Source organism: Streptomyces sp. NPDC002790, from assembly GCF_040295505.1.
Taxonomy (GTDB): Bacteria; Actinomycetota; Actinomycetes; order Streptomycetales; family Streptomycetaceae; genus Streptomyces.
The window spans coordinates 1-115,343 of the sequence record NZ_JBEOVM010000004.1 but is presented as its reverse complement, the minus strand read 5'-3'; the positions used below and the strand labels follow the sequence as shown (position 1 = coordinate 115,343).

The 115,343-nt window shown below is 69.0% G+C and carries 100 protein-coding genes, 8 pseudogenes and 2 riboswitches (1 of these 110 running past the window's edge); of the genes and pseudogenes, 55 read left to right on the top strand and 53 right to left on the bottom strand.

All coding sequences use genetic code 11. The annotated features are described in order from the left end of the window. The 6 genes from ABT004_RS04125 to ABT004_RS04100 form a co-directional block, all read right to left on the bottom strand. Positions 1-263, bottom strand: the 5' end (the start) of a protein-coding gene (locus ABT004_RS04125; protein ID WP_351331270.1) for a glycosyl hydrolase family 95 catalytic domain-containing protein. The gene continues 2,128 nt to the left of window position 1, outside the view; the window shows 263 of its 2,391 coding nt (coding positions 1-263); its start codon is at positions 261-263; the stop codon falls past the left edge of the window. A gap of 75 nt (positions 264-338) precedes the next feature. Beyond that, entirely contained in the window at positions 339-1,670 is a 1,332-nt protein-coding gene (locus ABT004_RS04120; RefSeq protein WP_351331269.1) for a glycoside hydrolase family 27 protein, read from the bottom strand. A 27-nt stretch (positions 1,671-1,697) separates the two neighbouring features. Beyond that, positions 1,698-2,537, bottom strand: coding sequence for a carbohydrate ABC transporter permease (locus ABT004_RS04115; protein ID WP_351331268.1), 840 nt, complete (start codon positions 2,535-2,537; stop codon positions 1,698-1,700). A gap of 3 nt (positions 2,538-2,540) precedes the next feature. Beyond that, positions 2,541-3,530 carry a carbohydrate ABC transporter permease gene (locus ABT004_RS04110; RefSeq protein ID WP_351331267.1) on the bottom strand — a complete coding sequence of 330 codons (990 nt, stop codon included), beginning with the start codon at positions 3,528-3,530 and terminating at the stop codon, positions 2,541-2,543. Between the two features lie 5 nt (positions 3,531-3,535). After that, on the bottom strand, positions 3,536-4,804 hold the full coding sequence (locus ABT004_RS04105; RefSeq protein ID WP_351331266.1) for an ABC transporter substrate-binding protein: 1,269 nt from the start codon (positions 4,802-4,804) through the stop codon (positions 3,536-3,538). Positions 4,805-4,877: 73 nt separating this feature from the next. Then, positions 4,878-6,035 (bottom strand): ROK family protein, encoded by a 1,158-nt coding sequence (locus ABT004_RS04100; protein WP_351331265.1) that lies wholly within the window; start codon positions 6,033-6,035, stop codon positions 4,878-4,880. A 73-nt stretch (positions 6,036-6,108) separates the two neighbouring features. On the opposite strand from ABT004_RS04100, the gene ABT004_RS04095 reads away from it, so the two are divergent. The 5 genes and pseudogenes from ABT004_RS04095 to ABT004_RS04075 all read left to right on the top strand — a co-directional run bounded on the left by ABT004_RS04095 (position 6,109) and on the right by ABT004_RS04075 (position 11,366). Next, positions 6,109-8,205, top strand: coding sequence for an alpha-galactosidase (locus tag ABT004_RS04095; RefSeq protein ID WP_351331264.1), 2,097 nt, complete (start codon positions 6,109-6,111; stop codon positions 8,203-8,205). A 210-nt stretch (positions 8,206-8,415) separates the two neighbouring features. Beyond that, the gene (locus ABT004_RS04090) at positions 8,416-8,874 is read left to right on the top strand and encodes a MarR family winged helix-turn-helix transcriptional regulator (RefSeq protein WP_351331263.1); all 459 of its coding nucleotides are present in this window, start codon (positions 8,416-8,418) and stop codon (positions 8,872-8,874) included. A 196-nt stretch (positions 8,875-9,070) separates the two neighbouring features. Next, the gene (locus tag ABT004_RS04085) at positions 9,071-10,033 is read left to right on the top strand and encodes a quinone oxidoreductase family protein (RefSeq protein ID WP_351331262.1); all 963 of its coding nucleotides are present in this window, start codon (positions 9,071-9,073) and stop codon (positions 10,031-10,033) included. 90 nt (positions 10,034-10,123) lie between these two features. Continuing rightward, positions 10,124-10,708 (top strand): annotated as a pseudogene (locus ABT004_RS04080) (helix-turn-helix domain-containing protein); the annotation flags it as partial. Position 10,709: 1 nt separating this feature from the next. After that, the gene (locus ABT004_RS04075; protein ID WP_451187098.1) at positions 10,710-11,366 is read left to right on the top strand and encodes an MFS transporter; all 657 of its coding nucleotides are present in this window, start codon (positions 10,710-10,712) and stop codon (positions 11,364-11,366) included. An 80-nt stretch (positions 11,367-11,446) separates the two neighbouring features. Here the strand turns inward: ABT004_RS04075 and ABT004_RS04070 are convergent, their stop codons facing one another. The 7 genes from ABT004_RS04070 to ABT004_RS04040 form a co-directional block, all read right to left on the bottom strand. Next, positions 11,447-12,202 carry an enoyl-CoA hydratase/isomerase family protein gene (locus tag ABT004_RS04070; RefSeq protein ID WP_351331261.1) on the bottom strand — a complete coding sequence of 252 codons (756 nt, stop codon included), beginning with the start codon at positions 12,200-12,202 and terminating at the stop codon, positions 11,447-11,449. Further along, on the bottom strand, positions 12,199-13,446 hold the full coding sequence (locus ABT004_RS04065) for a cytochrome P450 (RefSeq protein ID WP_351331260.1): 1,248 nt from the start codon (positions 13,444-13,446) through the stop codon (positions 12,199-12,201). The genes ABT004_RS04070 and ABT004_RS04065 overlap by 4 nt, the downstream gene beginning before the upstream one ends. 89 nt (positions 13,447-13,535) lie before the next feature. Continuing rightward, positions 13,536-14,963: a cytochrome P450 family protein gene (locus ABT004_RS04060; protein WP_351331259.1), complete on the bottom strand. Its 1,428-nt coding sequence runs from the start codon at positions 14,961-14,963 to the stop codon at positions 13,536-13,538. A gap of 10 nt (positions 14,964-14,973) precedes the next feature. Continuing rightward, on the bottom strand, positions 14,974-15,537 hold the full coding sequence (locus tag ABT004_RS04055; RefSeq protein WP_351331352.1) for a GTP-binding protein: 564 nt from the start codon (positions 15,535-15,537) through the stop codon (positions 14,974-14,976). Positions 15,538-15,539: 2 nt separating this feature from the next. Beyond that, positions 15,540-15,923: a DUF742 domain-containing protein gene (locus tag ABT004_RS04050; protein WP_351331258.1), complete on the bottom strand. Its 384-nt coding sequence runs from the start codon at positions 15,921-15,923 to the stop codon at positions 15,540-15,542. Then, a complete protein-coding gene (locus ABT004_RS04045; RefSeq protein ID WP_351331351.1) occupies positions 15,916-16,734 on the bottom strand; it encodes a roadblock/LC7 domain-containing protein in 819 nt (272 codons plus the stop codon). The genes ABT004_RS04050 and ABT004_RS04045 overlap by 8 nt, the downstream gene beginning before the upstream one ends. Positions 16,735-16,751: 17 nt before the next feature. After that, a complete protein-coding gene (locus ABT004_RS04040; protein WP_351331257.1) occupies positions 16,752-17,972 on the bottom strand; it encodes an ATP-binding protein in 1,221 nt (406 codons plus the stop codon). A gap of 342 nt (positions 17,973-18,314) precedes the next feature. Beyond that, positions 18,315-18,436, top strand: a riboswitch (cobalamin riboswitch). Between the two features lie 108 nt (positions 18,437-18,544). On the opposite strand from ABT004_RS04040, the gene ABT004_RS04035 reads away from it, so the two are divergent. From ABT004_RS04035 to ABT004_RS04025, 3 genes are all read left to right on the top strand, one after another. Continuing rightward, on the top strand, positions 18,545-19,624 hold the full coding sequence (locus ABT004_RS04035; RefSeq protein ID WP_502966954.1) for a FecCD family ABC transporter permease: 1,080 nt from the start codon (positions 18,545-18,547) through the stop codon (positions 19,622-19,624). A 79-nt stretch (positions 19,625-19,703) separates the two neighbouring features. Beyond that, positions 19,704-20,468, top strand: a complete 765-nt coding sequence (locus tag ABT004_RS04030; RefSeq protein WP_351331256.1) for an ABC transporter ATP-binding protein — start codon at positions 19,704-19,706, stop codon at positions 20,466-20,468. A gap of 30 nt (positions 20,469-20,498) precedes the next feature. After that, positions 20,499-21,506, top strand: coding sequence for an ABC transporter substrate-binding protein (locus ABT004_RS04025; protein WP_351331255.1), 1,008 nt, complete (start codon positions 20,499-20,501; stop codon positions 21,504-21,506). A gap of 47 nt (positions 21,507-21,553) precedes the next feature. On the opposite strand, the gene ABT004_RS04020 is transcribed toward ABT004_RS04025, so the two are convergent. The 4 genes from ABT004_RS04020 to ABT004_RS04005 are packed head-to-tail and all read right to left on the bottom strand — an operon-like array spanning position 21,554 to position 26,433. After that, the gene (locus tag ABT004_RS04020) at positions 21,554-23,188 is read right to left on the bottom strand and encodes an ABC transporter ATP-binding protein (protein ID WP_351331254.1); all 1,635 of its coding nucleotides are present in this window, start codon (positions 23,186-23,188) and stop codon (positions 21,554-21,556) included. Beyond that, a complete protein-coding gene (locus tag ABT004_RS04015) occupies positions 23,185-24,003 on the bottom strand; it encodes an ABC transporter permease (RefSeq protein WP_351331253.1) in 819 nt (272 codons plus the stop codon). The genes ABT004_RS04020 and ABT004_RS04015 overlap by 4 nt, the downstream gene beginning before the upstream one ends. Next, positions 24,000-24,965 carry an ABC transporter permease gene (locus ABT004_RS04010; protein ID WP_351331252.1) on the bottom strand — a complete coding sequence of 322 codons (966 nt, stop codon included), beginning with the start codon at positions 24,963-24,965 and terminating at the stop codon, positions 24,000-24,002. The genes ABT004_RS04015 and ABT004_RS04010 overlap by 4 nt, the downstream gene beginning before the upstream one ends. Continuing rightward, complete coding sequence (locus tag ABT004_RS04005; RefSeq protein ID WP_351331251.1) at positions 24,949-26,433, bottom strand: ABC transporter substrate-binding protein; 1,485 nt, start codon at positions 26,431-26,433, stop codon at positions 24,949-24,951. Before ABT004_RS04005 ends, ABT004_RS04010 begins: the two co-directional genes overlap by 17 nt. Positions 26,434-26,533: 100 nt before the next feature. Then, a riboswitch (cobalamin riboswitch) is annotated at positions 26,534-26,710 on the bottom strand. 225 nt (positions 26,711-26,935) lie between these two features. Between ABT004_RS04005 and ABT004_RS04000 the strand changes: the two genes are divergently transcribed. Both ABT004_RS04000 and ABT004_RS03995 read left to right on the top strand, forming a co-directional pair. Further along, the gene (locus ABT004_RS04000) at positions 26,936-27,109 is read left to right on the top strand and encodes a hypothetical protein (RefSeq protein ID WP_351331250.1); all 174 of its coding nucleotides are present in this window, start codon (positions 26,936-26,938) and stop codon (positions 27,107-27,109) included. Beyond that, positions 27,106-27,690 carry a histidine phosphatase family protein gene (locus ABT004_RS03995; protein ID WP_351331249.1) on the top strand — a complete coding sequence of 195 codons (585 nt, stop codon included), beginning with the start codon at positions 27,106-27,108 and terminating at the stop codon, positions 27,688-27,690. Before ABT004_RS04000 ends, ABT004_RS03995 begins: the two co-directional genes overlap by 4 nt. A gap of 9 nt (positions 27,691-27,699) precedes the next feature. Here the strand turns inward: ABT004_RS03995 and ABT004_RS03990 are convergent, their stop codons facing one another. From ABT004_RS03990 to ABT004_RS03980, 3 genes are all read right to left on the bottom strand, one after another. Continuing rightward, on the bottom strand, positions 27,700-28,044 hold the full coding sequence (locus ABT004_RS03990) for a hypothetical protein (RefSeq protein WP_351331248.1): 345 nt from the start codon (positions 28,042-28,044) through the stop codon (positions 27,700-27,702). A 124-nt stretch (positions 28,045-28,168) separates the two neighbouring features. Further along, entirely contained in the window at positions 28,169-28,930 is a 762-nt protein-coding gene (locus tag ABT004_RS03985) for a CbtA family protein (RefSeq protein WP_351331247.1), read from the bottom strand. 22 nt (positions 28,931-28,952) lie between these two features. Beyond that, positions 28,953-29,174, bottom strand: coding sequence for a CbtB domain-containing protein (locus ABT004_RS03980; protein WP_351331246.1), 222 nt, complete (start codon positions 29,172-29,174; stop codon positions 28,953-28,955). A 345-nt stretch (positions 29,175-29,519) separates the two neighbouring features. Between ABT004_RS03980 and ABT004_RS03975 the strand changes: the two genes are divergently transcribed. The 8 genes and pseudogenes from ABT004_RS03975 (at position 29,520) to ABT004_RS03940 (ending at position 40,403) form a co-directional block, all read left to right on the top strand. Continuing rightward, the gene (locus ABT004_RS03975; protein WP_351331245.1) at positions 29,520-31,331 is read left to right on the top strand and encodes a methylmalonyl-CoA mutase family protein; all 1,812 of its coding nucleotides are present in this window, start codon (positions 29,520-29,522) and stop codon (positions 31,329-31,331) included. Positions 31,332-31,345: 14 nt separating this feature from the next. Then, on the top strand, positions 31,346-33,523 hold the full coding sequence (gene scpA / locus ABT004_RS03970) for a methylmalonyl-CoA mutase (RefSeq protein WP_351331349.1): 2,178 nt from the start codon (positions 31,346-31,348) through the stop codon (positions 33,521-33,523). Between the two features lie 16 nt (positions 33,524-33,539). Beyond that, entirely contained in the window at positions 33,540-34,520 is a 981-nt protein-coding gene (meaB, locus tag ABT004_RS03965) for a methylmalonyl Co-A mutase-associated GTPase MeaB (protein ID WP_351331244.1), read from the top strand. A 132-nt stretch (positions 34,521-34,652) separates the two neighbouring features. Beyond that, a complete protein-coding gene (locus ABT004_RS03960) occupies positions 34,653-36,200 on the top strand; it encodes an ABC transporter substrate-binding protein (protein WP_351331243.1) in 1,548 nt (515 codons plus the stop codon). Position 36,201: 1 nt separating this feature from the next. Further along, on the top strand, positions 36,202-37,146 hold the full coding sequence (locus ABT004_RS03955) for an ABC transporter permease (protein WP_351331242.1): 945 nt from the start codon (positions 36,202-36,204) through the stop codon (positions 37,144-37,146). Further along, positions 37,143-37,991: an ABC transporter permease subunit gene (locus ABT004_RS03950; protein WP_351331241.1), complete on the top strand. Its 849-nt coding sequence runs from the start codon at positions 37,143-37,145 to the stop codon at positions 37,989-37,991. Before ABT004_RS03955 ends, ABT004_RS03950 begins: the two co-directional genes overlap by 4 nt. After that, positions 37,979-39,220 (top strand): annotated as a pseudogene (locus tag ABT004_RS03945) (ABC transporter ATP-binding protein); the annotation flags it as partial. The gene ABT004_RS03950 and the pseudogene ABT004_RS03945, both read left to right, overlap by 13 nt. A 391-nt stretch (positions 39,221-39,611) precedes the next feature. After that, positions 39,612-40,403: a class I SAM-dependent methyltransferase gene (locus ABT004_RS03940; protein ID WP_351331240.1), complete on the top strand. Its 792-nt coding sequence runs from the start codon at positions 39,612-39,614 to the stop codon at positions 40,401-40,403. Positions 40,404-40,483: 80 nt separating this feature from the next. Here the strand turns inward: ABT004_RS03940 and ABT004_RS03935 are convergent, their stop codons facing one another. The 3 genes from ABT004_RS03935 to ABT004_RS03925 form a co-directional block, all read right to left on the bottom strand. Further along, complete coding sequence (locus ABT004_RS03935) at positions 40,484-41,140, bottom strand: alpha/beta fold hydrolase (protein WP_351331239.1); 657 nt, start codon at positions 41,138-41,140, stop codon at positions 40,484-40,486. Positions 41,141-41,244: 104 nt separating this feature from the next. Beyond that, entirely contained in the window at positions 41,245-41,895 is a 651-nt protein-coding gene (locus ABT004_RS03930) for a fasciclin domain-containing protein (protein WP_351331238.1), read from the bottom strand. Between the two features lie 176 nt (positions 41,896-42,071). Beyond that, on the bottom strand, positions 42,072-43,964 hold the full coding sequence (locus tag ABT004_RS03925) for an alkyl/aryl-sulfatase (RefSeq protein ID WP_351331237.1): 1,893 nt from the start codon (positions 43,962-43,964) through the stop codon (positions 42,072-42,074). 236 nt (positions 43,965-44,200) lie between these two features. Between ABT004_RS03925 and ABT004_RS03920 the strand changes: the two genes are divergently transcribed. The 6 genes and pseudogenes from ABT004_RS03920 to ABT004_RS03895 form a co-directional block, all read left to right on the top strand. Next, positions 44,201-45,550: a hypothetical protein gene (locus ABT004_RS03920; protein ID WP_351331236.1), complete on the top strand. Its 1,350-nt coding sequence runs from the start codon at positions 44,201-44,203 to the stop codon at positions 45,548-45,550. Further along, positions 45,550-46,515 carry a S8 family peptidase gene (locus ABT004_RS03915; protein WP_351331235.1) on the top strand — a complete coding sequence of 322 codons (966 nt, stop codon included), beginning with the start codon at positions 45,550-45,552 and terminating at the stop codon, positions 46,513-46,515. Before ABT004_RS03920 ends, ABT004_RS03915 begins: the two co-directional genes overlap by 1 nt. Before the next feature lie 48 nt (positions 46,516-46,563). Further along, positions 46,564-47,550: a DUF389 domain-containing protein gene (locus ABT004_RS03910; RefSeq protein WP_351331234.1), complete on the top strand. Its 987-nt coding sequence runs from the start codon at positions 46,564-46,566 to the stop codon at positions 47,548-47,550. Positions 47,551-47,669: 119 nt separating this feature from the next. Beyond that, positions 47,670-47,855, top strand: a pseudogene (locus ABT004_RS03905) (tyrosine-type recombinase/integrase); the annotation flags it as partial. 136 nt (positions 47,856-47,991) lie between these two features. Next, on the top strand, positions 47,992-48,159 hold the full coding sequence (locus ABT004_RS03900) for a hypothetical protein (RefSeq protein WP_351331233.1): 168 nt from the start codon (positions 47,992-47,994) through the stop codon (positions 48,157-48,159). A gap of 148 nt (positions 48,160-48,307) precedes the next feature. After that, positions 48,308-48,586 (top strand): annotated as a pseudogene (locus ABT004_RS03895) (transposase family protein); the annotation flags it as partial. 56 nt (positions 48,587-48,642) lie between these two features. Here the strand turns inward: ABT004_RS03895 and ABT004_RS03890 are convergent. The 3 genes and pseudogenes from ABT004_RS03890 to ABT004_RS03880 all read right to left on the bottom strand — a co-directional run. Beyond that, a complete protein-coding gene (locus tag ABT004_RS03890) occupies positions 48,643-49,011 on the bottom strand; it encodes a YrdB family protein (protein ID WP_351331232.1) in 369 nt (122 codons plus the stop codon). 150 nt (positions 49,012-49,161) lie between these two features. Further along, on the bottom strand, positions 49,162-49,434 hold the full coding sequence (locus tag ABT004_RS03885; protein ID WP_351331348.1) for a transposase: 273 nt from the start codon (positions 49,432-49,434) through the stop codon (positions 49,162-49,164). A 20-nt stretch (positions 49,435-49,454) separates the two neighbouring features. After that, positions 49,455-49,592, bottom strand: a pseudogene (locus ABT004_RS03880) (dienelactone hydrolase family protein); the annotation flags it as partial. Between the two features lie 757 nt (positions 49,593-50,349). On the opposite strand from ABT004_RS03880, the gene ABT004_RS03875 reads away from it, so the two are divergent. From ABT004_RS03875 to ABT004_RS03860, 4 genes are all read left to right on the top strand, one after another. Continuing rightward, positions 50,350-50,688: a hypothetical protein gene (locus tag ABT004_RS03875; RefSeq protein ID WP_351331360.1), complete on the top strand. Its 339-nt coding sequence runs from the start codon at positions 50,350-50,352 to the stop codon at positions 50,686-50,688. A 93-nt stretch (positions 50,689-50,781) separates the two neighbouring features. Further along, entirely contained in the window at positions 50,782-51,948 is a 1,167-nt protein-coding gene (locus ABT004_RS03870) for an acyl-CoA dehydrogenase family protein (RefSeq protein ID WP_351331231.1), read from the top strand. 3 nt (positions 51,949-51,951) lie between these two features. Next, a complete protein-coding gene (locus ABT004_RS03865) occupies positions 51,952-52,743 on the top strand; it encodes a FadR/GntR family transcriptional regulator (protein ID WP_351331230.1) in 792 nt (263 codons plus the stop codon). Between the two features lie 154 nt (positions 52,744-52,897). Continuing rightward, a complete protein-coding gene (locus ABT004_RS03860) occupies positions 52,898-53,383 on the top strand; it encodes a hypothetical protein (protein ID WP_351331229.1) in 486 nt (161 codons plus the stop codon). On the opposite strand, the pseudogene ABT004_RS03855 reads toward ABT004_RS03860, so the two are convergent. After that, a pseudogene (locus tag ABT004_RS03855) lies at positions 53,376-53,540 on the bottom strand (IS110 family transposase); the annotation flags it as partial. The gene ABT004_RS03860 and the pseudogene ABT004_RS03855 overlap by 8 nt on opposite strands. Before the next feature lie 258 nt (positions 53,541-53,798). Between ABT004_RS03855 and ABT004_RS03850 the strand changes: the two are divergent. From ABT004_RS03850 to ABT004_RS03825, 6 genes are all read left to right on the top strand, one after another. Then, a complete protein-coding gene (locus ABT004_RS03850) occupies positions 53,799-54,776 on the top strand; it encodes an aldo/keto reductase (protein ID WP_351331347.1) in 978 nt (325 codons plus the stop codon). Positions 54,777-54,821: 45 nt separating this feature from the next. After that, complete coding sequence (locus tag ABT004_RS03845) at positions 54,822-55,673, top strand: aldo/keto reductase (RefSeq protein WP_351331228.1); 852 nt, start codon at positions 54,822-54,824, stop codon at positions 55,671-55,673. A gap of 17 nt (positions 55,674-55,690) precedes the next feature. Beyond that, positions 55,691-56,389 (top strand): flavodoxin, encoded by a 699-nt coding sequence (locus ABT004_RS03840; RefSeq protein ID WP_351331227.1) that lies wholly within the window; start codon positions 55,691-55,693, stop codon positions 56,387-56,389. Positions 56,390-56,662: 273 nt separating this feature from the next. After that, entirely contained in the window at positions 56,663-57,856 is a 1,194-nt protein-coding gene (locus ABT004_RS03835; RefSeq protein WP_351331226.1) for an FAS1-like dehydratase domain-containing protein, read from the top strand. Positions 57,857-58,081: 225 nt separating this feature from the next. Further along, positions 58,082-59,320: a CaiB/BaiF CoA transferase family protein gene (locus ABT004_RS03830; RefSeq protein ID WP_351331225.1), complete on the top strand. Its 1,239-nt coding sequence runs from the start codon at positions 58,082-58,084 to the stop codon at positions 59,318-59,320. Between the two features lie 49 nt (positions 59,321-59,369). Continuing rightward, a complete protein-coding gene (locus ABT004_RS03825) occupies positions 59,370-60,557 on the top strand; it encodes a CaiB/BaiF CoA transferase family protein (RefSeq protein ID WP_351331224.1) in 1,188 nt (395 codons plus the stop codon). A gap of 119 nt (positions 60,558-60,676) precedes the next feature. Here ABT004_RS03825 and ABT004_RS03820 read toward each other — a convergent pair whose 3' ends face one another. The 3 genes from ABT004_RS03820 to ABT004_RS03810 all read right to left on the bottom strand — a co-directional run bounded on the left by ABT004_RS03820 (position 60,677) and on the right by ABT004_RS03810 (position 64,230). Then, complete coding sequence (locus ABT004_RS03820; protein ID WP_351331223.1) at positions 60,677-61,813, bottom strand: zinc-binding dehydrogenase; 1,137 nt, start codon at positions 61,811-61,813, stop codon at positions 60,677-60,679. Positions 61,814-61,886: 73 nt separating this feature from the next. After that, positions 61,887-62,684, bottom strand: a complete 798-nt coding sequence (locus tag ABT004_RS03815) for an N-acyl homoserine lactonase family protein (protein ID WP_351331222.1) — start codon at positions 62,682-62,684, stop codon at positions 61,887-61,889. Positions 62,685-62,766: 82 nt separating this feature from the next. Next, positions 62,767-64,230, bottom strand: coding sequence for an aldehyde dehydrogenase family protein (locus ABT004_RS03810; protein ID WP_351331221.1), 1,464 nt, complete (start codon positions 64,228-64,230; stop codon positions 62,767-62,769). Positions 64,231-64,522: 292 nt separating this feature from the next. On the opposite strand from ABT004_RS03810, the gene ABT004_RS03805 reads away from it, so the two are divergent. The 4 genes and pseudogenes from ABT004_RS03805 (at position 64,523) to ABT004_RS03790 (ending at position 67,238) form a co-directional block, all read left to right on the top strand. After that, positions 64,523-65,305, top strand: a complete 783-nt coding sequence (locus tag ABT004_RS03805; protein WP_351331220.1) for an enoyl-CoA hydratase/isomerase family protein — start codon at positions 64,523-64,525, stop codon at positions 65,303-65,305. An 87-nt stretch (positions 65,306-65,392) separates the two neighbouring features. Next, positions 65,393-65,989 (top strand): AbrB family transcriptional regulator, encoded by a 597-nt coding sequence (locus ABT004_RS03800; RefSeq protein ID WP_351331346.1) that lies wholly within the window; start codon positions 65,393-65,395, stop codon positions 65,987-65,989. Then, positions 65,971-66,477: pseudogene (locus ABT004_RS03795) on the top strand (AbrB family transcriptional regulator); the annotation flags it as partial. The gene ABT004_RS03800 and the pseudogene ABT004_RS03795, both read left to right, overlap by 19 nt. A 68-nt stretch (positions 66,478-66,545) precedes the next feature. Then, positions 66,546-67,238: a GntR family transcriptional regulator gene (locus tag ABT004_RS03790; RefSeq protein ID WP_351331219.1), complete on the top strand. Its 693-nt coding sequence runs from the start codon at positions 66,546-66,548 to the stop codon at positions 67,236-67,238. 50 nt (positions 67,239-67,288) lie between these two features. Here the strand turns inward: ABT004_RS03790 and ABT004_RS03785 are convergent, their stop codons facing one another. The 7 genes from ABT004_RS03785 to ABT004_RS03755 all read right to left on the bottom strand — a co-directional run bounded on the left by ABT004_RS03785 (position 67,289) and on the right by ABT004_RS03755 (position 75,624). Beyond that, the gene (locus ABT004_RS03785; RefSeq protein WP_351331218.1) at positions 67,289-68,239 is read right to left on the bottom strand and encodes an MBL fold metallo-hydrolase; all 951 of its coding nucleotides are present in this window, start codon (positions 68,237-68,239) and stop codon (positions 67,289-67,291) included. 73 nt (positions 68,240-68,312) lie between these two features. Then, positions 68,313-69,437, bottom strand: coding sequence for a Rossmann-fold NAD(P)-binding domain-containing protein (locus tag ABT004_RS03780; protein ID WP_351331217.1), 1,125 nt, complete (start codon positions 69,435-69,437; stop codon positions 68,313-68,315). Between the two features lie 167 nt (positions 69,438-69,604). After that, complete coding sequence (locus ABT004_RS03775; RefSeq protein ID WP_351331216.1) at positions 69,605-70,459, bottom strand: N-acyl homoserine lactonase family protein; 855 nt, start codon at positions 70,457-70,459, stop codon at positions 69,605-69,607. 114 nt (positions 70,460-70,573) lie between these two features. After that, the gene (locus ABT004_RS03770) at positions 70,574-71,854 is read right to left on the bottom strand and encodes an MFS transporter (protein WP_351331215.1); all 1,281 of its coding nucleotides are present in this window, start codon (positions 71,852-71,854) and stop codon (positions 70,574-70,576) included. 207 nt (positions 71,855-72,061) lie between these two features. Next, entirely contained in the window at positions 72,062-73,192 is a 1,131-nt protein-coding gene (locus tag ABT004_RS03765; protein ID WP_351331214.1) for a zinc-binding dehydrogenase, read from the bottom strand. Positions 73,193-73,258: 66 nt separating this feature from the next. Beyond that, positions 73,259-74,077: an N-acyl homoserine lactonase family protein gene (locus ABT004_RS03760; RefSeq protein WP_351331213.1), complete on the bottom strand. Its 819-nt coding sequence runs from the start codon at positions 74,075-74,077 to the stop codon at positions 73,259-73,261. A gap of 71 nt (positions 74,078-74,148) precedes the next feature. After that, a complete protein-coding gene (locus ABT004_RS03755; protein WP_351331212.1) occupies positions 74,149-75,624 on the bottom strand; it encodes an aldehyde dehydrogenase family protein in 1,476 nt (491 codons plus the stop codon). Between the two features lie 539 nt (positions 75,625-76,163). Here ABT004_RS03755 and ABT004_RS03750 point away from each other — a divergent pair. The 7 genes from ABT004_RS03750 to ABT004_RS03720 all read left to right on the top strand — a co-directional run bounded on the left by ABT004_RS03750 (position 76,164) and on the right by ABT004_RS03720 (position 82,066). Continuing rightward, positions 76,164-77,000 (top strand): FadR/GntR family transcriptional regulator, encoded by an 837-nt coding sequence (locus ABT004_RS03750; RefSeq protein WP_351331211.1) that lies wholly within the window; start codon positions 76,164-76,166, stop codon positions 76,998-77,000. Between the two features lie 213 nt (positions 77,001-77,213). Further along, positions 77,214-77,714 carry an FAS1-like dehydratase domain-containing protein gene (locus ABT004_RS03745; RefSeq protein ID WP_351331210.1) on the top strand — a complete coding sequence of 167 codons (501 nt, stop codon included), beginning with the start codon at positions 77,214-77,216 and terminating at the stop codon, positions 77,712-77,714. Position 77,715: 1 nt separating this feature from the next. Further along, positions 77,716-78,192 (top strand): hotdog family protein, encoded by a 477-nt coding sequence (locus ABT004_RS03740; protein ID WP_351331209.1) that lies wholly within the window; start codon positions 77,716-77,718, stop codon positions 78,190-78,192. Next, complete coding sequence (locus ABT004_RS03735; protein WP_351331208.1) at positions 78,189-79,994, top strand: acyclic terpene utilization AtuA family protein; 1,806 nt, start codon at positions 78,189-78,191, stop codon at positions 79,992-79,994. Before ABT004_RS03740 ends, ABT004_RS03735 begins: the two co-directional genes overlap by 4 nt. Beyond that, positions 79,991-80,329, top strand: coding sequence for a DUF7508 domain-containing protein (locus tag ABT004_RS03730; protein WP_351331207.1), 339 nt, complete (start codon positions 79,991-79,993; stop codon positions 80,327-80,329). Before ABT004_RS03735 ends, ABT004_RS03730 begins: the two co-directional genes overlap by 4 nt. Before the next feature lie 53 nt (positions 80,330-80,382). Then, entirely contained in the window at positions 80,383-81,567 is a 1,185-nt protein-coding gene (locus ABT004_RS03725) for an acyl-CoA dehydrogenase family protein (RefSeq protein ID WP_351331206.1), read from the top strand. Position 81,568: 1 nt separating this feature from the next. Next, on the top strand, positions 81,569-82,066 hold the full coding sequence (locus ABT004_RS03720) for a hotdog family protein (RefSeq protein ID WP_351331205.1): 498 nt from the start codon (positions 81,569-81,571) through the stop codon (positions 82,064-82,066). A 265-nt stretch (positions 82,067-82,331) separates the two neighbouring features. On the opposite strand, the gene ABT004_RS03715 is transcribed toward ABT004_RS03720, so the two are convergent. From ABT004_RS03715 to ABT004_RS03685, 7 genes are all read right to left on the bottom strand, one after another. Further along, positions 82,332-83,708: an MFS transporter gene (locus tag ABT004_RS03715; RefSeq protein WP_351331204.1), complete on the bottom strand. Its 1,377-nt coding sequence runs from the start codon at positions 83,706-83,708 to the stop codon at positions 82,332-82,334. A 28-nt stretch (positions 83,709-83,736) separates the two neighbouring features. Beyond that, positions 83,737-84,504 carry an N-acyl homoserine lactonase family protein gene (locus ABT004_RS03710; RefSeq protein WP_351331203.1) on the bottom strand — a complete coding sequence of 256 codons (768 nt, stop codon included), beginning with the start codon at positions 84,502-84,504 and terminating at the stop codon, positions 83,737-83,739. A 64-nt stretch (positions 84,505-84,568) separates the two neighbouring features. Then, positions 84,569-85,618, bottom strand: a complete 1,050-nt coding sequence (locus ABT004_RS03705) for an NAD(P)-dependent alcohol dehydrogenase (protein WP_351331202.1) — start codon at positions 85,616-85,618, stop codon at positions 84,569-84,571. 19 nt (positions 85,619-85,637) lie between these two features. Next, positions 85,638-87,050 carry an aldehyde dehydrogenase family protein gene (locus tag ABT004_RS03700; protein WP_351331201.1) on the bottom strand — a complete coding sequence of 471 codons (1,413 nt, stop codon included), beginning with the start codon at positions 87,048-87,050 and terminating at the stop codon, positions 85,638-85,640. A gap of 264 nt (positions 87,051-87,314) precedes the next feature. Further along, entirely contained in the window at positions 87,315-88,496 is a 1,182-nt protein-coding gene (locus ABT004_RS03695) for an FAS1-like dehydratase domain-containing protein (RefSeq protein ID WP_351331200.1), read from the bottom strand. Between the two features lie 57 nt (positions 88,497-88,553). Further along, complete coding sequence (locus ABT004_RS03690) at positions 88,554-89,723, bottom strand: iron-containing alcohol dehydrogenase family protein (RefSeq protein WP_351331199.1); 1,170 nt, start codon at positions 89,721-89,723, stop codon at positions 88,554-88,556. A gap of 44 nt (positions 89,724-89,767) precedes the next feature. Beyond that, complete coding sequence (locus tag ABT004_RS03685; RefSeq protein ID WP_351331198.1) at positions 89,768-90,955, bottom strand: CaiB/BaiF CoA transferase family protein; 1,188 nt, start codon at positions 90,953-90,955, stop codon at positions 89,768-89,770. 211 nt (positions 90,956-91,166) lie between these two features. Here ABT004_RS03685 and ABT004_RS03680 point away from each other — a divergent pair, with 211 nt between their 5' ends. Both ABT004_RS03680 and ABT004_RS03675 read left to right on the top strand, forming a co-directional pair. Then, positions 91,167-92,153 (top strand): NAD(P)-dependent oxidoreductase, encoded by a 987-nt coding sequence (locus ABT004_RS03680; RefSeq protein ID WP_351331197.1) that lies wholly within the window; start codon positions 91,167-91,169, stop codon positions 92,151-92,153. 49 nt (positions 92,154-92,202) lie between these two features. Beyond that, the gene (locus ABT004_RS03675; protein ID WP_351331196.1) at positions 92,203-92,598 is read left to right on the top strand and encodes a carboxymuconolactone decarboxylase family protein; all 396 of its coding nucleotides are present in this window, start codon (positions 92,203-92,205) and stop codon (positions 92,596-92,598) included. A gap of 72 nt (positions 92,599-92,670) precedes the next feature. Here the strand turns inward: ABT004_RS03675 and ABT004_RS03670 are convergent, their stop codons facing one another. Further along, a complete protein-coding gene (locus ABT004_RS03670; protein ID WP_351331195.1) occupies positions 92,671-94,155 on the bottom strand; it encodes an aldehyde dehydrogenase family protein in 1,485 nt (494 codons plus the stop codon). Between the two features lie 321 nt (positions 94,156-94,476). Here ABT004_RS03670 and ABT004_RS03665 point away from each other — a divergent pair, with 321 nt between their 5' ends. From ABT004_RS03665 to ABT004_RS03650, 4 genes are all read left to right on the top strand, one after another. Further along, entirely contained in the window at positions 94,477-95,820 is a 1,344-nt protein-coding gene (locus ABT004_RS03665; RefSeq protein ID WP_351331194.1) for an MFS transporter, read from the top strand. Continuing rightward, positions 95,817-96,569 (top strand): N-acyl homoserine lactonase family protein, encoded by a 753-nt coding sequence (locus tag ABT004_RS03660; protein ID WP_351331193.1) that lies wholly within the window; start codon positions 95,817-95,819, stop codon positions 96,567-96,569. The genes ABT004_RS03665 and ABT004_RS03660 overlap by 4 nt, the downstream gene beginning before the upstream one ends. Positions 96,570-96,605: 36 nt before the next feature. Beyond that, positions 96,606-98,216: a class I adenylate-forming enzyme family protein gene (locus ABT004_RS03655; protein WP_351331192.1), complete on the top strand. Its 1,611-nt coding sequence runs from the start codon at positions 96,606-96,608 to the stop codon at positions 98,214-98,216. A gap of 78 nt (positions 98,217-98,294) precedes the next feature. Continuing rightward, positions 98,295-100,181, top strand: coding sequence for an alpha/beta hydrolase domain-containing protein (locus ABT004_RS03650; protein ID WP_351331191.1), 1,887 nt, complete (start codon positions 98,295-98,297; stop codon positions 100,179-100,181). Positions 100,182-100,255: 74 nt separating this feature from the next. On the opposite strand, the gene ABT004_RS03645 is transcribed toward ABT004_RS03650, so the two are convergent. Beyond that, on the bottom strand, positions 100,256-101,296 hold the full coding sequence (locus tag ABT004_RS03645) for an NAD(P)-dependent alcohol dehydrogenase (protein WP_351331190.1): 1,041 nt from the start codon (positions 101,294-101,296) through the stop codon (positions 100,256-100,258). Between the two features lie 42 nt (positions 101,297-101,338). Further along, positions 101,339-102,754 (bottom strand): aldehyde dehydrogenase family protein, encoded by a 1,416-nt coding sequence (locus tag ABT004_RS03640; RefSeq protein WP_351331189.1) that lies wholly within the window; start codon positions 102,752-102,754, stop codon positions 101,339-101,341. 269 nt (positions 102,755-103,023) lie between these two features. Here ABT004_RS03640 and ABT004_RS03635 point away from each other — a divergent pair, with 269 nt between their 5' ends. Both ABT004_RS03635 and ABT004_RS03630 read left to right on the top strand, forming a co-directional pair. Next, positions 103,024-104,181, top strand: a complete 1,158-nt coding sequence (locus ABT004_RS03635) for a CaiB/BaiF CoA transferase family protein (RefSeq protein WP_351331188.1) — start codon at positions 103,024-103,026, stop codon at positions 104,179-104,181. 81 nt (positions 104,182-104,262) lie between these two features. Then, a pseudogene (locus ABT004_RS03630) lies at positions 104,263-105,446 on the top strand (CaiB/BaiF CoA transferase family protein). Positions 105,447-105,475: 29 nt separating this feature from the next. Here the strand turns inward: ABT004_RS03630 and ABT004_RS03625 are convergent. Next, positions 105,476-106,543 (bottom strand): MBL fold metallo-hydrolase, encoded by a 1,068-nt coding sequence (locus tag ABT004_RS03625; RefSeq protein WP_351331187.1) that lies wholly within the window; start codon positions 106,541-106,543, stop codon positions 105,476-105,478. Between the two features lie 228 nt (positions 106,544-106,771). Here ABT004_RS03625 and ABT004_RS03620 point away from each other — a divergent pair, with 228 nt between their 5' ends. Both ABT004_RS03620 and ABT004_RS03615 read left to right on the top strand, forming a co-directional pair. Further along, a complete protein-coding gene (locus tag ABT004_RS03620; protein ID WP_351331186.1) occupies positions 106,772-108,277 on the top strand; it encodes an MFS transporter in 1,506 nt (501 codons plus the stop codon). 271 nt (positions 108,278-108,548) lie between these two features. Next, entirely contained in the window at positions 108,549-109,277 is a 729-nt protein-coding gene (locus tag ABT004_RS03615) for a zinc-binding dehydrogenase (protein ID WP_351331185.1), read from the top strand. Between the two features lie 74 nt (positions 109,278-109,351). Here ABT004_RS03615 and ABT004_RS03610 read toward each other — a convergent pair whose 3' ends face one another. From ABT004_RS03610 to ABT004_RS03590, 5 genes are read right to left on the bottom strand one after another with little or no spacing between them, the layout of a single operon-like run. Beyond that, a complete protein-coding gene (locus ABT004_RS03610; RefSeq protein WP_351331184.1) occupies positions 109,352-110,131 on the bottom strand; it encodes an IclR family transcriptional regulator in 780 nt (259 codons plus the stop codon). 38 nt (positions 110,132-110,169) lie between these two features. After that, the gene (locus tag ABT004_RS03605) at positions 110,170-110,916 is read right to left on the bottom strand and encodes an enoyl-CoA hydratase/isomerase family protein (protein WP_351331183.1); all 747 of its coding nucleotides are present in this window, start codon (positions 110,914-110,916) and stop codon (positions 110,170-110,172) included. Next, positions 110,913-112,508: a class I adenylate-forming enzyme family protein gene (locus ABT004_RS03600; RefSeq protein WP_351331182.1), complete on the bottom strand. Its 1,596-nt coding sequence runs from the start codon at positions 112,506-112,508 to the stop codon at positions 110,913-110,915. Before ABT004_RS03600 ends, ABT004_RS03605 begins: the two co-directional genes overlap by 4 nt. Before the next feature lie 34 nt (positions 112,509-112,542). After that, positions 112,543-113,721 (bottom strand): iron-containing alcohol dehydrogenase family protein, encoded by a 1,179-nt coding sequence (locus ABT004_RS03595; RefSeq protein WP_351331181.1) that lies wholly within the window; start codon positions 113,719-113,721, stop codon positions 112,543-112,545. 4 nt (positions 113,722-113,725) lie between these two features. Continuing rightward, complete coding sequence (locus ABT004_RS03590) at positions 113,726-114,808, bottom strand: zinc-binding dehydrogenase (protein WP_351331180.1); 1,083 nt, start codon at positions 114,806-114,808, stop codon at positions 113,726-113,728. Between the last annotated feature and the right edge of the window lie 535 nt (positions 114,809-115,343).

Sequence of the window (115,343 nt, the reverse complement as noted above, 5' to 3'; positions counted from 1 at the left end):
TCGCCGCCGACGAGGGCGCCGAGGCGGCCGTTGCCCAGCGGCAGGCCCTGCTCGATGAGGAGGTCGCCGTCGGCGGGCTCGGGGTACCAGAGGGTGGTCGCCTCGTCGGCGGGGAGGAGCGGGGAGATGGTGGGGCGGTTCGGCGCGGCGTGGGCGGTGAAGGCGGGCAGGGTGCTCACCGCGAAGGCGGCGCCGAGTCCGGCCCCGAGCCCGAGAAGCGCGCGGCGGGACGGTCCGTTGCTCATGTGCGGGTCCTTGCTCATGTGCGGGTCCTTCCGTGGGCCGGCGAAGCCCGCTCACAGGAGGGGCTGCGCCGGGAGCGTCCGAGGGGTCGGGGTCTACGACAGCTTGATCAGCCGCGAGCCGTGGGCCGGCACGGAGGATGCGGTCCAAATCCCCTTGAAGGAACCGAGGTTCTCGCGCGCGACGACGTCACGCAGCCGCTGCGGGCCGCGGCGGCCGAGATCCTTGAAGTCGACGTTGATGTCGGTGGCCGAGGACCCGAGGTTGTAGACCGCGAGGTACGTGTCGTGACCCACGCGCTTCGTCCACACCTGCGTGTCACCGGAGCGGAGCTGCTTCGGCAGGACGGCGGCCTGGTCGACGGCGATGACCTCGGGGTTGGTCAGGATGGCCTTGGCCTTGTCGTCGAGGAAGTAGATGTCACCACCGACGTACAGCGGGGACGACGCCATCGACCAGAACGTCATGACGCTCTGCCGCTCGGTGTCGTTGATGCCGTCCTGGAGTCCGCTGCCGGAGTTGTTGTTGATCGGCATGGAGTCGAGGTCACCGAAGTAGGTGGGGGCGGACAGCTTGGGCAGCCACTTGGGCAGGTCGGTCCAGCGGTCGTCCACGGAGCTGGTCCAGGTGCTGGTGGTGTCGCAGTAGCACTCGATGTCGGTGTCGACGCGGACGCCGTTCGCGTGCGGCCGCAGACCGTCGCCGGCCTCCAGGTCGACCGGCCAGGCGCTGGCGCTCAGCCACATCTTGCGGCCGCTGTGGTCGATGGCGGTGGACCAGGCCTTGATGTCCTCGACGTTGTCCTTCGTCACGCCGTCGATCTTGATGAAGTCGACGTTCCAGGAGGCGTAGCGGGCGACGATGGAGTCGATGTAGTCCTGGGCGCAGGGGTTGCTGTAGTTGATCTTCCAGGCGCCCTCCCACTTGTTGGTCGGGGTCAGCGGCTGCACGGCGATGTCCTGGGCATGACAGTCCGTACCGAGGATCGGCGCGTTCTTGTCGTACACCTCCTTCTCCAGACCGGCGGCGCCGTACAGCCCCAGCTTGAGGCCCTTGCTGTGCACGTAGTCGGAGAGCGACGGCATACCGCTGGGGAAGCGGTCCTTGTCGGCGTTCGGGATGCCGTGGGCGTCGGTGTGGAAGTTCCAGTCGTAGTCGAAGTTCCAGCCGGCGTCGATGTTCAGGTTCTTGTAGCCCGCCGGGGCCAGCTTGCTGCTGAGCGCGTCGGCGGCGTTCTTGATGTTGCCCTCGTTCAGCCAGCGCGTGCCGTAGTCGCTGTGCGAGGAGGACTCGACGCTCCAGCTGCTCCAGCCCATGAACGGCTTGACGTACGGGGTCTTGGCCTGGGCGGTGCCGGTGGACAGGGTGAGGGCCAGGGGCAGGGTGCAGGCAGCGATGAGAGCCGCGCGTCGGATCGATCTGGTCACGGGAAGTACCTCCGGGTGGAAGGGAGTTCAGGACTTGAGACCGGACATCGCGATGCCCTGGACGATGTGGCGCTGGGCGACCAGGAACATGATCACGAGAGGGAGGATCGCCACGGCCGTACCCGCGAACAGCTCGGGCAGGTTGACGGTCTGGGAGGTGAGGAAGCTGGACAGGGCGATCTGTACGGTCCAGCTGTCCGGGTGCTGGCCGATCATCAGCGGCCAGAGGAAGGAGTTCCACGCCTCGATGAAGGACAGCGCCCCGAGTGAGGCGATCATCGTGACCGAGTTGGGCAGGATGATGCGCCCGTACACGCCGAGGTAGCTGAGGCCGTCGATGCGGCCCGCCTCCTCGATCTCCGCGGGGAACGACAGGTAGAAGCTGCGGAAGAGCACGACCGCGAACGCGTTGAACAGGCCCGGCGCGATCAGGCCCCACATCGTGTTGACGCCACCCATGGAGCCGACGACGACGAACGTGGGCAGGAAGGTCACCGCCTGCGGGATCATCAACGTACCGACGATCAGTGCCAGGACGATCCCGCGGCCCGGCACGCTGATCCGGGCCAGCGCGTACCCCGCCATCGAGGCGAGCAGCGTCGACACCGGCGCCGAAATCACCGCGATCACGAGGGAGTTGACGAGGGAACGGCCGAAGGGTCGCTCCGGGTTGTCGAAAAGGGACGTGAAGTTGTCCCAGTTCAGCGCGGACGGCAGCCAGTGCCAGTCGGTGGCGGTGACCTCCGGCGTCGTCATGAAGGCGTTGCGCAGCAGGACGTAGAACGGAATCAGGAAGACCACGGCCAGCAGGCACAGGGCGAGATAGGTGACGGCGGAGCCGAGGACGCCGCCTCGCATACGGTTCATCGATCAGTCCTTGTCGCGGGCGAACCCGAGGATCCGGCCCTGGAGGAGCGTGACCAGCACGATCAGCAGGGTGAGCAGGAAGGCCCCGGCGGAGCCGACGCCGTAGTCCTGGTCCTGGAGGGCGACTCCGTACAGGTGCATCAGCGGCGTGCGTACCGGCTCGCTGCCGAGCGAGGCACCGGTGGAGAAGATCGCGTAGAACTCGTCGAAGGCCTGGAGCGCGGCGATGAGCATCAGCAGCAGGATCGCGACCGATGTGTTGCGCAGCATGGGGAAGGTGACGCTCCGGAACGTGCGCCACGCGCCGGCGCCGTCGAGAGACGCGGCTTCGTACAGGTGCGGCGGGATGGACTGGAGCCCGGCGATGAAGAGGATCATGTAGAGGCCGACCTGGAGCCACAGGCGCAGCGTGACAAGGACGATCCAGTACAGGGGCGGGCTCTGCGTCTGGATCCAGGCGGTCGGGTCGTCACCGAAGAGCGCGCCGAGTGTGTTCGCGAGGCCGGACGGCACCCCGCTGAACAGGGCCATCTTCCAGATCATCGCGGCGGCTACGTAGCTGACCGCGGCCGGGAGCAGGAAGGCGGTACGGAAGAAGGCCCGGCCGCGCCGTACCCGGTTGACGAGGACGGCGAGGCCCAGGGATCCCGCGAAGGTGATCGGCACGATCATCGCCGTGAACAGCACGATCATGGTGAGTGAGTCGCGGAACCGTTCGTCGCTCAGTAGCTGTTGGTAGTTCTCCAGGCCGACCCAGTTCCCGAGGGAGATGGTGCGGCGGGCCTCGCTGAAGCTGAGCAGGAAGCTCCAGCCGATGGCGACGTAGCGGAACAGCGCGAGGCCGAGCAGCATCGGCGCGGTGAGGACGACGAAGGCGAGGGCCTTCGAGCGTCGCTCGGTCAGCAGCCGCCGACGGCGCGGCGCCGTGACGGGCGCCTGCCGGGCGGCACTCTTGCGACTCCCTCGCAAGGGTGTGGTGTCGGTGGCCGTCATGCCGGTCAGCCCATCTGCTTGTCGAGGTCGGACTGCGCCTTGGACTGGGCCTTCTTGAGGGTCTTCTCCGGCGGCGAGCCCTTGGCGATGTCCGCGGCGGCGGCGATGAACTCGGCCTGCATTGCCTGCGTCCACTCGGCCGGGAAGGAAATGCCGCATTTGGCGCCGATGGTGACCGCATCTTTGGCCGGTCCCTTGCTCAACTCCGGTGTCTTGGCCGCCACTTCACTCTGCGGCGGTACGTGGAAGCCGTACTTGACGGCCCAGTCGATCTGAATCTCGGCCTGCTTGATCCACAGCCACCTGAGGTACTTCTTGGCCTCCGCAACGTGCTCGCTCTTGGCGTTGACGGCCTGTGTCCAGCCACCGAGCCGGGCGACGGGCTTGCCCGAGGAGTCGTACGCGGGCCAGGGTGCGACCCCGAAGTCGTCACCGAGCGCCTTCTCGACAGTGGGCAGCGCCCACAGGCCGCACCACTGCATGGCGGCGGCGCCCTGGTTGAACGCCCCCGCGTCGTACCAGTCGGTGGTGAAGCCGAGCAGCACCGACTTGTCGGAGTGCAGGTCGCGCAGGCCGCCGATGGACGTGGCGGCGTCGGCGTAGACGACCTTCTTCCCATCGATGAGGTCCTTGCCCTGGGACCAGGCCAACAGGTACGGGCTGTCGCCGATGCCGTCGTTGCCTATGAAGAGGCCCTTGACGTCGCCGACGGTCAACTTCTTCGCGGCGTCGACGAGTTCGGCGAAGGTGGTGGGCACGTCGACGCCCGCCTTCTTCAACATCGACTTGCGGAAGAAGAGCACCATGATGTCGTCGATGGTCTTCATGCCGTAGATCTTGCCGTCGACGGTGAGGTAGTCGAGGTCCGCCTTGACGAAGCCGCTCTTGGCGGCGCCATAGACATCGTCGAGGGGTTCGAGCTGTCCCTTGCGGGCCATCTCGGCACGGAAGTCGCCGAGTTCGAAGACGTCCGGCGCGTCGGCGCCGAGCAGCGCGGCGTTCAGCTTGGTCTCGTACTGGGAGGTGTCGGCGCCCCAGACGACATTGATCGCGATGTCCGGGTTGGCCTTGGTGAACTCCTCGGCGTACCGCTTCACCGCCGCCTGGGTGCCCTCCTCCCCGTACTGGTGGTACCACTGCGTGAGCGTGACCTTGGCGCCCTTGGCGGACGCGGTCTCCTGCGGGTTACTGGAGCACGCGACGGCGGCGCCGGCGACGAACAGCAGGGACGTGCCGAGGAATCCCCGGCGGGACAGGGCGGAACTGGCAGTCATGACAAGGTCCTTCCGGGGACGCACAGGTGCGAGAAGTCGGGCAGTTGCGCGGGTTCAGGCGGGGCGGTCGGGATCAGGCGGTGAAGAGTGACTGGATGCTGACGGCGGCCGCCCCGCGCGCCCATTCCTCCCAGGGCAGCGGGCGCACCACGAGCGGGCAGCGGGCGGCGGCGCCGAAGGCCTGCGTGGTGAAGGCGGCGCGGATCTGCTCCTCGAAGAGGTCGTACGCGGCCACGCCCTCGCCGGACACGACGACCCGCTCGGGCCCGACCAGGTTGACCACGGCGGCCAGGCCGAGCCCGATGGCCTTGCCCGCCTCGTCGAACACGGCGCGCACGGCGGCGTCCCCACCGTGCGCGCGGTCGATCGCCCCGGCCATGTCGAGGTCCGGATCGTCCGCCGCGCGCCGGGCGCGGGCGACGATGGCCGCCTCGGAGGCGATGGCCTCGACGCAGCCGCGGGCGCCGCAGTGGCACTCCGGGCCGTCCCCGGCGGCGACCGGAATGTGGCCGATCTCGCCGGCCACGCCGTAACCCCCGGCCACCAGACGGCCGTTGACGACGAGCGCACAACCGATGCCGACGCCGACCGTGGCGAGCGCGAACGAGTCGGCGCCGACGCCTTCACCGAACCACTGCTCGGCGACGGTGAGCGCCTTGACGTCGTTCTCGACGGTGACCGCCAACCCCGTTGCGGAGCCGACCAGTTCGACCAGCGGGACGTCGTGCCAGCCGAGGAACGGCGAGTAGCGCACGACGCCGCCCGCCCTGTCCACGTCGCCCGAGACGGAGACTCCAATGTGGTGGGTCCGCTCGGCATGCGCGGGGGTCAGCTCCGCGACGAGCGCGGCGATGTCCCGGACGACCCCCTCGACGGACCGGTCGGTCACCGCGATCCGGTGGGCGGCACCGACGACCTGTGCCCTCAAGTCGGTGACCACACCGATGAGTTCGTCGGCCGTGACCTTGACCCCCACGAAGAACTCCCGGTCGGCACGGACGGCGAGGGGGTGTGCGGGGCGTCCCGCCCCCTCGGCGGTCCGGTGCCCAAGCGTGAGTTCCTCCAGGTAACCGGCTTCGATCATCGGCTTGACCGCTTTGGTGACGGCGGCGGAGGAAAGTCCGGTGAGGCGGGCGATCTCGGGGCGGACGACCGGGCCACGCGTGAGCACTGTCGTGAACACCGTGTTGGCCGCCGGAGACGCGAGCAGCTTCGCTCGGTTCAGCAACATGGGGGAAACGTAGGGGTATTAATTTCCTTCGTCAATATTTAAATCCAGGGAGTTTCGACCTAGGCTCCAGCTCATGTCTCAGGTGTCCTTCGACGAGCCCAGTCGCACGTTCCTGCTCACGACCCCCGCCTCCGCTTATGCGCTGCGCCTCGACGCGGACGACAGCCCACGGCATGTCCACTGGGGCGCGCCCCTCACCCTCGACCAGGCCGCCGCACTGCCTACGCATGACGGATTGACCAGCAGTTTCGCGTCAACAGGTGGGGAGGAAATGGGCGTTGAGGGCGGCGCCCGGTTCGGGGTGCCGTCACTGCTCGTTCGGCACGCGGATGGAGCACGCGGCGTCGAGTGGACGCACGAGGGCCACGAGATCGACGGCGGCCGACTCCGGGTACGGCTGCGCGACCGCCACTACCCACTCGGCTGCACGCTGCAGTACTCGGTTCGGCCGGACGGTGACGTCATCGAACGCTCACTGGTGTTGCGCCACTTGGGATCCGTCGAGCAGGGCGACGAGCCCATCGAGATCCTGCGCTGCGACGCCGCGAGCTGGTCCGTGCCGGCCACATCAGGCGTCCGGCTGAGCCACACGGTCGGCGAGTGGACGGGCGAGACGCAGCTGCGGCGCACCGAAGCCCCGTACGCCGAGACGGTGTTCACGAGTCGGCGCGGTGTGTCCGGGCACTTCGGCAATCCGTGGCTGATGGTCGACGCGGGCGACGCGGACGAGCGCCACGGTGAAGTGTGGAGCATGGCCCTTGCCTGGTCGGGAAGTTGGCGGATCACGGCGCAGCGCGACCACACCGGCGGCCCGTTCACGGTGACCGGCGGAGCGGGGCACGAGGGTCTCACCTGGCGTCTCCAGCCCGGCGAGAGCCACGAAACCCCGGTTTTCGCGGGCCAGTTCAGCCGTGGCGGGTTCGGCGGGACAAGCCGCGGCTGGCACCGGTACATCGCCGCACACGTACTGTCGCGCCCCGACGAACCGCGCCCCGTGGTCTACAACAGCTGGGAGGCGACCGGCTGGGACGTCACCTTGGAGGGCCAGAGCGCACTCGCGGCGCGCGCCGCCGACCTCGGCGTCGAACTGTTCGTGGTGGACGACGGCTGGTTCGGGCAGCGCACCAGCGACCGGGCCGGACTCGGCGACTGGCACCCGAACCCCCAGCAATTCCCGGACGGACTGGGCCCGTTGGCCGACGAGGTGCGCCGGCTCGGGATGCGCTTCGGCCTGTGGGTCGAGCCGGAGATGACCAATCCGGACAGCGACCTGTACCGCGCACACCCCGACTGGGTGCTGCACATGCCGCACCGCCGCCGCACCGAACTCCGCAACCAACTCGTTCTGAACTTCGCCCGCACCGATGTGACGGAGTGGGCCTTCAAGTGGCTGGACCGCCTGGTCGCCACGTACGAGATCGACTTCCTCAAGTGGGACATGAACCGGGCGTTCACCGAGGCCGGTTGGCCCGGCAACCCCGATGCCGAGCGACTGTGGACCGACCACACGCGGGGCGTCTACTCGGTGCTCGACCGGCTGCGCCGTGCACGCCCCGAGCTGCGGATCGAGGGCTGCGCGGGCGGCGGCGGCCGCGCGGACCTCGGCATGCTGGCCCGCACCGATCAGATCTGGATCTCCGACAACACGGACGCCGACGACCGCATTGGCATCCAGCAGGGCTACAGCCAGATCTACCCGGCCCGCACCATGTCCGCCTGGGTCACCGACAGCCCCAACCCGCACACCGGCCGCAGCACCCCGCTCCCCTACCGCTTCCACGTGGCGATGACCGGAGCGCTGGGCATCGGCGGCGACCTCTCCCGCTGGACCGACACGGAACTCGCCGAGGCCCGCGAGCTGGTGGCGCTCTACAAGGAGATCCGCCCGGTGGTGCAGTTCGGCGAGCAGTACCGCCTCGACGACGCCGTTCAATACCAGACGGACGACCGCATCGTAGTCATCGCCTGGGGCCGAGGCCGCAATCTGCGCCTGTCCGGGATCTCCCCCTCGACGATCTACGTCGACGACGCGACCGGCGCCGAACACGATACGGCGACCCTGCTCACGCACGGCCTGCCACTGCGACCCGCGCCGGAGGAACGTCCGAGCGCCGTCGTGCGGCTGAGCCGACGGGGCAGCTCACCGAAGGCGGTCGGATCCGTAGGCTGACCGACGACAGGGCGAGGGTCCCGGCTAAGTGTTCCACCCATAGAGGTTGGTGACTGTGCCTGGCTGACGGGCACCCCGACGAAACGGCGATGTCGCTCGGACCGCAGTACGAGCAGGGCGGATGCATTAGCCCACCGGCTTCGCGGCGAGAGCGATGCCGGTCTCGCCGCGAGGTAGTTTGCGTCACGCACTAATCGATACAATGGCTGCATGACCAGCAAGCAAGCGGCGGCACACTCGATCGACGTCCTTCCCGCGAACGCCATAGTTGACGCCCTCGTTCAGCTGTCCTTCCGCGTGCACCAGGCCCTCGGAAAGATCGGCGCGGAGCAGGATCTGTCCGTGGTGCAGATCCGGATGTTGGGTGTGCTGCGCGACCGCGAGCCGAGCATGCTCGCCCTGGCTGGCCACCTCGGGCTGGACAAGTCGTCCACCACCGGGCTCGTCTCCCGCGCGGAGAGGCGCGACCTTGTCCAACGAACCCGGGACCCTCGCGATGGGCGGTCCGTCACCGTCAGCCTCACCGACCACGGCCGCACCCTCGTCAATACCTGCGCGCGCGACGTTGAGCGGGAGATCAACGGGCTCGTCGCCCCGCTGCCCGACCGTGCCCGCCAGCAGCTCGTGAGTCACATCTCCGAGATCCTCGCGCCCCGCGGCGACAGCTGACCCAGCCGCAAGCGATGGCGTCAGATAACCGCACGTAGGCGCGTTCGACTACCACGCAGCCCGCCAGGATCAGACAAAACACCCATTTGACTTAGTGCGTGCCGCGAACTATTTTCGATATTAGTTTGTGGCACGTACTAAATGGCGTGCCGAATCAGCTGCCGGACCACACGCCGGCCCCAGACGGGAGACGCACATGCACGCCGCCGTTGTCCGATCCTTCGATGCTCCGCCTCGTTTCGAGGAGTTCCCGACCCCCTGCCCGCAGGGCGAGCACGAGATCCTCGTCGATGTCGTGGCCGCCGGGCTGCACCCGCGTGTGCGATCCGCAGCCGACGGCTCCCACTACACCTCCGACGGCTCGCTGCCCATGGTCCCCGGCATCGATGCTGTGGGCCGCACCAACGACGGGGAGTTGCTGTACTTCGTCGCCTCGGATGACGCCGTGGGCACCATGGCCGAGCAGGCCGTCGTCGACCGGCGGCGCGCCATCGCCCTGCCTGCGGATACCGACCCCCTCGCGGTCGCGGCGGCGATGAACCCTGGAATGTCGTCCTGGGTGGCCCTGCGTAGCCGACTGAACTTCCAGCCCGGCGCCAGCGTGCTCGTCCTGGGCGCCACCGGAAACGCCGGACGCCTCGCCGTGCAGATCGCCAAACTCCTGGGCGCCGAACGCGTCGTGGGGGCGGGCCGCTCGCCTCAGCGCCTGCACCTTCTCAAGGACCTCGGCGCCGACGCGGTGGTCCCCCTCAACGGCAGTGACGAGGAGATCGCGACCACGCTCGGTCGTGAAGCCGGAGACGTCGACGTCGTCATCGACTACCTGTGGGGCCGACCCACCGAACAGGCCATCCCGGCGATCCTCAAAGCCCGCACCGACCGATCAAAGGCACTGCGCTGGGTCCAGATCGGCTCCATGGCCGGACAGGAGATCAGCCTCCCCTCTGCCTTCCTCCGTGCAGGCAACCTCAATCTTCTCGGCAGCGGCCAGGGGGCTGTCGGGACCCACGCCATCCTGGCCGAACTGCCCTCGCTCGCACAGAAGATCAGCACCGGCGCACTGACCGGCGAATCGGTGGCCATGCCACTGCGGCAGGTACATGAAGCCTGGGACATGCACATCTCACCCAGCCAGCGCATCGTCCTGACCAACAGCTGAGGCGCAGACGGCGCCCACCTCGCGGCCGGGTGCACGAGACATCGCTCGTGCACCCGGCCGTCGTCATCTTCCGAGCCTGAAAGACCCCACATGGTCCACCGCAACGCCCCCCTGACCGAAACCGGCCGCCTAGGCCTGGCGCAGTGCGTGGTCGACGATCAGTGGCCGCTCCGTCGCGCAGCCGAACGATTCCAAGTCTCACCCACCACCGCGAAGCGGTGGGCCAACCGCTACCGCGAGCAGGGGTCCGCCGGGATGACGGATCGCTCCAGCCGCCCGTATCTGAGCCCGCGTCGCACGCCGACCCGGGCCGAGAGACGCATCATCAAGATCCGAGTACTGCGCCGCTGGGGCCCAGCCCGCATTGCCTACCTGCTCGGGCTCAATCCTTCCACTGTGCACCGCGTACTCGGCCGCTACGGCGTCGCCAGACTGTCACATCTGGACCGAGCCACCGGCCACGTAATACGACGCTACGAGCACGCCGCACCGGGCGACTTGGTGCATGTCGACATCAAGAAGCTCGGCAACATACCCAACGGTGGCGGCCATCAGGTGCTGGTCCGTCAGGCTGGCCGCAAGAACCGGCTCGGCGGGGGCTACAGCTACTTCCACAACGCTGTAGACGATCACTCCCGCCTGGCCTACAGCGAGATCACGCAACGTCGTAGGCGCGATGGGTATCCAAGCCCTCATGGTGGCAGGGGTGGCAGGGATGTTCAGCTTCCAATTCCTGGCCGTGCTCTACCTGCAGAAGGTGCTCGGCTACGACGAGGTGCACACCGGCCTCGGCATCTTCCCGGTCTCGGTCGCGATCGGCTCCCTGTCGCTCGGCCTCTCGCCCAGGCTCATTTCCCGCTTCGGCCCCCGTGCCGTAATCCTGGCAGGACTCTCGCTGATCACGGCAGGCCTCGCTGTCCTCGGTCGCGTACCGGCACACGGGAGCTACGTCGTGGACGTACTGCCCGCACTGCTGCCGCTCGGCATCGGCTTCGGCCTCGCGATGCCCTCGCTGGCCACGCTCGCGATGTCGGCGGCGACGCCCGAGGAGTCGGGGATCGCCTCGGGCATGTTCAACACCATGCAGCAGATCGGCAGCGCCTTCGGCCTCGCGGCCCTCAGCACCCTCGCCGCCACGCACACCCATGCCCTGCTGGGCGACGGAGCCAACACCGTCTCAGCCCTCGCGGACGGCTACCAGTTCGCCTTCCGCACCGGCTCGTGCATCGTCGCCACCGCTCTCCTCCTCGCCGCCACCCTGCTGCGCTCCACCACCCCGACACAACATCCGGCAGCCGAAGAGAAGCCGGTCACCGAGAACGCGACTCCCTGACCAGACGGCGACGCCACCCCAGACCGCGACGGCGACGAGATCCTGCGGGCGCCGTACGCGGCTGCGGGTTCCTTCCTGAGCTACAGGTGCGCGGTGAGGAGGTTGGCATCGAGCAGTCCCAGGTCGGCGGTGCGGTCGGCGCGGGCGTAGCCGGTCAGCATGCGTTTGGCGGCGATCATTGATTCGTGGGAGCGGCGGCCGAGGAGGCGCGTCCAGGCGGTGACCGTACGGTCGAGGTCCTCTTCGGGGGCGGTTTCGTGCAGGAGGTCGATCCGATGTGCCGTGGCGGCGTCGAACTCCCGGCTGGTGAGCATGAGTTCGCGGATGCGTGCCACGCCGACCTCGGTGATGAGCCGGCCGGTGGCGCCGCCCCATGCGGGTGGCAGGCCGAGGCCGACCTCGGGCATGCGGTAGCGGCTGGTGTCGGCGCCGACGCGGAGGTCGCAGTAGGAGATGAGGGCGAGGCCCGCGCCGGTGACCCGGCCGTGGAGGCGGGCGATGGTGATGGCGTCGGTCGTCTCCAGGGCCTGGCACAGCCGGTAGGCCTTGTCGACGATGCGGCGCAGGGCGCCGCCGGTCGGGTCGGCGACGCGCGCTGCGGTGAACTCGCCGCGGTCGGCTCCCAGACAGAAGTCGGCTGCCAGGGAGGACAGGACCAGGACCTTCACGTCGGTGCGCTCGGTGAGGCTGTCGAGCAGTTTCAGGAGGTCGTCGATGGCGGCGACGTCGAGGACTGCGTCAGGGCGGCCGGCGTGGAGGCGGGCGTACAGCACCGGCCCGTCCTGGTCGACGTGGAGGGTCTTGTAGCCGTCGGAGGGGTGCAGTTGGTCGGTCATGCGAGGGCGAGGTCCAGTTTCAGGAGGCGGCGGAAGGCCACGCGGGGCGCCCAGGCGGGCGGGCGTACCAGGGCCAGGCGGGGTATGCGGCGGGTCAGGTGGGTGAGGAGGATCTGTGCCTCCATGCGTGCCAGCGGGGCCCCGAGGCAGTAGTGGCTGCCGCCGCTGAAGGCCAGGTGGCCGGGCGTGCGCCGGGGATTGAAAGTGTCGGGGTCCACGTGGCGAGCCGGATCGTGATGTGCGGCGCCGATCATGAGATGGGCCATCTCGCCTTCGCGGATGTCGCGGCCCGCCAGGGTGATGTCGTGGGCGGCGATGCGGCTGATCACATGAGTGGGCGGGTCGTAGCGCATGCTCTCCTCGACGACTCCGGGGACGAGTTCGGGGTCGGCGGCAGCGGCGGCCCAGTGGTGGGGGTGCTCCACGAGGCGCAGCACCGCTTGTGACAGGAGCGTCGCGGTGGTCTCCAGGGCGGCCAGCAGGACGAAGCGGGCCAGGTGGTAGACCTGGTGGTCCGCCTGGTCGCGGTCGGCTTCGAGGGCGTCCCAAGTGTGGATCCACTGGGAGACGGGGTCGTCCCCCGGGCGGGCGCGTCGGGCTCGTACGAGGTCGGTGAAGTACTCCCGGAGCTCGACGGTGGCGGCGTCGGAGAGGGCCAGCTGGCTCGCGCTCGGCAGAAGCTCCTGGGTGAACACCTGGTCGTGGGTGAGCTCGCGCAGGCGGGGCCAGTCGGCACTCGGCAGGCCGAGCCAGTGCCCGACGGTGGCGATCGGCAGTTCCTCGCCGACGAGGGCGGTGAAGTCGGCTTCGCCGTGGCTGAGTTGCTCGTGCAGGACGTCGAGGAGGCGGTCGGTGGCGGCGGTGACGGCCGGGCGGAGCCCTTCGACGGAGTTGCGGTCGAAGCCGTGGGCCGCCCGGCGTATTCGGGTGTGCTCGGCGCCGTTGAGGGTGGGCAGGGTGTGGCTCATCTCCCGTGAGGACGCTGCCGTCCAGCGGGTGCCCGCTCCTTGCCGCTCGCGCCATTGGCGGTCGGGTTCGTGCCAGCCCTTGTCGCGCAACACCTGGTCGCATTCGGCGAATCCGGTGACCAGATGGCCGCCCCAGGGAGCGGGGCTGACCGGTCCTGGCGCGGCGAGTTCGGCGTAGAAGGGAAGAGGGTCTGCCTGCCCTTGCGTGGTACGCAGGCGCGAGAAGACCTTGACGGTGGAGCGGCGAAGTTCCTGCGGCAGTAAGGCGATTCCCACTGTGCTCCTTCCCGAGCATCAGTCGCCATGGATACCCACAAGATCATTTGACTATCCAATAACACCGCAGGAAACTCCAGTTGCCTGCGTCACTCGCCCTTGGTCCATGCCAGGAAGCGGCTGAACAGCCCTCCCTTGCGGGATTTGCTCTCCATGCCGGGCCCTTCGACGGTTCCGGATCGGACGGAGCCGATCGGTCCGGCGGCGTGCGGCTGGAGGTCGGGCGTCGGCTGGGAAACCACCGGGGCGGCGGACTCGTACGGTGCCGAGGCCATCGGAACGGTGCGCCGCGTGAAGCGGACCGGCAGCTCACTCAGTGCACGGCTCCACGGCGAGGGCACCCAGGCAAGCGAAGTGAAGGCCTCGTCCAGCTCCATGTCGGGCAGCCGGTTGAGCAGGCACTCGACCGCTGTCACCGCGATCATGAAGGCCGGGTCCTTGGCCGGGCACGCGTGGGGCCCCGCCCCGAACGCCAGGTGCGCCTTCGAGTTGAGCTGCGCACGGTGTTCGGTCAGCCGCGGGTCCGTGTTGGCCGCGGCGAAGGAAATGAGGACCGGATCACCGGCCCGCAGGGCCCGCTCCCCGAGTTCGATGTCCATAGCGGGGTAATGGCCGGCGTAGTTGGCGATCGGCGCGTAGTTCCACAGGGCCTGGGAGACGGCGTCCTCGACCGGGAGCCCGGTGGGCCACTCCTCTCCGAGGTAGAGGGCGCTGCTGGTGCCAATGGCTGCGGCGAGCGGTGCGGTGCCGCCGGAGAGCAGCGTGACGAGTTGGTGGAGCACCGCCTCGTCGGCTGCGGCCTGATCGTGCGTGAGGAGCGCGTGCTGCCGGATCAGCTCAGTGGTGAGATCGTCGCCCGGCCGGCGGTGCTTGAGCTCGATCAGCTCGGCAAGCGCCTGCCCGAGGATCGCGTCGGCGCCGACGGTGCCTTCAAAGATGCCGCTGATCCCGGTGATGACCCGGTCGCCGATGTCGGGCGGGCAGCCGAAGAGATGGGAGAAGACGAGCAGGGGCAGCGGGTTGGCGTATTCGGCCATGAGTTCCGCGTGGCCGAATCGGTCCGAGCTGAAGCCACTGATCAGGTAGTCGGCAGACTTCTGGGTCTGGCGGATCAGGGCCCGCTCGTCGACGGCATCGAGAGCGGCGGTCACAGCCTGGCGGAGCTTGGCGTGGTCGGCACCGTCGGAGAACAGTGCGTTGGGCCGGTAGGCCATCATCGGCAGCGCCGGACTGTCGGCCGGCACCCGCCCTTCGGCCAGCGCGTTCCAGCGGCGCGAGTCGCGCGGGAAGGCAGCCGGGTTCTGCAGAATGTGCAGCGCGGCGTCGTAGCTCGTGACGAGTTCGACCTGGACGCCGGGCGCGATGTCGACGGGTGCGCTGGGGCCTTGTGCGCGCAGGTGCGCGTAGTAGGCCTCGGGGTCGGCCGCGAAGTCGGGCCCGTAGAGCTGGATGTTGCCGCTCTGGGCGTGCGCGGGGCAGCCCGGCGGTATCGAACGGGGGTCGGTCGGCTGGGACATGCGGGGGCTCCTAGGCGGCGAGCTGGGTCATGAGGTGCTGCACGAGGGTGATCAGTGCCTCGGCCGACGAGCGTTCATCGCGCACGTCGCACCGCACGATCGGTGTCTGATCGTGGAGGTTCAGTGCCTCGTGCACTTCCGCGAGGGCGTACTCTGCCTGGCCCTCGAAGGAGTTCACGCCGATCGTGTACGTGAGGCCGAAGGACTCCACCAGGTCCAGGACGGCGAAGCTCTCGTCGAGGCGCTCGGGGTCGACGAGGACGAGCGCGCCCAGTGCACCACGCGACAAGTCCTCCCACATCTCCGTGAACCGCTCCTGGCCGGGTGTGCCGAACAGGTAGAGGACCAGCTCGTCCGAGAGGGTGAGGCGGCCGAAGTCCATGGCCACGGTGGTGGTCGTCTTGTTGGGGGTGTTCGTGAGGTCGTCGAGTCCCACGCTGGCCACGGTGATCTGTTCTTCGGTACGCAGCGGTTTGATCTCCGAGAGACTTCCGATGCACGTGGTTTTCCCCACGCCGAAGTGACCTACGACGAGGATCTTCACCGCCTGGGTGACGGATGGCTCGAGGTACACGCTCACGCTCCGAACTTCTTTTGCAGGCCGGTGAGGACGGCACTGACGACGTCCACGTCCACCTGTTGGGCGGCCGGGACCGGCGGGCGCACTTCGAGCAGACCGGCCTCGGCGAGTTGCGCCAGGAGGATGCGGACGACGCCGACCGGGAGTTGGGTGTGTCCGGCGACCTCGGCCACCGACAGGAAGCCGTCGGTGACCAGGTCCATGACCGTGCGGGCTTCGGGGGCCAGGGCGCGCAGGGCTGCCTCGGATCCCCGCGCCGAGGTCACCATCGCGGTGTGCTCGTACTCGTGCTCCGGGGGCAGGGTCCGCCCGCCCGTGATGACGAAGAGCGGCACGAGGTCGGACGTGACCACGAGGCCCTGCTCGCTGGGCTCAGGCATTGCCTGGCACCCTGCCGGCCACGGCAGACGCCGCGATCTTGGGCTCCACCTCGTGCAGCCGGGCCGTCAACGCCTCGATGTTGCAGTCATGGTCGGCCGAGGCCGCCAGGAGTGCGCCGTCCCCCGCCGCGATGAGAAGGATCCACCCGTGCTGGAACTCGATGGCCGTCTGCTGCCACACCACGTTCGCGACGGGCCCCGCGAACTGCGCGGCCGCCCGACTGTTGGCATGGATGCCGGTCATCGCCGCACAGATCCTGTCGGCAAGGTCGCGGGGCAGCCCCGCGGTCGCGCCGCGTGGCAGGCCGTTGCCACCGAGCAGCACCGCGTGGCGGGCACCGTTCACGCCGGCGACCGCCTGGTCGAGCTCACGCAGCACCTCGGCCGTGTCCTCCCCGGGCGCCGGCTCGGGACTGCCGTGCCGGCCGCCTTGCCCGGCCCCTTCGACGCGGGGCGCGGACGTCATGTTGTGTCCCAGTCGGGCCACCAGCCGGTGCATGCGGTAACTGATCTGCTGCATGTCCACGTCGGGCTCGGCCGCCGCCGCGAGATAGGCGCCCTGTCCGGCGCCGATCAGGAAGATCCAGCCGTGCCCGAACTCGATGACGGTCTGCGTCCAGGCCGCATTCGCCGCGGTCCCGACGAACGGGGCTGTGGCACGGCTCAGGGCCTGGATGCCGGACATGGCCGTGGAGATGGTGCGCAGGTCCCCCTCGGCCAGGCCCTCGGTGGAGGCGCGGGGAAGGCCGTCGGCGGACAGCAGGACGGCATGGCGCGCACCGACCACGTTCTTCACGATGTCGTCGAGCATCCACGACAGGTCGGCGCTCACCGGTCATCAGACCCTTCGCCCAGTGGGGCCTCGTCGGCGCGCGCTTCAAGGGTGCCGCGCTGGAACGCGCCCAGCCCCCGGCTGGATGCCCGAGGCAGGGACTGTGTGACGCCGTCCGGGTGGGGCATGTCCGCCGGAGCTGCGGGGGTGTTCGGCGACTGGCGGTTGGCGCGTTTGGGCAGACCGTTCGGGGTGCGCTGGGGTGCCACCTCGGAACGGCTCGGTCCCTGGCGAACGGGCGAGGGCGCGACGTGTGCGGCCGGTGCGGGAGCGGAGGTGGGGGTGGGGGTGGGCGCAGCCTTGGGGGTCGCCTCTTCCATGGTCCACAACTCCTCGGGCAGCAGGACGACGGCCCGCACACCGCCGTAGCGGGACACACCGGAGACGTCCACCTTGAAGCCGTACTGACGGGCGATCAGGCCGATCACCGGGAAGCCGAACTTCGGCTGGGTGCCCAGCTGTTGCAGCTGCGGCGGTTCGTCGCCGGACAGCAGGGTGGTGGCACGCTGGCGGTCCTCGTCGCTCATGCTGACGCCGGCGTCGTCGATGACGATGCACAGGTTGCCCTGCACGCGCTGGAACGTGACCTCGATCGGGGCGTCGTGCTGCGAGAAGCTCGCCGCGTTGTCCAGCAGTTCGGCGACGGCCAGTGCGACCGGCGCGACCGCGGTGGCCTTGAGGGCCAAACCGGGCTGCTGCATGATCGACACGCGCTGGAAGTTGCGGATCTGGCCCTGGGCGCTGCGCGCCACGTCGTACACGCTGGCCGGCCGGTTGCGGCGGCCCAGCGGCGCCCCGCACATCACCGCGATGCCCTGGGCCTTGCGCGCCATCTGAGCGTTGGCGTGGTGCACGTCCAGGAGGTCATTGAGGACTTCGTGGCCGCCGTACTTGCGCTGCACGCTGTCCAGCAGCGCGGTCTGCTCGGCCGCCAGGCTCTGCAGGAAGCTGGCCGCCCCCTTGAGGACCGACTTCGTGCTGTCCTCCGCGGCCGCCCGCGCCTCGGCGATGACGCCGTCCCGCTCCGCGCGGGACCTCTTCAGTTCGGACTGGTGGGCCGCGATCTGCGCGGTGGCCTGGTCCAGTCGTTGTTGCTGTTCCTCTGCGTCCTGACGTCTCTTGTCGGTCAGCGCTCGGGTACGGGCTATGAGTGCAACGCTTGCGACGATGGATATCAGCGCAATCGCACCCAGGCACCACACAAGTGCGTGTGTCATGGACGCCTCTCTTGGCACGGGCAGATAGATCGGCGACCCGTACCCCCGCTCTCCCCCCGCGGCAGTGTCAAGTCGGCGCGCGGGGTGAGTTGATCAAGATCGCCGCGGGGATGCTACCAGGGCCGCTGCGGCTCAACCGCCTTGCCTCATAGCCCCGTTGAAGCGAAACGGACTATTCGCGTCCGCGGCGGCATGGTTTCCGCCACAGCGATGATCGATAATCGGCCATCCCCTGGTCGGACTCCGTTGGTCGGGTACGGATGTGGCCGGGTTCCCGGCTCACACACGTGATGCGCGTCATGCGGGGAACACCCCGGCCGGAGCCTGGCCGCCCTTCCCGGCTTGCTAGGCTGCGCCTGCCTCCCGCGGGGGAAGCCGGTGCGAATCCGGCGCTGACCCGCAACGGTGTGCGTGGCCTGCCTGGCCATGCGAGTCCGATCACCCGCGGCAGGTGCGTGACCCGTCGACCGCTCGCCGTGGACTGCGAGCAGGGACAGCCAGAAACCCTGCGGGTCCTGCTGGCGCCCTGCACCTTCCTCCGGTGGCGCCAACCCGGAGGATGTTCGCCCGTGTTGCTCCGCACCGCCGCTCCCGCTGCCCCCACCGATGTCTCGCGTGGGCGCATACCGGCTGTCCCGCTGGCGGTCGCTCTCGTGCTCGTCCTGGCCGTCTCGTTGGCGTGCGGGGTCGGGCTCGGCGCGGCCGGCATGAGCTGGGCACAGGTGCTGCGCCTCATGTGGGCGGGGCTCAGTGGCGGGAGTCTCGGCGCCGACGACGCGGGGGCCTACACCATCGTGTGGGAGATCCGGTTCCCGCGCGTCGTGCTCGCCGCCGTCGTCGGCGCGGGGCTCGCCGCGGTCGGCGTCGCGGTGCAGGCGCTGGTGCGCAACGCCCTCGCTGACCCCTTCGTACTCGGCATCTCTTCGGGCGCCGCCGTCGGCGCCAACGCCGTCATCCTCTTCGGAGCACTGGCCGGACTCGGCGTCTGGGCGCTCTCCTTCTCGGCCTTCGTGTCGGCACTCGCCGCAACCGTCGTGGTCTACCTGGTGGCCCGCTCCCCGCTCGGACTCAGCCCGCTGCGCCTCGTGTTGACCGGTACGGCGCTCGCCTACGGGTTCCAGGCCGTCACCACCGTCATGGTCTTCGGCGCCGAGCGGGGCGAGGCCGCGCGCGCGGCGATGATGTGGCTGCTCGGCAGTCTGGGCGGTGCGACGTGGCCGAAGGTCCCGCTGGCCGCCGCGACGGTCGTGGTCGGCTGGCTGTGGCTGCGACTCCGGGCGGGCTCGCTGGACGCGCTCTCGATGGGCGACGAGACGGCGGCCGCCCTGGGCGTGCCACCGGACCGGTTGCGGCGCGAACTGTTCGTCGTGACCGCCGCCGTGACGGGCACGGTCGTCGCCGTGAGCGGGGCGATCGGCTTCGTCGGGCTGATGGTTCCGCACCTCGTGCGGATGCTCGTGGGCGCCTCGCACGCGCGCGTGCTCGCGATCGCGCCGCTCGCCGGGGCGGTCCTGCTCGTGTGGGCCGACGTGCTGTCACGGGTGCTGCTCGCACCGACCGAACTCCCGGTGGGTGTGGTCACGGCTGCCCTTGGTGTCCCCGCGTTCCTCCTGCTCATGCGGCGCGGTGGCCATGCGCTGACGGGCCGTTGAGTCCGCCCGTCCCTCGGCCCCGCCCCGTATCCGTACACGTACACGTACACGTACCGAAGCTTGTTCTTGAGGAGGAGTCATGCGGCTCGACGTCGAAGGTGTGTCGGTCGAGGCGGCGGGGGCGCGGATCGTCGACGAGGTCACCCTCGGCGCGGCGGCCGGCACCTTCGTGGGTCTCGTCGGCCCCAATGGCAGCGGCAAGTCGACGCTGCTGCGGTGCGTCTATCGGGCGCGGCGGCCGGACGCGGGAGTCGTCACGGTCGAGAGCGAGGACGTGCACGGCATGACACCCCGGGCCGCGGCGCGTCTGATCGCCGCGCTGCCGCAGGAGTCGGTGGCGGACTTCGACTTCACCGTTACCGAGATCGTCGCCATGGGCCGCCTGCCGCACCGCGAACGCGATGCCGCCCGTGACCGGCAGGTCTGCCGACAGGCCCTGGAACAGGCGGGCGTGGACCACCTCGCCGACCGCGGCTTCCTGTCGCTGTCCGGCGGCGAGAAGCAGCGTGTGCTCATCGCCCGCGCGCTCACCCAACAGCCGCACGTCCTCGTCCTCGACGAGCCCACCAACCACCTCGACATCGCCCACCAGCTCGACGTGTTGCGCCGGGTGCGCGCCAGCGGCCCGACGGTCCTCGCGGCCCTGCACGACCTGAACCTCGCCGCCGCCCACTGCGACCGGCTGCACGTCCTGCACGCCGGCCGTGTCGTCGCCTCCGGCACCCCGGACGAGGTGCTCTCCCGCTCGCTGCTCGCCGAGGTCTTCGGCGTACGGGCACATCGCGTGTGCCACCCCGAGACCGGCGCCACCCAGTTCCTCTTCGATCCGCTGACGACTCACTGACCCCGCTCCGACCCACTCTGGAAGGCTCCCGTGCGCAAGCTCATGCCCGCCTCGCTCGGCCTCGCCGCCGCGCTCACCCTCACCGGCTGCGGCGCGAACGTCGCGTCCGACAGCAAGTCGACGACGTCCGCGTCGGTGTCCGTCACCAACTGCGGGAAGAAGGTCACGTACGACAAGCGCCCCCAGCGCGTGGTGACCAACGATGTCGGCATCACCGAGCTGATGTTCGCGCTCGGTCTCGAGGACCGCATGGCCGGCTACGCCATGCCGGCCGACAAGGGCTCCACCGACGGGTTGCCGTACAAGGGCGCCTACGACAAGGTGAAGTGGCTCTCCAAGGACCGTGTCACCAAGGAGGTGGCCCTCGACGCGCGCGCCGACCTCGTCTTCGCCGGCTGGAACTACGGCTTCAACGAGAACGCGCTGACACCGGCGGACCTGCACAAGGCCGGCATCGACACGTACCTGCTCACCGAGTCCTGCCGCAACGCCCGCACCGGCACCTCACGCGGCATCATGCCGCCGCTCGACGCGCTGTACACGGACCTGACGAACCTCGGGAAGATCTTCGGCGTCGAGGACCGCGCGCGGAAGCTGATCGGGCAGTACAAGACGAGCGTCGCCGACGTACGCGCGAAGGCGGCCAAGGGCACGGACCGGCCCTCGGTCTTCCTCTACGACAGCGGCGAGGACCAGCCCTTCACCTCGGGCCGCTACGCCGCGCCCGAGCAGATCATCAGCGAGGCCGGAGGTGTCAACCTCCTGCACGACCTCAAGGACTCGTGGACGACTGTGGGTTGGGAGACGGTCGTGAAGCGGGACCCGGACGTCATCGTCATCAACGACTACGGCTCGACCAGCGCGGAGCAGAAGAGGAAATTCCTGCTGTCCTACCCTCCGCTGCGGAACGTCTCCGCGATCAAGCACAAGCGGATCTACGCGCTGGACTACGCCGATCTGGTCGAGAGCCCGCGCAACGCCTCGGCGATCGAGCGGCTCGGCGCGTATCTGCGTCGGGGCGGCTCGGACGCCTCCTGAGGCGTCCGGTCATCACAGCGCGCGGGAGGCCAGGGCGCGGTCCTCGGTCACGGCGTGGAGCGGTCGGGCGCCGACGTCGCCGCCGCGGCCACCTCTGCCGCGCCGGCCCGCAGAACCTCGTCCACCGGCCCGTACCGCACGCACCGTCCGGCGCGGAACGCCACCGCGTCCTGGGCCAACGCGCGCATCGCCGTTACATCGTGGCTGATGAACAGCAGGGCCGTAGCGGCGGGGGCGAGCAGCGTCGGCAGGGCGTCGAGGACGCGTTCGCGGGATGCGGTGTCCAGTGCCGAGGTCACCTCGTCGCACACCAGTAGCGCGGGGTGTGCCGTCAGGGCGCGTACCAGTGCGCAGCGTTGCAGTTGCCCGCCGGACAGTCGGCCGGGCGTGCGGTGCAGTTCCTGCTCCGCCAACCCGAGAGCGGTCGCGATGTCCGTCGCCTCCGTGGCGGCGTCCTTGTGGTTCAGACCCCGCAAGAGGCGTGCGGTGTCGGCGAGTTGGGGCAGTACGGGTCGGTGCCGCTCGAAGGAGTCCGCGCTGTTTTGGTGCACGTACTGGACGGCGCGGCGCTGTGCGGTCGTACGGCGGTCGATGCGGGCGGGGAGGCGCTCGCCTTCCGAGCGGACCTCGCCCGTGGTCGGTGCGATCAGGCCTGCCAGGGCCCTGGCGAAGGTCGTCTTGCCCGAGCCGGAGGGGCCGAGCAGCGCAGTTCTGCTGCCGGGGGCGAACGTCAGTGACACCGGGCCGGCGAGCGGGTCGGCGGATCGGCGGCGTACGGCGATGTCCCGGGCCTCGACTCCGCCGGTCAGTCGTGGGCCGTTCGCCGCCGTCTGCACCTGGCTTGCGGCCGCCGTGCGATGTTCCGCGGCGAGCAGCGTACGGGTGGCGGCGTGGCGCAAGGGCCGGCCGGTTCCCAGGACCTCCTCCACCGGGCCGTCCTCCACCGCTCGCCCGTCCTCCAGCACGAGGACACGGTCCGCCGTGTCGCGCACGGTCGGCAGGTCGTGGCTGAGCAGCAGGACGCCGGTGCCGCCTTCGGCGAGGGCGCGGACGGTGCGGCCGAGGGCTCGTGCGAGGGCCGGGTCCAGGCCGCTCGTGGGTTCGTCCAGGACGAGCAGTCGTGCCCCGGTGACCAGTGCGGAGGCGAGTGCCAGGCGCTGTTGTTGGCCGCCGGAGAGTTGGTGGGGGAAGCGCCGGTGCACGAGGGCGCGGTCGAGTCCGGCCGCGGCAAGTGCCTGCGATGCGGCCGCTTTGCGGGCGGTGCGCCCCGCGTGGCCGAGCGCGGCCAGTTCCGTCAGCACACCTTCGACGCGGCGGACCGGGTCGAGCACCGATTCGGGGTGCTGGGGCAGGTGGGCGGCGCGGCCCGCTCGCGCCGAGCGGCGTGCCGCCGGGGTGAGGGACAGCAGGTCCGCGCCCTCCAACAGGACGTGTCCGGACAGCTTCACGGAGTCGCGCGCGGCGCCCAGGGCGGCCAGGCCCAGCGTGGTCTTGCCGCTGCCCGACGGTCCGACGACGGCGAGGACGGTGCCCGGCCGCACGGTCAGCCCGACCTGGTCGAGCAGCGGTCGCGTCGCACCTTCGGCGTGCGCCGAGAGCTTCTCGATCACCAAGAGCGGTGCGGTCTCCGACTGCGGTGCCGGCTCCGGCTGCGGCGCCGTCTCCCACTGCGGTGCGGTCACGAACTCCTCCTCTTCCGCGCGAGGGACCGGTCGACGAGCAGGTTGCCGCCGACGCACAGTGCGGTCAGCAGCCCCGCGGGCGCCAGTACGGCGGCGGGCTGGGTGAACAGGGCGTCGCTGTTGCGCTCGATGAGCACCGCCCAGTCGGGTGCGGACGCGGACAGGCCGAGGCCGAGGAAGTTGGCGGACGCCAGCAGGTAGAGCACCACGGAGAACCGGCCGCCCGCGTCGGTGGCCAGCGGCGCGGCCAACTCCCTTGCCAGGTGCCGCAGATGGATGTACGCCCAGCCGTGGCCCTGCATGCGCAGCGCCTCGACGACGGTCCGGGCACCGGGGGCGAGGGCCGCGCCCCGCACCAGGCGGGCAACGGCCGGCACTTGCAGCGCCCCGGCGACCGACACGAGCCACAGCCAGTGGCGGTGGCCGGTCGCGGCCAGGGTCATCAGGACCAGCAGGCCGGGGAAGGCCAGCAGCAGGTCCATGGTGCGCATGACGGTCTCGTCGAGGCGGCGCCGCGGCCCCGCGGCAAGCAGGCCCAACGGAACGCCGAGTGCCATGCCGATCGCGAGCGCCGCGAGCGCGCTGCCCACCACCGAGGCGCCTCCGTGCAGGACGAGCGCGAGCACATCTCGGCCCAGGACGTCGGTGCCGAGCAGGTGACCGTGGCCGGGTGGCTGGGACGGCAGAGCGTCCGGTTGGGGCGAGTCGTCGCCTGCGAGGAGCGGCCCCGACAGGGCGAGGAGCACCGGGACACCCAGCAGGGTCAGGGAGATCCACGGTGGGCGAGTTCGTGTCGCGGTGGCCGGTAGCGTCACGCCGTGACCTCCCGGCGGGGCGCCAAGCGGTGGGCGACCAGGTCGGCGGCCAGGTTCACCGCGACGGCGGTGCCGGCGAACAGCAGGGCGTACGTCTGCACTTGGGGCAGGTCGCGGTTCTGCACCGCCTCGACGAAGCCGTTGCCCAGGCCGCGGAAGCCGAACACCGCCTCCACCAGCACCGCGCCGCCGAGCAGTCCCTCCACGCAGCGCGCGTACTGCTGCGCCGCCGGCCCCAGGGCACCCGGCAGCACATGGCGCACCACGATGACGCGCTCGCGCATGCCGAGCAGCCGCAGATGCTCGGCGACGGCACTGTGCCGCTGGTCCGCGACCCCGGCCCGTATCTGCCGTGCCAGGTCGCACAGGTGACGGGCCGTCAGTACGACGACGGGGAGGACCAGCACGGCGGGCTGCGCCCACAGCGCGTGCGCGTCCATGCCGACGGCGGTGGCGGGCAGCAGCCCGGCCGCCAGCGACACCGAGGCGACCAGTAGCAGCCCGAGCACGAACTCCGGCACGGCGTGCAGCACGACGGCGGCCGTGTTCAGCGCGCGATCGACGCGGCTGCCCTCCCGCAGCCCCGACACCGCGCCCACGAGCGGCGCGAGCACGGTGACGAGCAGCAGTGCCGGGACACCCAGCAGGAGTGTCACGCCGACGCGCCGGCCGATGTCGTCGCCGACGGGCAGGCCGGTCGTCAGAGAATTCCCCGGGTCCCCGGTGAAGAGGTGGGCGAGCCAGTGCCCGAAGCGGGACCAAGCCGGTTCGTCGAGACCCAACTGGTCGCGCAGTGCGGTGACTTGCTCCGGCGTGCCGAGTTCACCGCGCAGCACGTCGGCCGTGTCGCCGGGCAGCAGCGAGCCGACGGCGAACACGGCGAGAAGCACCACCAGGCACTGCAACAGCGCCAGCAGGCAGCGTCGGAGCACATACGCCCGCATGTCAGCTGACGCGGACACGGTCGAAGCGCGCCCAGTCGTGCGAGTTCGGGGGCGCCGCGCGCAAACCGGTGACCGAGCGCGCGACGGCGTCGTTGGCGTCGGAGAACGCCCACACCAGGAGTCCGGACTCGGCGCGGGCCAGCTTCTGGGCGCGGGCGAGCAGCCCGAGCCTGTCCTGCTCGTCCCGGCTGGTGCGGGCCCGGTCAAGGAGCGCGTCGAACTTCTTCGAGGCGTACTGCGTCTGGTTGCGGGCGGCGCCGCCACGGACCCGCTGCTGGAGGAAGTCGGAGACGGGCAGCGTGGAGGTGGTGTTGAAGGCGGCGATGCCCTTGGTCTTGATCTCGCTGAAGTACGTGCTGGAGGCGCGGGTGTTGGCGGTCAACTTGAGCCCCACCTCGCGTAGCTGACGAGCCATCAGGTCGGCGGCCGGTTCCCACGCGGCGTCGACGGCGCTGGTCTCCACGGTGATGTGCAGCCCCTGGGCTCCGGCCTCCTTCACGAGCCCGCGCGCCTCGTCGACGTCCCGCTTCCGGGGTTCCATGTCGTCGGGGTAGCCGCGCAGCCCCATCCCGAACAGGTCGTTGCCCACCTCGCCGTGCCCGGCGAGCGCGATCCTGACCAGTGCCTCCCGGTCGATGCCGAGCTGCACGGCGCGTATGAGCCGCGGATCGTCGAACGGGCTTCGTCCGGTGCGCAGAAGCAGTTGCTGCGCGGTGGCCCGCTTGGCCGTCAGAAGGTGTGTCGAGTTGTTCTTCTTCAGCCGTTCCACGGACGCTCCGCCCATGTCGGCGCCGTAGTGCACCTGCCCGGACAGCAGCGCGCCCAGCCGCGCCGACTCCTCGTTCGCGGGGACGATCTCCAGCTCGGCGATGTGCGGGGCGCCGTCCCAGTGGTCCGCCCAGCGCCGGTAGCGGGCGGTGCCGCCGGGCGTGAAGGACACGTAGGTGAAGGGGCCGGAGCCGACCGGCTTGCTGAAGTCCGTGGTGCCGTCCGGGATGATCTCGGTGCCGGGTCCCGCGAAGACGGTGGGGAACTCGAAGTTCGGCGCCTTCAGCACGAGGACGACGGTCCGGTTCCCGTCTGCCCTGCTCGCGCCGAAGTCGATCGCGGACAGCAGGACCTGCGACGGAGATCCGGTCTTGGGGTCGGCGGCGCGGCGGTAGCTGTAGAGCACGTCCTTGGCGGTGACCGGCTTGCCGTCGTGGAAGCGGGCCGCGCGCAGGCGGATGCGCCAGCGGGTGCCCGAGGAGTCGCTCTCCCAGGACTCCGCGAGCCGCTCGCGGACCGACAGGTCGTCCGCGTACGTGCCGAGGGTGTCGTAGAGGGCCTTGGCGCGGGCCTGGTCGACGAAGTTGGGTGCCACGTGCGGGTCGAGCGTCTCCTGGGAGCCACCGGAGGTGAACGCCGCGCGGAACCGGTCGCCGCCTCCCCCGTCCTTGGTGTCCCCGCCGCAGCCGCTGAGCAACCCGGCTCCGGCGAACGTCAACGCACCTGAGGCGGCCAGTACTTGGCGCCTGCCGGGCCCCGGGTGCCCCGTTCGGGCATGCGTCGTCACATCGATCCTCTCCGGGGTGTCCTCGCCCCTGCTGCTGGACCGGCGACGGGTCAGTCTCCTGGCTCCCGGATCATCACTCACCCCCGCCTTCCCGTCCGCTGTCGCGGACGGTGGCGTGCAGGAGGATCGCTCCCCGGTCACAGTGGCGGGACCGCGCCGGAATCACACCGGCTTCCTGGTCCCCGTCGCCTCTCGTGGGCTCATTGTGGCGCACGAGGGATCGGGGAAGGCACCCGGTGTCCTTGGAGCACGGGAGCGGCCGGGCCGTCTCAGGCCCGATGCCCGTCCCCCGGCCCGTCGTCCGACACCGGATAGGGCACGAACGTGCGGCCAGTTCGGCCGCGGGCACCGGATCGCCGATCAGGTCCGCGGAGAAGACGGTCAGACGCATGGGAACGCCCTCCAGCGCCGCCGTCTCCTCCACCACAGTGAGGTGTTCGAGGGCACCCGGAACGACACCCAGTTCTTCCTGCAACTCCCGCCCCTCGACTTCGTCGCCGTACTCGTCACCACCTTCCGCGACCACCGCACGGACCTGCTGAAGGAACATCGGCGGCGGGGAGTACGCTCCCCTCGCACGGCCATCGAGTCCCAGGGAGTTCCGTGACCACGCGCCTGCTGCTCGTCTCACCGGCCGTGACCGCCTCAGCACGGAGCGGCGTGTTCGACGACGGGGCGTCCCTCGACTCGGCCGGCGCCGCTCAGGCTCGTCGCGCGGCCGGAACCCTGCCCTTGGCCGACCGCGTCGTCGTCTCCCCCGGCACCCGGTGCGCACAGACCGCCGACGCTCTCGGCCTCAATGCCGGGCAAGCCGCACCCGCCCTGGCAGGCCTCGACGCGGGCAGTTGGCGCGGCCGGTCGCTGGACGACGTGAGCGCCACGGAACCGCAGGCGGTGGCTCGTTGGCTGACGGACCCGGAGGCCTCACCGCCGGGTGGTGAGTCCGTGGCCGACGTGTGCGCACGGGTCGGCCGCTGGCTGGACGAGGTCAGGGAGGGCGGTACGGCGTCCGGCCGGGTCGTCGCCGTCGTGGAACCCGAGGTGGTGCGGGCGGCCGCGGTCCATGCGACAGGGGCTCCGCTGTCCGCCTTCTGGCGCCTTGACGTCGCGCCGCTGTCGGCCACGGAGTTCAGTGGGCGCTCCGGTCGCTGGAACATCCGGCTCGGCCGCATGCTCGGCGCCGAGTGAGCGCTCCGATCAACGGCCCTGCCCCCGGTGGCGGGCCAACAGCTCCGCCAATTCGCACCGTACGCAGGCGGACCGTGCCGCCTCGGGACTGTCCTCGCGTACGGCGGGTCCGGTACCGCTCGGCGTGTGCCCGACGGCAGCGCACTCGTCGGCCGGGCACGCCGCCACGAGCTCCGTCAGGTCGCGCACCAGCTGCTCGGTCCGCTTCGCCTGCTGGGCGAGCACCCGCATCCGCGCGCTCTGCCCGCCGATCTGCCGTCGGCCGGCGATGAGCTGTTCGTACTCGTCGAGGGTCAGGGCGACCGCCGCGCGACCGCCGAGAGTGATACGGCGCGGCTCCGGGTGTCTGGCCACTCAGCTCCTCGATTCCTCACGCGAACCATGCGCGGATGAACCCTGATGTGGTGCGAAAACACGCGAGGGCCCCGGATGACTCCGTGGGCCCTCTTCTACGTTTCCCGCGACCCGCCCGGGGCCATCATTGGCCCGCCGCGACCGTTTCCCCAGGTGTGGCGGCCACGGGCTTCGGCCGCAGCAGTCGCTGCGCCAGCTCTCCGAACAGCAGGCCGAATCCGGCCCACAGCGTGATCTGTGTGGCGAGGGCGGAGAGCCGGAAGCGCCACAGCAGCGCGGCCGGGAAGTGCTCGGGCGCGTCGTTGATCGCCGGCAGGAACTCGTAGGCCAGGCCGACGATCACGGCGAATCCCAGCACGGCGACGACTGTCGCGTACCAGGTGCCGAGCCGGGGCACGAGCCGCTTGCCGACGATGGTCGCGGCGATCGTCAGGAGCACGCTGAGCACCATCATCAGGAAGTACAGGGTCGTCCGCTTGCCGATGGTGTCGGGGTTTCCGACGGCGGGCGGGTTGGCCGGGTACTTCAGGAACGGTACGACGTATACGGCGAGCAGCGCACAGCCCGACAGCAGCAGGGCGGTGGCGCGTGGGCCGAAGCGGCCGACGCGCCCGAGCGCGAAGCAGTAGGCGAGAGCGGCGATCCCGCCGAAGGCGATGCCGTAGACGAGGATGCCGGTGGCGAGACCGGCGGTGGACTGGAGGCCGCGGGAGACGAGTTCGACCTCGTCGCCGTGCGAGTGGCCGGCGTGGGCCTCCTCGAAGCCGATCGCGGCGTCGACGCCTGGTTCGCCGAGCCAGTAGGCGATGACCAGGGCGAGCACGCCGGCGGCGAGGCCGGCGAGCATGCCGCGAACGAGCAGATTACGTACGGTGCTGGAGTTCATGAGCGCGTCGGGTTCCCTCGGGTCAGTGGCAGGGGAAGCCGAGCAGGTGACGGGCGTCATGCACCCATTCATGAACTTCCGCTCCGCTGAACACGGAGGTGGCGCCCTGTTCGGCGCCGACGAAGTAGAGAAGAACCAGCATCAGGATGCCGATGAAGACGGCCCAGGGGGCGATGTCCTTCAACGGCAACTTCGCCGGAATCACAGGGGTGTTGGGGGTCGGCTGGGCGACATTCTGCGCCATGGCAGAGCCTCCTTCGGGAGTTCGCGTCCCGTCTCGGTGGTGCACGAGACGACAGCCGGGTCTGACTCACGAGCGGTCCGTCCTCGGACCTCTCGCACACAGTGGCGCGACCGTGCCGGTTTCACACCGGCTTCCGTGCTGTCGTCGATACGCCCTGACGGTACCGCGTGGCGCGTACATGGCCAAGGCCGGTTCCCTCGCGCCGTCGCCTGGCGTGCCGCGCCGACGCGGGTCACCATTCCGCGCCATCCCGCTCGTAGGCGAATCGAGCCCCCACGACAAGGAGAACAAGGTCACACGGGTGTGCCCTGCTCTCGCTCGCCGGCTCTGACCTAGCATCCGGACATGACGGTCCTGCCAGACGACGGGCTTTCCTTGGCGGCCGAGTTCCCTGACGCGACGCACGAGCAGTGGCAACACCTGGTGTCGGGTGTCCTGCGCAAGTCGGGCAAGGAAGTCTCGGCAGCCGAAGCGGAAGGCGCCCTGTCCACCGCGCTCGAGGACGGGTTGCGCACCCGCCCGCTGTACACCGGCCGCGACGCGGCACCCACGAACGGGCTGCCGGGCTTCGCGCCCTTCGTCCGTGGTGGCCGCGCCGAGGGCAACGTCGCCGGCGGCTGGGACGTACGGCAAAGGCACGCGGTGGCGGACCCGGCGGCGGTACTCGCCGACCTGGAGAACGGTGTCGCGTCGCTGTGGCTGACCGTGGGCGAAGCCTCCGATTTCCCCGTCTCCGCGCTGCCCACGGCGCTCGACGGCGTCTATCTGGACCTCGCCCCCGTCGTCCTCGACGCGGGCGCCGAGACCGAGGCGGCCGCGGCCCAACTGTTCCGCTGCTACGAGCAGTCGGGCGTCGCCGCTGACGCCCCGCGCGGCAACCTGGGCGCCGACCCCCTGGGGCACGAGGCCCGTACGGGATCGTCGTACGACATCGGTCCTGTGGTGGAGCTGGCTCGGCGGTGCACCACCCGCTACCCCGGTGTGCGGGCGCTGACCGTGGACGCGCTGCCGTACCACGAGGCCGGTGGCTCGGCGGCGCAGGAACTGGGCGCGTCGATGGCGACCGGTGTCGCGTATCTGCGCGAGCTGACGGCGGCGGGCCTGACGACTCAACAGGCTCTGGCGCAACTGGAGTTCCGCTATGCGGCGAGCGCCGATCAGTTCCTGACGGTGGCCAAGTTCCGCGCGGCGCGACGGCTGTGGGCGCGGGTCGCCGAGGTCTGCGGGGCGCCCGAACAGGGTGCGCAGCGGCAGCACGCGGTGACCTCGACGGTGATGACGACGCGACGCGATCCGTGGGTGAACATGCTGCGGACCACGATCGCCACGCTCGCCGCCGGGGTCGGCGGGGCCGACGCGGTGACGGTGCTCCCGTTCGACGAGGCGCTCGGCCTGCCGGACGCGTTCGCCCGGCGCATCGCCCGCAACACCTCCACGATCCTCGTCGAGGAGTCGCATCTGGCGCGGGTCATCGACCCGGCCGGCGGCTCCTGGTACGTGGAGCGGCTGACCGACGAACTGGCCCATGCGGGCTGGGAGTTCTTCCGGACGATCGAGCGGGCGGGCGGGCAGGCGGCCGCCCTGCGCTCCGGCCTCGTGCCCGAGCGCCTCGCCGAGACCTGGGCGGCCCGCAGCGCACGCCTGGCGAAGCGGCGCGAGGCGATCACCGGGGTGAGCGAGTTTCCGGATCTCGCGGAGAAGCCCGTCGAGCGCACACCGTCGCCCGCGCCGCCTTCCGGGGGCCTGCCGCGGGTCCGCCGCGACGACGCGTTCGAAGAACTGCGCGCCCGCTCCGACGCACACCTCGCAGCGACGGGCACGCGCCCCCGGATCTTCCTCGCCGCGCTCGGCCCGGCCGCCGCTCACACCGCCCGCCTCACCTTCGCCGCCAATCTGTTCCAGGCGGGCGGCATCGAGCCCGTCACGGAGGGCACGTTCGAGGACAGCGGGGCGCGCGAGGCGTGCCTGTGCTCCAGTGACCAGGTGTACGAGGAGCGGGCCGACGCCACCGCCCGTGAGCTGCGCGAGTCGGGCGCCCGCCAGGTGTTCCTCGCGGGCCGGCCCGGTACGCCCGGGGACGTGGACGCCCACGTCTTCGCCGGCTGCGACGCCGTGACCCTGCTCTCCGCCACGCTCGACCGCATGGGAGTGTCCTGATGTCCGTCCCCGGCATGTCCGTCCCCGACTTCTCCGCGATCGACCTCGGCACCCCCGGTGAAGGCCCTGGTGGAGACGAGTGGCGCGCCGCGCTCAAGCGGGCCGCGGACGGCGGCGACCTGCTGTGGGAGACGCCCGAGGGCATCACCGTCAAGCCGCTGTACACCGGCCAGGACCTGGAGGGCCTGGACTTCCTCGACACGTACCCGGGCGCCGCCCCGTATCTGCGCGGCCCCTACCCGACGATGTACGTGAACCAGCCATGGACGATCCGCCAGTACGCGGGCTTCTCCACCGCCGAGGAGTCCAACGCCTTCTACCGGCGCAACCTCGCCGCCGGGCAGAAGGGCCTGTCGATCGCCTTCGACCTGCCCACGCACCGCGGTTACGACAGCGACCACCCGCGCGTGACCGGCGACGTCGGCATGGCGGGCGTGGCCATCGACTCCATCTACGACATGCGGCAGCTCTTCGACGGCATCCCGCTGGACAAGATGACCGTGTCGATGACGATGAACGGTGCCGTGCTGCCCGTGCTCGCGCTGTACATCGTCGCCGCCGAGGAACAGGGCGTGCCGCCCGAGAAGCTGGCCGGGACCATCCAGAACGACATCCTCAAGGAGTTCATGGTCCGCAACACGTACATCTATCCGCCGAATCCGTCGATGCGGATCATCTCCGACATCTTCGCGTACACCTCGCAGCGGATGCCGCGCTACAACTCGATCTCCATCTCCGGCTACCACATCCAAGAGGCTGGCGCGACGGCCGACTTGGAGCTGGCGTACACGCTCGCCGACGGCGTCGAGTACATCAGGGCCGGGCGGGAGGCGGGCCTGGACGTGGACGCGTTCGCGCCGCGCCTGAGCTTCTTCTGGGCGATCGGCATGAACTTCTTCATGGAGGTCGCGAAGCTCCGTGCGGCCCGCCTGCTGTGGGCGAAGCTGGTCAAGCAGTTCGATCCGCAGAACGCCAAGTCCCTTTCCCTGCGCACCCATTCACAGACGTCGGGCTGGTCACTGACCGCGCAGGACGTGTTCAACAACGTGACACGGACATGCGTGGAGGCGATGGCGGCGACGCAGGGCCACACCCAGTCGCTGCACACCAACGCCCTGGACGAGGCTCTCGCGCTGCCCACCGACTTCTCGGCCCGCATCGCCCGCAATACGCAGTTGCTCCTTCAGCAGGAGTCGGGCACGACCCGGGTCATCGACCCCTGGGGCGGCAGCGCGTACGTGGAGAAGCTGACGTACGACCTCGCCCGCAAGGCCTGGCAGCACATCCAGGAGGTGGAGCAGGCGGGCGGGATGGCCAAGGCCATCGACGCGGGCATCCCGAAGCTGCGTGTGGAGGAGGCGGCCGCCCGCACCCAGGCGCGGATCGACTCCGGGCGCCAGCCGGTGATCGGCGTGAACAAGTACCGGGTCGACAGCGACGAGCAGATCGACGTCCTCAAGGTCGACAACACCTCGGTGCGCGCCCAGCAGCTCGCCAAGCTGAAGCGGCTGCGCGCGGAGCGCGACGAGCAGGCCTGCCAGGACGCGCTCGGCGCGCTGACCAGGGCCGCGGGCGGCGAGGGCAATCTGCTGGAGCTCGCGGTGGACGCGGCGCGGGCGAAGGCGACCGTCGGGGAGATCTCCGACGCCCTGGAGAAGGTGTACGGACGCCATGCCGGCCAGATCCGTACGATCTCCGGTGTGTACCGCAACGAAGCAGGCCAGTCCCCGTCGGTGGACCGCACCCGGCAGCGGGTGGAGGAGTTCGCCGAGGCCGAGGGCCGACGCCCGCGGATCGTGGTCGCCAAGATGGGCCAGGACGGCCACGACCGCGGCCAGAAGGTGATCGCGACGGCCTTCGCCGACCTCGGCTTCGACGTCGACGTCGGCCCGCTGTTCCAGACGCCGGGCGAGGTGGCGCGGCAGGCCGTCGAGGCGGACGTGCACATCGTCGGGGTCTCGTCGCTGGCCGCCGGACACCTCACCCTCGTACCGGCGCTGCGCGAGGCACTCGCCGAGGAAGGGCGCGAGGACATCATGATCGTGGTCGGCGGAGTGATCCCGCCCGCCGACGTCCCGACGCTCCTCGACATGGGTGCGGCGGCCGTGTTCCCGCCCGGCACGGTGATCCCGGACGCGGCGCACGATCTCGTGTCGCAGCTGGCCACCGACCTCGGGCACGACGACCTGTGAGTCGGTGAAACACCTCATGGCCATCGATCTGGAGACGTACGTCAAGGGTGTCCTCGACGGGAAGCGGGCGATCGTCGCCCGCGCGATCACTCTCGTCGAATCCACCCGCCCTCAACACCGTTCACAGGCACAGGAGTTGCTCACCCGGCTGCTGCCGCACAGCGGCCGGTCCCGGCGCATCGGGATCAGCGGTGTGCCGGGGGTCGGTAAATCGACGTTCATCGACACGTTCGGCACGATGCTCACCGGGCTCGGCCACCGGGTCGCCGTCCTCGCGGTCGACCCGTCGTCCACCCGGACCGGCGGTTCGATCCTCGGCGACAAGACCCGCATGGAGCGGCTCGCCGTCGATCCGGCCGCGTTCATCCGTCCCTCCCCCACCTCCGGCACCCTCGGCGGGGTCGCGAAGGCGACGCGCGAGTCGATCGTGGTGCTGGAGGCGGCCGGATACGACGTGGTGCTGGTCGAGACGGTCGGCGTAGGCCAGTCGGAGACGGCGGTCGCCAACATGGTCGACTCGTTCCTGCTGCTCACCCTGGCGCGCACCGGCGACCAGCTGCAGGGCATCAAGAAGGGCGTCCTGGAACTGGCCGACGTGATCGCGGTCAACAAGGCTGACGGCCCGCACGAGCGGGACGCGCGGACGGCCGCACGCGAACTGGCCGGCGCACTGCGTCTGATGCACGGCAAGGACGCGTTCTGGACGCCGCCCGTGCTCAGTTGCAGCGCCCGCGAGTCGACGGGCCTCGACGTGGTCTGGGAGCGCCTCGAACAACACCGCACTCTGCTCGACTCCACCTCCCGGCTGGCCGCGCGCCGCCGTGACCAGCAGGTCGACTGGACCTGGACGATGGTGCGCGAGGAACTCCTCGGCCGCCTGCACGCCGACGCGGCGGTGCGCACGCTGTCCCCCCGCCTCGAACAGCAGGTGCGCGACGGCGAGGTCACCGCCGCGCGCGCCGCGGAACGCATCCTGGACGCTTTCCGCACCGACTGACCGCGTGGCGCATGCGGCGTCCTTTCCTGGTGGGCCATCGCACACCCGCCCTTCTTGCGAACGATATGCAATAACCTATTAGATGCATATCGCAGCGATGCCCCGATCAAGCAGTCAGGAAGGTGCGCCCCCATGCCGCCGGTCATCCCCACCCGCAGAAGCGTGCTCGTCGGGGCAGCCGCGGTCGGTGCCGCCGCACTGGTGACGGGATGCCAGTCGTCGGCGGGGTCCGGGTCCGGTGCCGGCTCTCCCAAGAAGGGCGGGACGCTGCGGGCGGCGTTCCCGGGCGCGGGCGTCAAGGAGACGATGGATCCGCACGCCCAGCGTGCGTTCGTCGACATCGCGCGGCACAAGGCCGTCTTCGACAAGCTGGTCGAGCTCGATGCGACGCTGCGGCCCGTCCCCAGGCTCGCCACGTCCTGGTCCAGCGACGACTCGGCCCGCGTCTGGCGGTTCGAGCTGCGCAAGGCCCGCTTCCACGACGGACATGCCTTCGAAGCCGAAGACGTGCTCTACAGCCTGTCGCGGATCCTCAAGGCCGACGCCGCCGACCACCTGGCGAAGACATCCTTGTCCCAGGTCGACCTCGCCAAGTGCCGCGCCCTGGGCAGGCATCGCGTAGAGATATCCCTGAAGCGCCCCAACGCCGAGTTCCCCTCGCTGCTGGCGATGACCGGGACGCCCATCGTGCGGGACGGCTGGGACGATCCCAAGCACCCGGTCGGGACCGGGCCGTTCAAGTTCGTGTCGTTCACCGCCGGGCGCGGTTTCGTGGGCCGGCGCTTCGACGACCACTGGAACGGCGCCTCGTACATCGATGAGCTGCACATCCTCTCCGCCGAGTCCGAGGCGCGGGCCTCGGCCGTGCAGAGCGGTGACATCCACTTCGCGCACGAGATGACACCCACCTTCGCCCGGCGGGTCGAGCACGACAGCCGGGTGCGCGTGGTGGCGACGCCGCACAGTGGGGTGCAGGGCTTCGCGCTCAAGACGGACCGGGCACCGTTCGACGACCCGGACGCGGCGATGGCCGTCAAACTCCTGGTGGACCGCAAACGGCTGGTGGATGTGGCCTGTTCGGGGCGCGCCGAGATCGGCAACGACGTGTACGGCAAGGGATACGCGTACTACCCGACCGGCCTGGAACAGCGCGAACGTGATGTCTCCGAGGCGCGACGGCTCCTTCGCCGCACTGGCCTGTACAACAAGAAGGTCTCCTTCTACACGTCCACGGCGGCCGACGGCTTCACACAGGCCGCGCAACTGTTCAAGGAGCAGGCCGGGGAGGCCGGACTGGGTGTGGAGATCGTCAACGGGTCCCCGGAGTCGTACTTCACGGACGTGCTGTCCAAGGGCACGGTCACCAACCACCGCTGCGGCGCCATGACCATCCCCACCTACATCGGCGAGCGGCTGCTCACCGATTCCCCGCAGAACGCCTCGGCCTGGCACGACCGCGACTTCGACGACGCCTTCGTCGCCGCGCAGTCCGTCACCGACGACACGGCTCGCACCCGCAAGTACCGCTCCGTGCAGACCACGCTCCGCGACCGCGGGGGCCTGGTCCTGTGGGGGCACCAGGAGTGGCTCAACGCCGTCTCGCGCCGCCTCGGTGGTGTGAAGGAGGCTCCGCCGAACACCGTGGACTGGGCCCGCTTCGACCGGGTCTGGCTGGACTGACGTGCTGCGTTACGCCATGCGGCGGGGCGCCTGGACGGTCGTCCAGCTCGCGGTGCTCAGCGTGGTGGTCTTCCTCCTGACGAACCTCCTGCCCGGGGACGCCGCCACCGTCGACTTCAACGAGCAGGCGGGGCTCGACCAAGTCGCCGACCTGCGCGCCCAGATGGGCCTCGACCGGCCGCTGCTCGAACGCTTCCTGGACTGGGCCGGCGGCCTGCTCCACGGCGACCTGGGCACCTCGCTGGTCGGCGGCGGTCCCGTGACACATGTGCTGTCCCGATCCATGGGCGTGACGGTCACGTTGGCCGCCGTCACCGCGGTGCTGCTGGTGCCGCTGGCGGTCTGCATCGGTGTGCTGACCGGCCTGCGCGCGGGCAGCCGCACGGACCGCGTGCTCACGTCGGTGACACTGACGCTGACGGCGATACCCGACTTCGTACTGGCCCTGGCGCTCGTGGCGTTGTTCGCGCTGCGCCTGGGCTGGCTGCCGCCGACCTGGGTCGGCTCGGACGGCGACTGGTGGCGGCACCCGGAACTGTTCGTGCTCCCCGTCACCGTGCTGCTGGCCCGGACCGTGTGCCTGCTGTCACGGCAGATCCGGGCCGGCACCATCGCCGCCCTGAACTCCGGCTACACACAACAGGCCCGCCGCCTCGGGGTGCCACCCGCCCAGCTGGTGCTGCGCCACGTGCTCCCCAACGCCGCCGTGCCCGGCATCCAGGAACTGGCCCGCACCGGCGACCACTTGCTGGGCGGCGTCCTCATCGTGGAGGCCGTGTTCGCGGTCCCCGGCACGGCGACCGCTCTGGTGGAGGCCGTGCAGAACCGCGACGTGCCGACGGTGCAGGCGCTGACACTCGCCCTCGCCGCGGTCGCCTGCCTGCTCAACCTGGCGGCGGATCTGGCAGGCCAACGGCTCGCCCCGCGTGCGGAGGTGCTGCGATGAGCCGCGTACGCACTCGGCGGGCACTGGGCGGGGCGCTGCTCCTGGCGGTCCCCGTCGCGGCCGCTGTCGTCGGCCCATTGGTGACTCCCTCCTCAGTCCCTTCCGACGGGATGCCGTACACGCTCGGCGACGGGCATGTGCTCGGCACGGACGCGATGGGACGCGACGTCCTGACGCTGGTGCTGCGCGGCGGGGCCAGCGCACTGGGCGTGGCGGTCGGCGCGGTCGCCCTCGCCGTGCTGATCGGCGCCGCCCTCGGGCTCGCGGCGGCGAGCGCGCGCAGCCGGTGGCTCGACGACGTCCTCATGCGGCCCGTGGAGCTGCTGCTGCCGTTGCCCTCGCTGCTGGTCATCAGCGTCGTCGGGGTCGGGTGGCGCGGCCAACCGCTGGCGGTGGCCCTGGCGGTGGCAGCCCTCAACATCCCAGCGGTGGCAAGGCTGTTGAGGGCGGCGGCGCTGGACGCCGCCAGCAGCCCGGTCGCGGAGGCACTACGTCTTCAGGGCGAGTCACCTGCGCGCATCCTCTTCGGTCACGTGGGTCGCGCCGTGCTGCCGGTGGCCGCCGCCGACGCCGGTACGCGCGTGGGGGCGGCGGTGTTCACCGTGGCGGCGGCGAACTTCCTCGGCCTTGGTCTCGACCCCTCCTCCCCCGACTGGGGTGTGGTGATCGCCGCGAGCCGGGAGGCGCTGTTCGTCCAGCCCTGGGCGGTGTGCGCGCCGACGCTGCTGCTGGTGATGTTCACCGTCGGCGCGAACCTGCTCGCCGACGGACTTGTACAGGGCGGAGCCGCCGGCCAAAGGAGAACGGCTCGGGCGACGACGAAGGCGGCCGTATGGAACCGATGATCGAGGTCAGCGGACTGACCGCACGCGCCGACGGGGCAACCCTGCTCCACGCCTTCGATCTCACCGTGCGACCCGGCGAGGTGACCGCGCTCGTCGGCCCCTCCGGCAGCGGCAAGACCACGGCCGCACTCGCGCTTCTCGGCGACGCGGCGCCCGGCGTACGCCTCACGGGTTCGGTGACCGTCGCGGGCACCCAGGTGGTCGACGAGGACGGACCGACGAGCCAGGCCGCGACCGTACGAGGCCGTGTCATCGCCTACATGCCACAGCATCCGGCGCACGCCCTCAACCCGGCCCGCCGTATCGGCTCAGTGCTGACCGAACTCGCCCGGCTGCACCGGCCCGACGGCCCCGAGCGGTCCACCGCGGCACGGCACGCCACTCAGGCCCTGCACTCCGCGGGACTGCCCGACGCCGAAGCCGTCCGCAGACGCTTTCCGCACCAGTTCTCCGGCGGGCAACGCCAACGGGTGGCCCTGGCCCAGGCGTTGGCGGGCGCACCACGCGCCCTCGTCCTCGACGAACCCAGCACCGGCCTGGACACCGTGGCCCGAATGCGGCTCGCCGAGGAACTGGTACGGCTCGCGGCCCAGGGCTTCGCGCTCCTGCTGCTGAGCCACGACCACGACCTCGTACGCGCGGTCGCCGCACACACGGTGATCCTCGACCAGGGGCACGTCGTCACGGCGGGTGACACGGACGACGTGTTGCCTGCGCCGGAGGTACCGGCCGAGACGGTCCCGGATGCCACCGACACACGTGTGGACGAGACGCGCAGCGGGCTGGAGGCCCAAGGTCTGACCGCCTGGCTCGGGGCCGGACATCGCGGCGAGGCGCTGCACGACGTGTCCCTGCGCGTTCCCGAGGGTGGCCGCACCGCGATCGTCGGGCCCTCGGGAAGCGGGAAGACGGTGCTCGCCCGCTGCCTGGCAGGGCTGCACGAACGCCACCGCGGCCGGATCACATACGCCGGTGAACCACTGCCGGTACTGCGACGTCGCAGCGTGCGCCAGGTCAGGGCCGTGCAGTACGTCTGGCAGGAGGTGCGCGGCTCCTTCGACGAACGGCGCCCCGTTCTGGACCAGGTGGCACGGACGGCCGTCCGCCTGCACGGGGTGAGCGCCGCGGAAGCCGAGCGGCGGGCGCGGCAGGTGTGGGAGCGGCTCGGCCTCACAGCGGAGCACGCCACCCGGCCGGCCGCCGCACTCTCCGGCGGTGAACTCCAACGCGCCGCGCTCGCACGGGCGTTGCTGGCCGAACCGGATGTACTGATCTGCGACGAGATCACCACGGCCCTCGACCCGGTCAGTACCGACCTGGTGCGCCAGGAGATCGCCCGGATCCGGCAGGACAGCGCCACGGCCGTGCTCTGGATCAGCCACGACCTGCACCTGGTACGGCAGTTGGCCGACGACCTGGTCGTGATGGACGCCGGCCAGGTCGTGGAGCACGGCCGGTGCGACGCCGTTCTCGCCACCCCGCAGTCCGACACCACACGCCTGCTGCTGCGCTCCCAGCACCTCGGCACACACAGAAGATCACCGACGAACGCCCCGCCACGACCGTCCCGTTCCAGTCCCAGTCCCAGTCCCAGTCCCACCGAAAGGAAACCCCCCACACATGACCACGACACCCGTATCCGACGTAGCCGACTGGCAGCGCTGGCAGACCAGTTGGGACCGCCAGCAGGAGTGGTACATGCCGGACCGCGAAGAGCGTTTCCGCGTCATGCTGGACACGGTCGAGGCCGTGGCAGGTCGCAGCCCGCGCGTCCTCGACCTCGCCTGCGGCACCGCCAGCATCACCCAGCGCCTGCTGCAGCGCCTGCCCGAGGCGCACAGCACCTGCGTGGACATCGACCCGGCCCTGCTGACCATCGCCCGCGGCCACTTCGCCGACGACGACCGCGTCACGTTCGTCGAGGCGGACCTCACGGCCCCGGACTGGGCCGCCCAACTCCCCCACACCTCCTACGACGCCGTGGTGACGGCCACGGCGCTGCACTGGCTCGACACCCAACCGCTGCGCCGCCTCTACGGAACGCTGGCCGAACTCATCCGCGAGGGCGGCGTGTTCCTCAACGCCGACCACATGTACGACGAGTCCGCGCCCCGCCTCAACGCGGCCCTACAGGCCCACAACTCCGCGCGCCAGGAGCGCGATCGGGACGCGGGGGCCCTCGACTGGGCCGCCTGGTGGGGCGAGGTCGCCACGGACCCGCACCTCGCCGACGCGGCCCAGCGGCGCTTCGCCCTCCTGGGCGACCCGCGCGTACCGCGGCCCGCAGGCGCGAAGGCCGACCGCCCCGTCGCGACCCAGTGGCACCTCGACGCGCTGCGGGAACAGGGCTTCGGCGAGGCACGGCAGGTGTGGTGCTCCCCCAGCGATGCGCTGGTGGCGGCGCTGCGGTAGATCCCCGCCGCTCCGATCCCCTAGGAGACCTAGGAGACCGTGATCGCGCACCGCGACTCCTCGTATCGAGGCACCGACGGCTACCCGTGTGGAACGAGGTCCGCGACCCGCGAAGCGACCATGCGGTGCCAGCGGCCGCTGTTGCGCAGCATCGCGTGATCGCCACCGGGGACGAGGGACAGCTCCGCCCGCGCACCGGCTGCTCGGGCCCGGCGGACGAACTCCGCCGAGGCGCGTGGGTCGGTGACGCGGTCGTGGTCGCCGTGGAGGACGAGGATGTCCTTGTCCTTCAGATGCTCGACGGGTTCGTTCTCCGGGCACCACGGGGCCAGGGCCACGACGCCCCTCACCTGGGGGGCGCGGGCGGCGCGCAGAGCGGCGCGGCCGCCCATCGAGTGGCCGACAAGCACGACCGGCACGTCGCCGACGAGCCGTGTCAGTTCGTGGAGCGCCCGTTCCGCATCGTGGAGGGCATCGGCGTCGGCCCCGTTCCAGCCGCGCACGCGGTACCGGACCCGCGCCGTCAGGACGGGTTCATCCGCCAGGGCCGCCGCGACGGCACGCACGAAGGGCCGCATGCGCAGCGTCGCGAGATGCCAGGGGCGTGACGCGGAGCGGCTGTCGGCCCGCCCGCCGTGCAGGAACAGCACCGCAGCCCGCGGCGCCGGCGGGGTCCTGCCCAGCACCAGCGCGCCCCTCCCACCGGCCACCGTGGCCTCCCCTCCGCAATCGGTCATCCGCTGCCCTCCCCCCTCAGTCGGAGATCGCTGCCTCACGGTAGTCCGGAGCCTTTCCAGGACTGGATCGGGGTCACGTGGCACGTGGTGATGCGATGCCGCCGTCAGCTCTTGGGCATCAGGACACTGTCGATGATGTAGACGGTGGCGTTGGCGGTCTTCACGTTGCCGCAGACCACGTTGGCCGAGTCGTTGACCTTGTAGGACTCACCGGAGCCCGAGGTGGTCAGCTTCGACTTCTCCAGCGTCTCGAAGGAGCCCTTCTCCAGGTCCTTCGGCGTGAGCTGCTTGCCGACCACGTGGTACGTGAGGATCTTGGTGAGCTGCTCCTTGTCGTTGAGCACCTTGTTCAGGTCGGCCTTCGGGATCTTGGCGAAGGCGTCGTTGGTCGGCGCGAAGACCGTCACGTTCTTGGCGTTGTTGAGCGTGTCGACCAGGCCGGCCTTCTTGACGGCGGTCACCAGGGTCGACAGAGCCGGGTTGTTCGACGCGGCGGTCGCGACCGGGTCCTTCGCCATACCGTCGAAGGACCCCGCACCATCCTTGGGCACGGACGAACAGGCCGTACCAAACGGCTTGCTCATCGAGGCGGTGTCGTCCGAGGGGCTGGTCTTGTCGGTCCCCTTGGACGCGGAAGAGGAAGCGCTGTCGGAGCCACTGTCCTTGGAACTGCTGTCGGAACAGGCGCTCAGCGCCAGCGGCAGCATGGCTGCCGCAGCGACGACGACGGCGGTACGACGGGTTCGATTGCGCATGGCAATCCCTCCACGGTCGGATCAGGGGGAGCCTCTTCGCTCCCGACACCCGTAATCCGGCGTGGACGGGCATGCGGATTGGTCAATTCCTGGAACGGGTGAAGATCGGCCTCCGACAGCGGCAGGGATCACGCGACAGCGCGGGAGGGCTGTTCGGTCGTCCGCGGCCCGACACGTCACGGAGTGACGATGGGGAAGTCCTGGTCTCCCGGGTCCAGTACGGCGGCGAGGCGCTCGAACACCGACGCCTCCCCCTCGACCTGCACACCTGCCTGCTGGAGTCCCTCGGGCGTCAGACCCGTGACAGCCAGCTGCGGCAGAGCACGGACGGTGGTGGTGAGGGTGGCGTCGGCTGCCGTCTTCTGGGAGGCCGTGCTGTAACTGAGCACGCCGTTGGCCAGGCAGAGCCGGTAGTTCTCGTCACTGTCGGTGAGGTGGACGTCGACGCTCAACTTCTCGTCCCATGCCCTGGGGCCGTCGATCTGGATGGCGATGGCATCGAAGAGCATGGTCGGCGTGAGGTTCCCGACGATGTCGGGGGCAGCCGCGACGATGGGGGTGCCGAACTGGCCGGCGCGCAGTTCGGTGGCTCCGGAGAGGTAGAAGTTGCGCCAGGGGCCGTTCTCCGCGCCGTATCCGAGCTGCTCGAAGGTGTCGGCGAGCAGCTCACGTGCCGCGGCGTGGTCGGGCTGGGCGAAGACGACATGGCTGAGTACCTCGGCCGCCCATCGGAAGTCGCCCGAGGCGAACGAGGTGCGCGCCTTGTCCACGACCGTGTCGGCGCCGCCCATGAACTCGACGTAGCGCTTGCCCGCCTCGACCGGGGGATGCTGCCAAAGATGTGCCGGGTTGCCGTCGAACCAGCCCATGTAGCGCTGGTAGATGGCCTTGAGGTTGTGGCTGACCGAGCCGTAGTAGCCGTGCGTGTTCCAGGCGCTCTCCAGCGCGGGCGGCAGTTGCAGGTGCTCGGCGATCTCGGCCCCGGTCCAGCCCTTGTTGATCAGGCGCAGGGACTGGTCGTGGAGGTAGCCGTACAGGTCGCGCTGGGTCTCCAGGAAGTGGATGACGCGCTCTTGTCCCCAGGTCGGCCAGTGGTGCGAGGCGAAGGCGACGTCCACCACGTCACCGAACAGGTCGATCGTCTCGGTGAGCGCGTGTGACCAGGCATGCGGGTCGCGGACGACGGCGCCGCGCAGGGTCAGCAGGTTGTGCAGGGTGTGGGTGGCGTCCTCGGCGGTGCACAGGGCCCTGAAGTCGGGGAAGTGGATGAGCAGTTCGGCGGGGGCCTCGGTATTGGGGGCCATCTGGAAGACCATCCGGACCCCGTCGACGACCTCTTCCTGTCCCGTCGTGGAGACGGTGAGGGTCGGCGGGATGAGTGTGATGGTGCCGGTCGAGGTCGTCTGTCCGAGTCCGGCGCCGACTGCTCCCTGCGGGCCCCGGGCGAGCGCCGCGCCGTACATGTAGGCGGCGCGCCGACTCATGGCCGTGCCCGCGTACACGTTCTCGGCCACAGCGTGCTCGGTGAAGTCCTCGGGCGCGATGACCGGGGTGCGCCCGGCGTCGACGTCCTCCTGCGTCGTGACGCCCTTGACGCCGCCGAAGTGGTCGACGTGCGAGTGGGTGTAGACGACTCCGGTGACCGGCCGCTCCCCACGGTGTTCGCGGTACAGCTCAAGCGCCGCCGCAGCGGTCTCCGTCGAGATCAGTGGATCGATGACGAGCACGCCGGTGGCGCCCTCGATGAACGTGATGTTCGACAGGTCCAGGCCGCGTACCTGGTAGATACCCTCGACCACCTCGAACAGCCCCTGCTCTGCCACCAGTTGCGACTGGCGCCACAGGCTCGGGTTCACGGTGTCGGGGGCTTCGCCCTTCAAGAAGGCGTACGTGTCGCTGTCCCATACGACGTCGCCGTCCGCACCGGTGACCGTGCTGGGGACGCGGCGCGCGATCAGCCCCCGCGAGGCGTCCTCGAAGTCCTGCCGGTCGGAGAACGGGAGGTGCTCTCGCAGCTCCGCCTGCTGCCTGTTGATGAAGGGCTGAGCGGCCTTGGGCGGAGGAGTCATTCCGATAGATTCACACCGATATGCACGTTATATGAAGCCGACGCGCCAGTCATTTTGTGGGCCCGGCATCGGCCCGGCGGCTTGGCCCCGTGTTGTTCGCGTTCGGCCCGCGTCTCGTCGTCGCCACCCTTGAGGCGCGTCCGGGCGGGTCCCCTGTTCGGGTCACCCACCTCGCCGACATGCGGGCCTGACGCATCCCATGGAGTGCAGCACGGTCGTCCCGGGAGGAGGCATCTGTGGCGGAGGGCTCACATCGCGCGGGCCCGGACGCGCAGGCGGAACTGAGGGCGTTGCGAGAGCGGGTGGCGACACTCGAGAGCGAGCACTCCCCCGGGCACCGGCGGCACCGGGGGCGTTCCTTCCTGGCCGCCGTGCTCATCGTCGTCGGGTGTGTGCTCGCGCCGCTGTCCGTGGTCGCGGCGTGGGCTGCCGACCAGGTCGGCGACACCGACCGGTACGTCGCGACAGTCGGCCCGCTCGCCGCGGATCCGGCGGTGCAGGACGCCGTCGCGAACCGGGCGACCGACGCGCTCATGTCCCGTATCGATCTGTCGATACTGCTGTCCGATGTGCCCGCCCAGGACCGGCCGCGCCTGGAGAAGGCGCTCGGCAGCCTCGGTGACTCGCTGGAGAGTGCCGTCCGCAGCTTCGTCCACGACAAGGCCCGCGCCGTGGCCGGCTCCGACGCGTTCGAGACCATCTGGAAGCAGGGCAACCGGCGGGCCCACAGCACGCTGGACAAGGCGCTGACCGGCAAGGGCGGCGGCGCCGTCCAGCTGAAGGGCGACACGGTCACCGTCGATCTCGCGCCCCTCGTCGACCGGGTCAAGCAGCGTCTCGTCGACAACGGCATGACCGTCGCGGGCCGCATCCCCGAGATCCACACCGACTTCACGCTGGTCACGTCGGAGAACATCAGCAAGGCCAGGACGTATGTGCGGCTGCTGCAACTCGCCGGGAACTGGCTCCCCGTCATCGCCCTGGTCCTGGTCGCCGCCGGCGTCCTGCTCTCCGTACGCAGGAGAAGGGCCCTGGTCACCGGAGCGCTCGCCGTCGCCGTCGCCACCGGGCTGCTCGGCATCGGATTGCGCGTCTTCCGCGTGATCTACCTGGACCGGCTGCCCGCAGACGTCTCGCAGGACGCGGCCGCTGCCGTGTACGACACCATGACGCACTTCCTGTTCACCATGGTCCGCATGGTCGTCGCGCTCGGCGTCGTCGTCGCCCTGGCGGCATGGCTGACCGGACCGGGGCACCGGGCCGGTCTGCTGCGTGGGCTGTGGACGTCCGGTATCGGCGGTGTGCGGGCGACCGCGGAACGGGCCGGGATGCGGACAGGCCCGGTCGGTCCCTTCGTCGGCCGCCACCGGACCTGGATCACCTGGGTGCTCGTGGCCGCCGCGCTGCTCACGTATCTGCTGTGGTCGCATCCGACGGGCTGGGTGGTCGTCGGGATCGCACTGTGCCTGCTGCTCGCGCTGGCCGTTGTCGAGTTCCTGGGCGGCGCGGCACCGGAGGAGACCGGCCGGCCGGGCCGTCGCCCGGACGTACCCCCTGACGTGTTCACCGCGAGCAAGGAGACATGATGCGCGCCCTACGGACTTCCGCCGCTCTCTTGGCCGGTCTGCTGTGCGCCGGACTCGCCACGGGCTGCGGGGACGACGAGGACAAGGCCGATCCGATGCGCGACCAGCAGTGGGCGCTGGACACCCTGAAGCTGCCCGCCGCCTGGGACGGCGCCAAGGGCGACGACACCGTGATCGCCGTCGTCGACAGTGGTGTCGACCTCGACCACCCGGACCTCAAGGACCGGCTCGTGCGCGGGTACGACTTCGTGGACGGGGACCGCCGCCCCAAGGACGGGTTCGGCCACGGCACCCACGTGGCAGGCATCGCGGCGGCGGACACCGACAACGGCACGGGCATCGCGGGCGGGGCGCCGGGCGCGAAGATCATGCCCGTACGGGTCCTCGGCTCGGACGGCAGTGGCAGCAACGCGAACATCACCAAGGGCATCGTCTGGGCCGCCGACAACGGCGCCGACGTCATCAACCTCTCTCTCGGCGAGGGCCCCCTGATGTCCAACCTGCTCCAGGGCGGCATCCTCAACAAGGCCATCCAGCACGCCCACGACAAGGGCGCCGTGGTCGTGGCCGCCGCCGGGAACGACGGCGCCGCCACTCAGCCCTACAAACTCGACACCCCGGTGCTGGTGGTCGGTGCGAGCGACAAGAACGGGCGACCGGCGGACTTCTCCAACTTCGGTGCGCAGAACGCCGTTTCGGCCCCCGGCGTCGGCATTCTCTCCACCCTGCCCACGTACACCGTCGAGCTGACGAAGAAGAACGACTCCGGGTACGGAAAACTCGACGGCACCTCGATGGCGGCACCCTACGTGTCGGCCGTCGCCGCCCTCCTGCACCAGGAAGGCAAGAACCCCGACGAGATCATGGAGACCATCCGCGACACCACCACCGACCCGGGACAGCAGAAGCGGCTCGGCCTGGGCGTGGTGAACGCGCAGGCCGCCGTCGATGCCGCGGACGACTGACGGCAGGGCAGCGCCATCGCCTCCGTAGACGCGGGCACCGTCCGCCGGATGACCGACACCCTGTTCATCGAGCGGGACCTGGGCAGCCCCAGTTCGACCCGCTTCTGGGGGCTGCTCGTCCTGGCGGCGGTCATCGCGAGTGCCGGTGTGGTGGGCGACTCGACGGCGACCGTCATCGGAGCCATGATCGTCGCGCCGCTCATGACTCCGATCCTGGGCAGCGCGCTGGCCCTCGTCCTTGCCGACCGCGCGCAGGTGGTGCGATGCGCGCTGCTGGTACTCGGAGGCGCGCTCGCGGTCGTCGCGGTGGGCATGCTGCTCGGCTGGATCGCCGCCCCGCCGGACGACTTCGCCTCCAACGGTCAGGTGTCCTCACGCATCAGCCCTCGCCTGATCGACCTCCTCGCCGCGCTGGCGACGGGCACGGTCGGCGCGTTCGCCCTCGTCCGCGCCGACATCTCGGACACGCTTCCGGGTGTCGCGATCGCCATCTCGCTGGTGCCGCCGCTCGCGGTCACCGGGCTGCTCATCACGGTCGGCCGCTACCACGACGCCGGCGAGTCGGCGCTGCTGTTCGCGACCAACGTGGCGGCCATCGTGGCGACCGGGACCGTCGTCTTCCTCGTCTACGGGATCCGGGGCGCGGCACAGGAATCCGGCTCCCTGGTGGGGCAGTTCCACGGCCGGACGCTGGTGGCGGTCGCCGTGGTCGTGCTGTTGATCGCGGTGCCACTGACCACCGGGACGATCACCGTCGCCCGGGACCGTTCACTCGCGGCCGACGCCCGGCCGGTGGCCGAGCAGTGGGCCACCGCCGGCAACTGGCAGATCGCCTCGGTCGACGCCCGCAACGGTGTCGTGGTCATCGGCGTACTCGGCCTACCACCCCAGCCCTCGCCCACCACACTGCGCACCGCGCTCGACCGCAACGGCATGCGCGACGCGGACCTCGAACTGCACCTCGTGGGCGGCCGCACGCACTGGTGCCCGGCGGACACCGACACCTGCACGGTGCGGGACGGGGGGCGCGGGTAGGGCGGCGGGCCGAGTACGTGCCTCTCCCCGGCGGCACCGCGGGTGCCCACGGAGGGTCGTAGGCAGGGAACGGCGGAGGGGGACTCACCGCGGCCTCGCCGTCAAACGGCGGCGGACGCATCACCACCGCCACCCTGCGTCGCGCCACCCACTGGGACGACGTCACCCGCCGCCTCGGCTACGACCACCTACGCCGCCACGACCTCCGCCACACCGCCCTGACCTGGATGGCCGACGCCGGCATCCCCCTCCACGTCCTCCAACAGATCGCCGGACACCAAGAGATCACCACCACCCAACGCTACCTCCACCCCAGCATCCGCCACCTGACCACCGCCGGCCAGAACCTCACCAACTACCTCTGTACACGTAGCGGCCGTCGGTGCCGGGGGCGGGGGCCGGGGCCGGGGTCGGCCGCGTCCGTCGCCGACACCCCGGGTAGTGGATGTAGCCGAGGTCCGGCTGATCGCGCGTACCCGGCTGGGCGGGGAGACCATGCAGGTCTTGGCCCTGGAACGTGGGGTCAGCGTGCGCCAGCTGTACCGGCACCGCTGCGCCGCCGAGCGACATCTGGCCGCCTACCAGCGCCATCAACTCGCCGACCAGTGAGCCGCGTTCACTGCAGCGGCGCGAGCTGCTCGCCGAGAGGCCCCCGCGTCTGGGCCGCGCCCTGAAAAAAACGTCAAGCGGGGCAGCGAGGTCGAACTGAGCGACGGCACTCTGATTCCCCCAGCGCCGTACCGGCAAGGCGAACCGCCCGAACTACTCCGGCAAGCATCACCGCCACGGCCCGCACGTGCTTGCCCTGACCGACGAGCGGGACTGTCCGGTATGGATATCGGCCGCCCGGCCCGGCCGCACCCACGAGATCACCGCCGCCCGCCCCAACCACATCCTGGCCCACCTGCGTGCTGCCGGCCTCGGCGCCCCGGCCGACCTGATCCTGGCCGCCGGTCGCGTCCCCGTCGAGCGTTGCGTTGCCCACCTGAAGGACTCTGCTGCGCAATTCTCGGCGGTCATGGTCCCGTCTCACTGATTTTTGAGTGCGTCTCACCGGACCTTGACCGGGTTGATGAGAGAGGGGCGGATCAGTCAGGCACCCTGATGCATCAAGGCTTGCCGGTCCAGGGTGGCAAGGACGGTATTGGCCGCGACCACGACGGCGAAAGCGGTGGCCCACCCATGCCGGCCCATGGTGTACAGGGCAGCGGCTGCGGCACCGAAGATCAGCACCTTCACGGTCAGGACCCCCGCCAGCTGCACCGGTATCCGGGCCTTCGGGGCGGCGAACAACCCCCACAGGACGGCCGCCACCGTGGGAGCGGCAACGGCAAGGAGGAGACGCAGAGCGGTGGTATCCACGGTCTGCCACCCCCACCAGGCGAGGACGGCGAGGGCCGCCACTTCCAGGAGGAACGCCAGCCCCTCATTGATCACATGCAGGGAGGTAGGGAGCGTCATCGGGTGCCATCCTTCGTCACGAGCTCGGGTCCGTCATTGGCATAGAGCTGCCCCCGTCGAGCGGGGGCCTTGTACGGTTCAGCGTGAGCCACGGAATCGGGGCGCTCAGGGTTCCGTGAAACGCGCTCAAGGTTCAGTGCGAGAGGACAGTCATGCGGCTAGGTGGCAGCTGAGGCGGCTGGTCCGGGGGCTGTCGAGGAGGGGCCCGCCCCAGCGGACGTCGAGGCGGATGACGTTGATCGCGGTCGCGGAGAAGGCGTGCTGGAGACGGACCTTGGGCAGGCCACGGTAGCGGGCCCGGCGGATGCCGGTGAGGTCGAGGGCCTGGATGATGATTCCCTCGATACCCGAGCGCAGGACGTACTTCTTCTTCCAGGTCTCGGCCTTCTGCTCGGCGCGGGCCGCAGCGAGGGTCTCGTGCAGCTCCTGAGGGGTGGAGGGTTCTCCCGCAGCACGGGCCGGATGCCGAAGCCGTCCGCGTACCTCAGCACCCCTGGGTGCCGCCCGCCACCATCGGGGAAGCCGGCGGAGGCGTCGGCCTGGCCGTCCGTGGCGGGAATCTGCAGCGTCTCGATAGGCATGAACTCTCCTGTCGTGGCTGACGTGTTGAGCGTGTGACCAACCCGACGGAGGCGGAGTCCGCGCGGCAGCGCAAGATCTTCGATCAGACGGCGGGCTGCATCGGCCCCTACGGCGCTCAGAAGAGCATCGGGTCACCAATCCGTGCGTGGCGCAAGGCCGTCCCGGTAGCCATGACCGCAGAGCCTAGCCCACCGGTCACAAGCCGACGCCAACACCCAAGTCTCACAGAGCAGTTCACGAGATTGATGCCGGCCAACACAGCGGATCCTGCGCCCGGGATGCCAAGGGGACCGAGTCAACCTGACCTGACCTGTCACCTGAAGCTGCATCAGACCCATCTGTGTCTGGAAGCCCGCTCCCCCTGAACCGCGTCCTGAATGCGATACCCACGATGCTTCTCCCCCGTTCATGCGCACGCCGGGCATCCTGGCGGTGAACCGGACACAGGGCCAGACCGCAAAAGCGGCACATCACCCGATGCCCCTTCGCCCCTCTCGGAGTCTCCGCAGCAGTCGGCGGTGGTCTTCCACCTGTCGAACGGCAGCGAACCGGGGCCGAACCGTGGCCGCCCGGGCATGGACAACCGTTGCTCCCAGTGCGTTTCGGCGGCGGCTCGTTCCGCGGATCATTGACCTTCACCACCGAGGGCGTGCGGAGAAAGCCGACGTCGGGGATCCCTGCCTGCCGCTGTAGCGGTCCGACTGTGGGCGCAGGTCACCCACATGGGAATTTCCAGGACAGCGGACCCGCCTCCGCATGATTCTGGATCTCCAAGAGGTATCAGGAATCGACGCGAAGGCCGTGCCGGTGAGCGTGGTGGGACAGGGCGTGCTGGACGATCCGCTGGCGGAACTGTCGCGCTTCCGGGTCTTCTACCACTGCACGACCGCTCGGCGTGACGCGCTGTTCGAGCTCACCGACGCGGCGCTGTGCACCGACGGTCCGGTGAAGACCCTGGTCGGCCAGGCGCCGGCTCCGGGGCACCGGCGCGGGCCCTGCACGAATGCCGACACGTGGCCTGAACTGCACGATGAGGTTTTCGGCAGGCGCAGGTCTGTGACAGGCGTACACGCTGTTCGGGACGACAGGATTTGAACCTGCGCCCCCTATACCAGTGAGGGCAGTCTTCAGTACCGTCATTCGGTCTGACCTTTGTCAGGTATCACGCCGTCACGGAGGTGTGCACACGTGGACTTCCAGCTCACCGAGGACCAGGAAACGATCCGCAAGGCCGTCGCGGGACTGCTCCGCGAGTTCGACGACGCCTACTGGAGCGCGAAGGACCAACAGCACGAGTTCCCTGAGGAGTTCTACGCCGCCGTGGCGCGCGGCGGCTGGCTCGGCCTGACGATCCCGGAGGAGTACGGCGGCCACGGCCTCGGAATCACCGAGGCCACGCTGCTACTCGAGGAGGTGGCACGCTCGGGCGGCGGCATGAACGCGGCGAGCGCCATCCACCTGAACATCTTCGGCATGCATCCCGTGGTCGTGCACGGCTCGGAGGAGCTCAAGCGGCGCACCCTTCCCCGCGTCGCCACCGGCGATCTGCACGTCTGCTTCGGCGTCACCGAGCCCGGAGCCGGCCTCGACACCACCAGGATCACCACGTTCGCACGACGCGAGGGCGACCACTACGTCGTCGACGGCCGCAAGGTGTGGATCTCCAAGGCCATGGAGTCGGAGAAGATCCTGCTCCTGACCCGCACCACGCGCGCGGACGACGTGGACAAGAAGACGGACGGCATGACGCTGTTCCTCACCGATCTCGACCGCACGCACATCGACATCCGCCCCATCGCGAAGATGGGCCGCAACGCCGTGACCTCCAACGAACTGTTCATCGACGGGCTGCGGGTGCCGGTCGCCGACCGGGTCGGTGCGGAGGGCCAGGGGTTCCGGTACATCCTCGACGGCCTCAACCCGGAGCGCATGCTGATCGCCGCCGAGGCGCTGGGAATCGGGCGGGTGGCGCTGGAGCGCGCGGTCAAGTACGCCAACGAGCGGGAGGTGTTCGGGCGGCCGATCGGGATGAACCAGGGTCTGCAGTTCCCGCTCGCCGACTCCCTCGCCCGGCTCGACGCCGCGGAGTTGATGCTGCGCAAGGCGACGTGGCTGTACGACAACGGGCGCCCGTGCGGCCGCGAGGCGAACACCGCCAAGTACCTGTGTGCAGAAGCCGGTTTCGACGCGGCCGACCGGGCGCTGCAGACGCACGGAGGCATGGGGTACGCGGAGGAGTATGCGGTCGCGCGGTTCTTCCGGGAGGCGCGGCTGATGAAGATCGCGCCGATCAGCCAGGAGATGATCCTCAACTATCTGGGCTCGCACACACTGGGCCTGCCGAGGAGCTACTGAACCGTGGTCACCGGAAAGTCGTTCACCCCCGTCGCTGTGCCGAAGGCGGCGGATGTGCTGGCCTCCGACATCCGCGAACGCATCCTGTCCGGCGCCCTCCCGGAGGGTGCGATGCTCCCGCCGGAACGGGAGCTGGTGGAGCAGACGGGTCTGAGCCGCGCCACGGTCCGCGAGGCGCTGCGCATCCTTCAGGTCGAGCGGCTGCTGCGGATCAGGCCGGGCCGGGGAGGCGGCGCGTTTGTGCACCGCCCCGACCATGAATCCCTCGCCGGCGCCGTCGAGTTGGTGATCCGGGGCCAGCGCCTGCGGCTCGACGCCCTGCACGAGACAAGGGAGGCCGTCGAACCCGCCTGCGCGGCGCTGGCCGCCGCTCGCCGCACAGAGCACGACCTGAAGCAACTCGATTCGGCCCACGAGGAGTTGGTGGACGCCGGTGTCGCCGGCGACGTGCCGCGGTTCCTGCGCGGCAACATCCGCTGGCACACCGCTGTCGCCCGAGCGTCGGGCAACGAGCTGCTGATCGGCTTCATGAGCGCCCTGTCCGGCTCGATCCACGCGGCAACGGACATCGAGGGGTTCCTGGACGACGACATCCGCCGGGTGACCACGCGGGCCCACGCACGGGTCACCCGGGCGATCCGGGAGCGGGACGAAGTGGGCGCGAAGCGTCGCATGGAGCGGCACGTGTGCGCCTTCGCGCGGGCCGCAGCGCGAGTGGACCGGCGCGAACGACTGGAGCTGGAGCCCGACGAGGCAGGCGCATCGTCAGACCCGGCCCGCGACATCTCTCCTTGAGGCGTCCCGCCACCCTCACACCTCAGACAGCTCGTCCGCCCACAAATGCCACCCAGACGCAGTCGGCGACAGGGGCTCCGGTCACGGGGCCCCTATCTCTTTGGTCAAGGGAAACGGGGCTGCGTTGGTGCGATTCGGCGGGCAGCATGGCGGCATGGCCGATCTGCTGTGGGACGACGTGAGTTGCTTCTTCGATCCGGACTTGATGGGGTCGCTGCCGGATGTGCGTGTCTCAGGCGCCTCGTTGGAGGACTGGCAGTCGGTTCTCGATCTTGTCGTTGCGAGGGGCTGGAAGTGCCAGTACTCCGAAGGCGAGACGGCGCTCCCGCTGCCTCGTGCGGAGGCCGTGCCGGGGCGCCCTGTGGACGCCGAGTGCCCGAGTCTGCGGGTGTGGCCAGTGGACGGTGTGCTGGCGATCTTCCGCTCCCATGCCGACGATGAGATCGACTTCGACGTCAATCTGCGGGAGTTGCAGGGCCAGGAGCGACTGGACGTGTTCTGTGGCTTCCTTCGTGAGATCGGGCGGCACTTGGGCAAGCCGGTGCTGATGGATCCGGAGAGTGACTCGGGTCATCCGGTGCTCGGTTTCGATGTGGAGGCTGATCGAGTCGTTCTCCTCGCGGAGCCGCTGGTCAGGTGACGGCAGCCGTCGGCCGGGGTTGGTGGAAGGTGCCGTCGCGGAGTATCGCGTAGAGGACGTCGGTTCGGCGGCGGGCGAGGCAGAGGAGGGCTTGGGTGTGGTGCTTGCCCTCCTTGATCTTCTTGTCGTAGTAGGTGCGGGAGGCGGGGTCGGAGAGGTCGTGACGTGAGGGGCCCTGTCACTCCCCCTAACAGCTCGGCCCCCCATTGAGGCAGCGCAGACGCGATGACGCGGCCAAGTCGGTCGTAGGCTTCCGGCGAGAAGGGCGGCCGCAGCGCACCTGCCGGGTCACGGAGGGCGCGCGTGGTCGTGCCCGGGTCGGCTCGCCGCGCGTGGCGGCGAGCTCCCGACGAGCGGCGGCCGGACCACCGGACGAGAGTGGAACCGGCCCCGAATCGATGGAGCGGAGAGCATGATGCACCACATCCACCTGCGTGATCTGAACGTTTCCCGGATCGGTCTCGGGGCGATGGGCATGTCCCAGGCCTACACCGGAGCAGGAACCGACGACGCGGAATCCATCCGCACGGTGCACCGTGCGCTGGAGCTCGGTGTCAACTTCATCGACACCGCCGAGATCTACGGTCCGTACACCAACGAGGAACTGCTCGGCCGCGCGCTGAAGGGGCGCCGCGACGAGGTGGTCCTTGCGACGAAGTTCGGCCTGGTGTCCCACGAGGGAGGCGGCCCGGGGAACGTCGACTCCGGCCCGGCCAATATCCGATCCGCCGTCGAGGGCTCACTGACCCGCCTCGGCACCGACCACATCGACCTGTACTACCAGCACCGCGTCGACCCGAACACGCCCATCGAGGAGACGGCGCGCGCCGTGGGCGAGCTGATCGCCGAGGGCAAGGTCCGCGCGTTCGGCCTGTCCGAGGCCGGGCCCGACACGATCCGCCGGGCGAATGCCGTCACACCGGTCACCGCCGTCCAGTCCGAGTACTCCCTCTTCACGCGAGACCCCGAGGCTCAGGTCCTCCCGACGTTGCGCGAACTCGGCATCGGCTTCGTCCCGTTCTCCCCGCTCGGCCGCGGATTCCTCACGGGGACCATCCGCTCCACCGAGGGCTTCGACAAGGACGACTTCCGGCGCGACAACCCTCGCTTCACCGGTGAGAACTTCCAGCACAACCTGCGCCTGGCCGACGAGGTCAAGGACATCGCCGCCGAGGCCGATGCCACCCCGGCCCAGGTCGCCATCGCCTGGCTGCTCGCCCAGGGCGACGACATCGCCCCCATCCCGGGCACCAAGCGCGTCAGCCGCCTCGAGGAGAACGCCGCCGCCGACGCCATCCAGCTCACTCCCGCCCAGCTGAAGCGCCTGACGGACCTTCCGCCCGCGGCCGGCGACACGCACACCGAAGGCCAGATGAAGATGATGGAGCGCTGACCCCAGCGCCCACTTCCACGCCCTCTGCCTCCCCCTGGAGAACCCATGCAGCACGTCACCCTGAACAACGACGTCAAGATGCCGATCATCGGCTTCGGCGTCTATCAGATCCTCGCCGAAGAGACCGAACAGGCCGTCACCGACGCCCTCGCCGCCGGCTATCGGCTGCTCGACACGGCAGCTTCGTACGGCAACGAGGAAGCCGTCGGCCGCGCCATCAAGTCCAGCGGCATCCCCCGCGAGGACCTCTTCATCACCACCAAGCTGTACGTCCAGGACGCCCCCGCCGAGGACACCACCAAGCGCGCCTTCGAGACCTCCCTGAACAAGCTCGGCCTCGATCACCTCGACCTCTATCTGATGCACCAGCCCTACGGCGACGTGTACGGGCAGTGGCGGGCCATGGAGTCCTTGAACCGGGAAGGGCTCGCCAAGGCGATCGGTGTCGCCAACTTCTTCCCCGACCGTCTTCTCGACCTCATCATCAACAACGAGATCGTGCCCGCGGTCAACCAGATCGAGGCACACCCCTTCCACCAGCGCACCGAATACCAGGAGTTGATGGCCGAGCAGGGCGTGCAGCTCCAGGCATGGGGCGGTTTCGCGCAGGGCAAGAACGGCCTGTTCACCAACCCCGTGCTCAGCGAGATCGGCAAGAAGCACGGGAAGTCGGTCGGCCAAGTGGTGCTGCGCTGGGCCGTGCAGCGCGGCGTCGCTTCGATCCCGAAGTCGGTGCAGCCCGAGCGGATGGCCGAGAACCTGGACGTGTTCGACTTCGAGCTCGCCGCCGACGAGATGGCGTCCATCGCCACCCTGGACACCGGAGCCACGCTCTTCTTCGACCACCACGACCCGGAGATCGTCAAGTGGCTGAGCGCCCGGCGACTGGACGCCTGAACCGGAGCCCTCGACCGGTGAGTTCCGTCGTCTTCCCCAGCAGGCCGCAGCGGCGCACCGTCCTGCGAGGCCTGCTGGCCGGCGCGGCGGCGGCGACGGTCGGCGGCTCCTCGTCATCCACTCCGGCGGAACCCGCGGCGTCCACCACAACGGAACCCGGCACACGGTCCGCCACATCCGGCCCGGAGCCGCGTCGGATCCTGTTGGCGTACTTCTCCCGACCGGGCGAGAACTACTACTACGGCAAGCGCCGGGACCTCAAGGTGGGCAACACCGAAGTCCTGGCCGGCATGATCGCCGACCGGATCACCTGCGACGTCCATCGCATCGAGGCCGCCGACACCTACCCGGACAGCTACGCCGAGACCGTCGCCCGTAATGTCCGCGAACAGGAGGACGACGCCCGCCCCGACGTCGCCAACCCGCTGCGTGCGATCGCCCGCTACGACACGGTCCTGCTCGGCAGTCCGATCTGGAACGTACGCGCCCCGATGATCATGACGACGTTCACGGAGAGCCTCGACTTCCGCGACAAGACCGTCGTCCCGATCACCACCTACGCCATGAGCGGCCTGGGCACGACCGAACGTGACTACCGCGCCTCCTGCCCCGGAGCGACCATCGCCGACGGCCTCGCCGTTCAGGGCGAGAAGGTACGCGAATCCGGGGACCAGATCGACGCGTGGGTACGGCGCCTCGGGCTCCCTGTCCGGTGATCCTGCGCGGCCGCGGCCGCGCGGTCGGGGCGGTCAGCCAGGCCGAACGGCCGCCAAGTCGCCCCGCGCACTCGGCGGTTCGTCATCAGCCCCTTGAGCCCCTCGCCACCATCATCAGCGCCTCGTGCCGCGCCGGGCCCCGATCCCCTCCCGCACCTGACCTATCGACACAGAGTAGAGAATATATTAATCTCCTGACGTGCTCGCCGTCCGGCCTTGAGTGGGCCACGTAGAGCAATCACGAGAATATACTATCTACCAAAGGAGCGGCCCGTGGGCACCGAGGCCAACCCCGAGTACGGCAAGATGACCGAGGAAGCGCTGCAGAAGATGCGCAACCGCATGGGCAAGGTCAAGCCCATCGAGCAGCCGTACATCCGGTACATCAACGGCGACAGCATCACTCACTTCACGCGCGCCACCGGCGACCAGAACCCCCTCTACACAGACGAGGACTACGCCGCCTCCGGTCCACACGGCAAGCTCATCGCTCCCCCCGGGGTCTACTACGGCGTCGCATGGGGCAGCTGGGACCTGCGGCACGGCCAGGGTCTCCCCGGCGTGCACGGTCTCCACTCCGGCGACCACTGGAGGTTCTTCAAGCCCCTGTACGACGGTGACAAGGTCCGCGCGACCAAGGAGCTCGTGAAGCTGGACTTCAAGTCCGGTCGCATGGCCAACCGGATGCTCGTCCAGGCTGACGAGATCCGCTACTACAACCAGCATGACGAGCTGGTGGCCATCCAGATCATGCCGATCTTCCGGATGGAGCGCGGCGAGTCCAAGTCCCAGGGCAAGAACAAGACGCTGGAGCTGGGCACCTACACCGCCGAGGACATCGCCCAGATCGACTCCGAGGTCGAGGCGGAGCATCCTCGCGGCAAAGAGACGCGGTACTGGGAGGACGTCCGGGCAGGAGACACCATCGACCCGGTCACAAAGGGGCCGTTGACCGTTCCGGACATGGTCGCCTGGTTGCAGGGCATCGGCTCACCGCACGTGCGGGCCGGCAAGTACTGGCTGGACTACCGTCGCCGCTCTCCGAAGGCGGCCGTGGTCGACCCCAAGACCGGCATCCCGCAGGCGATCGAGCGCGTCCACTGGGACGAGTACATGGCGAGCGAGATCGGCATGCCGGCGCCCTACGACTACGGCTCCCAGCGCGGCGGTTACGCCACCTACTGGGCCAGCCTGTGGCCGGGCGACGAGGGCTGGGTCGCCGACCTCGACTTCCAGTACCGCGGCATGGTCTTCCTCGGTGACGTCTACCGGATCAAGGGCGAGGTCGTCGACAAGTGGCGCGGCGCCAAGACCGGTAATTGCTACGTCAAGGGCACCTTCACCTCGGTCAACCAGCGCGGTGACGACGTCATGCCCGGCACCGTGATCTTCGCGCTGCCGAGCCGCGAGCACGGGCCGGTGCAGTTCCCGGTGGACGTCGAGGAGGACGGCCGCGCCGCGGGCTGACCGTACGGACGACGTGGGCGCCCCACCCGGGCGGCCCGCGTGAAACGGCGGTGGGTCGCTTCTCCGCACCCGGCTCCTGCCCTGCTCGTCCACGGAGCGGCACGGTCGGGCCGGGCGGACCTGCCTGCCTGCCGCCGCGATGGTGTGGGGCCGGCCCTCACCCAGGGCCGGCCCCACGTCGTCCCGCCACCCGCACATCCGCCTGCGAGGAGAACAGGAACACATATGACCAGTGGTGCCCGCCCCCTCCGGGACCTCCGCGTCCTCGACTTCACCCATGCCGCGGCCGGTCCGTACGCCACGATGATGCTGGCCGATCTCGGTGCCGACGTCATCAAGATCGAGAAGCCCGGGCGCGGCGACGGCGCCCGGCACATGGGCAAGCCGATGCTCGGCCGGTTCGAGAGCGACTACTACCTCGCACTGAATCGCAACAAGCGAGGTGTCGCCCTGGACCTGCACACCGAGGCCGGCCGCGCTGTCGCGCTCGAACTGGCTGAGAAGTCCGACATCATCGTCCAGAACTTCCGCCCCGGCGTGATGGACCGGCTCGGCCTCGGCTACGACCACGTTCGCGAGCGCCGCCCCGGCGTCGTCTACTGCTCCCTCTCGGCCTTCGGCGCCCACGGCCCGCTCAGTGGCCGTCCCGCGAACGACATCATCATGCAGTCCGTCTCGGGCCTGATGGGAATCACCGGCGAGGTGGGGGGCGGGCCCGTCCGTGTCGGCGCCCCCCTCAGCGACTACGGCACCGGCCTGTTCGGCCTGACCGGCATTCTCACCGCCCTGTACGCCAGGGACCAGCATCCGGAGGGCCAGCACATCGAGGTCGCCATGCTGGACAGCAGCATCGCGCTGATGGCGAACTACATACCGGGGGTCGCGGGACTCGGCGAAACCGTGCCACGCAGTGGGCGTACCCACGCGCAGATCGTGCCCTACCAGGCGTTCGAGTGCAGCGACGGCGCGTACGTCATGGTCGGCGCCTTCACGAACGGATTCTGGAAGCGGTTGTGCACAGCCGTTGGGCGCCCGGCGTGGCCGGACGACGAGCGCTTCGCGACCAACGCCGACCGGCTGCGCAACCGCGACGTCCTCGTCCCGATGATCGAGGAGATCTTCCGGACCCGGAAGCGCGAGGACTGGCTCACGGCCCTCGACGAAGCCGATGTCCCCTGCAGCCCGGTGCTCGAACTCCACGAGGCCATCGCCTCCGAACAGGCCCAGGTCAACGAGGTAATTCAGGAGGTCGGCACGGCCGAGCGGTCGGTCCCGACGGTGCGCAACCCGGTGCGCTCCACGTCCTGGCCGCAGGCCGAGTCGAGGACTCCGCCGCGCATCGGCGAGAACTCTCAGGACGTCCTGGCGGGCGTCCTCGGCAAGAGCACCGAGGAAGTCGCCGCACTGGTGGCCTCGGGGGCGGTCGGGGTCGCGGCAGCGGCTGACGGCGCGGCTGCCTCATGAGCGTGTGCCGAGCGACGCACTCAGTTCCTACATACACAGGTGGTGACACATGACCGCACTTGACGGCATCAAAGTGATAGATCTGGGCCAGTTCTACTTTGGGCCCTACTGTTCGATGCTCATGGCCCGCATGGGGGCCGATGTCATCAAGGTCGAGGCCCCGGACGGCGATCCCTACCGGCGGTTGCCGACGGTCGACGACGAGGGCGTCGCCGTACAGTTCCAACTGATCAACGCCGGCAAGCGGTTCATCCGCCTCGACCTGAAGCAGGAGGCCGGCCGAGAGGTTCTGCTCAAACTGGTGCGGCAGGCCGACGTCCTGGTGCAGAACCTCTCCCCCGGTGCGATGGATCGATTCGGGCTCGGATACGAGACCCTGAGCCGTGCGAATCCGCGTTTGATCATGGCCTCCGGTACCGGCTACGGCTCGTACGGGCCGTACGCGGGGGAAACGTCCATGGACATGTCCATCCAGGCACGTACCGCGTTCATGAGCACCACAGGCTTCGACGACGGTCCTCCCCTGCGCACCGGCCCCTCGGTCGTGGACTTCCTCGGTGGCAGTCACCTGCTCGCAGGTGTGATGACCGCGCTGTATCAGCGGGAGCGGACCGGCGAGGGCCAGCATGTCGAGATCGCTCTGCAGGACGCGGCAATGACGTCCCTGACCTCGAACATCGCCGGGTACGTCAACAGCGGCGGCACCATTCCCGAACGCACCGGCAATCGCAACGGTGGGCTCGCAGTCAGCCCGTACAACGCGTACCGGACCAACGACGGTTGGGTCGCTCTGCTGTGTCCGACGGACGCGCACTGGCAGCGGCTGTGCGCACTGATGGGCAATCCGGAAGCCGACGATTCGCGTTTCGCCACCATGGCGGTGCGGTGCGCGGAGATGGAGGCCGTGGACAAGCTCGTCGAGCAGTGGACCGTGACACTGTCCAAGCACGAGATCGGTGAGGTACTGCGGGACGCGCACATCCCGGCGGCTCCGGTGATCACCCTGCCGGAGGTTCTGGAGGATCCGCACGTCGCCGAACGGCCCGTGCTGCGACGCATGCACGACGAGAAGGGCGAGTGGCTCACCTGGGGCAATCCCCTGGTCTTGTCCAGCTCCGCCATGGTCGAACCCACTCGTCCCGGCCGTCTCGGAGCCCACACGGAGGAGGTACTTGTGGGTGAACTCGGCTTCTCCCCAGATGAGTTGAGCGCGCTGAGAGAGTCCGGCGTGGTGTGACCGCGAACCGCTACGGCTGTGCCCGTCCGTCCCATGAGGGAGGACGGGCACAGCCGTATGCGTGCGGGTGGACAGTCGGGAGGCGGGCCACCACCCCGCGAGGCGTGGCCCCGGCCCCTTCAGCCGGACAGCCCCGGCACGATCACTGGTTTGATCTCGCTCAGCCCCTGCATTCCCTGGAGGGCCTTGGTGACATCGCCGAGGCCGTACCGGTTCGACAACATCCGGTCGAAGTCGAATCGGTCCTTGTTGTCGTGCATGAACCGCAGAGCCCGCCAGTACTCGGCCTCGGAGGCCGAGAAGGATCCGATGACATCGATGTGTCCACGGGTGATCGCGGTGGGCTCGAACTCCACTGTGTGCGGGCCCACCTGACCGGCCACGAGGAATCGGCCGCCGCGGCGCACCATGCTCACCCCCTCCGTGAACGCGGTGCGTGCGCCCGAGAACTCCATGACGATCTCGGCGCCGACGCCGCCGGTGAGTTCCCTGATCTCGTCGACGCGAGCGGCAGGGTCACGGTGATCCGAGACCGATACGGTCTCCGTCGCGCCCCAGACCCTGGCCAGGTCGAGACGGTCGGCCGGGTCACCGACCACCAGGATGCGCGCCGCGCCCAACGTCGAGGCCATCGCTGTGGCGAACAGGCCGAGCGGACCTGACCCCTGGATGACGACCGTCTGCCAGGGCTGCACCGGCCCGAGCCGGTCGAAGGCCTTGACCACGGTGCGCAGCGCACAGCTGGCGGCTGAGGCCCACTCCGACTTCACGCCGTCCGGAATCTTGATCTTGCGCGAGCTCGGGTAGACGTAACAGTGCTCGGCGAAGCCCCCGACAAGGTAGGGGAAGCGTTCGCAGTTGGTGCCGTAATTTTTGCGGTCGGAACAGAGGTTGGGCTGGCCGGCCACCGTGCAGTGGTAGCAGTTGCCACACCGCCCCTGGGTGAACACGATGCGGTCGCCGATCTCGAGAGGGTCACCCACGATGTCGGTGATGTCCTGTGATCCCAGGGCGACGACCCGACCCGCCATCTCGTGGCCGGGGACGATCGGCAGTTCCAGCGGGCGGATGGCCGAGATGGACCCGTCCCACAGGTGCACGTCACTCCCGCACACCGTGGCCGCCTCGATCTCGACGAGGGCCGCTCCGGGCTCCAGTTCGGGTATCTGTATCTCGCGTACCTCAAGTGGCTCGTCGAAGCCGACCACCACGGCCGCCCGACTCGTGGCAGGAATACCGGCGGGGACAATGGTCATTGTTCGTCATGCCTTTCATCAGATGCTGTACGTCGTGAGCGTTCTGCATGTGTGCCGCACCGCGTTGGTGCGGTCACGGTCCGACGGGCCGGGTCAGGTCGAAGCAGTCCGGCTCCACCTCCGCGTGGGACCGACCCACGATCGGATCGTGACCGGCTATGACGCTCGTGCCGGGGCGCGCACTCAGCTCGCGCAGTTCCTCATACGTGGCGAACATGCGGTCGAGATCGTGGAGCATGTTGAACGGTTTGTCCTGCTCCAACTCCTCGTAGAGATGGGCCGCGTCAGAGGCGAGGACGATCTGCCCGGAGTCCGTGGTGACCTCGGTGAGTGTTTGCCCGGGGGTGTGTCCGCCGACGGGCCGTACCTCGATTCCGGGGAAGACCTCGGTGCGCCCGTCGACGAGAGTGAAGCGGCCGTCGCGGTGAAGGTTCTCGATGAGGTCACGCTCCTCCCGCTCGACGGTCCAGCAGGTCGGGAAGCGGTCGGCGTAAGGGCCGGTGATCCACTGGTATTCGGAGCGCGCCATGGTGAAGGTGGCCTGCGGGAACAGCCCGATGTTGCCCACGTGGTCGTAGTGGGCATGCGAGATGATCACGTGGTCGACATCTGCGGCTCGCACGCCGGCCCGTGACAGCAGCTCACGCGGATCGGTGCCTCCGTACCGCCCCTTGCGTGCGGCGCGCTCCTGGTCGAACCCGCAGTCGACGAGAACTGTCTTGCCGTTGCCCTGCAACAGCCAGAAGTACCAGTCGATGTCCTGCCTTCCGTCGGGCTCCCCGGACAGGTCGTAGCGGTAGAAGTACGAGGATCGTTCACCAACGCTCTGTGCGTAACGGAGGGCGTGCACGGCGTATCGCATATCGGGCATGACTGACCATCCTTCGCGTCGCGGCTCGTGGGCTCGTCGGTATGGCGTACCGGCCCGGTGTGGAACGGCTGATGGGGGCCGCTCAGTTGACGGGCCATTGGATGTGCACCGGCTCCAGGAACTCGCGGATCCCGGCCTCGCCGAACTCGCGGCCGATGCCGCTGTTCTTCCAGCCGCCGTTCGGCGCGTCCGGGCGCTTGGCGCCTCCGCCGTTGAGAGAGACCTGACCGGCGTCGAGGCGCGGGGCGAGGGCCGCGGCCTCCTCCATCGGACCCCATACCGTGGCGTGCAGGCCGAACGTCGAGTCGTTGGCAAGGGCGACGGCTTCGTCGATGCCGCGGTAGGTCTGGACGGTGGCGACCGGACCGAAGATCTCCTCCTGGTTCACCCGGGCTTCATTTCCGAGTCCGCCGATCAGCGTGGGTGCCACCCACCAACCCCTCCCCTCCGGGCTGTGCCCGCGCGCCAGGATCTCGCCGCCGTCGGCGAGGGCCGATTCGATGTAGCCGAGCACGTTCTCGCGGTGCCGGGCGCTGATGACGGGGCCCACGAGGGTCTCGGGGTCCCACGGGTCGCCGACCGAGACGGAGGCGAAGTACTCACGGCTGCGCGCGAGGAAGGCGGCCGCCTGCGACTCGTGGAGAAGAATGCGCGTGGGAGAGGCGCAGCCCTGCCCTGCGTTGCGCAGGTAGCGGGAGTGGATGGGGGCCACGACCGCCTCGGGATCCGCTGTGGGCAGCACGATCGCGGCGGACTTGCCGCCCAGTTCGAGGACCACGCCGCGGAGCCCTTCGGCGGCGGTCGCCATGACAGCCTTGCCCGCGGGCACGGAGCCGGTGAAGCTCACCTTGGCGACTTGCGGACGTGAGATGAGGCGCTGGGCCACGTCGACGCCACCGGCCAGCACGCTGAGCGCGGAGGAGGGCAGGCCCGCCTCCTGCGCGTAGCGGCCGAAGTTGAGCAGGCTCAGCGGGGCGTTCGGGGAGGACAACAGGACGGTCGGGCAGCCTGCGGCGTAGGCGGCTCCCATCTTGATCACGGCAAAGAGCAGTGGGTAGTTGTAGGCACAGACGCCGGCCACGACGCCGACGGGGCGGTGGATCACCTTTGAGTCGCTGGCGGGCGGCCCCTCGTCGCGGCCCAGGTGCTCGGTCCGGTCGGTCAGCGTGTCCATCGCCAGCTGACGCAGCGCCCGAAGAGACGTGTCCACGTGCATGTTCTTCGCCGTGGACACGGGCGTGCCCACCTCGTCGACGGATACGGCGAGTATCTCGTCCGCGTGCGCTTCGATGACATCGGCCAGTCGGTTCAGGGCGGCCGATCGCTCCTCGGCGTTACTCATCTCCCCTCGGTCGAGACCTGCCTGCGCCTCGGCGACAGCGCGGTCGATCTGCTCCGGGGAGGCTTCGCGGATCTCCGCGATGACGTCCTCGGTCGCGGGGTTGGTCACGGCGAACGTCGGCCCGCGTCCGGGTTCGAATGCACCTCCTATACGCAGATCGACTTCCTGCTTGACGACAACCCGGTTCGCTGGGGGGATGGTCACAGTTCCCTTACTCCTTGTTCCGGTGTGCGGTACAGGCCGTGGGGCGGTTGCCCGCGTGGATGTGAGCGGCGGCGTGAGGTCCCGAACACGGCCCGGCGTCAGCTGCGATATATCATCTATCCTCTACCCCGGAGGGCGTCAACACTTCCCGCAGGGTGATAGCGACACCCACCCCCTGGAACCCACTCGGAGCCAGGAGATGGGGCGGCGAAGAGGAGACACGCGGCAGGAATATATTATAGAGTCACGGTGGGGAGATCCCGCCCCTCCCACCTGTGAAGGAGCAACACACATGGCCGACATCGAGTTCTCCATCCACGAAGGGGTGGGCACGATCACGCTCAACCGGCCCCACCGGAAGAACGCCTTCACCTTCGAAATGCTCCAGCAGTGGGCCGGCTTCTTGGACGAGGCCCAGTACAACGACGATGTCCGGGTGGTGCTCGTGACAGGCGCCGGCGGGGCCTTCTGTGCAGGCGTCGACCTCGACGGGTTCGCAACCGAGCGAGGTACGCCCTGGTCGGACAAGCGCATGCTCACCGACAAGGTCCACATCGTGGCGCGCGCCGTGGAGGCTTTCGACAAGCCCTACCTCGCCGCGCTTCCAGGCGTGGCGGTCGGCGCCGGACTCGACATGGCGCTGATGGCCGACATCCGACTCGCGGCGTCCGGCGCCCAACTGTCCGAGGGGTACATCCGGGTCGGTCTGCTCCCCGGAGACGGGGGCTGCCATCTGCTGCCCCGCCTGGTCGGTCGGGCCAAGGCACTTGAGCTGCTGTGGACAGGCGAGTTCGTCGATGCCGCGACTGCTCTTGAACTGGGCATGGTGAACCACGTCTACGCCGACGACGAATTCGAGGAGCGGGTCAGCGAGTTCGCAGCCCGGGTGGCCGCCGCTCCTCCGCTGGCCACCCGAATGATCAAGCGTGCGGTCGTACACGGCGAGTCGATGAGCTTCGCCGCCTCACTCGACCTCGTCTCCTCCCACCAGGCCGTCATCCAGTCGACCGAGGACTCGAAGGAAGCCATGAGCGCCTTCCGGGAGAAGCGTCACCCGAAGTACCACGGTCGTTGATCAACTGTGGCCCCCGATGTGTGCGACCGCGCGTGTGTGCGGCTGTGAAAGGAGAAGGGCGCCTTGCCCGCCAACGACCGCAACAAGATGAGCCAGCCACGGTTCTGGGCACTCCTCGTCTCCAGTTATGCGGTCGCCGCAGCCGTCCTGACACTCCTGAGAGTCCCGTCCGCCGCTCTGCTCGCCGGCGTGATCGCAGGCGCCGCGACCACCTTGATGACCGGCGGGGAACGCCGGCTCCCGGGCGGCATGCAGGGCTACGGTCTCGCAGTGGTCGGCGTCGCCGCCGGCTCGCAGATCGACGACGACGTAGTGCGGTTGGTGCTCGACGCTCCGGTCCAGATCATCGGATCCGTCCTGGTGACGCTCGCCGTCACGATGGCCTGCGGCCAACTGCTCCGCCTGGCCCCGGGTATCTCTGCCACGACGGCGGCGTTTGCCTCGATTGCCGGGGCCGCCTCCGGTGTGACGGGTGTGGTGCGCGAAGTGGGCGGGGACGACGCGGCTGTCATGGCGATCCAGTATCTGCGGGTGATCGCCGTCCTCGTCTCCGTCCCGCTGGCCGCCCACGTGCTGGGGGGGGCGGCCGGTCGACGGCTCAGGCGAGTACGCAGTCGCCGGAGACCGGCCTCGGCGACTGGTCCGGGGCCGCCTTCGCCGCCACCTGCCTGGTGGCCGGGATGATGCTCGCCAGCCGGATCTCGTTCAGCGGTTCACGGATCGTGCTGCCTCTGCTTGTCGCCACCGGCCTGTCCCTGTCAGGACTCTTCCCCAGCACAGCCGTCCCCCAGCCACTCCTGCTGCCCGGGTACGCCCTCATCGGCCTGGCGGCAGGGGTGTCGCTCTCCCCCGCCACGATGCGCCTGCTGGTGAAGTCCTTCCCGCTGATAGCCGGCCAGTTGCTCCTCGGGCTCGCCGGTTGCGCCCTGGCTGGGGCTCTGTTTGCCAAGGCCACAGCGATGAGTCAGCTCGATGGCTATCTGGCGTCAACTCCGGGTGGGCTACCTGCCGTGACCGCGATCGCCATCGGGTCCGGTGCCTCGGCCGGCGTGATCGTCACGGTCCAGTTGGTACGGGTTTTTGTCGCCCTGCTCCTGGCCTCGGTGCTCGGCTCGCTGTTCAGTCGGCGGGGAGGGGCGGGAGAGCAGGCTCCCGGGAGCACGACGAGCTGAGCCGCTCCGCGATCTCCTGTCCAGCATCTAGAATAGATAGTAGATTTCAACCCGAGGCGGGGATCCATATGCCCAAAGACGGCACAGGTAAGCCAGAGACCCTGGTCGCCTACACAACACGCAGCATCAAGACGGCCATTGCCGAGGGCCGGTTCCCTCCCGGATCGCGCTTGTCCCCCTCCGCGCTCGCCGCCGAGCTGGATGTCTCTCATATTCCCGTACGCGAGGCATTGAGGTCGCTCACCGCGAGCGGCTATATCGAGCACCGGCAGGCGCAGGGCTTCTTCACCCGCGAGCTCACCTCCAGCGACCTCTCGGACATTTACCGGCTCCGCGAGATCCTCGAGACCGAGGCCTACACCATGGCCGTCCCCAAGATCACTGATGGGGACGTCGAGGAAATGCGTCGCGTCAACGAGCTGATGAAGAAACACACCAGCCCTGATCACCGGCTCCAGTACCTCGACCTGAACCGGGAATTCCATTTCGTGGCGTTCGAGCGCACGGGGTCGGACCGGCTCCTGACTCTGCTGAATTACCTGTGGGACGTCGCCGCTCCCTACGGTGCGGCCGAACCGGTCGACAGTACCCGCAGCTACCGGCACCACCAGGCGATGATCAAAAAGTTCGCCGCCCGGGACACCGATGGTGTCATCGACGCCATGTCCGACCATCGTCAGGTCCGGCTGCGCCACATCGAGGAATGGGAGGGCGCCCGCACCCGGAAGAAGGCCGCCCCCGCCACGGGTTCGACAAGCTGAACGGCCCGTTGTGCCCGCCGCCGGCCCGTGAACCGGCCTTCCTCCTGCAATCACGCGGCAGCGGCCCGCCACACCGGCGGCTCGCCTTCCTCCAGGACCAGCCGGCCCACGTTGCTCAGGCGGGTCAGGTGTGCGTGGGTCTCCCCCAGCGCCGACCGGACGGCACGCGGGGCGAGTGAGTCGAACGGACGCGCCCAGCTCACCGCCCGGGCCACACTCCATACGGTGCGGTGCCCCAGGCCGACCAGCGTCTCGATCTCATCGAGCCGCTCTTCGTGGTGCGCGTCGAGTTCCTCCAGACGTGACCCGAGCCGATCGAACGACCACTCGTGACCAGGCAACGCGAGCGCGTCCCCGTACGGCGTGAGCCGGGCCACCGAGCGGCGGTAGTCCTCCAGCGGATCAGGCGCGGAGTTCGGCCTCCAGGACACGTTCGGGGTCACCCTCGGCAGGACGTGGTCCCCGGTGAACAGCATGTTGCGCTCCCCGTCGTGGAACACCAGGTGTCCAGGGGTGTGCCCGGGCGTGTGGATCGCCTTCAAGTGGCCGCCCGTACCGGGTACGGCGGCCCCGTCGAGCAGGGGCACGTCCGGCCATGCCGACGGCAGGTCGCCCATCAACTGCTCCCGGTCCGACAGCATTTCGTCCTGTCGCCCACGCGGCACGTCACAGCGCCGCAGCCAACTCTCGATGTCGATCACGCGGCGGCGGCGCGCCTTCTCGGTGCGAGCGATCTGCACCTGCTCCGCCGGGTGCATACCGATCCACGCGCCGGTGTGCCGGTGCACGCGCTCGGCAAGTCCGTAGTGGTCGGGGTGGGCGTGCGTGACGACGACACCGGCCAGCTCGTCCAGGCTGCCGCCCGCGCGGGTCAGCGCCGCACAGAACAGCTCCCAGCCCTCGTCGGTGTCCCATCCGAGGTCGACCGCGACGAAGCCGGTCTCGTAGCGCAACAGATAGGAGAAGGAGTAGCCCAGCGGGCTGGGGAACGGCAGGGCCATGCGCCACAGTCCGGGGGCGAGCGCGGACGGCCCGAGGCGCGACAGGTCCGCGCGTGAGGGGCCGGGCGCCGCGTCAGCGGGCCGGGGGCCGCCGCCAGGATTCCCCGGGCCCGGTGGGGTGGCGGTAGATGTGGGCATACCTGAAGGGCTGGCCCGCGGGCCGGGGCCCGTCGTCGCGCGTCCGCCGCCACCAGTCGATGAGCTGGTCTTCCTGGGCGTAGTCGAAGGGGTCACCTAGCTGTTCCTCGATCTCGTTGATGTCGGTGTCGGACGCGCTGAGCAGCGAGTCGACGGTCTGCTGGAGCGCCGACGCCGCGTCGTAGCGGTCCTCGTAGCCCAGGTCCGACCGGATCCGCTCGCCCAGCACCACCCGATGCTGCTGCCCCCCGCGGTAGTACGGGTGCGCCGGCGTGGCCACGTCGTAGGGCAGGTCGACCAGTTCCACGTCGACGCCCATGTAGCGCGCGATCCACTCGATGCGCTGCCGGACCTCATACGTCTCACGGTCGGTCACCACGTACGACGCGCCGTCGGCCGTCTCGGGCCGGTCGACGGCCAGGAGGGGCGCCAGGCCCACGTTTCGCACAAAAGCCCGCGACTCCAGCCGCCTCCCACCGTCGGGCACCACGATGTGGCGTCGCCCGTCACGCAGCCGGCGCACGATCGACCACTCCGGGGAGCCGGGCTGGCGAGGGCCGTAGAGCGTCGGATAGGCGATGTACGTCGCCCGGAACGCTCCCTCGGCGCGCGCCGCCGCCAACCCGCGGGCGGCTTCGGCCACTCGGAGTCCGAGGCGGTCCCCCTCGCCGTCGGTCCTGAAGTGGCGTGCCTCCTCGCGCACCAGGGCCGGTCGACCGAGAGGCCCCCAACGTGTGTCCTCCACCCGCGCGAGCGGGCTCATGAGGCCACCTATGGCGACGAGGTGGCCGGTGCGGTGCCGAAAGTGCTGGGTGATGTGGCGCAGCCTCCCGTACTGGGCGACCACCACATCGAACTCCCGCCCGCCGAGCGCCTCGGCCAGGGTCTCGGCGAAATGAGGGTCCCCGTGAAGGTGTCGGACCTCCGGCGGCAGATCGTCGACCTCGTGCCGACCGCTGTGGAAGACCGTGGTGTCGAAACCGCGTTCGCGCAGCCCGCGCACCACGTCCGGCCCGGTCGGGCCGGTGCCGCCGATCACCAGGGCGGTCCGTCCAGTCATGTGCCTCACCTCGATCCTCGCCGGTCGGCCGAGCCCTTCTGCGGATCTCGACACGTAGTCCCCCACACACACCAGTATATATTCTCTACTATCGACTGTCAGGTAGTGCACGGTACGTGCGCGTCCGCGGCACGGAGAGCGCACCGCGGACGCGGGGTGACAGTGCGTCAGACCCTGATGTCCGGATGTGCCACCCCGGCGCCGAGAGACCGCGGCGCCGTACTCGCGGACACGGGGGCGAGGAGGTCGAAGCAGTCACGCTCCACCTCCTCGTAACGCTTCGCGACCTCCGGGTCGTGCCCTGGCACAACGTCGGTAACGGGCCGTGCGTCGAGTTCCCGCAGCCATGTGTACGCGTCGTACATGCCGACGAGGTCGGTGAAGAGGTAGAAGGGCCGGTCCTGACGCACCTCGTCGTAGTAGTGCATGGCGTCCGAGGCCAGCACCACTTGTCGAGTGCCCCCGGACACCTCAGTGACGAGCTGCCCGGGGGTGTGACCAGGAAGGCGGGTGAGCAGAACCTCGGGTGTGAGCTGCTGCTCGTCATCCAGGAGCCATAGCCGCCCGGAGGCATGAAGGGCCTGCACCGCGTCGAGGTCCGGCGGTTCGACCGGCCAGGAGAAGGCCGGCCGATCGCGGTACTGGCCGGTCCAGTAGTCGTACTCGGCCCGGGCCATGTGGAACGTCGCCCGGGGGAACAGGCCGGTGTTGCCGACATGGTCGAAGTGCATGTGTGTCAGCACCACGTGGTCGACGGACTCCAAGGACGTACCCATCCGGGCCAGCAGCTCCTCGGCGGGTGTGTCGATCCGGCGGTCGCGGATCGCCGCCGTGCCGGTGCTGAAGCCGCAGTCCACGACAACGGTCTTGGTGGGAGTGCGGACGAGCCAGAAGAAGTAGTCCATCCCCACGGCGTCGTCGGGTTCGCCGTAGAGGCCGTGGTGGTAGTACACCTCGCTCGCCCTGCGGCCGGGGCTGCTGCTGTAGCGCAGGGCGTGCACGGAGACATGCGGTACGGACATGTGAGCCCTCTCATCAAGTACGAACATCGGAGGCGGCCTGTTCAGGCATGGCTGTCCGGGACGGATACGGAGGGTCGCTGACATCACGTACCCCGGCAGGCCCCGAACGCCGCCTCAGGTCTCCCGGTCCAGGCTCAACTTGTGGTTGTCCCGGCTGGCGATGACCGCCCCAAGCGTCAGCGCAGCGGAAACCGTCATCATGACGGCGACGATCACCCACGAATCCGTGGCGCCGCTCAGGGCCGTGGCCACTGCGGGTGTGCACCCGCCGGCGAAGGCGATGTTGATCTGATAGGCCAACGACAGCCCCGTGTAGCGCACCCCGGTACCGAAGAGCTCGGACAGGAAGGTGGCGAGCGGGCCGTAGATGAAGCCGACGAACACCAGTGCCACGCTGATGGCGAGCAGGCTCAACGCCGTCGAACCGGACATCAGCAGCGGGAAGTACGCGAACCCCCAGATCAGCAACCCGACCGCGCCTACGATCATCGGCAGCCTGCGGCCCACCTTGTCCGACCACCAACCACTCCCGACGAGACCCGCCAGGTGGAAGATCTGACCGATCGTTATCAGGGTCAGCAGGGAAGAGGCGGAAACATCCGACTCGCCGGTGACGTACGGGACGCTGAAGACCTTGACGACCTGAGCGGATACATTCATGCCCGTGGGCACCAGCACCGCGATCAGAACCGCCCGTCGGTGCCTGCGGAAGACCTCGCGCAGCGGGCTCTTGACGATCTGGCCCTTCTCCACCGCCGCCTTCATGACGGGTGTCTCCGCGATACGCCGACGCATGTAGAGCCCGAGAAGCAGCAACACTGCGCTGAGCAGGAAGGGCACACGCCATCCCCACGCCTTGAACTGTTCATCGGAGGTGACGGCGGTCAGCACCGCCAGTGTCCCGGAGGCCAACAGAACGCCGCCGGACACGGCGCACGTCGTCAGCGAACCGTAGAACCCCCGCTTGCCCGTGTCGTGGGCGTGTTCGACCACCATCACGACCGCGCCACCGAACTCGCCGCCCGCGCCCAGCCCCTGCACGATGCGCAGGACGACGAGCAGGATCGGCGCCGCGACACCGATCGTCCCGTACGTCGGGAGTACGCCGATCAGCACGGTGGCCGAGGCCATGATGACGAAGGTGGCGACCAGGACGCGCTGCCGGCCGTGCTTGTCACCCATGTGTCCGAAGAGCAGGCCGCCCAGCGGGCGGACGAGGAATCCGACAGCGTACGTCGAGAGCGCCATCATCATGCCGAGGACTTTGTTGCCACTCGGGAAGAAGAGCTCGTCGAAGACGAGGCCGGCGACGGTCGCGAAGACGACGAAGTCGAAGAACTCGACCACCGACCCGACCATCGAAGTGACCACGACTCTGCGGCGCTGTTTCCGCACCGCGGGGTCCTCGTGCACTGGATTCGTCGGAGGGCTTATAGCCTCATTCGCCCCAGCATTCGTCATTGAACACTCCTTGTCGCAGGTCTTCGATGACCCTGTTTCAGGTCCACCGGAGGTACGAGCACCCGACGGGAGCCGGCCGGCACGGCCGGCAGGGCGTTCCGTTCAAGGTGCGAGGTGATGCGCCGAGGCCGTCTCCGGCGTCTACGGGTTCGGCAACAGGACTTCGCGCATCACCGCTCCACGGTCGAGCAGGTCGAGAGCCCCGTTGAGGTCGTCGAAGGCCAGCGTTCCGCTCATCAGTCGGTCGACGGGCATGCGGCCCTCTTGGAAGTACTTCATGTACCGCGGTATGTCGCCGATGGCGTTTCCGCTGCCCATGAACGAGCCGCGCATGACCTTCTCCTCGGCGACCAGGCGGGTGTGCGGGTACCGGTAGGTGTCCTCCATCACTCCCAGCCCGACGCCCACGATCTCGCCGCCGCGTCGCGTGATGTCGAAAGCGGTGGCGACCGCCGGTTCGCTGCCCGACACCTCGAAGGCGAAGTCCACGCCGCCACCGGTCAGGTCCTTCACCTTCTCGGCCAGGCCCGCCTCGCGGGCCGACAGAGTGTGGGTGCACCCGAGTTCGCGGGCGAGAGGGAACTTCTCCTCAACGAGGTCGACTCCGATGATCTCGGATGCCCCGGAGAGCCGTGCGGCCATGACCGCGCTGAGTCCGACTCCCCCGAGTCCGATGATCGCGACGCTGCGGCCCGGGGGCACCTGCGCCGCATTGAAGACCGCTCCGGCGCCGGTCACCACTCCGCAGCCGAACAGGGCCGCCACGTCGAGTGGGATGTCCGGATCGACACGGATCAACGCGTCAGGCATCACGACCGCGTACTGGGCGAAGCAGGACAGCCCGCTGTAGTGGTACAGGGCATCACCGTTCAGACTCAACCTCCGCTCCCCGTTGGGCAGTAGCCCCTGCGCGCGTGCGGAGCCGCTCCCCTCGCACAAGTTGGGCCGGTTCTGTCCGCACGTACGACAGCGGCCGCACCCAGGTGCGCCGGACATCACCACGTGGTCGCCTACGGACAGCCCTTTTACCCCAGGGCCGGTCTCGCGCACGATGCCCGCGCCTTCGTGGCCGCCCACCACGGGGAGCTTCCGCTTCCGCTGGCCGGCCACCTGCGACAGGTCGGAGTGGCACAGCCCGCCGGCCCGAACCTCGATGAGGACCTCGCCCTGTCCCGGCCCCTCCAGCTCGACCTCCTCGATCGCGAACGGCCGTGATTGTGCATAGGGCTTGGGGAGCCCCTGTTCGGCCATGACGGCAGCGATCATGCGCATGCAACACTTCCTTCTCTCTGACGGTGTGGATTCGGGACGCCGCGACTCAACAGGGCCGCTCACGCCTCACACCGGCTCTCCTTGCGCGGGCGCCACGGGCAGCCTCAGATCCGCACAGTCGTCGTCGACCCTGGTGAACCGCCGCATGACATCCGGGTCATGGCCGGCCACGACGGAAACACCGGGCTGTACGGCGAGTTCGTTGAGATAGGCGTAGCCCTTGTGCATGCCTTCGAGGTCGCAAAACACCCAGAAGGGCCGGTCGCGCTCCATCTCCTCGTACCAGTGCAGCGCGTCCGAGGCGAGAACGACGCGGGCGCCGGCGGCCGCCACCTCCGTGATGAGCTGTCCCGGTGTGTGGCCCCGGATCGGTGTGACGGTGATACCCGGGAACAGTTCCTCGACCCCGTCGACCAGGCGGACCCGGCCCTCCCGTTGCAAACCGATGAGCGTTTGCACCTCGGCCTGTTCCGTGTGCGGGGCGAAGAACGGCCGGTCCGCGAACGGCCCGGTCCAAAAGGCGAGTTCGTCCCGGCTCACGCTGAACGTCGCGTTGGGAAAGAGCCCGAGGTTACCGATGTGGTCGAAGTGCAGGTGCGAGGCGATCACGTGGTCGACATCCCCCGGCCGGACCCCGAAGCGGGCCAGCAGCTGCAAGGGGTGATGGGATTGCCGGTAGCCGCGTGCGCGGGCACGCACGTCGTCGTAACCGCAGTCGACAAGCACGGTTCGTTCGCCATTGCGCAACAGCCAGAAGTAGAAATCCGCGACCAGCGGTTCGTCGGGTTCGCCGTACGTTCCGTAGTGCAGGTACTTGGCGGCCTTGCTGGTGTCTGCCGACCCGTAGCGCAGCGCGTACGCCTCGTACTCCTCAAGACTGGACACGTGGGCCCCCTCGTTCGCTTCGGCTCTGCGGGACCGGCCGCCGCAGGCGGCTCCGTCGGACCCGTGCTGTACTACGCGTTCACCGGCCACTGGACGGTGACCGGCTCCAGGAACTCCCGGATGCCGGCCTCGCCGCGTTCCCGGCCGATACCGCTGGCCTTCCAGCCGCCGTTGGGCGCGTCGGTCCGAACCGGTGCTCCCCCGTTGAAGGTCACCAGGCCGGCCTCCAGTCGGGGAGCCAGCCCCATCGCCTCGTCGTGCGGGCCGAAGACACTGGCATGGAGACCGAACTTGGAGGCATTGGCGAGGGCGACGGCCTCGTCGACGTCGTCGTAGGACTGCACCGTGGCAACTGGGCCGAAGATCTCCTCCTGATTGATCTCGGCGTCGTTCGACAGGCCGCCGATCAGGGTGGGCCGGACGTACCAGCCGCGGTCACTGTCGGGCAGCGGTCCCTGCGCCAGCAGGTGCCCGCCGTCCTTCAACGCGGTGTCGATGAATCCCTGTACGCGTGCCCGGTGCTGCTTACTGATGACGGGGCCCACGAGTGTTGCGGGGTCCTGCGGGTCACCCACCGCGACCTTGCCGTAGAACTTCCGGCTCGCCTCGACGAAGGCGTCCATACGGCTGCGGTGGACGAGGATGCGGGTCGGCGACGCGCACCCCTGCCCCGCGTTCCTCAGGTATCGGCTGTGCAGGTCCGCCACCACGGCAGCCGGGTCGACCGATGGCAGAACGATCGCTGCCGACTTCCCGCCGAGTTCGAGCACCACGCCGCGCAGCCCCTCGGCGGCGCTCTTCATCACGGCGGTACCCGCCGGAACCGAGCCGGTGAAGGAAACCTTGGCGACCTCCGGACGGCGGATCAACTCCTGCGCGGTCTCCACGCCACCGGCCAGGACACTGACGGCATCCGGCGGGAAGCCGGCCTCGTCCAGCCAGCGACCGAACCTGAGGAGGGTGAGCGGAGAGTTGGGCGAGGAAAGCAAGACGCTGGGACAGCCGGCGGCGAACGCCGAACCAATCTTCATCGCGGCGAACACGAGCGGGTAGTTGTAGGCCGCGATTCCGGCGACCACACCGACCGGCCGGTACAGGACCATCGCCTCGTTGTCGGGCGGCCCCGGCTCACGCCCCAGGTACTCGGTCCGGTCCTTCAGCGTCGCTTCCGCCAGCCAGCGGAGAATCCTGACCGGCGTACCGACGTGCAGGCCCCTGGCCGTGGAGACGGGGGTCCCCACCTCGGCGACCAGGCTGGCGAGGATGTCGTCGGTGTGTGCCTCCAGCACGTCGGCCAGTCGTCGCAGGCAGGCGGACCGCTCCTCCGGACTACCCAGCTCGCCCCTGTCGAAAGCGCCACGCGCGGCCTGTACCGCACGCCGCACCTGTTCGGCGTCGGCGGAGCCGACCTCTGCGATCAGTTCCTCGGTCGCCGGGTTGTACACCGGGATCGGCTCTCCGCGCCCCGGCTCGAATGAACTCCCGATCCTCAGATCGAACTGCCGGTCTGCTCCAGCGGTCTGCTGCGAGGCCATCGTGACGATCACGAACCTTCCATTGCGGCGTGTGAGAACTGGCGAGGGCGCGGCCCTGCGAACGGCGCGCGGAGCGGGTGCAGTTCGGCCTCCCGGCCGACGGCAGCGGTCGCGCTCCCTCGGGGAGGTGTCTCGCGGGATGCGGACGGCCAACGTCATGACTAGTTGCACCCTGTGGCCCGCGTCACCTACGAACATGCAGATATTCCATCTGTTCGACAGAGTTGTAAACCCCCTGAGTCAACTTCCCTCGCGAACCCTTGCGACCGCGGCAACAGGTCGGATGTCTGGCTTTCTGAGCAGGTAGCGACATCAGACCCCTCTGTCGCCGCGCTATTGACCGACTCAACGACATCCGTTAAACATGGTCATGTTCAACATGTTCTCGGGTTCGCTGCCACGTGCCGCCCACCATCACGTGGACGGCGGAGCCCGCCGCGCCGCGGGCTTCCGCGAAGCGGACACCCCGCTCACTGGTCGACGACGTGTCGGCCGAGCTCTGCGGGGAAGGGCGAGGACACGACAGTCATAGGACCGAAGGGAACCGCGCGATGCCTCAGGACAGGTCCGTTCCTCCGGAAAGCCGGCCCGCCGGCACCGGCGCCGGCGGCGCCAGAGGCCCGCAGCACACCGCTGCGGCGGGGTTTCGCGCGTCGGCACGTCCTCCTCGACGACCGGAGAAGTCTTCCTTCCTGCTCGCCGAGGAGATCCTCAACGACATCCTCCGCGACGACCTCGCCCCCGGGGATCCGCTGCCGCCCGAGCGGGAGATGGTCGAGAAGTACGGCATGGGCCGGACCACGGTCCGCGAGGCATTGCGCCTCCTTGAGTACCAGGGAGCGATCCAGCTGCGACAGGGGCTCAACGGTGGCCCCTTCGTCCAGGCTCCCGACTCGCACCATTTCGCCAGAACCATCTCGTTCCTGATGCGGATGGAGCGGACGCCCTTCGAGTCCATCGTGGAGGTCCGCTCCGCGATCGAGCCGATGATCTGCCAGCTCGCGGCGGAGCGCATCCGCCCGGAGGCGCTCCAGGAGCTGGGGCACACCATCACCGAGATGCGCCGCATCGTGAACGACCGTGACCAGACCGAGGCCTTCAACGACCTCAACACCCGTTTCCACAGCGTGATCGCGTGGTCGTCAGGCAACCCGCTCTTCCATCGCCTCGCCGATTCACTGCACGGGATCATGGACGGGGCCGTCGTCGGCATGAGCTACTCCGCACGGCGGTACCGGGGCGTGATCGCAGACCACCAGCTCATCTACGACGCTCTCAGCGCCCGTGACGCCGGCGCCGCGTTCGAGAAGATGACGGCGCATCTGACCGAGTGGGAAGAGTACGCCCGGCGCAATTTTGCCGACTCGCTCAAGCGTCCTCTCCCCTGACGTCCCTCCCCTCACACACGAGGGGCCGCCGAACTCCCTTACCCACAGCCCCAGAACGAATACTCCGGCCACCCGCCGGGGCGAGGCGCCGTGCCCGGACGCCGGCACGACGCGCCCTCGTGAACCCATTGCGGTGCTACGGCACGAGTTCCTTCTGGGCGCGTCCGGGTTGGCCGGTGCACCCTGCACGACCGACCCCGAGAAAGGAAGCGCATGACCATCAGCGCGGAACTGGTCGAGAGAGTCCGCGACTGCGTGGGCGACACATCGGAATCGGTGACCGCCACCGTCGACGCTCTGATGTCGCGACGCTACGCCCAGGCGATCGGCGAGACGAATCCGCTGTATTTCGATGCGGAGTACGCCAGGTCCAGGGGGTACACCGATGTGGTCGTCCCGCCGAACTTCCTCCCGTCCTACCTGGACTGGTCCGACGGTGGCACCGAGCGGGAGCTGCGCCCGGACGGCACGCCCCCTGGAGAGATGGAGTGGATCCCGCTGGAGGGCGTCCGCATCATGGGCGGCGGTGAGGAAATGATCTTCCATGCCCCGCTCGTCGCCGGACGAGAGGTCGTGATGGAGAGCTCCCTCGACAGCGTGGACTCCCGGCAGTCGAGATCCGGCCTCATGCTCATCCTCAAGATCCGGAACACCTACGCCACCACCGACGGCACCGCGATCCTGACCTCGATCCGGACCGTCCTGGGGAGATGAAATGGCTACTGCCACCCATGACACCACTCAACGCTACGCCGAAAGTGTCTCGGTCGGTGACGACCTGACTCCACAGGAACGGCGGCCGACCACCGTGCAGTTGTTCCGCTACTGCGCGATCACCTGGAACAGTCACCGGATCCACTACGACAAGGACTACGCGGCCAGCGAAGGCTATCCCGACGTCCTAGTCCAGTCGCACCTCCACGGCGCTTACTTGACCTCCTTGTGCACTGATTTCGCCGGTGAGAAGGGGTGTGTCGAGCGACTCTCCTATTCGGTGCGCCGTTTCGCGACCCCGGGCGACGTCCTGAATGTCATCGGCAGGGTCACGGAGGCCAGCAAACGCGACAGCGGCACGTTGTTCCGCCTGGAGATCAGCGAGGTACGCACCGAGGACGAGGCTGTCTGCGCCAGCGGCGAGGCCGACGTCTTCCTGCCCTCGCGCCCGGCGACTGCAGAGGGGAGGACGTCGTGAGTGAGGTGCTCCGCATCGCCAACTGCTCGGGCTTCTACGGCGACCGCTTCTCCGCCGCTCGGGAGATGGTCGAAGGCGGTGACATCGATGTGCTGACGGGCGACTACCTCGCCGAGCTGACGATGTTCATCCTGTCCAAGGCCAGGGCCGCCGGACGTCCCGGTTACGCGACCACCTTCCTTCGGCAGATGGAGGAGGTGCTGGGCACCTGCCTGGAGCGCGGCATCCGCGTGGTCACCAACGCCGGCGGCCTCGAACCCGCCGCCCTCGCCCATGAGTTGGATGCGCTGGGACGACGGCTCGGCCTGCCTCTCAAGACCGCCCACCTGACCGGCGACGACCTCATGCCACACCTGCCGCAACTGCGCGCCGAGGGAGCGGACTTCCGCAATCTCGACACCGGCCGGCTGCTGGCGGACGCCGACGCCGACCCATTCACCGCGAACGCCTACCTCGGCGGCCGCGGCATCGCGCAGGCGCTCGGCGCCGGAGCCGACATCGTCGTGTGTCCACGGGTCACCGATGCCTCTCTGGTGGTGGGGCCGGCGATGTGGCGGTTCGGGTGGGCCGAGGACGACTACGACAAACTCGCCGGAGCGGTCGCGGCGGGGCACGTCATCGAATGCGGAGCCCAGGCCACGGGCGGCAACTACGCCTTCTTCGAGGAGACCGACACCTCCGCGCTGCCCGGCTTCCCCCTAGCCGAGATCCACGCCGACGGCAGCAGCGTCATCACCAAGCATGCGGGCACCGGTGGAGCCGTCACCGTGGGCACCGTCACCGCCCAGCTTCTTTACGAGGTCGGCGGCACCGACTACCTCAACTCCGATGTCACCTTGAAGCTGGACACCGTACAGCTGTCCCAGGAGGCCCCCGACCGGGTGCGGCTGTGGGGCACGCGCGGCGCCCCGCCGCCCGAGACGTTGAAGGTCGCCATGACGCTCCCGGGGCCGTACCGGCAGTCGGTGGTCCTGGCCGTGCCGGGCGAGACCATCGAGGCGAAGGCCGCCAGGGCGGAACGGGATCTCGCCACTGCGCTCGGCGGCTTCGAGCAATTCGACTCCGTCGACATGCGACTGGTCCGCAGTGATCAGGCCGCGGCCGAGACAGGCGAGCTGGGCACAGCCCAACTGGTCCTCTCCTTCGCGTCGGCCGAGAAGGAGAAGCTGGGGCGTCGGATCTTCGACGCCGCGACCGGTCTGGCGCTCTCCAGTTTCCCGGGCATCCACTTCCCCGGCGAACGCCAGCAGCGCCCCACGCAGACCGGCGTCAACTGGCCCTGTCTTGTCCCCGCATCCGCGGTCGCCGAATTCGTCCACCTCGACGGCGACGACCTTCCCGTTCCCCCGCGCAAGCTGCACGCGAAGGCCGCGCCCTCCCCATCAACGGATGAGAACGGCCTGCCAACTCCCAAACCCACGACGCCACAGGACACGTCAACGCGACGAGTGTCCCTCGGGACGCTCTTCGGCGCGCGCTCCGGGGACAAAGGGGCCCACGCCAACGTCGGAATCTGGGCACGCTCAGACCAGGCGTACGGCTGGCTGGTCGGCTCACTGACCGTGGAAGCCTTCCGAGCGCTCCTCCCTGAGGCAGCCGACGCGCGCATCACCCGCAGCGTCTTCCCTCACCTGCGGGGCGTCAACTTCGTCGTCGAGGGCCTGCTCGGCGCGGGGGCGGCCGCAGCCGCCCGATTCGATCCACAGGCCAAGGGACTTGCCGAGTTCATCAGGAGCCGGGAAGTCGAACTGCCAGTGGACCTACTGGAAGCTCCCCGGTCAGAAGAAGAGGTGCAGCGATGAGTGTGGAGATCTCCAAGCCCTGGCGGACCGCGACAGACGCCGAACTGGAGCAGATCCCCTGCATCACCGGCGTCTACGAGGTTCGCGAGGGCGGGGGTGAAGTCCTGGACATCGGTTACGCCGGAGCACGTGAGCCCTTCGGTCTGCGCTCGAGGATCAAGACGGTGGTGATCGAAGAGGACCGCGAGGGCCTGGAGTTCCGCTACGAGAGCCACATCCAGTACCTCACCCGGTACGCGGAACTCGTCATGGTGCACCGAGCCCACCATGAGGGCGCCGAACCGCCGCGCGTGGCCGGCCGGGAAATTCCGGTGAAGGGCCGCCTGACGCCCTGAGCCACGGCCGCGCCACCCCACCTACCCCCCGTACCCCGTAGGAGCGATATTCCGTGTTCGATCTGAGCTATGAGCAGCACTCGATCATCAATACCGTGAGGGATTTCGTCCGCGAGCAGATCCGACCGCTCGAAGACCAACTCGATCCGGACGAGAGCCGGCTCCCGGAAGCCGACTACGCACGCCTGACCGCGATGACCCGGAAGATGGGCCTGTTCAACCTCGACGTGCCCGAAGAGGAGGGCGGACCCGGCATCGACCTGGTCACGCGCTGCCTGCTCGCGATCGAGATGTCACAGCACCGGGCCGGGCTCTACGCCCCCTGCTACGACGTTTTCGGGCACACCGGCCAGATCCCCCTGCTCTCCGCGTGGGCGACTCCCGAACAGCGCGAGAAGTACCTGATCCCCTCGATCGAGGGGCGCAAGCGTGCGGCCTTCGCCCTGACCGAGCCGACCGGTGGCAGCGACCCCGGACGCAACATCAGGACCCGTGCCGTGCAGGACGGCGACGACTGGATCATCAACGGTGACAAGCTGTGGATCAGCTTCGCGCACGAGGCGGAGTTCGCCCTGGTCTTCGCTCGCACCGGAGGACCGGGGCGTGATGGCATCACGTGCTTCATCGTCGACACCGACACCCCGGGATTCCACGTACGCCGTATCGCCCACACCATGCGCTCGACGCACCCGGCGACGGAGCTGCAACTCGAGGACCTGCGCGTGCCGTCGAAGAACATCCTGGGCGAGATCGGACGCGGCTTCTACCTTGCCAACGAACGCCTGAGCCGGAACCGGATCCCGTACAGTGCCGGATGCATCGGCCTCGCCGTACGGGCTCAGGAGATGACGGTCGAGTGGACCAAGATGCGCAAGTCCTTCGACAAGCCGCTCTCCGAGCACCAGGGCGTGGCCTGGATGCTGGTGGAGAACGAGCAGGACATCCGCTACGCCACGTTCATGGTCCTCAGCGCCGCCGCCGCGGCGGACGCGGGCCGACCGTTCCGGACCGAGGCGGCCCTGGCGAAGATCGCGGCGACGGAGGCCGCTTCACGCGTCGTCGACCGCGCCATCCAGCTGCACGGCGGCATGGGGGTTTCGCGGGAGATGCCGCTGGAGCGCTGGTACCGCGAACTGCGCATCCGCCGGATCGGGGAAGGGGCGACGGAGATCCAGAAGGTGATCGTCAGCCGCGACCTGCTCCACAACCCCTACTCCTTCTTCATGGACAAGGTCTGACATGGCTCGGGAGCTGTACGAACTGCCGCCCTCGTTCGCCTTCTCCGCACGAAGCCGCGCGCGCACCATCACCGAGGGTGACTTCAGTGCGATGACGAACCTGACCTGGACCTTCGAGGAGATTCATACCGACAGGGTCCTCATGGAGGGACGCGGGTCGGAACGGATGCTCGCCGGCGGCTGCGTCCTCGCCTTCGCCCTGGGCCTGGCGACACCGGCCATCAAGGAGCAGGTCGAGGAGCGCGGCATCAAGCTCATCGCCCTGGTCGGCTACGACGGGATCCGCTTCCACTCGCCGCTCTTCCCCGGCGACACCGTTCATATCGAGTCCACCCTGGTGTCCGTCGCGAAGACGAGCCGCCCGGAGCGGGGCGTGATGACCTTCGACGATGCACTCGTCGACAGTGACGACCGCAGAATCATGAGCTATTCCCGCAGCGCCTTGTGTGAGGTGACGGGGTCGCAGCTCTACGCTCCGGAGAGTTCACGTACCCAGTGAGTGCCGGTACGGGACTCTCCGCCCGCCGAGCAGTGGGCGTTGACCGAGACTGTGATCACGACGTGGAAGGCGCGACACGGTTCGGTCAACGACCACCGCGGGTCCAGCTCAGCGCAGTATTCGATACTGCTCTGTTCCGATGGATCTGACGTCCCTCTCCACGGTTGCGCGGGACGGGGTGGTCACCAACGATGGGCGCCAACGGGGGCGCCACATAAGGGGCGGTGCCCTCCGTCCGAAAGTAGGACCATGACGGTCCTGTGGGTCATCGTCGCGACGCCAGGACGTCGGACAGGTCTCGGCCGCGGGTCTCCGGCAGGCCGATCGCGCCGAGCAGGCTGATCAGGCACAGGAACGCCACGAAGAGTCCGAACGAGAAGGCGCCGTAGGCGGCCGTCATCGAGGCACCGATCAGGGGAGGCACCGCCCCGCCGATGACCAGTCCGATGTTGTAGGCGAACGCCGACGCCGTATACCGGTACCTGGTGTCGAAGAGTTCGGAGAGCATGACGTTGACCGGACCGATCTCAAGACCTGCGAAGAACAACGTCACGCACAGGAGCAGCACGTACTCCCCTGCCGACGCCGACTCCAGAAAGCTGAAGACCAGGAGCGCCCAGACGACCGCGCCGGCGGTCGCCGCCAGCAGGACCGGGCGTCTTCCGAACCGGTCGGACGCGGTCGCGCCGATCACGACTCCCAGTGCCCAGCACAGGCCGCCCGCGACTCCGGCGCCGAGCACGGTGTTGCGGGTCAGGCCGAGTTGCCCGGTGCCGAGGTTCGCGAAGTACGTGGCTCCGAGGTACGTGAACGCGGCCTGCATGATCGAGACGCCGGCGACCAGGAGCATGTGTCGCGGCTGGTGTCGCCATGCCTCGATGAACGGGATCTTCGACTCCCCACCTCCAGGGTCCGGCTCAGCCTTGACCTCGGCTTCGAACACCGGGCTCTCGTCGATCTTGAGGCGGATGTACAGCCCCACCACAACCAACAGGGCGCTCGCCAGGAACGGGATCCTCCAACCGAACGAGGCGAACTGCTCGTCGGACAGGCCCACGCCCACCGCGAGCAGCGTCGCGTTGGCGAGGACGATCGAGAATCCCCCGCCGAGCGAGGTGAACATCGTCCAGAAGCCGCGTCGCCCGGTGGGCGCGCTCTCCGTACTGAAGAGCGCAGCGCCCGCCAACTCCCCACCGGCCGCGACACCTTGGACGATGCGCATGAGGACGATCAGGATGGGTGCCGTGACACCTATCTGGTCCGCTGTCGGCATCGCTCCCACCACGACCGTCGCGCCGCCCATCAGGAGCAGTGTCGTCACCAGCATGCGTTTACGGCCGAGGCGGTCACCGAAGTGGCCGAAGATGAGCGCGCCGACGGGGCGGGCGACGAACGCCACCCCGAGAGTGCCGAACGACGCGATCGTGCCGGCCGCAGGTCCGAGGGCCGGGAAGAACACATCGGCGAAGACGAGTGAGGCGGCCACGGCGTACAGCGTCAGGTCGTAGAACTCAATCACCGTGCCGGTGAAGCCCGCCAGTGCGATGCGGCGCATCTGCCGGGCGTCGCGCGCGGGCACGGGTACCGACACGGGCACGGACTGTTCGGTGTGCTGCTCGTCCTTCTGGTGGGGCAACGTCATCGTTCCTCCCGGACACCCGAAGGTGTCATCAGTAGCCGAAGGCCGCCTTCTCGACCACCGTGTGGTCGTGGCTGGGCAGCGGAGTCCAGCCGGTGCCCTTCAGGTGGGCGAGGCTGGCGCGGTAGGCGTCGAGGTCGGTGAACCGGCCGGAGGGCAAGGGCAGTTCGGCTCCCCCGTTGTCCCAGTTCTCGAAGGTGTCGACGCAGTCACCTGTGATGACGAACGTGCCCGCGCCCGTGTCGACGCGCACACCCTGCGATCCGGGCGAGTGTCCCGGCAGCGGCAGCACACCGATCCCTGACGCGATCTCGGTCGCGCCATCGAGCGGACGGATCCGGTCCAGGGACCCGGCGTACGGCGGCTGCTCCGCGTCACCGTAGATCCTGTACGCCGCCCGGGGCTCCGGGCACGGTCCGGTCGCGAAGCCCAGCTCGGCGCGTTGGACGAGTATCTCGGCGTTGGGGAACGCGTCGTTATTGGAGCAGTGGTCCCAGTGCAGGTGGGTGTTGACAATGAGGTCGACGTCGTCGGCGCGCACGCCCAGTCGGGCGAGCGCGTTGTCCAGGCGCTCCTCCTCCCGCACCACGTACCCGTGCGGGATCCTGCGTCGGATCTGTTCCTCGTCGGCCGGGCCGCCCGTGTCCACGATCACGGTCCGGTTGCGCGACCTCAGCACGAACATCACCAGCGGCATGCTGATGAGCCGTGGGTCGGGGTCGTCGAGGTAGACAAGGTCGGCGGGGACATCGCGGAGTTCGCCGAGTTTCACGGCGTCAATGACCCACTGAGTCGTCATCTGGGGACGGCCTTTCCACTTCGTTGTGGTGTTGTCGAGGCGGCCGAGTCACCGGCCCGTTGGATCAGGCGGTCGTCATCGTCGCGATGTCGATGACACACCGGTATCGGACGTCGCCCGCCGCGACCCTGTCGTACGCAGCGTCGATCTGATCGGCGGTGACGATCTCGACCTCAGGGGTGATCGCATGGCGGGCGCAGAAGTCGAGCATCTCCTGGGTCTCCGCGATGCCACCCACGAGCGTGCCGGCGAGGGAGCGCCGGTTGTTCAGGAGGGAGAACACGTCGACTGCGATGGGCTGCTTGGGGACACCGAGGTTCACGAACGTCCCGTCCAGGGTGAGCAGTTCGAGGAACGCGTCATAGTCCAGGTTCGCGGGGACCGTGGAAAGGATGAGGTCGAAGGCGCCGGCGAAGTCGGTGAAGATCGCCGGGTCCGTCGACAGCCGGTAGTCGTCGGCGCCGCGGCGCAGGGCGTCCGCCTTCTTGTCCATGGTGAGGTCGAAGACAGTGGTGTGTGCGCCGAGTGCCGCCGAGATCGGCACCCCTACGTGCCCGAGTCCGCCGAAGCCGATGATGGCGACCTTGACACCCGGCCCGGCCTCCCAGTGTCGCAACGGGGAGTAGAGCGTGATCCCCGCGCACAGCAGCGGAGCGGCCGCCTCCAGCGGGATCCCGTCGGGGACCCGGAGGACGTACCCCTCGTCGACGACGATCTTCTCGCTGTAGCCGCCCTGTGTGAACTGCCCCGTGCGGTCGGGGCAGTTGTAGGTGCGGATGTGACCCTTACGGCAGTAGGGCTCCATCCCGGCGCGGCAGTAGTCGCACTCCCGGCAGGAGTCGACCAGACACCCGACGCCCACCCGGTCCCCGACGGCGAACTTGCGGACATCGGGGCCGACGGCGGACACGGTCCCCGCGATCTCGTGACCGGGGACGAGCGGGTAGTGCGTCTGGCCGAATTCGCTGCGGGCACGGCTGACGTCGGTGTGGCAGATGCCGCAGAAGGCGATGTCGATCAGGACGTCGCCAGGGCCGACGTCCCTGCGCTCCAGCACCATCGGCTTGAATGTCTCGCCGGGGCCCGCGATGGAGCGGGAGTTGACTGTGATCATGCTGCTCGCGCCTCCCGGGTCAGCCGATGGACTTGTACTCGAGGAACTCCTCGATTCCGTAGCGGCCGAACTCCCGGCCGATACCGGAGAGTTTGAAGCCGCCGTGCGGGGCACGCTGGTTGACCGCAGAGCCATTGATGCGGATGCGTCCGGCGCGCAGTCGACTGGCGAGACCGCGGGCGCGCTCATCGGTTCCGGCCCAGATCGCTCCCGCGAGTCCGTAGTCGGTGTCGTTGGCGATCCGGAAGGCTTCGTCCTCGTCGTCGAACGGGATGAGCACCACGACCGGGCCGAAGATCTCCTCGCGCGCGATACGTGAGGTGTTGTCACCGGAGAAGACGGTGGGCCGCACGAAGAAGCCCCGGTCGAGTCCCTCGGGTGCCTCCGGGCCGCCGGTGAGGAGGCGTACGCCCTCGTCGAGGCCGGACTGGATGTAGTCGCGGATCCGCTGACGCTGGTGGATGTTGGCGACCGGGCCGAGCGTGGTGGCCGCGTCGTAGGGGTCGCCCAAGACGGAGCTCTCGGCCTTGCGGACTGCGATCTCCTCGGCCTCGGCCAGCCTCGATCGAGGGACGAGCACACGGGAGAGGCCGCCGCACACCTGCCCGGAGTTGCGGAAGGCGTCCTCCATGCCGACCTCGATGGCCCGCGCCAGGTCGGCGTCCTCCAGGATGACGTTCGCCGACTTGCCGCCGAGTTCGAGGGCGACCTTCTTGACGCCTTGGGCGGCCAGCTCCATGACGCGACGGCCCGCCCGGACGGAGCCGGTGAGGGAGACCATGTCGACCAACGGGTGGGTGACGATGGCCTCGCCGACCGCGGGGCCTGTTCCCGAGACGAGGTTGAACACCCCGTCCGGCAGGCCCGCGTCGGCGCACATCTCGGCGAAGATGAAGGAGCTGAGCGGTGCGACCTCGGTGCCCTTGAGCACGACGGTGCAGCCGGCCGCGATCGCCGCTCCGGCCTTCATGCACACCATGCGCATGGGGCCGTTCCACGGCGTGATCGCGCCGACCACACCGGCGGGCTCCCGGGCGACGACGGTGTGGTCGACCTGCTCCTGCCAGGAGATCCCGGACAGACTGTCGGCGATGCTCTCCAAGTCCACCACCGCGGAGGCACCTTGGGCCTCGGCAGCGATCGCATAGGGCTGACCGATCTCGCTGACGACGGCCCTGGTGATCTCGTCGGAGCGCTTCTTCGTCAGCTCCGCGAGCTTGCGCAGGAATCCCGCGCGCTCCTCGACCGTGGTCCTCGACCAGGCCGCGAAAGCCGCGGCTGCCGCTTCGGCGGCCGCGTCGACGTCCACCGGTGTGCCGGCCGGAATCGTGACGACGGCCTCCTCGGTGACCGGGTTGATCACCTCGAGGACATCGGTGCCCGCCGAAGGCACCCACTTGCCATTGATGAAGATCTGGTCGCGTTCGATCACCGAACACACTCCTCGAGCATTGTCGCAGCAGCCACGCTTGTTCGTATTTAAGAACCATCGATCGTTATTGCGGCTGCAACGCTACGGACATCTGCTGAAAGGTGTCAACGCCCCAGCAGGTCGGATTGCGGGACGTCGCCGTCGCGACGTGTCACTTCGTGGGCACTGGTGACCGCGGTGGCCCGAGACCGTACGGCGCGGGCTGCATCGGAGTGGCCGTGCGCCCCCACGCCGCGTTCCGGCCCGCCGTTCACGGGGCGAAGGTCACACGGCTCCCTCCGTACGCCGCGGCAGCACGACCGTCGCCGTGCCCGGCATGCAGTTCTGCTCGCGCTGGTTGTACGCCCAGGTCTCCAGGTGCACCACGGCGTCGCCGTCGGCGTCGATCTCCTTGCCCACGATCTTGCCGCCGAGGCGGACGACGTCCGACAGGTAGACGTGTGCCCGGTATTGGCCGTGGATGGCCTTCACCGCGCCGGCGTCGCCCATCCAGTGCGTCAGAGTGTGGATCTGCCAGCAGGTGCGCTGGATGCCGACGTCGTACGCGATCTGCGCGCCCTGCAGCCGTGCCGCGTAGTCGTTGTAGTGCACCGAGTACACGGGCTCAAGGGCCTGGGTGTTGGGGTCGCGGAAGGCCCACTTCGGGTGCTTGCGGTAGCGGCGCAGTGCCACGCCGTGCGCCGACAGGCGCGGGATCGGCGCAGCGCCCGAGGCTACGTAGGCGATTTCGTCCGTGAGTCCGATCGGGCCCTTGGTGAGGGTGTCGAGCTCGTCACCGATCTGGACGTCGTCCCAGTACCGCGGGTCGGCGCCGCGCGGCGTCTCGTTGAGGATGTCCTCCTCGACCTTCTCGAGTTCCTCGCCCGTCCACGGGTGCGGAAGCTCGATCGAGCGCGAGCTGCGCCGCTTCTGCATCTCGCTGCGCTCGAATCGCATCCGCGAGCAGATGAACCGTGCGACGAGCTGGCCGTCCTGGTTCCAGTACTCCTGACGCAGATAGTCCTTGATCCGGCGGCCGCCGAAGGAGCTCTCGATCGGGTCGTCGAAGCCGTCGAACCAGACCCGAGCCGTGATCTTGTCGCCGACCCGGATCGGGGCGTGGAAGGTCACATCGGTCTCGGCGTGGAAGCCGCCGAGGCCGCGCCAGCCGACCTGGACCGAGCCCAGACAGGCGAAGATGAAGCTCGGCGGGGCGATGATCCCTTCGAAGGGACCCTCCGCGGCGTACTCCTCGTCCGTCCACAGCGGGTTGTCGTCACCGATGCCCTCGGCGAACCGCAGGATGGCCAGGCGGGTGGCGTACTCGTTGTTCACGCACGCGTCCGTGCGGAGCTCGGTCCCGATCAGGTTCCGCATGCTCGTGAGCATCTCTTCGGTGAACTTGCCGCTGGCGAGCTCGCTGCCGATCTTCTCGCCCTGCGGCGTCTCGGATTCCGTCGTCGTCATCGCATTTCCTCATTCATCGTCGATCGCTGAACGTCGTAAAAGTTTGGGATTCTGCTGCTACCAGGCGCCGTTGATCAGGTCGCGGACGTCCTTCTCCTCGGGCGGACGCGGTCCGGCCGTAATGGCCCAGTCGTCCATGGCGTGGGAGGCGGCCTCGCCCAGAGCCCCCTGCTCGACACCGATGTCCTGGAGACGGCGGGGTGCCTCGAACACGTCCAGAAGACGCTCGACCTCCGCGACGACCGCCTCGGGTTCGGCGTCGGCGAGTCCCAGGTACTCCCCGATGGCCGCGATACGGCCGGGCACGACGCTCGCGTTGAACCGCATCGCGTGCGGCAGGAGCAGGGCCTCGACGACGCCGTTGGGCGCCGAGGACCTCGGTCCGATGGCGTGCGACAGGGCCTGGGCGAGTCCGCCGCCGGTGTGGTCACTGCCCTGGCCGCTCATGATCGCCGCGAGCATCAACTGCAGGCGAGGGGCCGCGAGTTCCGGTTCCTTCGCCACTCGGGGCAGCCAGCTCACGACGGTACGCACCGCATGCGCCAGCTGGGCGTCGGCGAGCGGGTCGACCCGACGGGACTGCAGGCCCTCCACCGCCATCGAGAAGATATTGAGGGCGGCCGACCAGCTGAGCCGCGGCGGCGCGGTGAGCGCCATCTGCGGGTCGAGGACGACACCCTGGGCCCGGGCCTTCGGGTCGTAGAGCGCGAGCCGCTCCTCCGTCTCCGGGTCGCGTACGGCGGCGCCCGCCTTGGCGTACGCGGTGGTCGGCGAGCTGGGCACGACCCACTGGGGCAGCTTCGGCGCGGCGAGCCTGGGGCTCACGAGCTTGCCGCCCTCGCGCCTGGTGCACAGCCCCCGTACGTCCTTGCCCTCGCCCAGCAGGATCGTGGCCGCGCGGGCGGTGACGACCGACGACCCGCCCCCGATGGCGATGACCGCGTCCGCCTCGTGCTCGGCCAGGAAGTTCCTGGCGCGCTCGACCGAGGGCAGCGGGCTGTGTTCCTCGACTCCGTCGAACTGCCCGACGAGCCGCTCGCCGAGCGCCTCGTGGACCCGGCCCATCGCCTCGTCGTGTGCAGCCACGGCGGGGATACAGATGATCGCCGCGCGGTGTGCGCCGACCCGCGCCAGTTCGCGCGGCAGGGACTCCAGCGCTCGCTCGCCGCAAAATGTGCGGAAGGCCGGGGCCACGTGCCGGACCCTCAGATCAGGTTCAGCGCTCACGTGCTGTCACTCCTTCTGTCGTGTCGCCTCGTGTTACGTCGGGGTCAGATGGCACCGGCGTCGCGGAGCTTGGTGATGTCGTCGGCGGACAGGCCGAGTTCTTCGGTGAGGACCTGGTCGGTGTGTTCGCCGAGACCGCCGGAGCGGGTGGGTTCGACCATGGGTGAGTCGGAGAGGAAGAGGGGGCTGCCGAGGGTCATGAAGGAGCCCTGCTCGTCCTCAACAGTGCGGAGCACGCCGCGGGCGCGAATGTGCGGGTCTTCCAGGAGTTCCGGCAGGGTCACCACTGGCGCACACGGGATCTTGAGGTCCTTCAGCGCGGCGGCTATTTCTTCCTTGCTCCGCGTACGGGTCCAGGCACCGACGACGGTGTCCACCTCGTCCATGTTGTCGCAGCGACCGGGCATGGTGGCGAACCGCGGGTCGTCGGCTGCCGGGTCGTTCATCACCCCGCGCAGCCGGTCCCAGTGCTTGTCCGTCGGGCAGAGCACCGTCACCCAGCCGTCCGCGGCCGGGTAGGCGTTGTAGGGGGCGACCGACATGCCGCCGTGGCGGTTTCCTGTGCGTTCGAAGTCCGCGATGCTCTCGCTGAGATGCCCTGCGATGTTGGACGTCAGTGAGGGGAGGATGGCGTCCTGCAGGGAAACCTCGACATGCTGGCCACGACCGGTGTGGGTGCGCTGGTAGAGCGCCGCCAGGACCCCGGACAGGATGTGGGTGCCCGCCATGAAGTCCACGATCGAGGGTCCGGTGCGTACGGGGGCACCGTCGGCGAATCCCGTGGTGGACATGATGGCGCTACGAGCCTGGATGGTGAGGTCCATGGCGGATTCGCCGGCATAGGGGCCGAAGGATCCGAAGCCGGTGCCCGTGGCCATGATCAAGCGGGGGTTGATCTCGCTGAGCTGGTCGTAGCCGAGGCCGAAGCGGTCCATGGCGCCGGGTGAGAGGTTCTGCACGAGGACATCGGCGGTTCCGACGAGCTTGCGCAGGACGTCCTGCCCGGCCGGCTGGGCCAGATCGAGGCGAATGTTCCGCTTCCCGGAGTTCAGGAAGCGGAACTGAATGGGATAGCCGTCCTCGTCGACCGCGGGTACGCGCCGGTAGGGGTCGCCCTGGGGGGCTTCGACCTTGATGACATCGGCGCCGAGACGGGCCATCAGCATGGTGCAGTACGGGGCGAAGTAGAACTGTCCGACACAGATCACCTTCACGCCTTCGAGGGCGGTCATGCACAGCCTCCGTCACATCGGGCGTCACTCAAGTCTGAGAATTAGTTCGTTATCGCGAACGCCGGTCCGTATTTACAACCCCGAGGCTAGGGTTGCACCCTGCCGATGTCAACGGATGCGCAGCCCGCGACGGCGTTGACACCCGGACACCCGAGCCTTAGCGTTCATTCGCCCATATGGTCACTAGTTCGCTATTACGATCCATATCTGGGTGGGTGGCCGCGGCTCACGACGACGCCGCCACTGTCCGTTCAGCGACGAAAGGACAACCATGAAGCTCGGTTTCATCGGACTCGGCACCATGGGCCGGGGCATGGCTCTCAACCTGCGACGAGCGGGGCACGACCTCGTCGTGCACGACCTCAACCGGTCGAGCGGCACACCGCTCGAGGAGGCCGGTGCGACCTGGGCGGACTCCGTCGCCGAACTCGCGGGCTCGGTCGACGTGGTGTTCACGTCCCTGCCGGGCCCCGTGGAGATGCGGGAACTCGGCCTCGGTGACGGAGGACTGTTGAGCGCCCTCAAGCCCGGCAGCACATGGTTCGATCTGACCACCAACTCCCCCACGGTGGTGCGCGAGGTCCACGAGGAGTGCCGCAAGCACGACGTGGAACTCTTCGACGCCCCGGTGAGCGGTGGCCCCAAGGGTGCCAGTTCCGGCAAGCTCGCCATCTACGTGGGCGGGGATCGCGAAGCGTTCGACCGCGCGGGATCGGTTCTCGATGCCATCGGCGACCAGATCCTGTACGTGGGCGAGATCGGCGCCGGCAACACGGCCAAGCTGGTGCACAACTGCGCCAGCATGATCATCCGTTCCGGCATCTCCGAGGTCTTCACCATGGGGGTCAAGGCCGGCGTCGAGCCCGACGCCCTGTGGCACGCGCTGCGCCAGGGCGCCATCGGCAGGGCCCGGACCTTCGACCGGGTCGGCGACCGATACCTCCAGGAGGCCTTCGACCCGCCGTCGTTCGCCCTCGGACTGGCGAACAAGGACCTCCGCCTGGCACTGGAGCTGGCCGACGAGTTCGACGTCCCCATGCGCGCCGCACGGCTGGTCGAGGAGGACTTCAAGGAGGCCCTCGACCGCGGCTGGGGAAACCGTGACTCGCAGACTCCGCTGCTCCTCCAGAACGAGCGCGCAGGCGTCACGATCAAGCTCACCCCCGAAGAGGTCCAGGCCGTTCTCGACCGCGGCTGAAACACGCACCTTCCCTGACCGCGAGCAACTCACCACGAGGAGACGGCACATGGACACCGCTGACGCCGCGAACACCAAGGCCACCGGCCGCCGGATCATGAACGAGCTCATGGGCGACGGCTACGTGGAGAAGAAGGACCAGAACCGCAACAGCTTCAACGACGTCATCCAGGACTACTCCGAGGATGTCTGCTTCGGCCGAATCTGGGCCCGTGACGGCATCGACCGCAAGACCCGCAGCATCATCAACCTCTCGGTGCTCACCGCGCTGGGCCGACCCGCACAGCTCGCCCATCACGTCGAGGGCGCCCTCCGCAACGGGGCGACAGTCGACGAGATCAAGGAAATCCTGCTCCAGACCGCGGTGTACTGCGGCCTTCCCGCCGCCGGAGAGGCCTTCAAGGTGGCGGAGGGCGTGCTGCGGGCCGAGGGCCATCTCGACTGACCACGCCTTACGGTCTCCATGACGAAAGCGGCGGCGGGTGCCATGCACCCGCCGCCGCTTCGCGTGCCGTGCTCAGGCCAGCTGAGACACCACCGACTTGGTCTCCAGGTAGTTCTCCAGCGCCTCCGGGCCGCTCTCCCTGCCCCAGCCCGACTGCCGGTAGCCACCGGCAGGCATGTACGCCCCGCCCGCACGGTGCACGTTGATGCCGACGCGACCCGCCCGCAGCCGACGCGCCACCGAGTGGGCCAGCGCGCCGTCACGGGTCCACACGCTGGAGGCGAGCCCGTACGAGCTGTCGTTGGCCAGCGCGACAGCCTCGTCGGTGTCGGAGAACGGCATGATGCCGAGCACCGGGCCGAAGATCTCCTCGCGCATGACGGTCATCGACTGGTCGACATCGACCAGGACGGTGGGCTCGAAGAAGAAGCCCTCCTCCCCGACCCGCTTGCCGCCACTGACGATCCGGGCACCGTCCGAGACACCACGGCCGACGTATCCCGACACCCGGTCGAGCTGCTTCTGCGAGATGAGCGGGCCGAGTTCCGCGGTGGGGTCGGATCCTGCGCCGAGGCGCATCGCGGCGCCGATCTCCGCCACGCCACGCACTACCTCGTCGAACACGGACTCGTGGACGAACAGCCGGGTACCGGCGGCGCAGACCTGGCCGGAGTTCCAGAAGACGGCCGAGGCCGCTCCGGGGATGGCCGCCTTGAGGTCGGCGTCGCCGAACACGATGACCGGGGACTTGCCGCCGAGTTCGAGCGACAGCTTCTTCATGTTGCCGGTGGCCGCTTGCACGATGAGGCGGCCAACCTCAGTCGACCCGGTGAACGACACCGTGTCGACGTCCGGGTGTTCGGTGAGCGCGGCACCGGCGCGCTCACCAACTCCCGTGACGACGTTGACGACCCCGGCCGGGACGCCGGCCTCTAGCAGCAACTGTCCGAGCCAGAGGGAGGTCAGCGGCGTCTCCTCGGCGGGCTTCAGCACACAGGAACAGCCGGCCGCCAGCGCGGGCGCGAGCTTCTTGGCCGCCATGCTCAACGGGGCGTTCCACGGTGTGATGAGCCCGGCCACCCCGACCGGCTCGCGCAGGGTGTACCCCTGGACGCGGCGGTCCGCGGGGCCGAGGTCGACGGTGCGGCCGTGGATCTTGTCCGCCCACCCCGCGTAGTAGCGGAACTGGGAGGCGGCCTCGAGGACCATGCTCTTTGCCTGGCCGACCGGCAGACCAAGGTTGAGGCTCTCAAGGCGTGCGAGGTCGTCGGCGCGCTCGCGCATGAGGTCGCTCACACGCCAGAGCACGGCGCCGCGGTCGGCACCGGACAGGCCGCGCCACCGGCTCTCTTCGAAAGCGCGGCGGGCTGCCGCCACCGCCGCGTCGACGACCTCCGCGCCGCCGTCGGGGACGGCCGCGACGGCCTCCCCCGTACTGGGGTCGAACACCGGGGTTGTGGCCGTCGTAGGACACGTCCACTCCCCGTCGATGAGCATGGGGATGGGCTCGTCGCCCTGGTGCAGCTGTCGGGGCCAGACGGTCGTAGGTGCGGACATCGCTGTCGCCAAACCTTCCAGAAACGTGGCGCCATATGACGCGGACGCCATCACCGGGCGAATCAATAGTTCCTATTTCAGAACACTCGACCGCCATTATGAAACGCGCCGGAGGCGGACTGTCAACGCCTCCAGCCCCCGGTCGTCGCGACCTCCGGGGTCGCGCGAAGTATTGACCACCACCCACCGGCGCGGTTAAGTTCCCGCCAGTGGTTCCTAAATCCACATTACAGTTCCCATATACGAACCGCCATGAACCACGGATGCGCCGCCCTTCCACCCACCTCGCTCTCAATGACGAGCATTCGAGGAGTCGGTCCGATGGCCACACAAAGTCTTGAACCGTCCGCGTCGACGGACCAGAAGCCGGTGAAGATGCGCAAGGTGGCCGCGGCCAGCTTCATGGGCACCGTCATCGAGTTCTATGACTTCGGCATCTACGCCACCGCCGCAGCGCTGGTCTTCGCCGATACGTTCTTCCCCGCCCTCGGCGAGCACGCGGGCACCGTCGTCTCGTACGCGACCCTCGGCGTCGCCTTCGTCGCCCGGCCGGTGGGCTCCATCGTGTTCGGGCACTTCGGCGACCGCCTCGGGCGCAAACGCACCCTCATCGCCACCATGTCGATCATGGGCGCGGCCACCGTGCTGATCGGCCTGCTGCCCACCGCGGCCGCCATCGGCGTCGCCGCGCCCATCGCGCTCGTCGTGCTGCGGATCGCCCAAGGACTCGCAGCCGGTGGCGAGTGGGCGGGTGCCGCGCTGTTCACCTCCGAACACTCGCCGCAGGGCCGTCGAGGCTTCTGGGCGATGTTCACCAACCTCGGCGGCGCGTTCGCCAACATCCTCGCACTGGGTACGTTCCTGATCACGGGCCTGTACATGAGCGACGAGACATTCGCCTCCTGGGGCTGGCGCCTGCCGTTCGTGCTCAGCTTCCTGCTCGTCGCCGTGGGCCTCTTCATCCGGCTGCGGATCGAGGAGACACCCGCCTTCGAGGCGCAGGCCAAGCGCCCCCGGCCGGACAGCGACGGCCTGCCGTTCAAGGACGCGGTCGTCAATCAGTGGAAGGAAATCCTGCTCGGCGCGGGCTCGTTGGTGATGGCCTTCTCGCTCGGCTACATCGGCATCGCGTTCCTCACCAACTACGGCACCGCCACACTGGATCTGCCGCGACCTCAGGTGCTCGGCGCCGGCATGTTCGGCAATCTGCTGAACTGCCTGGCCATCATCGCGGGCGGTATCCTGACCGATCGCTTCGGACGTCGGAGGGTCCTGCTCATCGCCAACATCGCGGGCATCCCATGGGCGTTGGCCCTGTTCCCGGTTCTGGACACCGGCGCGATCGGCGCCTTCTGGATCGGCATGTCGGTGACATTCCTGATCGCCGGTGTCGGATTCGGTGTCGCTGGATCGTTCCTGTCCGAGCTCTTCCACACCCGCTACCGCTACACCGCCGCCGGGCTGTCCTACAGCCTGGCCGGGGTGCTCGGCGGAGCCGTACCGCCGCTGGTGGCGGCGACCCTGATCGACGGATTCGGCAGCCTCGTCTTCGGCGTCTTCCTCGCCGTGTACTGCCTCGTCGGTCTGCTCTGCACGCTCGCCCTGCGCGAGACCCGCCACCGTGAACTCACCGAGCCGCCGCTGCACGCAGGAGAGACCGCATGACACCCACCACCATCACCGCCTTGTCCGTCGGCCGCGTCTTCGGACTGCACAAGCCGTCGCTCACGTACACACGGGGATGGGGCGAGACCCTCGACATCCCGCTCATCATGTTCGTGATCCAGGGCGCCGGCGCCCCAGTGATCGTCGACACCGGCGCCGACTTCGACCGTGCCGTGACACACCACGGGATCAGGATGGAGCAGTCCCCCGAGGAACACCCGGAAGCGGCACTCAGGGAGTTGGGCGTGGATCCCGGGGACGTCGGTGTCGTCATCAACACCCACCTGCATTGGGACCACAGCTCGAACAACCACCTGTTCCCGAACGCCCGGATCGTCATCCAGCAGCGCGAGATCGACTACGCGAGCGATCCGGTGCCGTGGCACCGTCGCCAGTTCGAGCACCTGCCGGATCTGAGCGCCGCGTGGCGTCGTGCCGAGGACAGGATCGACGCGATCGACGGCAACGCCGAGATCGCGCCCGGCATTTCGGTGGTACATCTCCCCGGGCACACGCCCGGATCGCAGGGCGTCGTCGTCGAGACCGGAACGACGCGCTACCTGTTGGCCGGCGACTGCATCGACCTCTACGAGAACTGGGAGGGCGACGCGGAGAACGACCACATCCCGTCCGGCTTCTTCACGGACATCGTGGCGTACAAGAACAGCCTCGACCTGATCGAGAAGCTGGGCTGCGAGGTCGTCCCGAGCCATGACCCGCTCGTGGTCGAACGTCGCGACTTCCGTTGATGCATGAGGTGATTCGTGAGGGCTGGAGAGACACGGATGGACGACAACGTCGCACCCTGGGGGCGCGAGATCGTGGTCGAACGGGCAGGCGGCGTGCCGTATCGCCTGTACGATCCGCGCACGCGACGTGTGGCATCACTCCTCGACCATGCCGAGCGCTGGGCCGACCGCATTCATGCCGTACAGGGCGATGTGCGCCTCGACTTCGGCGAGTTGCGAGAGGCGGTCCAGCGCAAGGCGGCCGTGCTCCGGCAGCAGGGGATCGGTCCCGGTGACAGGGTCGCGCTGCTGGGGTGGAACGGGCCCGACTGGGTGGTCAACGTGTGGGCGGTCTGGTGGCTGGGAGCCGTTCCCGTGCTGGTCAACTCCTGGTGGAGCACGCGTGAGATCAAGCACGCCTTCGACCAGTTGCAGCCCCAGGCGGCACTGGCCGACTCCCGCCTGGCGCGGAAACTGCTCGCCGGTACCGTCACCGCCCCCTGGTCGACGCCGGCGATCATCGACGAGCCACTACCGGAGCGCGCCGAGGGCGACGATGAGAACGAACCGGCGCTGATCCTGTTCACCTCGGGCAGCACCGGATTCCCCAAGGCCGTGGTGCTGTCGCACCGCTCGATCATTTCGGGCCTGCACGCGCTGCTGGCCGTCACCAAACGTCTCCCCCAGGACCTCGGGGCCACCCCTGCGAGCGTCGCCCTGCATACTGCGCCGCTGTTCCACGTCGGCGGTGTGCAGACCTTGGTGCGCTCCGTGGTCGTCGGCGAGACGCTCGTTTTCCCGGAAGGCCGGTTCGACCCCGCGGGTGCGATGGACCTCATCGCCGCGCACGGAGTGACGCGATGGAGCGCCGTCCCGACGATGGTCGGCAGGCTGCTCGACGCCCGGGCGGAGCGCCCCGTCGACCTCGGCAGTCTGCGGTCCCTGACGCTCGGCGCGGCACCCGCACACCCCACGCTGTATCAACGCATCCGCGACGAACTGCCGTCCGTGCAGGCGCGGATCGCCACCGGCTACGGGCTGACCGAGAACGGCGGCCAGGCCACGGCTGCCACCGGCCGTGACACACGTGACCGCCCCGGAGTCTGCGGGATTCCGCTGCCCACCGTCGAGATCACCTTCGGCGAGCGGTCGGCGAGTGGCGACGGTGAGGTACTGGTCCGCGCGGCCTCGCAGATGCTCGGGTACTTCGGGGAGCCCGACGGCCCGATCGATGCCGAGGGTTGGCTGCACACCGGCGATCTGGGCCACCTGGACGAGGACGGCTACCTGTGGGTGACCGGACGCAGCAAGGACCTCATCCTTCGAGGTGGCGAGAACATCGCCCCGCTCGCGGTCGAGCGCGCGCTCGTCGGAGTCGAGGGCGTTCTCGACGCGGCGGTGCTCGGCCTTCCACACGCCGATCTGGGCGAGGAGGTGGCCGCGGTCGTAGTCGTCGACGAAGCCACTTCCGCCAGACCGGACCTCGACGAGTACGCCGCCGGCGCACTGCGTTCGGTCCTGGCGTCCTTCGCGGTGCCGACGCGCTGGCGCTTCCAGACCCACGAGCTTCCCGCTCTCGGCTCGGAGAAGGTCGACAAGCACGCTCTCGCCGCGGAACTCACCGCAGGAGAAACCCCAGTAGACGCCCGCGCCGCGACGGGCTCGTAGGCGAGGCCGCGGCGGCGCGCACAGCACCGGCCACCGGCGGAACCGCCCCGCACTGGTCATTCACAGAGGAAGGACCACATGCCCTCATCGGAATCGTCCACTCCTGAATCTCCACCAGCAGGCCCGCACCCGACGCACTCCCGGCGCTCCGTCCTCATGGCCTCGTCGGGAATGGCCTTCGCGGCCCTGGGCGTGCCCCTGTCGGTAGCGTCGGTGGCCGTCGCCGACGGTCCCAGCGCCCACAGACGCGGGGCGAGGGTACTCACGCCCTCGGTGAAGGGCCCCATCCCCTTTGACGCTCCGGGCAGCCCCGGACGCAACTACCCTTTCTTGGCGACTGATGTCGACCTGGCGGGGCGCGGGTACGTACTGGAGGAGTTCTTCTTCTCGGGTTCGGCGAACTCGTACGACCTCCCGGTCCCGACAGTCAAGAACGACCCGCCCCTGCCCACCGCCGACAGAGTGGTGTCGACGCATCCGTACACGACCCGGATGGTGATCCACCGCCCCGCCGACCCCGCCAAGTTCAACGGCACCGTGTTCGTCGAGTGGACCAACACCACCGCCAATTACGAGGTGCCGATCTGGTGGCAGCGCAACCACGAGTTCCTCATCCGCGAGGGCTACGGCTACGTGGGGGTCGCGGCGAACCAGTGGGGCGTGCACGCGGACCCGCACGGCCTCAAACACTGGAGCCCGGAGCGGTACGCGTCGCTCGACATCCCGCTCGTCCTGATCAGCGGTGCGACGGAGGTCGACCCGATCCGTCATGACGACCAACTCTCGTACGACATCTTCGCGCAGGCCATGAAGGCGGTGAAGGCCGTCCCACGTGTCATGGGCACCATGCCGGTGCGGCATGTCATCGCCGGCGGCCATTCCCGCTCCGCCGTACATCTCGGTGTGTACCTCAACGCCGTGCATCCCCGGGCCCCGATCGCTGATGGAGTGATGCCGCTCATCGCCGGCCGCCAGGTGCGCCCCGCTCTGGACATCCCGGTGATGAAGGTCCTGTCCGAGACCGACTTCGTCGGCATGTACGACGAGTGGACACAGAACACCGCCCGCCAGCCGGACACCGACCGGTTCCGTACCTGGTGGATGTCGGGCACCACCCACGGCGACCTCCAAAGCAGCCTCGCGGGCGCGGCAACCACGGCCCGCGACCTCGGCGACCAGCAGCCCGCGCCAGCCGACTGCGATCTGCCGGGTCTGAGCCGTGTCCAGTCCCATCACGTCGTTTCCGCCGCCATGGCCGCGATGGTCCGCTGGATCACCGACGGAGTGCCACCCGCCCACTCACCGCTGCCCGAGTTCACCACCACTCCCCCGGGCCTGGTCCGCGACGAGCACGCGAACGGCCTGGGCGGGATCCGCCTGGCCACCTTCGACGTGCCGGTGGCGACGGACCGGGGCACCACATCCTGCGCCAATCACTTGGTCGGAACTCATGTCCCGTTCGACGATGCGACATTGCGGAAGCTCTACCCGGCTCACGACGACTACGTCGCTGCCGTCGTGAAGGGACTGCTCCGCAACGTCAGGGACGGTTTCCTGCTGAAGGAGGACGCGACTGTTCTCGCGGAACAGGTCCGGGCGTCGATCGTCGGCACCGGCCTGGCCACCGGACCACTGATCACCAGTATCGGGGACTTCACGACCAATCCCTCGATCAGTATCCTCCGCGACCACACGCAGCTCTACTACTTCCGCAACGGTGCGCCATTGCTCGCCACTCTCGACCGCGCTGTCACCGCTGCTGCAGAGGGCTACACAGCGCACCGGCACGGAGATCGCGCTGTCCGGCGGGAGGCGTTCACCAAGGCCGTCGGACTTGTACGCAAGTACCGCGAGGAGACGTCCCGAATGCCCCACGAGGGCCGGGCCGACCCGGCGACCTCCGCGCTTCTCGTCCGCTACGCCGACACACTGATCGACAAGCTCGCCGCCGAGCGGGACAAGTAGTACCCCGAACGACAGCCGGCCCGGCACACCCCTCACGAGGTGTGCCGGGCCGGTCGCCATTGGTGTCACAACGGTCAGGTCGCGGCGATCGTCGCGGTGTCGAGCACGAACCGGTACCGCACGTCGCCCGCCGTCAGCCGGTCGTACGCCGTATCCAGTTCCTTCGCCGCGATCACCTCCACCTGGGCCGTGATCCCGTGCTCGGCGCAGAAGTTGAGCATCTCCTGCGTCTCGGGCATGCCACCGCTCATCGAGCCGACCAGCTTCCGCCGGTTGGTCAGCAGGGTGTACGGGTCGATCCGCAGCGGCTCCTCGGGGACACCGAGGTTGACGAACGTACCGTCGAAGTCGAGCAGATCGAGGTGGGCGGTGAGGTCGAAGTTCGAGGGGACCGTCGACACGATGAGGTCGAACGAGTCCTTCATCGCCGCCAGGTCACCGGTCGTACGGAATGCGTCCGCACCGAGCCGTTCGGCGTCGGCGCGCCGGTCCTCCGTGAGTTCGAGGACCGTCGTGTGCGCGCCGAGGGCGTGCGAGATCTGTACTCCGATGTGGCCGAGCCCGCCGAAGCCCAGGATGCCGACCCGCTTGCCGGGCCCCGCGCCCCACAAACGCAACGGCTGGTACATCGTGATGCCGGCACACATCAGAGGTGCGGCGGCCTTCAGCGGCAGTGAGTCCGGGATGCGGGCAACGAATCGCTGATCGGCCACGGTGCGTTCGCTGTATCCGCCGAGCGTGACCTGACCGTCCCGGCCGACCCCGTTGTAGGTCAGCACCTTGCCGCGGCGGCAGTACGACTCCTGGCCCGCCCGGCACACCGCGCACTCCCGACAGGAGTCGACCAGGCAACCGATGCCGACATGGTCGCCGATGGCAAGTCCGGTGACCTCGGCGCCGATTTCGCGGACGATCCCGGCGATCTCGTGGCCCGGGACGATCGGGTAGCGGGTGTGCCCGAACTCGGCGCGGGCATGGTGGACGTCGCTGTGACAGACACCGGCGTAGGCGATGTCGATGAGGACGTCCGTCGGACCGACGTCACGGCGCTCGATGGTGACAGTGCTGAACGGGTCGCTCGGACCGGCCATGGCCCGGGCCTGTGCGGTTATCAACACTCGCTCCTTTCAAGGATGTTGGTCCGTGCTCATGGGTTTTCAGCTGATGAGGGACTGGTACTCGAGGTACTCCTCGATGCCGTACCGGCCCATCTCGCGGCCGACGCCCGAGAGTTTGAGACCACCGTGCGGAGCGCGCATGTCGATGGGGGCGCCATTGATGCGCACGCGTCCGGTGCGGATGCGTCGTCCGATCCCGCGGGCCCGCTCGGGGTCGGCGGACCAGACGCCGCCCGCGAGGCCGTAGTCGGAGTCGTTTGCGATCGCGACAGCGTCGTCCGCGTCCTCGTACGGGATGATGACGTTTACGGGGCCGAAGACCTCCTGCCGCGCCAGCGTGTCCTGGTTGGTGCCGCTGAAGACGGTCGGCCGCACGTAGTAGCCGCGGTCGAGGTGGTCGGGTGCCTCGGGGCCGCCGGTGACCAGCTTCATCCCCTCGTCGATGCCCGTCCGGATGTAGCCGCGGACGCGCTCGCGCTGGGCGTCGGAGACCACGGGGCCGAGGGTCGTCGCCTCGTCGAAGGGGTCGCCCATGACGAACGTCGCGGCCTTGGCCGCGGCGATCTCCTCGGCCTCGGCGAGGCGCGAGCGTGGCACGAGCGTGCGCGAGAGGCCGCCGCAGACCTGGCCCGCGTTGCGGAAGGCGTCGGTGAGCCCGTCCGTGATCGCCTTCTCCAGGTTGGCATCCTCAAGGATGATGTTGGCGGACTTGCCGCCGAGCTCAAGGGCCACGCGCTTGACGGACCGGGAGGCGAGCTCCATCACGCGGCTACCGGCGCGCACCGAGCCCGTGAGCGAGACGAGGTCGATCAGCGGGTGGGTCGCGATCGCTTCACCGATCTCCGGGCCAGGGCCACTGACGACATTGAACACACCGTCCGGCAGGCCTGCTTCGGCGGCCGCCTCGGCGAAGACGAACGAGCTCAGCGGCGCGACCTCAGTCCCCTTGAGCACCATGGTGCAGCCCGCCGCGAGGGCGGCGCCCGCCTTCAGCGTGATCATCCGCATGGGACCGTTCCACGGGGTGATCGCTCCGGCCACACCCGCCGGGATGCGCCGGACGATGGTGTTGTCGAAGCGCTCCTCCCAGAGGACGTCCTTGATGGCCGCCGCCGCGATGCGCAAGTCGTTGATGGGCGTGGCGACATGCGAACTGCGCGCCAGCGCGATCGGCGTGCCGATCTCCCGTACGGTCGACCGCGCCAGCTCCTCGGCCTTCGCTTCAAGGATGTCGGCGATGCGGGTAATCACCGCGGTCCGCTCCTCCAGCGAGGTACGCGACCAGGTCTCGAACGCCTTGGCGGCGGCCTGCGCCGCACGGTCGACGTCGGTGGTGTGGCCCCGTGGCACCGTAGCGATCGGCTCCTCGGTCGCCGGGTTGACGACGGTGAGCACCCCGGTGCCCGCCGACTCGACCCACTTGCCGTCGATGAAGATCGCGTCCCGCTCGATCACGACTCTCTCCCTCGCGCGAGCACCACCGAGGCCGTTGCAACGCGCATCGTCGGTGATCGCATATACGAACCAGTGTCCCTTATTACGATTGAGAAGCTACAGCTGGCCGCCACACCAGGTCAATGGGTTGTCCGAGGAACGCCCGGCCGACAACACCGGAAAACGCTCCGGCCCCATTGACAGCCCCAGCCGGGTCCAACTTACGCTGCGCCGTAATGACGTCCCAGTGGTCGCATATACGGCCTTGGTCGATCGTGGAGGAGTACGGGATGGATTCCGGCCCGCTCACCGGCCTCCGGGTCATCGAGATCGCCGGACGCGGGCCAGGCCCCTTCGCCGGCATGCTGCTGTCCGACATGGGCGCCGAGGTCCTCAGGGTGGATCGGCCGAATCCGCCACCCCGGCCGCAGGCACCCGACCACCGCTTGGAGCTGTACAACCGCGGGCGGCGCTCCGTGATCGTGGACCTCAAGCACGAGCAGGGAACAGAGACCGTGCTGCGGCTCGTCGAGCAGGCGGACGCGATCTACGAGGGGTACCGGCCCGGCGTCGCCGAACGCCTCGGCATCGGCCCGGACGCATGCCTGGAGCGCAATCCGCGGATCGTCTACGGGCGCGGGACCGGCTGGGGCCAGTCGGGCCCGCTGGCACACACCGCCGGGCACGACATCAACTACATCGCATTGGCTGGGGCGTTGGACCCCATCGGGCACGCAGGGGGGCCACCTGCGATCCCACTCAACTTGATCGGCGACTACGCAGGCGGCGGCATGATGCTGGCCTTCGGAATCGTCTGCGCCCTGCTTGAGGCACGCGTCTCCGGCCAGGGCCAGGTCGTCGACGCCGCCATGATCGACGGGGCGTCGCTGCTGATGACGCTCTTCCATGGCCGCCGAATGATGGGTACCTGGAACGACGAACGCGGCACGAACTACGTCGACTCCGGCGCGCCGTTCTACAACGTGTACGAGACCAAGGACCACCGGTACATCGCCATCGGCGCGATCGAGCCGAAGTTCCAGGAGGCACTGTTCGACGCCATCGGCCTGAACCGCGACGGCATCACCGTTCCGGTCTCGCCGGTCGACCGCACCGAGTGGCCCGAAACCCGGCGCAGGCTGGAGGAGGTGTTCGCCACCCGGAACCGGGAGGAGTGGACCGCGCTGCTCGCTGACGTGGACGGCTGCTTCTCTCCGGTCCTCGGCCTCGGTGAAGTCGCCGGCCATCCGCACCACGAGGCGCGCGACGGGTTTCCGAAGCTCGGCGGCATACCGCAACCCGCCCCCGCCCCGCGGTTCGGCCGGACCCGGCCCACACTCAGGACCGGCCCGCCGGCTCCCGGAGAACACACCCACAAGGCGCTCGCCGACTGGGGTTTCACGGCGGAAGAACTGCGCACGCTGGACCGCGCGCATGTGATCCGCTAGCCCGCCGGCCGACTGATCCGCCGGCCCGCATCACCCACGCGCAAGCCATCGCGCTTACGCCCGATGTGACGGAGGCTGTGCATGACCGCCCTCGAAGGCGTGAAGGTGATCTGTGTCGGACAGTTCTACTTCGCCCCGTACTGCACCATGCTGATGGCCCGCCTCGGCGCCGATGTCATCAAGGTCGAAGCCCCTCAGGGCGACCCCTACCGGCGACTGCCGACCGTCGATGACGACGGTTACCCCATCCAGTTCCGCTTCCTGAACTCCGGCAAGCGCACCATCCGTCTCGACCTCACCAAGCCCGACGGCGCCGACATCCTGCGCGACCTCGTCAAAGGCGCCGACGTCCTCGTACAAAACCTCTCACCCGGCGCCATGGACCGCTTCGGCCTCGGCTACGACCAGCTCAGCGAGATCAACCCCCGCTTGATCATGGCCACGGGCACCGGCTTCGGCTCCTTCGGCCCCTACGCAGGCGAATCCGCCATGGACCTCACCATCCAGGCACGTAGCGCCATCATGTCCACCACAGGCTTCCAAGACGGTGCCCCGTACGCACCGGACCCTCGATCGTCGATTTCGTGGCAGGCACCCACGCACTCGCAGGGGTGCTCGCGGCACTCGTCCAGCGAACGACCACGGGACGCGGGCAGCACGTCGAGGTGGCCCTCCAGGATGCGGTCGTCCCGTCCCTGACATCCAATATCGCCGGACTGCTCAGCAAGAACACCACCTTCGAACGCACCGGCAACCGCCACGGGGCCATGGCCGTCGCCCCCTACAACGCCTACCGGACGGCCGACGGTTGGGTCGCCCTACTGTGTCCCACCGAGGCACACTGGCAGCGCCTGCGCGCGCAGTTGAACGACCCAGCCGCCGACGACCCACGGTTCGCCACCATGACCGACCGCGCCGCACACATGGACGACCTCGACGAGATCGTGGAGCGCTGGACCCTCACGCACACCAAGAACGACCTCACGCGACTGCTCGGCGACCTCAAGATTCCGTGTGCGCCGGTGGTGACTCTGCCGGAGCTCCTGGACGACCCGCACGTCCAGGCTCGCGGCGTCCTGCGCACCGTCGAGGACGAACAAGGCTCCTTCATGACCCTCGGCAGCCCCCTCTTTCTCTCCGACTCCCCCATGGTCGAACCAACCCGGCCCGGCGGCCTCGGCGAACACACCGACCAAGTCCTCACCGAAGAACTCGGACTGTCCACCGACCGCATCACCGCGCTACGTGACACCGGAGTCATCTGACCGCCGTGCACGGGCCGCACGGACCACGCCTACGAGCGGCCGACCATGGCGGCAGCCCAACGCTCCGGCCTGGCCCCGACGCACCTGATCCGTCCGAGTTCGCCCAGCCGCCGCAGGTGCGCCGAGGTCTCGGCGAGCGCGGAGCGCAGCGAGCGTGGCGTGAACGTGGCGAAGTCCCGTGCCCAGGAAACCGACTCCGCCACCTTCCACACCGTGTCATGTCCAAGCGCGACGGCGCGCTCGATCTCCGCCAGTCGCTCGTCGTGGTGCTGCCGCAAGAAGTCGAGTCGACCAGACAGCCGGTCGAAGGGCCACTCGTGGCCGGGGAGCACCAGCGTGTGATCCCGAATAGATCCCAGACGCCCCAGAGAGCCCAAGAAGTCCCGCAACGGATCGGGGTCCGAACCGGGCCGACGCGCGACGTTCGGTGTCACCTTCGGGAGGATGTGGTCACCCGTCAGCAGCAGGTTCCGGTCACGCTCGTGGAAGCACAGATGTCCCGCGGTGTGGCCAGGGGTGTGCACGGGGATCAGGGCCCCCTCAGTCCCGGGAACCGGCACACCCTCCTGGAGCTCCACGTCCGGCGCCGTCGTGGGCAACACCGCGTCGAGTGCCCGAAGTTCACCATCCAGTTCGGCGAGCAGGGGCCCGGGTACACCGCACTCCTGCAGCCAGTCCGCGATCTCCGCCCGCCGGGCTCGTCGCTCCTCTGCATCGACCTGGATCTGCGTGCGCTCGCCCAGGTGCGTCCCGATCCATGCCGACGTCCGTTCCCGGATCCGGGAAGCGAGCCCGTAGTGGTCGGGATGGGCATGCGTAGCTACGACACCCTTCACCTCGTCCAGGCTCGCACCAGCGCGCTCGAGCCCGGCGAGAAGGGAATGCCACGCCACATCCGAGTCCCAGCCGAGATCGACGACGACGATCCCGTCCGGATAGCGCAGCGCGTAGGAGTACGAGTAGGCCAGCGGGCTGGGAAACGGCACCGCCGTCGCCCAGACCCCGCCCGCGACGGCGAATCCTTCGATCCGTCGCGTGGGCCGTTCCTCGGGGCGTCGGTACGCCTCGGCGATGTCATCCTGCGCCGACGTTGGCATCACACCTCACAGTTCGCGATACCGAATATACAATCGCTATTACGCACGTTCACGATAGGTGGCGCCCACACTCATGGTCAACGCGCACAAGCGCCGTTCCGCAACCCCTCCATGAAGCCACCCTCCCCGCACATGCTAATGTCGAGTTCGTATTCACGAACTAACATTCTCAAATACGCACCGGGCTGATCGGTGATGACGTCCAGCGATGGAAGGAACGCCCGCAGCATGACCGGGTTCCACAAGAAGACGCGCCAGGGCAAGGAATCTCAACCACGCACCCTCCTGGCCTCGTTGATGTTCACGGCACTCTCAGTCTCTGTGATCAGCACATTGGGCGCCCCCATGGTCCCGACCATCGCCCGTGAGCAACAGGTGTCACTGAGCGCCGCCCAGTGGGTTCTGACCGCGACATTGCTCGCTGGGGCGATCGCCGGTCCCATCCTCGGCCGCCTTGGGGACGGCCCGCGCCGGAAGGGTGCCATTCAAGGAACGCTCGTGAGCGTGTTCGCCGGGAGCGTTCTGGCGGCGCTTGCCCCGTCGTTCGGTCTACTGCTGGCGGGACGCGCGCTGCAAGGCCTCGGCATGGGACTGATGCCGCTGACCATCGCCGTGGCCCGGGACCATCTCCCGGAGTCACGGATGCGCTCGGGAATCGCGGCGCTCTCCATCACGACGTCGGTCGGCGCGGGCCTCGGCTACCCCGTGACGGGCCTGATCGCCCAACACCTCGACTATCGAGCGGGATTCTGGTTCGCAGCGCTGCTCAGCGCCGCCGCGCTCATCGTGGTCACCCGCGTGACACCAGCCGGCTCCTCGGTCCCCCAGCGTCCCCTCGACATCATCGGGGCTACTCTGCTGTGCACGGGCCTGGCCGCGATCCTGCTGGCACTGAGTCAGGGAGAGGCCTGGGGAGTGACATCAGCTGCAACGCTAAGCTGCTTCGGCGCCGGCGCCGTGGTCCTCGCCTTGTGGATCGTGCAGGCGCTGCACGCCCGGCACCCGCTGGTCGACATCCGGCTGCTGCGCAACCGTGCGGTCCTGGCGGCCAACACGACCGCGCTGCTCATGGGCATCGGCATGTACGGGGTCCTGTCGCTGATCAACCTCTTCACACAGGTTCCCACCGAGGCCGGTTACGGTTTCCATCTCTCGCTCACCGCCACCGGACTCGTCCTGATGCCGATGTCCCTGGGGAGCATCACCGCCAACCGGGCCGCTTCGGCACTGGTGTCACGCATCGGGCTCTACCGTGTGCTGCCGCTGGGCGCGCTGGTCGTCTGCGTCGACCTGCTACTGCTCGCCCTGTGGCGCGAGCACGTCGCCGTCCTCGTCATCGGCACGTTCCTGCTCGGCACCGGTGTGGGTGCCGCGTACGCGGTGATGCCCATCCTGATCGTTCGCCACGTCCCGCCGTCCGAGACCGGCAGCGCGACGAGCTTCAACCAGGTACTGCGCACGGTCGGCGGCTCCGTCGGCAGCGCCGCGATCTCGGCGATCATGCTCACCTACACGCCGTCTTCCGGCGGCACTCCCGACGGCACCGCGTACACGACGGCCTTCCTCGTCACCGCGGCGGCGTCGTTCCTCGGCGTCGTAGCGGCGGTCGTGCTCCCCCGTGGCCCGTCGATGCAAACCTCGGACCCGAACTACCGCTCTCCCCAGCCGGATTCATACCGGCCGTCCTCGAACTCCTCTCCGAACCGGGTCTCCCCCATCGACACCGAGGTGTAGGTCACAGGGCAGTGGGGCGGCGAGCAAACGCATTCCCGGGGGCTGCTCACACATGCGAAGTGCTACAAGGAGGAAGACATGAAAGCGATCGGTCATGTCAAATTCGGTGGCCCGGAGGTGCTGCACCAGGTCGAGTTGCCCGACCCGGCACCCGCCCCTGGGGAGGTGCGGATTCGGGTACGCGCCGCCGCCGTCAGTCCCACCGACACATCGCGCCGGTCCGGTGCGCGCGGACGAGATGCGGGACCAAGAGATGCCATACGTACCCGGCATGGAACTGGCCGGGGTGTTGGAGGAGATCGGCCCCGGCACCGACACCGGCCTGTCAGTGGACGACCACGTGATGGGCATCGTCTTTCCACTCGGCTCGCACGGCGCCTACTCGGAGCAGATCACGCTGCCCGCCGACTCCGTGACCCGGACGCCCGCGGGTGTGGACGACATCGCCGGGTCGACCCAGCCAATCACCCTGGACGAGCTGGAGTTGACACCTGGGCAGACCGTCGCGGTGACCGGTGCCGCCGGCATGTACGGCGGATACGTGATTCAGCTGGCGAGGGCGGAAGGGCTACGGATGGTGGCCGATGCCGCGGACAAAGACCGGGAACTGGTCGAACAGCTCGGCGCCGACGTCGTCGTGCCGCGCGGCGACGACGTGGCCGCCCACTTCCTGACTGCGACGCCGGGAGGAGTCGACGGGCTTGCCGACGGCGCGATACTGAACGAGAAAGTGGTCGGCGCGGTGCGCCCGGGCGGACGGCTGGTCACGGTGCGCCACTATGTGGGAGAGCCGGTTAACGGTGTGACCTTCCATCCAGTGCGAGTCCGCCACTATGTGCGTGACTGGCCCAAGTTGGACCGGCTGCGCGAGCTGGTCGAGGCGGGCAAGGTGACACCCCGGGTGGCCGATACCTACCCGGCAGCCGAGGCCGCCGAGGCACACCGTCGCCTGGCACGAGGCGGCACCCGGGGCCGACTCGTGCTCACATTCGGCGATTGACGGATACACCCACCAGTGCAAATCGACCCCGACCGGGATTGCTCACACGGTCGGGGTCGAAGGCCGCACCCGGGTCAGATCGGTTCCCTGGCCGACACCTTGTGCGACCCCCAGGAGTCGACATGCTTGAGGAGCGTCTTGCGCAGCTTCGCCTCGCGGGACTTCATCGCGGAGGCCTGGCCGATGAGGATCGCCGCGCCGACACTCTCCCCCGTCTGATTGCGTACAACGGCGGCGAGGGCTTGCTGCGCACCGTGGTGGCGAAAGTTCTTGGCCACTCGGCTCTTGCTGATGTCGGCCAACTCGGCGAGGAATTCCGAGACGAGTTCCGGGTTCTCCGCCTGCTGTCGCCGCAGATAGGACTCACGCTCGACATCGGGGCGTGCCACCAACAGGGCTTTGCCGCCGGCGGTGTTGAGGAGAGCCCGCCGAATGTTGCTACGGGCGGCGAATCCGGTCAGCGCGTCCGTGCCCGACTCGCCGATGTAGATGAGGTGATCGCCGGCCTCGACGCCCAGGAAGACGGTGAGGCCGGTCGCCTCGTGCAGGGCGTCCAGATCCGCTTGTGTCACCTGCCCTGCGCGGATGTGACCGCTGGCCAGGGTGAGGCCGTACACCGCCGGGCCGAGGTAGAAGCGGCGGTTGTCCTCGTACAGCCACCCCTTGGCCTGCAGGCCCCGGATGAAGCCGTGCACCGAGCTCTTCGGGGCGCCCAGCGCCCGGGCGATCTCGGCGAAGCCGATGCCCGGGTGATAGACGACCTCTTCCAGGATCTGGGTCACCCGGTCGATGGTCCGGTGGTTCTTGGGGCCGGTGTCGTCGGAAGCGTCGGGAGCTGAAGACGTGTCTGTCACGCGTCCAAATGTAGTGGAACTCGACCTGGAATTCATAATTACGAACTCGTAAAGTGCGGCTGCCGCTTCTCGACGGAGGCGGCGATCCCTTCGGCGAAGTCCGCCGTCCCCAGCAGTGCGGCCTGGGCGTTCGCCTCGATGTCGAGGGCCGCCGACACCTCGGCCACCATTGCACGACGCATCGTGGCCCGGATCGCCGGCAGCGACAGGGGCGCGGAGGCTGCGATCTGCGTGGCGAAGTCGATGGCCTCGGTGCGCGGATCATCGGCGACCCGGTCGACCAGCCCCAGCCCGGCGGCTTCCTCGCCGTTGACGGAACGCCCGGTGTAGAGCAGTTCCAGCGCACGCTGCTGGCCGAGAGTCCTCGGCAGGGTCACGCTCAGGCCGAAGCCGTGGTGGAAACCGAGCCGGGCGAAGTTGGCGGTCAGGCGGGCATTCGGGGCCGCGACCCGGAAGTCCGCGGCCATGGCGAGGCCGAGTCCGCCGCCGACCGTGGCGCCGTGCAGGGCGGCGACGACCGGCTTGCGCCCGGAGAAGATCCGCAGGGCCTGCCGGTAGAACCGGCGGATCCCCCCGGCTCCGATGCCGCGCAGGTCGACACCCGCGCAGAAGTGCTTGCCCTGGGCGGCCAGGACGATGCACGAGACGTCGTCGTCATCGTCGTAGGCCAGGAGCGCGTCGGCCAGTTCGGTCAGTGACTTCTCGTCGACGAAGTTGTGGGGCGGTCGGTTCAGCTCCAACAGGGCCACCCGGTCGGCCACTTGCTCGCGCACGATGTCGTTCATGATCCGTCCCCTGCCTTCACAGTCAGTGCCGCGCGGGCCTCTTCCGCGAGCGACTTCTTGTCGATCTTGCCGGAGTGGTTGGTCGGCAGCGTCTCTTCCCGTAGATCCCACCGGGTCGGGACGGCGAAGGACGAGAGCCGTGAGCGGAGTTCCTCGCGCAGCCGCTGCTCCGTCAGGCCGTTCTCGATGGCGATCACGGCCATCACTTCTTCGCCGAGGTCGGGGTGCGGGACTCCGAACACGGCGGATTCGACCACCCCGGGGACCCCCGCGAGCGCCTCCTCGACGGCGGCCGGGGCGATGTTCTCGCCGCCGCGGATAATCATGTCCTTGGCCCGTCCCGTGATCCACAGGTAGCCGTCGTCGTCGATGTGCCCGAGGTCGCCGGTGTGCAGCCAGCCGTCGCTGTCGATGGGTGACTCGTCCAGGCCGAAGTACCCGACCATCTGAGTGGGGCTCTTCACCAGGATCTCGCCGTCCCCGACGTCAGCGGATTCCAGAATCTTCAACTCGACGCACGGCAGGGGTCGTCCGCTGGTTCCAGGCAGTCGTGTGGTGTCCTTGCCGGATGCCGCGGTGGCCTGACCGCCGTTCTCGGTGAGGCCGTAGCCCGTGGGCACCCTCGGTTCGACACCGGGCAGTCCGGCTCGCAGTCGGTCCAGGAACTCGCCGTGCACCGGGGCTCCGCCGACCGTGATCGAGCGCAGCGACGTCAGGTCCCGGCTGTGTACGTCGGGGTGCTCGAGGACGCGGGCAACCATCGTCGGCACGGCGCTCCAGCGGCTGATCCCCCACTCCTCGACGAGCCGCAGCGCCTCCCCCGCGTCGAACTTGCCGGACGGCATGACCAGGGTGTCACCGACTGTGATGGCACGGATGAGTGTCTGGACACCACCGATGTGGAACATCGGCCCGGTGTGCAGGCCCGCGTCCCCCGTCGACGCGACGACCTGGTGCGGGAGCCGGCGCGTGATGTGCAGCAGCATGTGCAGTCCGGCCAGGAGCGAGCGATGCGAGAGCACCACCGCCTTGGGGCGGCCGGACGTTCCGGAGGTGAAGACGACGACGGCCGGCGCGTCCTCGTCCTCATCACCGCTTTCGACGGGGAGCGCGATCCGGGGGGCCGTGGCCGGGTCATCGCATGCCCAGCGCCCGGTCGGGGCGTCAGCCGGGAGATTCGCCGCGCCCCGCGCGTCGGCCAGGACCAGCTTGGGGCTCAACAGCGCCAGAGCATCGGCGAGTTCGGCCTTCCCCCACCAGGCGTTGGCGAGCACCGGCACCGCGCCGACCTCGACGCAGGCCCAGAAGTTGATGATCCACTCCGGGCTGTTCCAGCCGAGCAGAAGGACCTGGTCGCCACGTCCCAGGGCAATGCTCTGGAGTTCGGCCGCCTTGGCGGCGACCGCGTCGCGCAGACCCGCGAAGGTGACGACCTCGGCGCCTTGCGCGATGTGCGCCCGCTCGCCCCACCGATCGGCGAAGGCCAGCAGACCCGCGATGCTGCGCGGGCGGTCCTTGTACGTGCGGAAGGCGGTGCCCCGCACCGTCTCGACACCGATTTCTTCGCCCCATACGGGTGGCGTCGGGTTCATGTGGTCCTCCATACAGACTGATGGGCGGGTGCTGTTACCAGGCGTTGGACAGCACTGAGAGGGCTTGGACCCGGTCAGGGACCCGCGGCGCCGAGGTGAGGATCCAGTCGTCGAGGGCGTGGTCCACCGACTCGACCAGATCCGGTTGCGAGACACCGACGTCCCTCAGCCGCCCGGGAACGTCGAACACCTCCAACTGCCGCTGGATCTTCCCGATCACCGCGTCCGGCGTGTGGTCGGAGAGACCGAGGATTTCTGCAAGTTGGACGATCCGTGGAGCGATCGCGCCGCCGTTGAACCGGATGACGTGCGGCAGCAGGAGGGCCTCCACGACGCCGTTGGCCGCGGCCGAGCGAGGCCCGAGGGTGTGCGAGAGTGCCCGTGCCAGGCCCCCGTCGGTGTGGTCGCTGCCCTGGCCGCTCATCAGGGCGGCCAGCATGAGTTGCAGGCGCGGCCGGGCGCTGTCCGGATCGGTGCGCAACTGCGGGAGCCACGCCACCACCGTGCGCAGGGCGTGCGCCAGCTGCGCATCGGCCAAGGGATCGACCTGTCGCGACTGGAGGCCCTCCACAGCCATGGAGTACACGTTCAGCGCGGCCGCCCGAACGAGTCGTGACGGTGCGGTGAGCGCCATCGCCGGATCCAACACCACGCCTTGCGCCCGGGTCTTCGGGTCGTACAGGGCGAGGCGCTCTCCGGTGTCGGGGTCGCGTACCGCGCTTCCCGCCTTGGCGTACGCGGTCGTCGGGGTGCTCGGCACCACCCACTGGGGCAGCTTCGGCGCGGTCAGGCGCGGGCTGACCAGCCTGCCGCCCCTGTCGCGCCGGGTGCACAGTTCGCGGATGTCCCGGTTCTCGGCGAGCAGGACGGTCGCAGCCCGCGCGGTGACCACCGCGGAGCCACCGCCGACAGCGATCACGGCGTCCGCGTCGTGCTCGGCGAGGAAGTCCCGGGCCTGGCGCACGACAGGCAGTGGACTGTGCTCGGCGACGCCGTCGAACTGCCCCACCAGGTACTCACCCAGGACGTGTCTGACCCGGCCGAGGGCGTCGGCGTGCTTGACGATCGAGGGCCCGCACACGATGACCGCGCGTCGCGCACCGTGTCGGTCGAGTTCACGGGGAAGTGCGGCCAGAGCATCCTCACCGGCGAAGGTGCGGAACGCCGTTGCGGCATGGCGGAGTTGAGGGGCGGCTCCCAAGTCCTGGCTCATCGGCTCAGCCCCCGAGTTCGACAACGGCGCGACCGCGGACCTGGCCGCCGTGCAGTGCCTCGACGGCGTCGTTCAGTTCGTCCAGCGTGAACCGGTCGGTGACCAGGGCGCTCGGGTCGAAGCGTCCGTCACGGGTCCAGTCGACGAAGGTCTCGAAGTCGCGCGCCGGGGCACAACTGCCGCCTACACAGCCGAGCAGGCTCTTCTCCCCGTTCAGCAGGTCCATGCTGTTCAGCGGGAAGGGGGCCCGCGGGATACCCACGAGGACGTCCGCGCCGCCACGGATGCCTGCGCCCCGGATGCCGGGGCGTACGGAGGCGAGGCTCACCGGGATGTTCGTGCCGACGCCGGTGCAGTCGAAGGCATAGTCGACGCCCTGTGTGCCGTCGTCGTGCGGGGTGAGGGCGCGGATGGCCGCGACCGCGTCGGTCTTCTTGGCGTTGATCACCTCCGTCGCACCGAACTGTCGCGCCAGCTTCAGTTTGTCGTCGTCGACATCGACGGCGATGACCGGTGTGGCGCCCAGGATGGCGGCACCGGCGATCGCACAGAGCCCCACACCTCCGGCGCCCCAGATGGCGACGCTCTGCCCCGGGCGGACCTCGGCGCTGTTCATGACGGCTCCGGCCCCGGTCATCAGTGCGCAGCCGATGATCGATCCCAGGTCCTCGGGCGTGCCGTTCGGCGCCTTGACCACATACTGCTCGTCGACCACGGCGTGCGTGCCCCAGGTGAACGTGTTGTGTGTCTTGGCCACGTCCCCGCCGGCGAAGGCGAGCTGCGAGGGCACGGGTGGGCGGCCGTCGAGCGGCGACCGGGGAATCCAGGTGACCAGCACCTCGTCGCCGGGCGCCACGTAGTGCACCTGGTCACCCACGGCCGCCACCGTGCCGATCGATTCGTGTCCGAGCAACATCGGCTCGGTTCGTGAGTCGTCGTAGATCCGGTCCAGCTGACTGTGGCAGACCCCGAACGCCCGCTGCTCGACCGCGACTTCGTACGGCCCCAGCGCGTCCAGTGTGACGTCCCGGATCTCCAGCCGCCGCTGTCCGGGCGGAAGGACCGCGATGCGTGCGTCAAGGGTCATGACGGTTCAGCTCCTTCTTCTGTGCGGCCGCTCAGGCGCCGCCCATTCCGAGCAGAGAGTTCATAAATCCGAACCATGGTACGTATTTACAGTCGCGAGACTATGGGCGCCACCGTGCACTGTCAACGCCGAACCTGCCGCTACGCAACGGAAAACCCGCGCGCACAAGCGTTGACACACCCCAGGTCGAACCATACGGTCAATCGCAGATACGCCCTCTGGTTCGTATATCAGAACTCTCGTGGTCAGTGAAGGGTCACGACCCGCGGGATTCCCGACCGACGCTCGGCAGAGCGTGCGCGGCATGCGGCCGCACCCTGACCCGGCGACGACGCCGCGTCACCAACAGGGAGATGCAATGACGCACCCACAGGAACAGACACTCGGGCCGGTGGAGGCACCGGATCCGGAAGCCGAAACGAAGTCCCCTCCGGGCATGGGACGCGTCGCGACCGCGAGTTTCATCGGCACCGTCATCGAGTTCTACGACTTCGGCATCTACGGGACGGCCGCTGCGCTGGTCTTCCCCAAGGTG

Excerpts from the sequence above, each read along its gene's own strand:
- ABT004_RS04115 (WP_351331268.1), bottom strand. The coding sequence starts at position 2,537 with ATGAACCGTATGCGAGGCGGCGTCCTCGGCTCCGCCGTCACCTATCTC.
- ABT004_RS04110 (WP_351331267.1), bottom strand. The coding sequence starts at position 3,530 with ATGACGGCCACCGACACCACACCCTTGCGAGGGAGTCGCAAGAGTGCC.
- ABT004_RS04105 (WP_351331266.1), bottom strand. The coding sequence starts at position 4,804 with ATGACTGCCAGTTCCGCCCTGTCCCGCCGGGGATTCCTCGGCACGTCC.
- ABT004_RS04100 (WP_351331265.1), bottom strand. The coding sequence starts at position 6,035 with ATGTTGCTGAACCGAGCGAAGCTGCTCGCGTCTCCGGCGGCCAACACG.
- ABT004_RS04095 (WP_351331264.1), top strand. The coding sequence starts at position 6,109 with ATGTCTCAGGTGTCCTTCGACGAGCCCAGTCGCACGTTCCTGCTCACG.
- ABT004_RS04090 (WP_351331263.1), top strand. The coding sequence starts at position 8,416 with ATGACCAGCAAGCAAGCGGCGGCACACTCGATCGACGTCCTTCCCGCG.
- ABT004_RS04085 (WP_351331262.1), top strand. The coding sequence starts at position 9,071 with ATGCACGCCGCCGTTGTCCGATCCTTCGATGCTCCGCCTCGTTTCGAG.
- ABT004_RS04075 (WP_451187098.1), top strand. The coding sequence starts at position 10,710 with ATGGGTATCCAAGCCCTCATGGTGGCAGGGGTGGCAGGGATGTTCAGC.
- ABT004_RS04070 (WP_351331261.1), bottom strand. The coding sequence starts at position 12,202 with ATGACCGACCAACTGCACCCCTCCGACGGCTACAAGACCCTCCACGTC.
- ABT004_RS04060 (WP_351331259.1), bottom strand. The coding sequence starts at position 14,963 with ATGTCCCAGCCGACCGACCCCCGTTCGATACCGCCGGGCTGCCCCGCG.
- ABT004_RS04050 (WP_351331258.1), bottom strand. The coding sequence starts at position 15,923 with ATGCCTGAGCCCAGCGAGCAGGGCCTCGTGGTCACGTCCGACCTCGTG.
- ABT004_RS04045 (WP_351331351.1), bottom strand. The coding sequence starts at position 16,734 with ATGCTCGACGACATCGTGAAGAACGTGGTCGGTGCGCGCCATGCCGTC.
- ABT004_RS04040 (WP_351331257.1), bottom strand. The coding sequence starts at position 17,972 with ATGACACACGCACTTGTGTGGTGCCTGGGTGCGATTGCGCTGATATCC.
- ABT004_RS04030 (WP_351331256.1), top strand. The coding sequence starts at position 19,704 with ATGCGGCTCGACGTCGAAGGTGTGTCGGTCGAGGCGGCGGGGGCGCGG.
- ABT004_RS03985 (WP_351331247.1), bottom strand. The coding sequence starts at position 28,930 with ATGAACTCCAGCACCGTACGTAATCTGCTCGTTCGCGGCATGCTCGCC.
- ABT004_RS03980 (WP_351331246.1), bottom strand. The coding sequence starts at position 29,174 with ATGGCGCAGAATGTCGCCCAGCCGACCCCCAACACCCCTGTGATTCCG.
- ABT004_RS03975 (WP_351331245.1), top strand. The coding sequence starts at position 29,520 with ATGACGGTCCTGCCAGACGACGGGCTTTCCTTGGCGGCCGAGTTCCCT.
- scpA (WP_351331349.1), top strand. The coding sequence starts at position 31,346 with ATGTCCGTCCCCGACTTCTCCGCGATCGACCTCGGCACCCCCGGTGAA.
- meaB (WP_351331244.1), top strand. The coding sequence starts at position 33,540 with ATGGCCATCGATCTGGAGACGTACGTCAAGGGTGTCCTCGACGGGAAG.
- ABT004_RS03960 (WP_351331243.1), top strand. The coding sequence starts at position 34,653 with ATGCCGCCGGTCATCCCCACCCGCAGAAGCGTGCTCGTCGGGGCAGCC.
- ABT004_RS03950 (WP_351331241.1), top strand. The coding sequence starts at position 37,143 with ATGAGCCGCGTACGCACTCGGCGGGCACTGGGCGGGGCGCTGCTCCTG.
- ABT004_RS03940 (WP_351331240.1), top strand. The coding sequence starts at position 39,612 with ATGACCACGACACCCGTATCCGACGTAGCCGACTGGCAGCGCTGGCAG.
- ABT004_RS03935 (WP_351331239.1), bottom strand. The coding sequence starts at position 41,140 with ATGACCGATTGCGGAGGGGAGGCCACGGTGGCCGGTGGGAGGGGCGCG.
- ABT004_RS03930 (WP_351331238.1), bottom strand. The coding sequence starts at position 41,895 with ATGCGCAATCGAACCCGTCGTACCGCCGTCGTCGTCGCTGCGGCAGCC.
- ABT004_RS03925 (WP_351331237.1), bottom strand. The coding sequence starts at position 43,964 with ATGACTCCTCCGCCCAAGGCCGCTCAGCCCTTCATCAACAGGCAGCAG.
- ABT004_RS03915 (WP_351331235.1), top strand. The coding sequence starts at position 45,550 with ATGCGCGCCCTACGGACTTCCGCCGCTCTCTTGGCCGGTCTGCTGTGC.
- ABT004_RS03910 (WP_351331234.1), top strand. The coding sequence starts at position 46,564 with ATGACCGACACCCTGTTCATCGAGCGGGACCTGGGCAGCCCCAGTTCG.
- ABT004_RS03890 (WP_351331232.1), bottom strand. The coding sequence starts at position 49,011 with ATGACGCTCCCTACCTCCCTGCATGTGATCAATGAGGGGCTGGCGTTC.
- ABT004_RS03875 (WP_351331360.1), top strand. The coding sequence starts at position 50,350 with ATGATTCTGGATCTCCAAGAGGTATCAGGAATCGACGCGAAGGCCGTG.
- ABT004_RS03860 (WP_351331229.1), top strand. The coding sequence starts at position 52,898 with ATGGCCGATCTGCTGTGGGACGACGTGAGTTGCTTCTTCGATCCGGAC.
- ABT004_RS03850 (WP_351331347.1), top strand. The coding sequence starts at position 53,799 with ATGCACCACATCCACCTGCGTGATCTGAACGTTTCCCGGATCGGTCTC.
- ABT004_RS03845 (WP_351331228.1), top strand. The coding sequence starts at position 54,822 with ATGCAGCACGTCACCCTGAACAACGACGTCAAGATGCCGATCATCGGC.
- ABT004_RS03830 (WP_351331225.1), top strand. The coding sequence starts at position 58,082 with ATGACCAGTGGTGCCCGCCCCCTCCGGGACCTCCGCGTCCTCGACTTC.
- ABT004_RS03825 (WP_351331224.1), top strand. The coding sequence starts at position 59,370 with ATGACCGCACTTGACGGCATCAAAGTGATAGATCTGGGCCAGTTCTAC.
- ABT004_RS03820 (WP_351331223.1), bottom strand. The coding sequence starts at position 61,813 with ATGACCATTGTCCCCGCCGGTATTCCTGCCACGAGTCGGGCGGCCGTG.
- ABT004_RS03815 (WP_351331222.1), bottom strand. The coding sequence starts at position 62,684 with ATGCCCGATATGCGATACGCCGTGCACGCCCTCCGTTACGCACAGAGC.
- ABT004_RS03805 (WP_351331220.1), top strand. The coding sequence starts at position 64,523 with ATGGCCGACATCGAGTTCTCCATCCACGAAGGGGTGGGCACGATCACG.
- ABT004_RS03800 (WP_351331346.1), top strand. The coding sequence starts at position 65,393 with ATGAGCCAGCCACGGTTCTGGGCACTCCTCGTCTCCAGTTATGCGGTC.
- ABT004_RS03790 (WP_351331219.1), top strand. The coding sequence starts at position 66,546 with ATGCCCAAAGACGGCACAGGTAAGCCAGAGACCCTGGTCGCCTACACA.
- ABT004_RS03785 (WP_351331218.1), bottom strand. The coding sequence starts at position 68,239 with ATGGCCCTGCCGTTCCCCAGCCCGCTGGGCTACTCCTTCTCCTATCTG.
- ABT004_RS03780 (WP_351331217.1), bottom strand. The coding sequence starts at position 69,437 with ATGACTGGACGGACCGCCCTGGTGATCGGCGGCACCGGCCCGACCGGG.
- ABT004_RS03775 (WP_351331216.1), bottom strand. The coding sequence starts at position 70,459 with ATGTCCGTACCGCATGTCTCCGTGCACGCCCTGCGCTACAGCAGCAGC.
- ABT004_RS03765 (WP_351331214.1), bottom strand. The coding sequence starts at position 73,192 with ATGCGCATGATCGCTGCCGTCATGGCCGAACAGGGGCTCCCCAAGCCC.
- ABT004_RS03750 (WP_351331211.1), top strand. The coding sequence starts at position 76,164 with ATGCCTCAGGACAGGTCCGTTCCTCCGGAAAGCCGGCCCGCCGGCACC.
- ABT004_RS03745 (WP_351331210.1), top strand. The coding sequence starts at position 77,214 with ATGACCATCAGCGCGGAACTGGTCGAGAGAGTCCGCGACTGCGTGGGC.
- ABT004_RS03740 (WP_351331209.1), top strand. The coding sequence starts at position 77,716 with ATGGCTACTGCCACCCATGACACCACTCAACGCTACGCCGAAAGTGTC.
- ABT004_RS03730 (WP_351331207.1), top strand. The coding sequence starts at position 79,991 with ATGAGTGTGGAGATCTCCAAGCCCTGGCGGACCGCGACAGACGCCGAA.
- ABT004_RS03720 (WP_351331205.1), top strand. The coding sequence starts at position 81,569 with ATGGCTCGGGAGCTGTACGAACTGCCGCCCTCGTTCGCCTTCTCCGCA.
- ABT004_RS03715 (WP_351331204.1), bottom strand. The coding sequence starts at position 83,708 with ATGACGTTGCCCCACCAGAAGGACGAGCAGCACACCGAACAGTCCGTG.
- ABT004_RS03710 (WP_351331203.1), bottom strand. The coding sequence starts at position 84,504 with ATGACGACTCAGTGGGTCATTGACGCCGTGAAACTCGGCGAACTCCGC.
- ABT004_RS03705 (WP_351331202.1), bottom strand. The coding sequence starts at position 85,618 with ATGATCACAGTCAACTCCCGCTCCATCGCGGGCCCCGGCGAGACATTC.
- ABT004_RS03695 (WP_351331200.1), bottom strand. The coding sequence starts at position 88,496 with ATGACGACGACGGAATCCGAGACGCCGCAGGGCGAGAAGATCGGCAGC.
- ABT004_RS03685 (WP_351331198.1), bottom strand. The coding sequence starts at position 90,955 with ATGACCGCCCTCGAAGGCGTGAAGGTGATCTGTGTCGGACAGTTCTAC.
- ABT004_RS03675 (WP_351331196.1), top strand. The coding sequence starts at position 92,203 with ATGGACACCGCTGACGCCGCGAACACCAAGGCCACCGGCCGCCGGATC.
- ABT004_RS03670 (WP_351331195.1), bottom strand. The coding sequence starts at position 94,155 with ATGTCCGCACCTACGACCGTCTGGCCCCGACAGCTGCACCAGGGCGAC.
- ABT004_RS03665 (WP_351331194.1), top strand. The coding sequence starts at position 94,477 with ATGGCCACACAAAGTCTTGAACCGTCCGCGTCGACGGACCAGAAGCCG.
- ABT004_RS03660 (WP_351331193.1), top strand. The coding sequence starts at position 95,817 with ATGACACCCACCACCATCACCGCCTTGTCCGTCGGCCGCGTCTTCGGA.
- ABT004_RS03655 (WP_351331192.1), top strand. The coding sequence starts at position 96,606 with ATGGACGACAACGTCGCACCCTGGGGGCGCGAGATCGTGGTCGAACGG.
- ABT004_RS03650 (WP_351331191.1), top strand. The coding sequence starts at position 98,295 with ATGCCCTCATCGGAATCGTCCACTCCTGAATCTCCACCAGCAGGCCCG.
- ABT004_RS03635 (WP_351331188.1), top strand. The coding sequence starts at position 103,024 with ATGGATTCCGGCCCGCTCACCGGCCTCCGGGTCATCGAGATCGCCGGA.
- ABT004_RS03625 (WP_351331187.1), bottom strand. The coding sequence starts at position 106,543 with ATGCCAACGTCGGCGCAGGATGACATCGCCGAGGCGTACCGACGCCCC.
- ABT004_RS03620 (WP_351331186.1), top strand. The coding sequence starts at position 106,772 with ATGACCGGGTTCCACAAGAAGACGCGCCAGGGCAAGGAATCTCAACCA.
- ABT004_RS03615 (WP_351331185.1), top strand. The coding sequence starts at position 108,549 with ATGGAACTGGCCGGGGTGTTGGAGGAGATCGGCCCCGGCACCGACACC.
- ABT004_RS03605 (WP_351331183.1), bottom strand. The coding sequence starts at position 110,916 with ATGAACGACATCGTGCGCGAGCAAGTGGCCGACCGGGTGGCCCTGTTG.
- ABT004_RS03600 (WP_351331182.1), bottom strand. The coding sequence starts at position 112,508 with ATGAACCCGACGCCACCCGTATGGGGCGAAGAAATCGGTGTCGAGACG.
- ABT004_RS03595 (WP_351331181.1), bottom strand. The coding sequence starts at position 113,721 with ATGAGCCAGGACTTGGGAGCCGCCCCTCAACTCCGCCATGCCGCAACG.
- ABT004_RS03590 (WP_351331180.1), bottom strand. The coding sequence starts at position 114,808 with ATGACCCTTGACGCACGCATCGCGGTCCTTCCGCCCGGACAGCGGCGG.